This is a genomic window from Devosia chinhatensis (assembly GCF_000969445.1).
Classification (GTDB): domain Bacteria; phylum Pseudomonadota; class Alphaproteobacteria; order Rhizobiales; family Devosiaceae; genus Devosia; species Devosia chinhatensis.
This window is the reverse complement of the sequence record NZ_JZEY01000061.1, coordinates 1,222,054-1,309,546: the sequence shown is the minus strand read 5'-3', so window position 1 is coordinate 1,309,546 and position 87,493 is coordinate 1,222,054. Positions and strand designations below refer to the sequence as shown.

At 62.9% G+C, this 87,493-nt stretch carries 82 protein-coding genes, 1 tRNA gene, 1 pseudogene and 1 riboswitch (1 of these 85 cut by a window edge); of the genes and pseudogenes, 38 read left to right on the top strand and 46 right to left on the bottom strand.

Going from position 1 to position 87,493, the window contains the following annotated elements; genetic code table 11:
* On the top strand, positions 1-2,029 hold a 2,029-nt coding region (treY, locus tag VE26_RS16730), incomplete at its 5' end, for a malto-oligosyltrehalose synthase (protein WP_046106220.1).
* On the opposite strand, the gene VE26_RS16725 is transcribed toward treY, so the two are convergent.
* Positions 2,026-2,859, bottom strand: a complete 834-nt coding sequence (locus VE26_RS16725; RefSeq protein WP_046106219.1) for a prephenate dehydratase — start codon at positions 2,857-2,859, stop codon at positions 2,026-2,028. The two genes, treY and VE26_RS16725, sit on opposite strands and share 4 nt — an antisense overlap.
* Positions 2,860-3,151: 292 nt before the next feature.
* On the opposite strand from VE26_RS16725, the gene VE26_RS17565 reads away from it, so the two are divergent.
* From VE26_RS17565 to VE26_RS16710, 3 genes are all read left to right on the top strand, one after another.
* Positions 3,152-4,000: a c-type cytochrome gene (locus VE26_RS17565; protein WP_046106218.1), complete on the top strand. Its 849-nt coding sequence runs from the start codon at positions 3,152-3,154 to the stop codon at positions 3,998-4,000.
* Positions 4,001-4,066: 66 nt separating this feature from the next.
* The gene (locus tag VE26_RS16715; protein WP_052715981.1) at positions 4,067-5,005 is read left to right on the top strand and encodes a 2-hydroxyacid dehydrogenase; all 939 of its coding nucleotides are present in this window, start codon (positions 4,067-4,069) and stop codon (positions 5,003-5,005) included.
* Between the two features lie 75 nt (positions 5,006-5,080).
* The gene (locus VE26_RS16710) at positions 5,081-5,833 is read left to right on the top strand and encodes a YqaA family protein (protein WP_084620637.1); all 753 of its coding nucleotides are present in this window, start codon (positions 5,081-5,083) and stop codon (positions 5,831-5,833) included.
* Between the two features lie 53 nt (positions 5,834-5,886).
* Here the strand turns inward: VE26_RS16710 and VE26_RS16705 are convergent, their stop codons facing one another.
* The gene (locus tag VE26_RS16705) at positions 5,887-7,236 is read right to left on the bottom strand and encodes a leucyl aminopeptidase family protein (RefSeq protein WP_046106217.1); all 1,350 of its coding nucleotides are present in this window, start codon (positions 7,234-7,236) and stop codon (positions 5,887-5,889) included.
* A gap of 152 nt (positions 7,237-7,388) precedes the next feature.
* Between VE26_RS16705 and VE26_RS16700 the strand changes: the two genes are divergently transcribed.
* Entirely contained in the window at positions 7,389-8,159 is a 771-nt protein-coding gene (locus VE26_RS16700; RefSeq protein WP_046106216.1) for a tetratricopeptide repeat protein, read from the top strand.
* A gap of 74 nt (positions 8,160-8,233) precedes the next feature.
* Here the strand turns inward: VE26_RS16700 and VE26_RS16695 are convergent, their stop codons facing one another.
* The 8 genes from VE26_RS16695 to VE26_RS16660 all read right to left on the bottom strand — a co-directional run bounded on the left by VE26_RS16695 (position 8,234) and on the right by VE26_RS16660 (position 16,445).
* Positions 8,234-9,241 carry a type II secretion system F family protein gene (locus VE26_RS16695; RefSeq protein WP_084620633.1) on the bottom strand — a complete coding sequence of 336 codons (1,008 nt, stop codon included), beginning with the start codon at positions 9,239-9,241 and terminating at the stop codon, positions 8,234-8,236.
* A 15-nt stretch (positions 9,242-9,256) separates the two neighbouring features.
* Positions 9,257-10,228, bottom strand: a complete 972-nt coding sequence (locus VE26_RS16690) for a type II secretion system F family protein (protein WP_046106214.1) — start codon at positions 10,226-10,228, stop codon at positions 9,257-9,259.
* A 5-nt stretch (positions 10,229-10,233) separates the two neighbouring features.
* Positions 10,234-11,736, bottom strand: coding sequence for a TadA family conjugal transfer-associated ATPase (locus VE26_RS16685; protein ID WP_046106213.1), 1,503 nt, complete (start codon positions 11,734-11,736; stop codon positions 10,234-10,236).
* Positions 11,737-11,767: 31 nt separating this feature from the next.
* Positions 11,768-13,042 carry a CpaE/TadZ family protein gene (locus VE26_RS16680; RefSeq protein ID WP_046106212.1) on the bottom strand — a complete coding sequence of 425 codons (1,275 nt, stop codon included), beginning with the start codon at positions 13,040-13,042 and terminating at the stop codon, positions 11,768-11,770.
* 25 nt (positions 13,043-13,067) lie between these two features.
* A complete protein-coding gene (locus VE26_RS16675; protein ID WP_046106211.1) occupies positions 13,068-14,474 on the bottom strand; it encodes a type II and III secretion system protein family protein in 1,407 nt (468 codons plus the stop codon).
* Positions 14,475-14,484: 10 nt separating this feature from the next.
* Complete coding sequence (cpaB, locus tag VE26_RS16670; protein ID WP_052715979.1) at positions 14,485-15,411, bottom strand: Flp pilus assembly protein CpaB; 927 nt, start codon at positions 15,409-15,411, stop codon at positions 14,485-14,487.
* Between the two features lie 219 nt (positions 15,412-15,630).
* Positions 15,631-16,131 carry an A24 family peptidase gene (locus VE26_RS16665; RefSeq protein ID WP_046106210.1) on the bottom strand — a complete coding sequence of 167 codons (501 nt, stop codon included), beginning with the start codon at positions 16,129-16,131 and terminating at the stop codon, positions 15,631-15,633.
* A gap of 119 nt (positions 16,132-16,250) precedes the next feature.
* A complete protein-coding gene (locus VE26_RS16660) occupies positions 16,251-16,445 on the bottom strand; it encodes a Flp family type IVb pilin (protein WP_046106209.1) in 195 nt (64 codons plus the stop codon).
* A 383-nt stretch (positions 16,446-16,828) separates the two neighbouring features.
* Here VE26_RS16660 and VE26_RS16655 point away from each other — a divergent pair, with 383 nt between their 5' ends.
* The 4 genes from VE26_RS16655 to VE26_RS16640 all read left to right on the top strand — a co-directional run bounded on the left by VE26_RS16655 (position 16,829) and on the right by VE26_RS16640 (position 19,190).
* Positions 16,829-17,269 carry a pilus assembly protein N-terminal domain-containing protein gene (locus VE26_RS16655; protein ID WP_046106208.1) on the top strand — a complete coding sequence of 147 codons (441 nt, stop codon included), beginning with the start codon at positions 16,829-16,831 and terminating at the stop codon, positions 17,267-17,269.
* A 115-nt stretch (positions 17,270-17,384) separates the two neighbouring features.
* Positions 17,385-17,942 (top strand): TadE/TadG family type IV pilus assembly protein, encoded by a 558-nt coding sequence (locus VE26_RS16650; protein ID WP_046106207.1) that lies wholly within the window; start codon positions 17,385-17,387, stop codon positions 17,940-17,942.
* A complete protein-coding gene (locus VE26_RS16645; protein WP_046106206.1) occupies positions 17,939-18,502 on the top strand; it encodes a TadE/TadG family type IV pilus assembly protein in 564 nt (187 codons plus the stop codon). Before VE26_RS16650 ends, VE26_RS16645 begins: the two co-directional genes overlap by 4 nt.
* Before the next feature lie 70 nt (positions 18,503-18,572).
* Entirely contained in the window at positions 18,573-19,190 is a 618-nt protein-coding gene (locus tag VE26_RS16640) for an HAD family hydrolase (RefSeq protein ID WP_046106205.1), read from the top strand.
* 134 nt (positions 19,191-19,324) lie between these two features.
* On the opposite strand, the gene VE26_RS16635 is transcribed toward VE26_RS16640, so the two are convergent.
* The 14 genes and pseudogenes from VE26_RS16635 to VE26_RS16575 all read right to left on the bottom strand — a co-directional run bounded on the left by VE26_RS16635 (position 19,325) and on the right by VE26_RS16575 (position 33,092).
* Positions 19,325-19,720, bottom strand: coding sequence for a VOC family protein (locus VE26_RS16635; protein WP_046106204.1), 396 nt, complete (start codon positions 19,718-19,720; stop codon positions 19,325-19,327).
* Between the two features lie 78 nt (positions 19,721-19,798).
* Positions 19,799-20,440, bottom strand: a complete 642-nt coding sequence (upp, locus tag VE26_RS16630) for a uracil phosphoribosyltransferase (protein WP_046106203.1) — start codon at positions 20,438-20,440, stop codon at positions 19,799-19,801.
* 24 nt (positions 20,441-20,464) lie between these two features.
* Positions 20,465-21,682, bottom strand: coding sequence for a phosphopentomutase (locus tag VE26_RS16625; protein ID WP_046106202.1), 1,218 nt, complete (start codon positions 21,680-21,682; stop codon positions 20,465-20,467).
* A 138-nt stretch (positions 21,683-21,820) separates the two neighbouring features.
* Positions 21,821-23,140 carry a thymidine phosphorylase gene (deoA, locus tag VE26_RS16620; protein ID WP_046106201.1) on the bottom strand — a complete coding sequence of 440 codons (1,320 nt, stop codon included), beginning with the start codon at positions 23,138-23,140 and terminating at the stop codon, positions 21,821-21,823.
* 3 nt (positions 23,141-23,143) lie between these two features.
* Entirely contained in the window at positions 23,144-23,434 is a 291-nt protein-coding gene (locus VE26_RS16615) for a DUF6958 family protein (RefSeq protein WP_046106200.1), read from the bottom strand.
* A 3-nt stretch (positions 23,435-23,437) separates the two neighbouring features.
* Positions 23,438-25,804: an aldehyde dehydrogenase family protein gene (locus tag VE26_RS16610; protein WP_046106199.1), complete on the bottom strand. Its 2,367-nt coding sequence runs from the start codon at positions 25,802-25,804 to the stop codon at positions 23,438-23,440.
* 140 nt (positions 25,805-25,944) lie between these two features.
* A complete protein-coding gene (deoC, locus tag VE26_RS16605) occupies positions 25,945-26,934 on the bottom strand; it encodes a deoxyribose-phosphate aldolase (RefSeq protein ID WP_046106198.1) in 990 nt (329 codons plus the stop codon).
* Between the two features lie 59 nt (positions 26,935-26,993).
* Entirely contained in the window at positions 26,994-27,404 is a 411-nt protein-coding gene (locus tag VE26_RS16600) for a cytidine deaminase (protein ID WP_084620630.1), read from the bottom strand.
* Between the two features lie 25 nt (positions 27,405-27,429).
* On the bottom strand, positions 27,430-28,404 hold the full coding sequence (locus VE26_RS16595) for an ABC transporter permease (protein ID WP_046106196.1): 975 nt from the start codon (positions 28,402-28,404) through the stop codon (positions 27,430-27,432).
* Positions 28,404-29,492 (bottom strand): ABC transporter permease, encoded by a 1,089-nt coding sequence (locus tag VE26_RS16590; RefSeq protein ID WP_046106195.1) that lies wholly within the window; start codon positions 29,490-29,492, stop codon positions 28,404-28,406. The genes VE26_RS16595 and VE26_RS16590 overlap by 1 nt, the downstream gene beginning before the upstream one ends.
* 116 nt (positions 29,493-29,608) lie before the next feature.
* Positions 29,609-31,159: pseudogene (locus tag VE26_RS16585) on the bottom strand (ABC transporter ATP-binding protein); the annotation flags it as partial.
* 24 nt (positions 31,160-31,183) lie between these two features.
* Entirely contained in the window at positions 31,184-32,185 is a 1,002-nt protein-coding gene (locus tag VE26_RS16580; protein WP_046106194.1) for a BMP family lipoprotein, read from the bottom strand.
* Between the two features lie 194 nt (positions 32,186-32,379).
* Positions 32,380-32,508 carry a hypothetical protein gene (locus tag VE26_RS18745; protein WP_280136900.1) on the bottom strand — a complete coding sequence of 43 codons (129 nt, stop codon included), beginning with the start codon at positions 32,506-32,508 and terminating at the stop codon, positions 32,380-32,382.
* A 119-nt stretch (positions 32,509-32,627) separates the two neighbouring features.
* Complete coding sequence (locus VE26_RS16575) at positions 32,628-33,092, bottom strand: SRPBCC family protein (protein WP_046106193.1); 465 nt, start codon at positions 33,090-33,092, stop codon at positions 32,628-32,630.
* 210 nt (positions 33,093-33,302) lie between these two features.
* On the opposite strand from VE26_RS16575, the gene VE26_RS16570 reads away from it, so the two are divergent.
* The 3 genes from VE26_RS16570 to VE26_RS18140 are packed head-to-tail and all read left to right on the top strand — an operon-like array spanning position 33,303 to position 37,046.
* Positions 33,303-34,523: a cell surface protein gene (locus tag VE26_RS16570; RefSeq protein ID WP_046106192.1), complete on the top strand. Its 1,221-nt coding sequence runs from the start codon at positions 33,303-33,305 to the stop codon at positions 34,521-34,523.
* Positions 34,524-34,564: 41 nt separating this feature from the next.
* On the top strand, positions 34,565-35,491 hold the full coding sequence (locus tag VE26_RS16565; RefSeq protein WP_052715977.1) for a DUF6384 family protein: 927 nt from the start codon (positions 34,565-34,567) through the stop codon (positions 35,489-35,491).
* A 4-nt stretch (positions 35,492-35,495) separates the two neighbouring features.
* Positions 35,496-37,046 carry a coiled-coil domain-containing protein gene (locus VE26_RS18140; RefSeq protein ID WP_046106190.1) on the top strand — a complete coding sequence of 517 codons (1,551 nt, stop codon included), beginning with the start codon at positions 35,496-35,498 and terminating at the stop codon, positions 37,044-37,046.
* A 16-nt stretch (positions 37,047-37,062) separates the two neighbouring features.
* Here VE26_RS18140 and VE26_RS16555 read toward each other — a convergent pair whose 3' ends face one another.
* A complete protein-coding gene (locus tag VE26_RS16555; RefSeq protein WP_046106189.1) occupies positions 37,063-37,461 on the bottom strand; it encodes a VOC family protein in 399 nt (132 codons plus the stop codon).
* On the bottom strand, positions 37,458-38,135 hold the full coding sequence (locus VE26_RS16550) for a response regulator (RefSeq protein ID WP_046106188.1): 678 nt from the start codon (positions 38,133-38,135) through the stop codon (positions 37,458-37,460). The genes VE26_RS16555 and VE26_RS16550 overlap by 4 nt, the downstream gene beginning before the upstream one ends.
* A gap of 180 nt (positions 38,136-38,315) precedes the next feature.
* Here VE26_RS16550 and VE26_RS16545 point away from each other — a divergent pair, with 180 nt between their 5' ends.
* The 3 genes from VE26_RS16545 to VE26_RS16535 all read left to right on the top strand — a co-directional run bounded on the left by VE26_RS16545 (position 38,316) and on the right by VE26_RS16535 (position 43,770).
* A complete protein-coding gene (locus VE26_RS16545) occupies positions 38,316-41,945 on the top strand; it encodes an SEL1-like repeat protein (RefSeq protein ID WP_046106187.1) in 3,630 nt (1,209 codons plus the stop codon).
* Positions 41,946-42,085: 140 nt separating this feature from the next.
* A complete protein-coding gene (locus VE26_RS16540) occupies positions 42,086-43,012 on the top strand; it encodes a sulfite exporter TauE/SafE family protein (RefSeq protein WP_046106488.1) in 927 nt (308 codons plus the stop codon).
* Positions 43,009-43,770 (top strand): TIGR02186 family protein, encoded by a 762-nt coding sequence (locus VE26_RS16535; RefSeq protein WP_046106186.1) that lies wholly within the window; start codon positions 43,009-43,011, stop codon positions 43,768-43,770. Before VE26_RS16540 ends, VE26_RS16535 begins: the two co-directional genes overlap by 4 nt.
* A 17-nt stretch (positions 43,771-43,787) precedes the next feature.
* On the opposite strand, the gene pdeM is transcribed toward VE26_RS16535, so the two are convergent.
* Positions 43,788-44,495, bottom strand: coding sequence for a ligase-associated DNA damage response endonuclease PdeM (gene pdeM / locus VE26_RS16530; RefSeq protein ID WP_052715976.1), 708 nt, complete (start codon positions 44,493-44,495; stop codon positions 43,788-43,790).
* Positions 44,496-44,552: 57 nt separating this feature from the next.
* On the bottom strand, positions 44,553-47,039 hold the full coding sequence (locus tag VE26_RS16525; RefSeq protein WP_046106185.1) for a ligase-associated DNA damage response DEXH box helicase: 2,487 nt from the start codon (positions 47,037-47,039) through the stop codon (positions 44,553-44,555).
* 114 nt (positions 47,040-47,153) lie between these two features.
* On the opposite strand from VE26_RS16525, the gene VE26_RS16520 reads away from it, so the two are divergent.
* From VE26_RS16520 to VE26_RS16510, 3 genes are all read left to right on the top strand, one after another.
* On the top strand, positions 47,154-47,441 hold the full coding sequence (locus tag VE26_RS16520; RefSeq protein WP_152658881.1) for a DUF6460 domain-containing protein: 288 nt from the start codon (positions 47,154-47,156) through the stop codon (positions 47,439-47,441).
* 1 nt (position 47,442) lies between these two features.
* Complete coding sequence (locus tag VE26_RS16515; protein ID WP_052715974.1) at positions 47,443-48,114, top strand: nucleoside/nucleotide kinase family protein; 672 nt, start codon at positions 47,443-47,445, stop codon at positions 48,112-48,114.
* A 94-nt stretch (positions 48,115-48,208) separates the two neighbouring features.
* Positions 48,209-49,564, top strand: a complete 1,356-nt coding sequence (locus tag VE26_RS16510; RefSeq protein WP_046106183.1) for an MATE family efflux transporter — start codon at positions 48,209-48,211, stop codon at positions 49,562-49,564.
* Here the strand turns inward: VE26_RS16510 and VE26_RS16505 are convergent.
* Together VE26_RS16505 and VE26_RS16500 are read right to left on the bottom strand one after the other, a co-directional pair.
* On the bottom strand, positions 49,561-50,673 hold the full coding sequence (locus VE26_RS16505; RefSeq protein ID WP_084620622.1) for a quinone-dependent dihydroorotate dehydrogenase: 1,113 nt from the start codon (positions 50,671-50,673) through the stop codon (positions 49,561-49,563). The genes VE26_RS16510 and VE26_RS16505 overlap by 4 nt on opposite strands.
* Positions 50,670-51,032 (bottom strand): DUF952 domain-containing protein, encoded by a 363-nt coding sequence (locus VE26_RS16500; RefSeq protein WP_046106182.1) that lies wholly within the window; start codon positions 51,030-51,032, stop codon positions 50,670-50,672. The genes VE26_RS16505 and VE26_RS16500 overlap by 4 nt, the downstream gene beginning before the upstream one ends.
* A 122-nt stretch (positions 51,033-51,154) precedes the next feature.
* Between VE26_RS16500 and VE26_RS16495 the strand changes: the two genes are divergently transcribed.
* The gene (locus VE26_RS16495; protein WP_046106181.1) at positions 51,155-51,802 is read left to right on the top strand and encodes a S24 family peptidase; all 648 of its coding nucleotides are present in this window, start codon (positions 51,155-51,157) and stop codon (positions 51,800-51,802) included.
* Between the two features lies 1 nt (position 51,803).
* Here the strand turns inward: VE26_RS16495 and VE26_RS16490 are convergent, their stop codons facing one another.
* Both VE26_RS16490 and VE26_RS16485 read right to left on the bottom strand, forming a co-directional pair.
* The gene (locus VE26_RS16490; RefSeq protein WP_052715973.1) at positions 51,804-52,772 is read right to left on the bottom strand and encodes a sensor histidine kinase; all 969 of its coding nucleotides are present in this window, start codon (positions 52,770-52,772) and stop codon (positions 51,804-51,806) included.
* 168 nt (positions 52,773-52,940) lie between these two features.
* Positions 52,941-54,554 carry a lysine--tRNA ligase gene (locus VE26_RS16485; RefSeq protein ID WP_046106180.1) on the bottom strand — a complete coding sequence of 538 codons (1,614 nt, stop codon included), beginning with the start codon at positions 54,552-54,554 and terminating at the stop codon, positions 52,941-52,943.
* 144 nt (positions 54,555-54,698) lie between these two features.
* On the opposite strand from VE26_RS16485, the gene VE26_RS16480 reads away from it, so the two are divergent.
* Positions 54,699-55,112, top strand: a complete 414-nt coding sequence (locus VE26_RS16480) for a tellurite resistance TerB family protein (RefSeq protein ID WP_046106179.1) — start codon at positions 54,699-54,701, stop codon at positions 55,110-55,112.
* Between the two features lie 10 nt (positions 55,113-55,122).
* Here the strand turns inward: VE26_RS16480 and VE26_RS16475 are convergent, their stop codons facing one another.
* Entirely contained in the window at positions 55,123-55,944 is an 822-nt protein-coding gene (locus VE26_RS16475) for a transporter substrate-binding domain-containing protein (protein ID WP_046106178.1), read from the bottom strand.
* Positions 55,944-57,152: an O-succinylhomoserine sulfhydrylase gene (gene metZ, locus VE26_RS16470; RefSeq protein WP_046106483.1), complete on the bottom strand. Its 1,209-nt coding sequence runs from the start codon at positions 57,150-57,152 to the stop codon at positions 55,944-55,946. Before metZ ends, VE26_RS16475 begins: the two co-directional genes overlap by 1 nt.
* 38 nt (positions 57,153-57,190) lie before the next feature.
* Positions 57,191-57,266: riboswitch (SAM riboswitch) on the bottom strand.
* A gap of 78 nt (positions 57,267-57,344) precedes the next feature.
* On the opposite strand from metZ, the gene VE26_RS16465 reads away from it, so the two are divergent.
* On the top strand, positions 57,345-58,451 hold the full coding sequence (locus VE26_RS16465; protein WP_046106177.1) for a 2'-deoxycytidine 5'-triphosphate deaminase: 1,107 nt from the start codon (positions 57,345-57,347) through the stop codon (positions 58,449-58,451).
* Positions 58,452-58,530: 79 nt separating this feature from the next.
* Here VE26_RS16465 and VE26_RS16460 read toward each other — a convergent pair whose 3' ends face one another.
* The 3 genes from VE26_RS16460 to VE26_RS16450 all read right to left on the bottom strand — a co-directional run bounded on the left by VE26_RS16460 (position 58,531) and on the right by VE26_RS16450 (position 61,455).
* Complete coding sequence (locus tag VE26_RS16460; RefSeq protein ID WP_046106176.1) at positions 58,531-59,307, bottom strand: ATP-binding cassette domain-containing protein; 777 nt, start codon at positions 59,305-59,307, stop codon at positions 58,531-58,533.
* Positions 59,307-60,365, bottom strand: a complete 1,059-nt coding sequence (locus tag VE26_RS16455; protein WP_046106175.1) for an ABC transporter permease — start codon at positions 60,363-60,365, stop codon at positions 59,307-59,309. The genes VE26_RS16460 and VE26_RS16455 overlap by 1 nt, the downstream gene beginning before the upstream one ends.
* 76 nt (positions 60,366-60,441) lie before the next feature.
* A complete protein-coding gene (locus VE26_RS16450) occupies positions 60,442-61,455 on the bottom strand; it encodes a sugar ABC transporter substrate-binding protein (protein WP_046106174.1) in 1,014 nt (337 codons plus the stop codon).
* Positions 61,456-61,642: 187 nt separating this feature from the next.
* Between VE26_RS16450 and VE26_RS16445 the strand changes: the two genes are divergently transcribed.
* The 11 genes from VE26_RS16445 (at position 61,643) to VE26_RS16395 (ending at position 72,572) form a co-directional block, all read left to right on the top strand.
* Positions 61,643-62,833 (top strand): ROK family protein, encoded by a 1,191-nt coding sequence (locus VE26_RS16445; RefSeq protein WP_046106482.1) that lies wholly within the window; start codon positions 61,643-61,645, stop codon positions 62,831-62,833.
* 97 nt (positions 62,834-62,930) lie between these two features.
* Positions 62,931-63,004, top strand: a tRNA-Gly gene (locus VE26_RS16440).
* Positions 63,005-63,225: 221 nt separating this feature from the next.
* The gene (gene mbhE / locus VE26_RS16435) at positions 63,226-65,535 is read left to right on the top strand and encodes a hydrogen gas-evolving membrane-bound hydrogenase subunit E (RefSeq protein WP_052715972.1); all 2,310 of its coding nucleotides are present in this window, start codon (positions 63,226-63,228) and stop codon (positions 65,533-65,535) included.
* A 3-nt stretch (positions 65,536-65,538) separates the two neighbouring features.
* Positions 65,539-65,946, top strand: coding sequence for an MnhB domain-containing protein (locus tag VE26_RS17800; RefSeq protein ID WP_046106172.1), 408 nt, complete (start codon positions 65,539-65,541; stop codon positions 65,944-65,946).
* Positions 65,943-66,323: an NADH-quinone oxidoreductase subunit K gene (locus tag VE26_RS16425; protein ID WP_046106171.1), complete on the top strand. Its 381-nt coding sequence runs from the start codon at positions 65,943-65,945 to the stop codon at positions 66,321-66,323. The genes VE26_RS17800 and VE26_RS16425 overlap by 4 nt, the downstream gene beginning before the upstream one ends.
* On the top strand, positions 66,320-67,843 hold the full coding sequence (locus tag VE26_RS16420) for a proton-conducting transporter transmembrane domain-containing protein (protein ID WP_046106170.1): 1,524 nt from the start codon (positions 66,320-66,322) through the stop codon (positions 67,841-67,843). The genes VE26_RS16425 and VE26_RS16420 overlap by 4 nt, the downstream gene beginning before the upstream one ends.
* On the top strand, positions 67,840-68,196 hold the full coding sequence (locus VE26_RS16415) for a Na+/H+ antiporter subunit E (RefSeq protein ID WP_046106169.1): 357 nt from the start codon (positions 67,840-67,842) through the stop codon (positions 68,194-68,196). Before VE26_RS16420 ends, VE26_RS16415 begins: the two co-directional genes overlap by 4 nt.
* A complete protein-coding gene (locus VE26_RS16410; RefSeq protein WP_200897261.1) occupies positions 68,193-68,483 on the top strand; it encodes an MrpF/PhaF family protein in 291 nt (96 codons plus the stop codon). The genes VE26_RS16415 and VE26_RS16410 overlap by 4 nt, the downstream gene beginning before the upstream one ends.
* Entirely contained in the window at positions 68,480-69,715 is a 1,236-nt protein-coding gene (gene mnhG / locus VE26_RS17560) for a monovalent cation/H(+) antiporter subunit G (RefSeq protein ID WP_200897260.1), read from the top strand. The genes VE26_RS16410 and mnhG overlap by 4 nt, the downstream gene beginning before the upstream one ends.
* Positions 69,716-69,724: 9 nt before the next feature.
* Entirely contained in the window at positions 69,725-71,233 is a 1,509-nt protein-coding gene (locus tag VE26_RS16400) for a sensor histidine kinase (protein WP_046106168.1), read from the top strand.
* Positions 71,226-72,572 (top strand): sigma-54-dependent transcriptional regulator, encoded by a 1,347-nt coding sequence (locus VE26_RS16395; protein WP_046106167.1) that lies wholly within the window; start codon positions 71,226-71,228, stop codon positions 72,570-72,572. The genes VE26_RS16400 and VE26_RS16395 overlap by 8 nt, the downstream gene beginning before the upstream one ends.
* 114 nt (positions 72,573-72,686) lie before the next feature.
* Here the strand turns inward: VE26_RS16395 and VE26_RS17270 are convergent, their stop codons facing one another.
* The 4 genes from VE26_RS17270 to VE26_RS16375 form a co-directional block, all read right to left on the bottom strand.
* On the bottom strand, positions 72,687-74,540 hold the full coding sequence (locus tag VE26_RS17270; protein ID WP_052715970.1) for a glycosyltransferase: 1,854 nt from the start codon (positions 74,538-74,540) through the stop codon (positions 72,687-72,689).
* 252 nt (positions 74,541-74,792) lie between these two features.
* Positions 74,793-75,806: an Hsp33 family molecular chaperone gene (locus VE26_RS16385; RefSeq protein WP_342018458.1), complete on the bottom strand. Its 1,014-nt coding sequence runs from the start codon at positions 75,804-75,806 to the stop codon at positions 74,793-74,795.
* A 119-nt stretch (positions 75,807-75,925) separates the two neighbouring features.
* On the bottom strand, positions 75,926-76,855 hold the full coding sequence (argF, locus tag VE26_RS16380) for an ornithine carbamoyltransferase (protein WP_046106166.1): 930 nt from the start codon (positions 76,853-76,855) through the stop codon (positions 75,926-75,928).
* Between the two features lie 122 nt (positions 76,856-76,977).
* On the bottom strand, positions 76,978-78,177 hold the full coding sequence (locus VE26_RS16375; protein ID WP_046106165.1) for an aspartate aminotransferase family protein: 1,200 nt from the start codon (positions 78,175-78,177) through the stop codon (positions 76,978-76,980).
* Between VE26_RS16375 and VE26_RS18740 the strand changes: the two genes are divergently transcribed.
* Positions 78,176-78,307, top strand: a complete 132-nt coding sequence (locus tag VE26_RS18740; RefSeq protein ID WP_280136899.1) for a hypothetical protein — start codon at positions 78,176-78,178, stop codon at positions 78,305-78,307. The genes VE26_RS16375 and VE26_RS18740 overlap by 2 nt on opposite strands.
* Before the next feature lie 229 nt (positions 78,308-78,536).
* The gene (locus VE26_RS16370) at positions 78,537-79,103 is read left to right on the top strand and encodes a GcrA family cell cycle regulator (protein ID WP_046106477.1); all 567 of its coding nucleotides are present in this window, start codon (positions 78,537-78,539) and stop codon (positions 79,101-79,103) included.
* A gap of 121 nt (positions 79,104-79,224) precedes the next feature.
* Here the strand turns inward: VE26_RS16370 and VE26_RS16365 are convergent, their stop codons facing one another.
* Positions 79,225-80,529, bottom strand: coding sequence for a sensor histidine kinase (locus VE26_RS16365; protein WP_152658880.1), 1,305 nt, complete (start codon positions 80,527-80,529; stop codon positions 79,225-79,227).
* A 69-nt stretch (positions 80,530-80,598) separates the two neighbouring features.
* Between VE26_RS16365 and ppk2 the strand changes: the two genes are divergently transcribed.
* Complete coding sequence (gene ppk2, locus VE26_RS16360; RefSeq protein ID WP_046106163.1) at positions 80,599-81,453, top strand: polyphosphate kinase 2; 855 nt, start codon at positions 80,599-80,601, stop codon at positions 81,451-81,453.
* 55 nt (positions 81,454-81,508) lie between these two features.
* Here the strand turns inward: ppk2 and VE26_RS16355 are convergent, their stop codons facing one another.
* Positions 81,509-82,777: an aminopeptidase gene (locus VE26_RS16355; RefSeq protein WP_046106162.1), complete on the bottom strand. Its 1,269-nt coding sequence runs from the start codon at positions 82,775-82,777 to the stop codon at positions 81,509-81,511.
* Positions 82,778-82,902: 125 nt separating this feature from the next.
* On the opposite strand from VE26_RS16355, the gene VE26_RS18735 reads away from it, so the two are divergent.
* Both VE26_RS18735 and VE26_RS16350 read left to right on the top strand, forming a co-directional pair.
* Complete coding sequence (locus VE26_RS18735) at positions 82,903-83,025, top strand: hypothetical protein (RefSeq protein ID WP_280136898.1); 123 nt, start codon at positions 82,903-82,905, stop codon at positions 83,023-83,025.
* 410 nt (positions 83,026-83,435) lie between these two features.
* Positions 83,436-85,229 (top strand): ABC transporter ATP-binding protein, encoded by a 1,794-nt coding sequence (locus VE26_RS16350; protein ID WP_046106161.1) that lies wholly within the window; start codon positions 83,436-83,438, stop codon positions 85,227-85,229.
* A gap of 30 nt (positions 85,230-85,259) precedes the next feature.
* Here the strand turns inward: VE26_RS16350 and VE26_RS18135 are convergent, their stop codons facing one another.
* From VE26_RS18135 to blaOXA, 3 genes are all read right to left on the bottom strand, one after another.
* Positions 85,260-85,436 (bottom strand): hypothetical protein, encoded by a 177-nt coding sequence (locus VE26_RS18135; RefSeq protein WP_160297861.1) that lies wholly within the window; start codon positions 85,434-85,436, stop codon positions 85,260-85,262.
* A 48-nt stretch (positions 85,437-85,484) separates the two neighbouring features.
* Positions 85,485-86,027 (bottom strand): DUF924 family protein, encoded by a 543-nt coding sequence (locus tag VE26_RS16345; RefSeq protein ID WP_046106160.1) that lies wholly within the window; start codon positions 86,025-86,027, stop codon positions 85,485-85,487.
* A gap of 78 nt (positions 86,028-86,105) precedes the next feature.
* Positions 86,106-86,921, bottom strand: coding sequence for a class D beta-lactamase (gene blaOXA / locus VE26_RS16340; protein ID WP_046106159.1), 816 nt, complete (start codon positions 86,919-86,921; stop codon positions 86,106-86,108).
* A gap of 57 nt (positions 86,922-86,978) precedes the next feature.
* On the opposite strand from blaOXA, the gene VE26_RS16335 reads away from it, so the two are divergent.
* Positions 86,979-87,493 carry the 5' portion of a DNA-3-methyladenine glycosylase gene (locus VE26_RS16335; RefSeq protein WP_046106476.1) on the top strand. Its footprint extends 49 nt past the window's final position, so the window shows 515 of its 564 coding nt (coding positions 1-515); it begins with the start codon at positions 86,979-86,981; its stop codon lies beyond the right edge, outside the window.

Sequence of the window (87,493 nt, the reverse complement as noted above, 5' to 3'; positions counted from 1 at the left end):
GGAGGGCTTCGAGCGCCTGGCTGAGGCTGCGCATGCCAGAAACCTCGGCATCATCCTGGACATCGTGCCCAATCATACCGCCTTCGTGCTCGAGAATGACTGGCTGTGCGACGTCCTTCGCCATGGCGAGCATAGTCGCTTCGCCCCTTATTTCGATATTGACTGGCGCGCCGGGCCCCTGGTCCTGCCGCTTCTGCCCGAACCCATCGGGATCATGCTGGACCGCGGCGATTTCAGCGCCAGCGACGGCTTCTGGGTCTTTGAGGGGGTCAAGGTGCCGCTGGCAGCAGAGGGGCCGCAGCAGGCAAATGGCCGGGACGACCTTCTTGCATTGCATGCGCAACAGCACTGGCGGCTCCATCACTGGGAGCTGGAGCGCGACGGCATCACGCATCGCCGCTTCTTCAATGTCACGGCCCTGATTGGCATGCGGGTCGAGGACCCCTCGGTGTTCACCGCCACCCACGCACTCATCGTCGATCTGGTGCGGTCCGGCCTCGTCGACGGGCTGCGTGTCGACCATATCGATGGGCTGGCCGATCCCAAGGCCTATCTCGAACGGCTGGCCGCTGTCGTGCCGGACATCCCGATCTGGGTGGAAAAGATCCTGGTCGGACGTGAAAACCTGGACCCGGAATGGAAAACGATCGGGACCACCGGTTATGAAGCGGCGCGCCTCATCGCGCAACTTCTTACAGACGTCGATGGCATGGAGACGCTCGACGCTCATTGGCGCGACTATACCGGCATCAGCAAGCCCTTCTCCGAAGCGCTGGCCATTGCCAAGCGCGACATAATGCACAACGAGCTGGCGGCCGAACTGCACCAGCTCGTCGGCCTCGCCGCTGCCGCACTCGCCGATGATCCCGCCGTCGAAGCCGGACCCGAGGGGCTGCGCGAGGCGATTACCGGGCTTCTTTCGGGCATGCGCCAATATCGCACCTATATCGACGCCAGCGGCGCATCAGCCGCCGATCGTCAGCTGATCGAAGCTGTCGTTGATCAGACAGGAGGCGGCTTGCGCTCGACCCGCATCCTCGAGCGGCTGGCTGAGCATCTGGTGACGCCGCGAACCCAGGCGGATCAAAAGCTCGCCACCCGCCTCCAGCAGGTGTCTGGTGCGCTTCTCGCCAAGGCCCAGGAAGATACGGCCGGTTTCCGCTGGACGCGCTATCTGGCGGCCAATGAAGTAGGCGCTGAGCCGGATGAGGCCACCATTCAAGACGATGAAGCCAACGCCTTCCTCGCAGGGCGGCGGACCAGCGAAATGACTCTGACATCGACGCATGACACCAAGCGATCCGAGGACAGCCGCATGCGGCTCGTCGCCATCAGCCATCAGCCCGAAGCCTTCAATCGCCTGGTGCGCAATGCGGACAGGTTGGCGCCCGCAGCTCTGTCGCCGCGCTGGCGCTGGTATATCGTTCAGTCGGTGCTGGCGCTCTGGGGCGAAGCGCCGGGAGAGCTCGAAGAGCGATTGCGCGAGCATAATCGCAAGGCGATGCGGGAAGCCAAGATCGACAGTTTCTGGACGCGGCCACACTCCGAGACAGAAGCGGCGGCAGATGCCTTTTCCGATGCCCTTTCTGCCCATTGGCGCAAAAATGCCCCGCAAGACCTCGACCGCATCATCGAGACCGGCGAAGCCCTGTCGCTGGCCCAGCTGGCGCTCAAATGCCTGCTGCCGGGCTTTCCCGACATCTATCGTGGCGGCGAAGGGGCCTTTTTCGCCCTGACCGATCCGGACAATCGCCGCCCCGTCGACTGGCAGGCGCTGGCCGGGCTGTCCGAAACCGATGGCTTTGCCGGACAGAAGGCCGCGTTGACGCGTATTCTGCTGGCTCTCCGGCGGGACGAGCCGGACTTCTTCACCAATGCCAGCGCCGAGATCGACCGGAGCCGGGGGCTTTGCCTGCGCCGAAAGGCGGGCGGGCGCACCCTGGTCATGACCTTTGGCACCGACATCGAGGGTATGTCGATCTGGCACAGCGGGGCGGGCGACGGAGCCCTCACTATCGCCTGGCTTTAGGCGCGGTGATCGGCAGCCGGATAGACGCCCAGAATGCGGAAATGGTCGGTGAAAAAGCCGAGTTCCTCGAAGGCGTGCTGCACGCTGATATCGTCGGGATGCCCCTCGATATCGGCGTAGAACTGGGTGGCGGTAAAGGCGCCGCCGACCATGTAGCTCTCGAGCTTGGTCATGTTGACGCCATTGGTAGCAAAGCCGCCCATGGCCTTGTAGAGCGCAGCCGGCACGTTGCGGACCCGGAAGACGAACGTGGTCTTGAGCTTGCCGTCGTGCTGGGCCGCGTTCTTTTCGGTTGGCGACAGCACGAGGAAACGGGTGGTGTTGTGGTCGGCATCCTCGATATTCTCGGCCAGAACCGTAAGACCATAGATCTCTCCCGCGAAGCGCGAGGCGATGGCCGCTACGGATTTCTCGCCCTTCTGGGCGACTTCACGGGCCGAGCCGGCAGTGTCGACCGCATTGATGGTGCGGAGGCCGTTATCGGCGATGAATCGCCGGCATTGTCCCAGGGCCACCGAAAGCGACTGCACCGCCTTGATGTCCTCAAAGGTCGCCCCGGGGACGCCCAACAGGGTCATTTCCACGCGCAGATAGGTCTCCCCGATGATGTAGAGGCCGCTTTCGGGAAGCAGGTGGTGAATGTCGGTAATGCGACCGTAAAGAGAGTTTTCCACCGGAACCACGGCGAAGTCGGCGCGGCCGGATTGCACGGCGGCCAGCGTCTCCTCGAAGGTGACGCAGCCCACGAATTCCTCGCCGGGAAAGACATTGGCTGCCGCAGCATGGCTGAAGGCGCCGGGTTCGCCCTGGAAGGCAATCTTCTTGGTCATGGGAAAGGTCCGTGGAGCTTTTGTCGGCGCGTTGTCGCGCCTGGACCGGCAGGAGTCAATCTGAGCGACCGGCATCCTCGGGTTCAAATCCTGCCCCCGCAGAGATTTTCTGCCCGCAAGGGCGGCTCGAAGTGTCGCACCTCGGCTTTGCCCTGTTGCACCCCGGGGGCTCTGATACTATCTTCCGCGCGCGCTCGGCCGACCGGTTGAGGCAGATTCTCCCTTTGGGGGCATTGGCATATGGGTCGGCAGCGCCAAATGTCCGCAGGGGATGGACCGGCAGAGAGACCAAATGGATTCGTTCGAGCTAAACAAGATTCTAGGCGCCGTCCTCGGCACGCTGATGTTCGTGATGGGTGTCGGCTTCCTCGCCGAAGCCATCTACCACCCGATCGAGGGCCGTGGTCCTGGCTATGACCTGCCCGAGCCCGAAGTGGTTGCCTCCGGCCCAGTGGAAGAAGTGCCGGCCGTGCCGCTCGGGGTGCTGCTGGCCAGCGCCAGCGTCGATCGCGGCGTCGCCGCCGTCCGCAAGTGCCAGTCCTGCCATAATTTCGGTGAAGGCGAGCCCAACAAGCAGGGCCCGAACCTGTACAACATCGTCGGCGGCCCCAAGGCCCACATGCCCGATTTCGCCTATTCGGATATCCTGCTTCAGCAGCAGGCCGAGGGTCAGGTCTGGTCCTACGAGAACCTCGACGCATTCCTTGAAAATCCACGCGGCTACGCACCGGGCACGAAGATGGCCTTTGCCGGCGTGCGCTCGCCTGAGGAACGCGCCGATATCCTGGCCTATCTGCAGACCCTGTCGTCCAGCCCCGTCCCCTTCCCCGAGCCCGAAGCCGTTCCGGCCGAGGAAGCGCCGGCAGCAGAAGGTGGCGTCGAGGGCGTCGATCCCAATGCCAGCCCGGACAACACCGTCCCGGCCGAGCTGACCACGCCCGAGGCGGGCGGCAGCGAAGCGGTCGAGACCACGGCTCCGGCCGGTGCCGTGGACACGCCCACGACCACTCAGACCGAATCGCCGATCCAGGGCACTCCGGTGCAGTCGACGACGCCGCAGGCGCCGCTGTCCGGCACACAGCCGGCTCCCGCTACCGGCACCCAGCCGGCACCGGCGACCGCTCCTGCCACCGGCCAGTAAGCCGCGGACGTTCCAGGCATTGCAAGGCCGCGCCGAAAGCGCGGCCTTTTTCTTGAGGGGACACAGATGCTGTTGCTGCACCTATCCGATGTCGACGAGGCCAGCTGGGCCCGCGCCTTCGCCGAAAAACTCGCACCCTATCCGGTGGTGCGCCGGGGCGACGATTTCGATCCTGCGGACGTGCGCTACATCTTCGTGTGGAAACCCGGCCCGGATGCCTTTAACGGCCTCACCAACCTTGCGGCGATCTTCTCGCTCGGTGCCGGTGTCGATGCCCTGCTGCGCCATCCGAGGCTTCCCGACGTGCCGGTCGTGCGCTTCGTGGACGCCGATCTCAGCCAGCGGATGAGCGATTACGTGGTGGCACACGTCACCATGCATCACCGCCAATACAGCCGCTTCCGTGCCGATCAGAAGGCGCATCGCTGGAGCCAGTTCTATCCGCCTTCCGCCCAGCAAACCAATGTCGGTATCATGGGCATGGGCGTGCTCGGCCAGGATGCCGTGCAGCGGCTGCGGCCCCTTGGTTTCGGGCTGCGCAGCTGGAGCCGTACGCCCCGGCCCATCGAGGGCGTGACCGGCTTTTCCGGAGACGCGGAATTCGACACCTTCCTTGCCAAGACCGATATCCTGGTCAATCTTCTGCCGCTCACCCCGCAGACGGCCGGCATCCTCAATGCGGAAACATTCGCAAAGCTGCGTCGGGGCGGGCTTGAAGGCGGGCCGGTGATCATCAATGCGGCGCGCGGTGGACACCAGAAGGAAGCCGACATCGTCAGGGCGCTGGCCGATGGCGTACTGGGTGCTGCGAGCCTCGACGTCTTCGAGGTCGAGCCTCTTCCAAAGGACAGCCCGCTCTGGGACATCGAGAACTGCTATATCACACCCCATGTGGCTGCCATTTCCAGCGAGGCCAGCGGGGTCGCCTATTTCTCGCGCATCCTCGTCGACCACGAGGCGGGCAAACCGCTGGTCAACGTCGTGGACCGCGGTCGCGGCTACTGACACGCAGATTTCACTGGCGGGATCGGGCAAACCCGGTCAAGCATAGGCTTCGAACCGACTATTCCCCGAGACTTGATGACCAATCCAACCGTCGCTCCCGCAAAGCTCAGCTTCTATGATCGCCTGAAGCTCGCCACCAAGCATCGATTTGCCGAACCGATCCTGGCGGCGCTGTGCTTCCTCGAAGCGATGATCCTACCGGTCTTCCCCGAGATCATGCTGGCCCCGATGATCATCGCGGACCGGATGCGGGCCTGGCGGCTGGCGCTGATCTGCACCATTGCGTCGGTCACAGGGGGCCTTGCCGGCTACGCCATCGGCTTCTACCTCTTCGACAGTATCGGCCGTCCGATCATCGATTTCTACGGTGCCGGCAACGGCTTTGAATCGCTGCGCCAGAGCTTTAATGAAAACGGCCCGCTGATGATCCTGATCGGCGCGCTGTCGCCCATTCCCTACAAGGTCATCACCATCACCTCGGGAGTGGCCGGCCTCGATATCTGGACCTTCGTGATCTATGGCATTATCGGGCGCGGCCTGCGCTATTTCGTCCCCTGCGGGCTGTTCTATTTCTTCGGGCCTGTCGCCGGCGAATTCATCGAAAAGCACAAGAAATGGGCCGGCTGGGGCATGATCATCCTTGTCGTCGTCGGGTTTGCGATGGCGCCCTTGCTCTTCCCCAAGAGCCACGGGCCGGCCACCGAAGCGGCCGTGGAACAGATGACGGCGGTCGACGAGGTCGTGCCACGCGAACTCTTGCCCAATCCTGCCGAATTGCTCGGCGGAGGGATCCCGGACGAGAATGCCGAGGCCGCTCCCGCCAACTGATCCGTCTCATTCGCCCGGGGCCTGCGCTCCGGGCGAAATTCCTTGCGGACCGGCTAGCCCTTGTAGCGATCCCGAATAAGCGCATGCAGCGCACGGATGCCCTGATCGGTAGCGCCCACCGGACGGCCGGGGCGCGCTTCGGGCGCCCAGCCGAAGATATCGAGGTGCAGCCAGATGCCTGCCCGGCGCACGAAGCGCTTGAGAAAGAGGGCTGCCGTCACCGAACCGGCAAAGCCGCCCGAGCCGGTATTGTTGATGTCTGCGACCTTGGAGGCGAGCTGGCTGTCGTAATTGGCCCAGAGCGGCATGGGCCAGAGCGGATCTTCCACGGCAAGACCGAGATCGGCCAGCTGCCCGGAAATGGCGGCGTCGGTGCAATAGACCGGCGGCAGGTCGGGACCCAGCGCCACGCGGGCAGCGCCGGTCAGCGTCGCCATGTCCACCAGCAGATCGGGAGCCTCTTCATCGGCGAGCGCCAGCGCATCGGCCAGGATCAGCCGCCCCTCGGCATCGGTATTGCCGATTTCCACGGTGAGGCCGAGGCGCGAGCGCAGCACGTCGCCGGGGCGGAAGGCATTGCCGGCAATGGCGTTCTCGACCACGGGCAGCAGCACGCGCAGGCGCACCTTGAGACCGGACGAGACGATCGCGTGGGCCAGCCCGAGCACATTGGCGGCGCCGCCCATATCCTTCTTCATCAGCAGCATGCCGGCGGCCGACTTGATGTCGAGCCCACCCGTATCGAAGGTGACGCCCTTGCCCACCAGCGTCACCTTGGGATGGCTTTCGTCGCCCCAGGTGAGGTCGATCAGTCGCGGTGCCTGAGCGCTGGCCCGGCCCACGGCATGGATCATGGGGAAGTTGGCGTTGAGCAGGTCGTCGCCGGCGATGACGCGGATGTCCATGCCGTTGCGACGAGCGAAATCCTGCGCCGCTTTCTCCATGGCCTCGGGACCGAGGTCATTGGCCGGGGTGTTGATGAGGTCGCGCGCGAGGGACGCCGCTTCGACCTGGCGATCGACTTCGTCTTCATCGGCGCCATCGGTCAAGGCGACGAGCGGCACGGGGCGCGCATCACGGTAACGGTCGAAACGATAGGCCCCGAGGCGGAAGGCGATGGTGGCAAGGGTCGGGTCATCCACATCCCCTTCCATCTTGTAGAAGCCTTCAGGCAGGCCGGCGGCAGCCCGGCCGGCAATGAAGGGCGAGCGCCCTGCCTCGGGCCCGACGCCGAAGAGCCAGGCGGCAACGGCGCCGTCCGCATCGGGCAGCGCCAAGAGGCGCCCGCTCTGGCCGGCAAAGCCATGCGCCTGTGCCCAGGCCTGCTGCTGCTGGCTCAGCCCCGCCCTGTCCAGCGCACCGTCAGCGACAAATTTGAGCGGCGTGGGGGCTGGGCTGGTCATGGCGAACTCCTTTTGCTGCTGCGCTTTTACCGAGGTGTCGCCTGGGCCGCAATCGGGCGCGCAAGGGCGCTTAACCCGGTGTTAGGGTTAATGATCTATTGCTCGCAGCATCGGGCAGGGTCGGACCATGTGCCTGCCGGTGGGAGTACACCGTGTCGCACCATCGCCGCTTTTCCAGGTATCTGCGCCCCGTGCTTCTGGGGGGCGTCGCCGCGTTGGCCCTTTCGGCCTGCGCGTCCAATCGTGGGCAGTTGGGCAACTCGGACTATGCGGCCCTTTCCGCCGGGCAGGCACAGGCCAGTCTGCCGGATCTCACCGAGCGTTACCGGCGCAATCCCAAGGACCGCGCCGTCGTCATTCCCTATGCCAATGCCCTGCGGGCGGCAGGACAACCCGACCAGGCCAGCGCCGCTCTCGAGCAGGCCATGCTGGCCTATCCGGGCGATCTGGCCATCTCCATCGCCTATGCCAAGGCGCTGACCGCCTCGGGCAAATTCGATCAGTCGCTTACCGTCATCGCCAATGTCATCCGGCCCGATGCGCCGGACTGGAACGCGCTTCTGGTTCAGGGCGCGACGCTTGACCAGATGGGCCAGCATGACCACGCCCGGCGCATCTACGCGCAGGCGGCGGTCATCGCCCCGGGCCAGGCCTCGATCGAGACCAATCTGGGCCTCTCCTATGCCATGACCAATGATCTGGCGCGGGCCGAACAGCATTTGCGGCGCGCCTTGCAAATGCGCGGCGCCTCGGCGCAGACCCGGCAGAACCTGGCTCTGGTCGTGGGGCTGCAGGGGCGGTTCAACGAAGCCCGCGCGTTCTATGCCGCTGACCTGCCGATTGCTCAGGTCGAAGCCAATATGGCCTATATCCGCGCGCTGCTCACCCAGCAGAACCGCTGGGACCTGATCGACAAGAGCTGAGGGCAGCCTCGCCAGTCCACATGGATCGCCGGGCGCGCCCGGCGATTTTTTTGCGTGCGACGATACCGGTCCGCTCAGCCGCCGATCGTTGTGGCGACCGATCCGGTGAAGACTTTGATCATGGCCGGCGACAGGATGACGATGAACAGGACCGGCAGGAAGAACAGGATCAGCGGCACAGTCAGCTTGGGCGGCAGCGCGGCGGCCTTTTTCTCCGCCTCCATCATGCGGGCCTCGCGGCCTTCCTCGGCCATAACCCGCAGCGCCTGGCCGACGGACGTGCCGTAGCGGTCGGCCTGGATCAGCGCCGTCATCACCGCCCGGACGCCGTCGAGGCCGGTGCGGCGTCCCAGATTGTCATAGGCGCGGGTGCGATCCTCGAGGAAGGACAGTTCGGCCATGGTCAGGGTCAGCTCTTCGGCAAGCTCGGCGCTTTGGGTGCCGATCTCCTTGGCGACGCGCTTGAAGGCGTGTTCCATGGACATGCCCGATTCCACGCAGAGCAGCAGCAGGTCGAGACAGTCGGGCCAGGCCCTGCGGATGGAATGCTGGCGTTTCTGCGTGCGGTTCTTGAGCAGCAGCACCGGCAGATAAGCACCCACCAGTCCCGCGCCAATGGCATAGACCAGGTTGAGATAAGCCGGCCGGTCCCCGGGAGCCAGAACCAGCAGATAAAGGGCGGCGAACAGGAAAATGCCGATGGGCGTGGCAAAGCGCTGGAACAGGTAGGTCGTCAAGGCGCCCTGCCCGCGCAGGCCGGCCATGGACAGCTGGTCGACGGTATTTTCGTCCTGGAAGGCCTTCTTGAGGTCGAAGCGTTCGACCGCGTTCTTCATGTAGGTCTTGGTCTCGGTGCCGCGCCGGATCGAGGCGCGGGCATCCTGTGGAGATGCGCCACGCAGCCGGGCCATTTCCTCGGCCCGCATCTTGTCGCGCTCGAGCGCCACGCGCTTGATGCGACCCTTCAGCTCCTGGCGCCCGATCATGGATGTGCCGAAGGTGAATACGACCGCCGCGGCCGAAATGGCGGCCAGAACGGCGATGAGGAAGTCTCCGCGGGTCAGGAGCTCGACGATATTCATGGATCGCAGCTCCCTTTAGATCTCGAACTTGACCATGCGGCTCATCACGAAGATGCCCGTGGCCAGCATGAGCACACCGACGCCCAGGCACACCTGGCCGATCGGGGTGGTGAACAGGGGCAGGAGATAGGCGGGCGAGACCAGCGACACCAGCACTGCCACGACAATGGGCAGCGAGCCGATAATGCCCGCCGACGCCTTGGCCTCGGAGGACATGGCCTTGACCTTTTCCTTCATCTTCTTGCGGTTGCGCAGCACCCGGGCCAGGTTCCCCAGGGCTTCGGACAGATTGCCGCCCGATTGCTGCTGGACGGAAATCACCACGACGAAGAAATTGACTTCCGGCAGCGGTACCCGGTCGAGCAGGATCTGCACCGCATCGGTCATGGAGAAGCCGAAGCTCTGCTGGTCGAGCACGCGGCCGAACTCGGACTTGACCGGCTCCTTGGTGTCCTTGGCCACGACGCGCATGCTGTCGTTGAGCGGCAGGCCGGTCTTGACGCCGCGCACGATCGCCTCGATGGCGTTGGGCAGTTCGTCGAGGAACTTGTCCTGGTATTTCCGCCGCTTGCGCATCACATACATGCGCGGCAGTAGATAGCCGCCGGCGACCGCAAAGATCGCGGCGAAATAGAACGGCACCTGCACCACAAACAGCACGACGAAGACGATGGCGCCGAAGATGACGCTGTTGCGAATGAAGGCCGCCGGGGTCACCTTCATGCCGGCCTGAAACAGCATGTCCGACACGGTCAGCCGCTTGCGCGTGTTCTCTGCCGCCTGGGACTTGAGCACTTCCTGAACGTTGCGGCGGCGGTTCTCGCGGGCGCGGCTGTCGTCGGCCTCGCGTCGGTTGACCCGGATATCGCCCTGAAACGCCTTGCGGCGCTGGTCGGCACGCTTGTTGCCGAGAGCCGAGGGCACGAGGGCCAGGCCGGCGGCCCCGACGGTGATCATGGCCAGAAGCGCAAGCAGCATCGTGTTCATGGAGCCTACCTCGCCAGGATTTCGTGCTGCTCGGTATTGGCCTTTTCGAGCGCCTCGACCAGATTGGCCTCTTCGTTGAAATAGCGGGCGCGCTCGTTGAATTGCGGCTTGGTGATGCCGGTGGAGCGATGCTTGCCGATCAGCATGCCATTGCTGTCCTCGCCCAAGATGTCATAGACGAAGATGTCCTGGGTCACGATGACGTCGCCTTCCATGCCCAGCACTTCGGTGATGTGGGTAATGCGGCGCGAACCGTCGCGCAGGCGCGCTGCCTGCACGATCACGTCGATGGACGAGACGATCATCTCGCGGATCGTGCGGCTGGGCAGCGCATAGCCGCCCATGGTGATCATCGACTCCAGGCGGGAAAGGGCTTCGCGCGGGCTGTTGGCGTGCAGCGTGCCCATCGAGCCGTCATGGCCGGTATTCATGGCCTGCAGAAGGTCGAAGCTTTCGGGTCCGCGCACTTCGCCCACGATGATGCGTTCGGGACGCATACGCAGGCAGTTCTTGATGAGATCGCGCATGGTGATCTCGCCCTCGCCCTCGAGATTGGGCGGGCGGGTTTCGAGGCGCACCACATGGGGCTGCTGCAATTGCAGTTCCGCGGAATCCTCGCAGGTGATGACGCGCTCATCCTTTTCAATGAAGGCGGTCAGGCAGTTGAGGAGCGTGGTCTTGCCGGAGCCGGTACCGCCCGAGATCAGCACATTGGCGCGCACCCGCCCCAGGATACGCAGCACTTCGGCGCCTTCGGGCGAAATGGAGTTGTATTTGACCAGCTGCTGGAGGGTCAGCTTGTCTTTCTTGAACTTGCGGATGGTCAGCGCGGCGCCGTCGATGGCCAGCGGCGGGGCGATGACGTTGACGCGGGAGCCGTCGGGCAGGCGCGCGTCGCAGATGGGCGAGCCTTCATCGACGCGGCGGCCGACCTGGCTGACGATGCGCTGACACACATTCATCAGGTGTGCATCGTCGCGGAAGCGCACATTGGTGAGCCGGACCTTGCCGCCCACTTCGATATAGCAGCGCTGGCTGCCATTCACCATGATGTCGGAGATGTCGTCCCGGGCCAGAAGCGGCTCGAGCGGGCCGTAGCCGAGCACGTCGTTGCAGATGTCCTCGAGCAGGTCTTCCTGCTCGGAAATCGACATGACGATGGATTTGAGCGCAATGATTTCCGAGACGATGTCGCGGATTTCCTCGCGCGCCGCCTGGCTCTCCATGGTGGCGAGCTGGCTGAGATCGATCGAGTCGATCAGGGCATTGAAGATGGCCGACTTGGTCTGGAAATATTCTTTGGCCCGCTGCGCGTCGGCGGGCGCCCGCACGTCGAGCACCTCGTCGGTGGTGCGCATGCGTGCGGCCATGGCGTCGCTGTCACTGGCGCGCCGCTGCTGCGGACTGGCGGTGACGGCGCTGGGCACCGGCGGGGGGCTGGCCATGGGGCGCGGCGCTTCGCTGACGCCCGGCGTATTGCCTCCGAATGTGGTGCGCTTGCCAAACATGACTATCGTCCTCGATACCGTTCCCGAGCCGTCAGGCGCGCTTTTTGAACAGGGTGGGCAGTTTGAGCAGGCCCGCGGCCTTGCCGCTGCCATGCGCGACCTGCCGCCCGGTGACCTGCATGCCGATGGCCCGGTACACGTCGTTGACCTTGTTGTTCGCCGAGACCTCGGCGATCATCTGGCCATTATTGGCCGCCGTGCCGAAAAGGGCCGCATCGAACCCGATCTGTCCCAGCAGCCGGCATTCCACCGAACTGGCAAATTCGGCGGCGGCGATTTCCGGTCGACGGGGGAGACCCTGCTTGTTGATGACCAGGCTCGTGGCGCTTTCGGCGGGTCGCATGGCCTTGATGGCATCCACCAGGTTCTTGGCGTTGCGCAGATTGGCCAGGTCCGGCTCGGCCACGATCACCACTTCGTCCACCGCCGACAGGGTCTGGCGCGTCCAGGCATTCCAGGCATGGGGAATGTCGAGGATAATCACCGGCATGGATTTCTGGCAGATTTCGATGATCTGCTCGAATTCTCGCTCCTCGAAATCCCAGGTGCGATCCAGCATGGCCGGAGCCGTCAGCAGGTTGATATGGTTGGCCGCCTTGCTCATCAGCCGGTCCAGCATGGTCTGGTCGACCTTCTGGTTGGCCAGCACCGCGTCGGCCAGGCCATGGGGCGGGTCCTGGTTGAAATTGAGGCCGGCCGTGCCGAAAGGCAGGTCCATGTCGATGATGAGGCAATCCTGGCGCAGGGCCGTGGCGATGGCCCAGGCCACGTTATGCGCCACGGTCGAGCCGCCCGATCCGCCCTTGGCCGATACGAAGCCTATGGTGCGTCCGATGGGCGCCGCCCCCTCGGAGACATAGAGATCTGCAATGGCCGAGACGATGTCGTGCGGGGTCGCCGGCAGCACTATATATTCTGAAATGCCTGAGCGGATCAGCTCGCGATAAAGCAGCACGTCATTGACATGGCCGAGCACGATGACACGCGTAGAGGCGTCGCAAACCTCGGCCAGCCGCTCGAGGGAGGCCGGAATGTCCTCGGGCGACAGCACGGTCTCGATGATGATCAGGTTGGGCGTGGGGTTTGACTTGTAGGTCTCCACCGCGCCGTCGATGCCGCCATTATGGGTGGTGAGCGCCACCTTGGACATGCGCCGGTCATGCATGGCGCTTTCGACCAGCTGGGCTGTCAGCGAGCTTTCGCAAAAGGCCTGGATGGTGATGCGCGGCACGAGCCGGGCGCCGTGAACGATCTCGCCGACGGGCTCATCGAGCTTGGCGGGCTGGTCGGGGGTGAGGAAACTCATTGGACTACTTGCTCCTGATCCGCGATCAATCCAGGACGAAACCGACCGAGCCGGAATAGCCCGAGCGGAATTCGCCGGTGGCCCCGACGCCGTACATATGCTCGAGCCGGCCGAGGAATATGGCTTCCGCATCGCTGCTGATGGTTTTGGTGTCGGTCGGCACGGGGATCGAATTGAGCGGGCTCGGCGTCACCATGTAGGGGGTGACCAGGATCACCAGTTCGGTCTGCTGGCTGCGATATTCGTTGGAGCGGAAGAGCGCCCCCAGGATCGGGATATTGGCAAGGCCGGGGATCTGGTCGGCGGCGCGGCTGGCGCGTTCACTGAGCAGGCCGCCAATGGCCAGCGTCGTTCCCGCCGGCAGTTCCACGGTGGTCGAGGCGCGGCGGGTGGCGAGCGTATCGCCGGCCACTGGCTCGGACACTTCGGTATCCATCATCAGCCCGATCGTGCCATTGCTTTTCACCGTCGGGGTGAAGTTGAGCTTGATACCGTAATCCTTGAAGTCATAAAGCGGCGCGCCGGTAGCCTGATCGGTGCCGATGCGGTAGCGGATTTCTCCACCCACCAGGAAATCGGCCTTGCTGCCGGACATTGCGGTCAGCGTCGGCTGCGCCAGCAGACGGGCCGCATTGCGGTTCTCAAGCGCTTTCAGCGTGGCATCGATCTGCAGGTTTCCCATGGGGAAATTGCCGGTGCCGGTAAATGAGGTCAGATTGCTGTTCTGCTGGCTGTTGAAGCCGAGCGAGACATTGCCGATCGTTGCCGTGCCCGACAGGTTGATGCCCAGCTGGCGGGCGACGTCGCGACGGATTTCCGAAACGGTGACCTGCAGCATGACCTGCTGGGCCCCCGAGACATCGATGACATTGGCCACGTTTTCCGGGTCGCCGGCGAATTGTATGGCGATGGCCTGGGCACGATCCTTGTCCTCGGAGGTCGGCACCGTACCGGTGAGCACCACCCGGTTGGTGTCCCCGCTCAGCGTCACCGATTCAACGCGGATGCGCGACCCGGGAATGACGCGCGCCAGGGCCGCCTCTAGGGCATTGCCCACCATGGAAGGCTGCTCGATGACGCGCAGATCCAGCACCTGGATGGTGCGGCCATTGTCGTCGAGAAAGAAGATGTTGGTATCGCCGCCGGTCACGCCCTGGATGATGGCGCGGGTGCGGGTGCGCATGATCGCCGCCGCCACGTTGGGCTGGGACACGATCACTTCGGCCACGCCTGCCGGCAGGTCGACGATCATCGACTTGTTGAGCTCGATATCCATCTTGCGCACCGCGCCATAGGCGTTGGCGGAAATGGCGATCTGCGCTTGTGCCTGGGCGTGGGCCTGGGGCACTGGCGACAGGGCTGCTACGAGCGCCACCGAGGCGGCCAGCATCAGCGTGCGCAAGCCGGGCATGAAAGCTTTTTCGGTATGCATCCTGTGGCCCCTATTGTGGCAGGACCTGCGGCATCTGCGATGCCGGCGGGCTCATGGAGGTGTCGGTCATGCCGGTATCGCCGGCGGAAACGAAAGTGGTGTTCTGCTGCTCGATCGGGGCGCCACCGGTGATGACGCTCTGCTCGCGGCCGAAGCGGATGATGCGCACGGCCTGATTGGCGGAATTGGCCTGATTGGGATCGACACGGTTGAAATCGGCAACGGAGCGCAGGGTCAGTGTCAGCTGGCCGCGGGTCGCGGCATTGATCAAGGTTTCTGCCTGGCCAGGGTCGAGTTCGAGCGTCGCAATGGTGCTGTTGTCGAAGGTGACCGGGGTTGGGCTTGCGCCATCGCCCTCGGTATTGCCGCCACTTGCGCCCATTTCGCCCAGGCGCTTGCCGATGGCGAGAACGCGCACGTCCGAAAGGATGACCTCCGAGCGCTGTCCCGTGGCATCGGCGGAGGTCAGCACCACATCGACATGATCGTTGGGCACGACGAAGCCGCCGGCGCTCGATGCTGCAGTCACGCCCACAGACACACCGCGCTTGCCCTGGCTCAGCACAGCCGAAAGATAGCCCTGGTCCGAACGGACCAGCTTGGCCTCGCGGATCGGTTCGCCGGGAAAAAATTCAAAGCGCGCGACGGCATCGGTGAGCTGGGCGGGTGCATCGGGCATGGCGGACACGGTCACGTATTCGGAGCGCAGCGCCCCTTCGGGCCAGTCCTGCCATTCCACCGAACTGGCGCTGAGCCGTTCGCCGATACCGATGGCGGCCTTCGCGACGAGCACTTGTGTCTTGGCCTCGGGCACGACCTGGGTGACCACCTGGGTGTCGCGAGGCGCGGGAGCGCCGCCACCACGGGTGACCAGAAAGGCCGCCAGTCCACCGGCGACCAAGGCCACCAACAACAGGATAATACGCGCCGGTCTCATGACCCACTCCGGTTGTATGCCGGGCAACATGCCCAATTCCACCGGCTGAACTATGAAAGCAAAGGGTCAAGTTTTAGTTAATCATCGCTTTGCGGGAAGAGTTAACAACCTATGAATACTCGCAATTTGGCAGTCACCGAAGTCTAGGGAGCATAAATGCGATCAGCCCGCCGGCTGGTAACGCGGACGGGCTGCGGGCTTGAGGCAGGCGGATCGGAGCTAGGCGGTAAGGCGCTCGAAGATGGCGGTGTTGGAATAGGTCAACAGGCCCGCAATGGCCATGGCGATGCCATAGGGCACGCCCTGCTTTGGGTCCTGCAGCCGGCTGAGCCAGGGCATGGTGGCGATGAACGAGCGCGCCGGCATCCGGCGCAGGATGAGGATCATCAAGGTCAGCACCCCACCCAGAAGCGCCGTATAGGCCAGATAGGGCAAGGTCAGCCCGAACCCCAACCACAGCGTCGTGGCTGCGGCGAGCTTGGCGTCCCCGCCGCCGATCCAGCGCAGGGCAAACATGCCGAACGAAACGACCAGCACGATGAAGGCACACAGGACATGCATGGCGAATTGCTGCAGCGGCAGTTCGACCACCAGCGCCATCACGACGAAGCCCAGAGCCAGAAGCAGCACCAGCTTGTTGGAAATGCGCATGGTCAGCAGGTCCGAGGAGGCCGCAAAGGCCATGGCCAGGGGAAAGAAGAACAGCGCGATGGTCGACATGGCAGCCTCGTCAGCAATAGGGCTCGAAGAGAGAATGACTTTTCCCAGTTAAGAAACGTCAAATAAAAAGGGGAAGGCGCGAACGCCTCCCCCAATTCTGTCGGCGATAGACCGGACCCTTACGGGGTGGCTGCCGGCGCTGCGGGCATATTGGCGCCCAGCACGTTGGCAATGCCATCGAACAGGGAGGCCAGATTTTCACCCAGGGCCGTCGCGGCCAGGATGATACCAACGGAGATGAGTGCGGCGATCAGGCCATACTCGATTGCGGTCGCGCCCGACTCGTCCTGCGCGAAACGTGCGAAAATGTTCATTCCCAGGCTCCTTTTTACACGTTCTCGAGTGACGCTTATGTCGGACACGCCACACAACGAACATGGCGAGAAGCTAGCCTTCACTCGTTGAAATAGCGTTAATTGAGAACATCTCGGAAAGGCAGCGCACACCCATATTTTTCTTAGTACTCAATGGGTTAAAAAGTTACATCGCATTCTATGCAATGCTGCGCGCGGTTCGTCCACTTGCCGAGCAGCCCCCTCTTTATTATAGGCTCCAAATGCAGGGCCGTTTTGAACATGGCTATATTTGACAGGCACTTGCGCGCTCGAAAAATACCGCATGTGACGACCTGTTTGCCAAGTATTTACCATTCGGGTGGATCGTAAGGGAGCGTTTCTGCACCTTTGGAAGTCCTGCCATGCTCCGTCTCTCCGCCCTGCTGCTCGTTGCCGGCCTTTTTGCGCCGCTGCCCGCCCTGGCGCAGGATGGCGCGCCCATCAGCGTCAATACCAATATGGCGCGGGTCCTGCGCATCAGCGCCCCGGCGGCCACGGTCATCGTCGGCAATCCCGGCATTGCCGACGTGACCATCCAGGACCCCACTACGCTGATCCTCACCGGCAAGAGCTACGGGCAGACCAATCTGATCGTGCTCGACAGCCGGGGCGAACCCATCGCCGATACGCTTATCGAGGTCGTGCAGATGCAGGCCGGCGTCACCACAGTCTATCAGGGCCAGGCGCGCACCACGCTCTCCTGCGCGCCGATCTGCCAGCCCGTCATCATGATGGGTGACGACAACGGCTTTTCGGGCCAGACCCTGGCATCCTCACAGCTGGTCCAGTCCACGGCCAATTGAGGCCTTAGCGGTCCGTTAACCGTGCCGCGCATCACCCTGGCCCGCCTGTCCCGTGCTAACGCGCGATTAGCCATCTCCGCCTAGTTTGGCCCGCATATGCAACGCTGCGCGGGTCATGAGAACATTGTTCGCCAAGATTGCCGGTCTGTTCCGCCGCCGCGCCCTCCTGCGCGACGAGAGCGGCGCCACGGCCATCGAATTTGGGCTGCTCTCGTTTCCCTTCTTCCTGATCGTCGCCGCCATCCTGCAGACTTCGGTGGTCTTCCTCGCCACCCAGGTGCTCGAAAGCGCCGTGCATGATGCGTCGCGCCAGATCCGTACCGGCCAGGCACAGCAAAGCGCGGCCACGCTGAGCGATTTCCGCCAGCAGGTCTGCGACCGTCTTTTCGGGCTCTTTCCCAATTGCACCGGCCTGCATCTGCGCGTTGTCGAGGTCACCAATTTCCAGTCGGCCACGGTGACGGTGCCGGTCGACCCTGCCTGTGCGCAGAATTGCCTCTGGACAAGTCCTGAGATCTGGACGCCCGGAGCCGGCAAGAGCGTGATCCTGGTCCAGGTCTATTACCGCTATCCGGTCCTGATCCAGTTGGGCCCGCTGGGCATGGCCAATCTGGCCGATGGCAATCGCCTCCTGGGCACGGCAACCGTCTTCCAGAACGAGCCGTTCACATGAGGGCCCTGTTTATCCTTGCGGCGCGGTTCTGGCGCGCCAGGGCCGGCGTTGCGGCCGTCGAATTTGCCCTTGTCGTGCCGATCATGCTGGCCGTCTATGTCGGCGCCATGGAGGCCAGCGCGCTGATCTCGATGGATCGCAAAGTCCAGTCGGTGGCCGGCGCTGTCGGCGACCTGGTGGCCCGGTCCGACAAGACGCTGACGACAAGCCAGATCCAGGATTATTTCCGGGCGGCAAGCGGCATCATGACGCCCTATTCGCCAGAGCCGGTGCTGCAGGTGGTTACGGCCGTCTCGGTGGATGCCGATGGCAATGCCATCGTCGCCTGGACCCGGCAGTTCACCAATGGCCAATACAGCGCTACCACGCCCCATCAAGTTGGCGAGCCCTTCCCGCTCCCCGCCGAGATGACCGCCATTTCCAGGAACCAGATGGTCATCGCCGCCGAAGCGTCCTATTCCTATCGCCCTCTCTTCGGCATCTTCTTCAACCAGGCCATCGATCTCTACCGCTCGAACTTTTTCCTGCCGCGGTTCGGGGGAACCATCACGCTCAACTGAGCCTGCGCTTGCCGGGCGCTGGCAGCCATGCCACAAGCCGGGCAGTCTTTCCCAGCCGGCGAGTGAGCTCATGCACGACACCATCATCCCCGTCTTCGATCTGGGCGGCGTCTTCGTCGACTGGAACCCGCTCTATCTGTTCCGCAAGCTCTTCGAGACAGAAGAAGAGGCCCTCTGGTTCCATCAGAACATCTGCACGGGCGACTGGAACCTCGAGTTCGACGCCGGCGAAATCTATGCCGAGGGCGTCGCCAAGCTGGTCACCCGCTTCCCCAAATATTGGCGCGAGATCAAGGCCTTCGACGAGCGCTGGACCGAGACCTTCGGCCCCATGATCCAGGGCACCATCGACATCCATAACGAGCTGATCGAGCAGGATATTCCCACCTTCGCCATCACCAATTTCTCCTGGGAGAAGTGGATGACGCGGCTGGGCGAATGGCCCTTCCTCGAAAAGTTCGACGGGGTGATCGTCTCGGGTCTCGAAGGTCTGGTGAAGCCGGACCCGCGCATCTACCGCGTCTTCTGCGAGCGCTACGGCATGTCCCCCGAATCCTGCGTCTTCATCGATGACAGCGAGCCCAATATCGTGGCTGCCCGCAAGTTCGGCATGCATGGCATCCACTTCAAGGACCCGGTGCATCTGCGCGCCGACCTCATCGCGCTTGGCCTGCCGCTCAAGGCCTGACGAGAGGATCATAGCTTCTCATGCGCCGCGTCGTCCCCGCGCGAGCGGGGACATTCACTGCGTCCTCCCGCGGTTGCGGGAGTGACCGAAGGTCCAGGGGGAGGTCCGCCACCCCCGTTCTCACAGGGTCGGCGTTAGCCGAACCGGCCGCCCTTCTGGATAACTTCGATTTTGTAACCATCGGGGTCAGTGGCGAAGAAGAACCTGGCAACGGGTACGTCGCCATTTTTGAAATCCACCAGTTTGCCCACCGTCAGGCCCTCGGCGCTGAACCGGGCATGCTCGGCATCGACATCGTCGACCACCACGGCCAGGTGGCCATAGCCGTCGCCCAGCGCATAGGGCTCTGTCCGCCCCTTGTTGATGGTCAGTTCGAGTTCGAACGACACGTCCTCCCCGGTCATGTACACCAGGGTAAAGCTGTCGAAATCCAGCCGCTCGGCAATTCTGAGCCCAAAGGCCTTTTCATAAAAGCCCACCGAGCGCGCTTCGTCGAGCACGCGGATCATCGAATGAACGAGCTTGGCCATAAGCGTCTCCGGTTGGCAGATGCCGACGTCTAGGGGCGACAGGGCGCACCCTGAGGTCAATGAGATCGGGGCGGGCTGCTAGCGCGTGCCGTACATGCGGTCGCCGGCATCGCCGAGACCGGGCACGATATAGCCCTTTTCGTTGAGGTGATCGTCGATCGAGGCTGTATAGACCGGCACGTCGGGATGGGCCTCTGTGAAGCGCTTGATGCCTTCGGGGGCAGCGAGCAGGCACAGGAAGCGGATATTGTTGGCGCCGCGTTCCTTGAGCTTTTCGATGGCGGCGGTGGCCGAATTGGCGGTGGCCAGCATCGGATCGACCACGATGATCAGCCGGTCCTCGAGACTGGACGGCGCCTTGAAGTAATATTCCACCGGCTCGAGCGTCTCGTGGTCGCGATACATGCCGATATGGGCGACGCGCGCAGCCGGTACCAGGTCGAGCATGCCGTCGAGCAGGCCGTTGCCGGCACGCAGGATGGACGCGAAGACCAGCTTCTTGCCCTTGATCGCCGGCGACTTCATCGGCGCCATGGGCGTATCGATATCGATCAGTTCAAGCTCGAGGTCGCGCGTCACCTCGTAGCACATCAGATGCGCGATTTCGCGCAGCAGGCGCCGGAACCCCGCAATGGAGGTCTCCTTGTTGCGCATGATGGTGAGCTTGTGCTGGATCAGGGGATGATCGAGAACCGTGACATGACCCGCAATTTCACTCATCTCGACCACCTCGGCACCAGAGTTTCAAAGGAAGGATTTGCCGTGACGGCCGGGCGCGAGCCCAAGCCAGGCGGCAATGGTTTCGCCAATATCGGCGAAGGTTGAGCGAATGCCAATCTCTGCGGGCGCCAGGGCTGGGGAAAAGACCAGGATCGGCACCTGTTCGCGCGTATGATCGGTGCCTTTCCAGGTCGGATCGTTGCCGTGATCGGCCGTCAGCACCAAAAGATCGTCGTGGCGCATGGCGGCGATGATCTCCGGGAGACGGGAATCGAAGCTCTCAAGTGCTGCCGCATAGCCGGGCACGTCGCGGCGATGACCGTATTCGCTGTCGAAATCGACGAAATTGGTCATGATGAAGGCGCCCTCGCCGGCCATCTCCATGGCTTCGAGCGTCCGGTCGAACAATTGAGGGATGCCTGTGCCCTTGAGTTTGTGCGTTACGCCAGAGCCGGCATAGATGTCGGAAATCTTACCGATGGCAAAGACCGAACGCCCCGCGTCGGCATTGCGGTCGAGCAGGGTCGGCTCTGGTGGCGTCATGGCATAGTCGCGGCGATTGCCGGTGCGCTTGAAACTCTCACGGGTCTCGCCGATAAACGGTCGCGCGATCACCCGGCCGATATTGAGCGGCTCGGTCAGCTCGAACGCGACCCGGCAGACCTCGTAGAGGCGGTCGAGCCCGAAATGGCTTTCATGGGCCGCGATCTGGAACACTGAATCCACCGAGGTGTAGCAGATCGGCTTGCCGGTGCGGATATGCTCATCGCCCAGTTCGGCAATGATGTCGGTGCCCGAGGCATGCTTGTCGCCGAGGATTCCCGGCAGGCCGGCTCGGGCCACCAATTGTGCGATCAGCTCGGGCGGAAAGGCCGGAACGCTCTGGGGAAAATAGCCCCAGTCGAAGGGCACCGGCACGCCGGCGATTTCCCAATGGCCCGATGGCGTGTCCTTGCCCTTGGAAATTTCGCGGCCGACGCCGAAGCGGCCGCCTTTGGGCCGGTCGGAAAGGCCGGGCGGCAGCGTGCCGGTCGAGAGCTTGACCGCGGCGCCGAGGCCCATCGCATCCATGTTGGGCAGGTGCAGCGGGCCCGACCGCAGGCCGGTGCGATCGGCCTTGCCGGTCGCTGCCCATTCGGCGATGTGGCCAAGCGTATTGGCGCCTTCGTCGCCATAGGCGGCCGCGTCGGGAGCACCGCCGATGCCCACGCTATCGAGCAGGCAGACAATGGCACGGGGCATGAAACTCTTCCTCGCTTGGTCCAGTGTTCAGTCTGTTGATCCTGGCCGTTGACCGGGCCATTCGTCTTTCGCGTCTTTCCCACCGTCCCTTTGGATTGCAGAGACAAGCCGGCTAAAAACGGTGAGAACGTGATCTCGCTATTCCGATCCGACCCGCCCGGCAATCAGCGGATGACCCGGTATGTCGCCCCCCAGGATATAGGCAGCGCGCAACCGCCGCTCCGCGTCTTCAGCGCTGGCCTCGTCCGCGGCATGGATACGGGCGATTGGGGTCCGGTTGTCGATGACGGCGCCGAGCCCGCGCAAGCGGTCGAAGCCGACGCGATAGTCGATGGTGTCGGTTGGGGTAGCGCGGCCTCCGCCCAGGGAGACCACGGCCATCCCCACGCCGCGCGTATCGATGGCCGACACCTTGCCCTGCCCGGTCGCAAAGACATCGCGGATGATGGGCGCCGCCACCAGATAATCGGTCATTCGCTCGACGAAATCGGCCGGTCCCCCCAAGGCATGCACCATGATGGAAAAGCGCTGGGTCGCCCGTCCGCTGTCGAGCGCCGAAACGGCCAGCAGCCGTCCGGCATCGAGCGTCAGCGCCTTGCCGGTCATCACGGCCAGCTCGGCGCAGAGCGACAGGGTGACTTCCCGCACCCGGTAATCCTGGTGCGCGCCGGTGAGGAAATCGACGGCATTGCGCACTTCGAGCCCATTGCCCGCAGCGCTGGCCAGCGGCTCGTTCATGTCGGTGATCAGCGCACCGGTCTTGAGCCCGGCGCCATTGGCGACGCTGACCAGGCTTTTCGCCAGCTCCTGCGACCTCTCAAGCGTCGGCATGAAGGCGCCCGAGCCGGTCTTGACGTCGAGGATCAGCGCATCCAGTCCCGCCGCCAGTTTCTTGGAGAGAATGGAGGCGGTGATAAGGGGGATGGATTCCACCGTCCCGGTCACGTCGCGGATGGCGTAGAGCATCTTGTCGGCCCGCGCGAGGTCGGCGGTCTGCCCGATAATGGCGCAGCCGGCTTCCCTCACCACCCTGCGGAAGAGGTCATTGTCCGGGCTGGTCTGGTAGCCGGGAATGGCGTCGAACTTGTCGAGCGTTCCTCCGGTATGACCAAGCCCGCGCCCCGAAATCATCGGCACATAGATGCCCATGGCGGCAAGGATTGGGGCCAGCATCAGGCTGACATTGTCGCCCACCCCGCCGGTGGAATGCTTGTCGGCGACCGGCCCGTCGAGATCGGACCAGTCGAGCACCGCCCCTGAATCGCGCATGGCCCTCGTCAGCGCCACCCGTTCGTCCATGTCCATGTCCTGGAAATAGACGGCCATGGCAAAGGCCGCTGCTTGCGCGTGCGACACACTTCCCCCAGCAAAGCCGGCGATGAACTGGGCAATGTCCGTGGCCGCCAGGGCCTCGCCGTTGCGCTTCCTGATGATGACTTCTTGGGGAAGGAAGACCATGCCCTAGACCCGGTAGAGCCGCACGGGCGGCCTGTCGGCGCGCGCCAGGACCTTCTTGGCCTCAAGGTCGAGCTGCACGGCCTTGACCCACCACCCAGCCTTTTCCCCACCGGGAAACAGGTCCTGTGGCAGCTTGGGCTTCACCGCAGCGATCAGCTCGCTTACCGCTATGCCGGGCGCTGCGTCCGGTACGCTCGCCAGAACAGCTTCTTTCATCGCCGCAAACTTGCGGGCATCGACCCTATAGGTCTTGCCGGGCTGGCCGACATTTTCAATTTCGATCCTGTCCCCCATGTCTCACGCCCCGTAGGGGATCCAGACATTTTTCACCTGCGTCACCCGGCTCAGGAAATAGTCGCCGGCAAAACGAGGATCGCTGAGGTCGTAGTCGAGGCCGCGGCTGGTCCAGGTCTGTTTGAGATTGCCCACCGATGCCTTCTCCACCATGGCCGAGCCTTCGGCCGAGCCCATGAAGAGGAGCCCATCGACGCCATCATGCTCGGCCAGGGTCTTTGCGAGAGCAAGGCTGTCGCCGGTGACGATATTGACCACGCCGGAGGGCATGTCGGATGTTTCGAGCACCTGATAGAAGTCGGTCATCGACAAGCCATGACGCGAAGATGGCACAAGGACCGCCGTATTGCCCATTGCGATTGTCGGCGCTAACAGGCTGATAGCGCCAAGCAGCGGAATGTTAGCTGGTGCGACTATCCCGACGACGCCCAGTGGCTCGATCATGGCTGCAGCGATGGCCCGCATCGGCGGGTTGTGCACGGCCCCATCGAACTTGTCGGCCCAGCCGGCGAAAGCAAACAGCCGCTCGACCGATTTTGCAACTTCCTCCGCCCCGTCTTCACCCGTCTGCGCCTTGATCCGGGCAGCGAATTCATCGCGGCGATAATCGAGATTTTCTGCAAGGAAATAAAGGACTTGCGCCCGGGAATGGGCCGCCGTATTCGCCCAGCCGGAGGCTGCACGCGCCGCTTCCACGGCATTGCGGATGTCCTTGCGATTGCCATCGCCGACTTCGCCGATCAGCTCGCCCCCGGACCCATGGACCGGGCGATTATAGCCAGCATCGGGCCGGGCCTGCTTGCCGCCGATATACATCTTGGCGGTCTGGTCCAGATGCCCGCCATCGAGCGGATTGGCAATTGCCGGGGCAACCTCCCTGAGCACCGCAGCGGCTTTTAAATCCTTTTCCCACAACGGCTTAAGGTAGGCCGCCATTCCCTCGCGGCCACCTTCGCGACCATAGCCGCTTTCCTTGTAACCGCCAAAACCGACTGCCGCATCAAACTGGTTGGTACCGTTGATCCACACCACGCCCGCCTTGAGCTTCGGCGCTATATCGAGGGCAAGATTGATGTTTTCGCTCCAGAGCGTCGCGGCCAGTCCGTAGCGGGTATTGTTGGCCAGAGCTACCGCCTCCTCGGGCGTGCGGAAGCTCATGGCGACCAGGACCGGACCAAAAATCTCTTCTGCCACCAAGGTGTTAGCCGGCGACACATTGGTCACCAGCGCAGGCTTGAGGAAGCACCCTTCGGCCGGGATCTGCCCATCGGGCTCATAGACGACCGCGCCTTCGGCGACGCCGCGCTTCATCAGATCCTTGATGCGCTCGACCTGTACCGGGGCGACCAAAGCTCCAATATCCACTGATTTATCAAGAGGATCGCCGACGCGGAGCTTGGCCATGCGTGCCTTGACCTTGGCGATGAACCGGTCCTCGATGCTCTCCTGAACCAAAAGCCGCGAGCCAGCGCAGCACACTTGTCCCTGGTTGAACCATATGGCCTCGACCAGCCCTTCGACGGCAGAGTCGAGATCGGCATCTTCAAACACGATGTAAGGCGACTTGCCGCCCAGTTCGAGGCTCAACCCCTTGCCCGAACCCGCCGTGGCGGCACGGATGATCTTGCCGACCTCGGTCGATCCGGTGAACGCGATTTTGTCGATATCAGAATGGTTTACGATCGCAGCGCCGGTATCTCCCTCGCCCGTCACGATATTGACCACGCCCTTGGGCAGGCCGACGCGCTCGCAGATTTCGGCGAATAGCAGGGCCGTCAATGACGTGAATTCGGCAGGCTTGAGCACCACGGTATTGCCTGCGGCCAGCGCCGGAGCAATCTTCCAGGCCAGCATGAGAAGCGGGAAATTCCATGGAATGATCTGGCCGCAGACACCGTAGGGCGCCATGCCGGGAAACTCGGTTTCGAGATGCGTCGCCCAGCCCGCATGGTGGTAAAAGTGCCGTGCTGCCAAGGGGATATCGGCATCGCGGCTCTCGCGGATCGGCTTGCCATTGTCCATGGTCTCCAGCACGGCAAAGAGACGGGCATGCTTTTGGATCATGCGGGCAATGGCATAGAGATATCTGCCGCGCTCATAGCCCCGCAGGCCACTCCAGCTCGCAAAGGCCGCCCGGGCCGCCCGAACAGCCGCATCGACATCGGCCGTGCTGCCGTCAGTAATCTCGGCGAGCTTGGCGCCGCTGGCCGGATTGGTCGACGCGAAGGTCTTGCCGGGACCGGTCCATGCCCCATCGATGAAATGACCGAAAGCCCGCCCCTTGCTATCGAGCCAGGCATTGGCCTGATCGGCAGCTTCAGGGGCCGGACCGTAGTCGAGGCTATCGAAGATTTGCGCGATATTGTTCATTGCATCTTCCCCAAGGAGATCCCCATTTGCGGGGTAGTGCCATGCTTTTGGCTTGTCCGGGCCCTGTGAGCAGAGCTCTCCGGGCGCTCTTCGTTCAAAACAGTCCCGCGGACTGTATTGTGGGCTGCGCCCAACACTCATCACACCATGGGCTGGCGATAATCTGCTGCGTAGTGACCGGTCAGGCCATGTTCAAGCTGGCGTTCGATGTCGGTCAGCAGGCTCGACGCACCGAAGCGGAAAAGGTGCGGCTGTAGCCAGTGATTGCCCAGCTCTTCCTTCATGAGCGCCATATATTTGAGCGCGTCACCAGCCGTGGCAATGCCGCCGGCGGGCTTGTAGCCGATTTCGATGCCGGTTTCCTCGGCGAACCAGCGGATCATGCGGATCATGGTCAGGCTGGTGACGAGATTGGCATTGACCTTTTCCTTGCCGGTCGAGGTCTTGATGAAGTCGGCCCCGGCCATCATGCAAACCAGGCTGGCCTTGGCGATATTGGTCTGGGTGGCCAATTCGCCGGTACCCAGGATCGTCTTGATATGGGCGTCGCCGCAGGCCTTCCGGAAGGATTTGACCTGGTCGTAAAGCGCCTGCCAGTCGCCGCGCAGCACCATGCCGCGCTCGATGACGATGTCGATTTCCTGGGCGCCATCCTTCACCGAGGCCTCGATCTCGGCAAGCTTGGTTTCCACGGGCGCCAATCCGTGCGGGAACGCGGTGGAAACAGCGGCGACCGGAATACCTGTCCCCTCCAGCGCCTTGACGGCGGTGTGGACGAATGTGTGGTATACGCAGACCGCGCCGGGCAGAATGCGCTTATCGGCGACACCCAGTTTATCGCGGATTTCGGCACGCAGTGGAGTTCTGGCCTTGGCGCATAACCGTTCGACCCGGCCATCGGTGTCGTCGGCATTGAGCGTCGTCAAGTCGATGAGGGTGATCGCCTTGAGCAGCCACGCAAGCTGGTAATCTTTCTTGACCGTCCGGCGCGCACCGATGGAGCCAGCGCGGCGCTCAAGCGCCGACCGGTTCATGCGGACCCGGCTTACCCAGTCGCGGTCGAGCGGGAAGCCCGGATTGCGCCGATGCGCGGGGTCCTGTGTCGTGTTGTCGACGATCTTGAGACTCATCGATCCTCCTCGGGATGCCACTTGGGGTTCATCCCTTGTCGCAGGCCATACGGCCTGAATTAGGGCGCCAGAAATTCCGGGCCGAACGAATGGGGCAGCAATTGCGCCAGCGTCTGCACCAGCGGCGTGCCGTCGATGCCGTGCGAAATCACCTCCACATCGGGATCGGCAAATTCGCGAATGCGCTGGCGGCAGCCGCCGCAGGGGGTTACCGGCATCGCGCCGGGCCCGGTGACATAGATGCGCTTGATGCGCTTGCCGCCGCCGGCCAGCATGGCGGCAATGGCGCTGGGCTCGGCGCAATTGCCCACCGGATAGGCGGCGTTCTCGACATTGCAGCCGGAATAGATGTTGCCGTCATCGGCAAGTATGGCCGCGCCCACCTGAAATTTCGAGTAAGGCGCGTAGGCGTGTTTGCGAACGGCTTCTGCGGCCTCGAACAAGGCCTTGTCGTGTTCTTTGGTGGTCATAAGCGTCATGGCGCCAGCCTCTCGGCTAGCGTTCCTTGGTGTAGGGAATGCCGGAAGCCTTGGGTGCCACGGCGCGGCCGATGAAGCCGGCGAGCAGGACCACTGTCAGGATATAGGGCAGAGCCTGAATAGCCTGGACAGGGACTTCGCCGATCAGCGGGAAGGACTGCCCTTGGATACGGAACTGGAAGGCATCGAGGAAGCCGAACATGAGGCAGACCAGCAATGCCGGACCCGGGCGCCACTTGGCAAAGATAAGGGCAGCGAGCGCGATATAGCCGCGACCAGCAGACATATTGTTGTTGAACCCGGCAGACTGGGCGATCGAGAGATAGGCGCCGCCGATGCCAACCAGGACCGCAGTGATGATCAGCGCCTGATAGCGCAGCAACGTGACCGAGATCCCGGCCGTGTCGATGGCCTTGGGATTTTCACCGACGGCACGCAGACGCAGTCCGAACCGGGTGCGAAACAGAACCCATGCAGTGACCGGTACGGCGACGAAGGCGAAGTAGGTGATGATGTTGTGGCCCGAGATCAGCTCCCAATAGATCTGGCCAAAGATCGGCACGTCGCGCAGTTCATTGGCGAATGGGAGCGTAATTGGGTTGAAGCGCTGGTCGCCGGAAAGCTGGGGCGTATAGCCACCGCGCTGGAACCAGGACTGGCCGAGGAACGTGGTCAGCCCGGCAGCAAGGAAGTTGAGGGCCACGCCCGAAATGGTCTGGTTGCCCTTGAAATTGATCGAGGCAAGGCCGTGAATGCCCGAAAACAGCAATGCTGCGCCCACACCGGCGAGCAAGCCGAGCCAGGCCGATCCGGTGACGGCCGACATGGCCGCAGCCGCGAAGGCGCCGGCCAGGAGCTTGCCTTCGAGGCCAATATCGACGATGCCGGCGCGCTCCGAATAGAGCCCGGCCAGACAGGCCAGGATGAGTGGCACGGCGAGACGCACCGTGGAATCGAGAATGAGGGTGATGTCGACGAGAGCTTGGTCCATCACTTGCCTCCTGGCGCCGGGTCAGGCTGGGTGAGTATTCGCGCCAGCGGTCCGCGCAACATGTCGCCCATCGCGCCGGTGAAGAGGATCACGAGAGCCTGGATGGTGACGATCATCTCGCGGGTGATGCCGGGCATCTGGAAGGCGAGTTCCTGGCCACCCTGATACAGAATGCCGAACAGGAGCGCCGAGAGCCCCACCCCTATCGGGTGGCCCCGGCCCATGAACGCCACGGCGATCCCCACGAAGCCCGCCCCGTTGACGAAATTGAGGATCAGCCGGCCCTGCACGCCACCGACATTGTTCACCGCGACCATTGCGGCAAAAGCGCCGGCCAGGGCCATGACGATCATGATCATCTTCTGGTTGGAAATGCCCGCGTAATTGGCGGCCACAGGATTGTTGCCGAGCGCTCGCACCGCATATCCGAACTTGGTGCGCCAGATCAGCCAATAGACGAAGACCAGCGCGGCGATGGCGAGGAAGAAGGTGAGATTGACGGGTGAATTGCGGAACAATTCGATGAAGGTGCGCAATTGCGGCACGCGCGTAATGGCCTCGAGCGGGGCACTTTCATCGGAATTGACACCGGCGGGCTTGAGGATGCGGCTGATGATATAGCCCATCATCGATGCGGCGATGAAGTTGAACAGAATGGTCGTGATGACGACGTGACTGCCGCGCTTGGCTTGCAGATAGCCCGGAATAAAAGCCCAGGCGGCCCCGAAAAGGGCGCCACACACAATCATCAGGGGGAAGACCAGCGCCCAATGCATGCCGTTGAGCGCCAGGCCGATCAGGATGACACCCAGGCCGCCCACATAGGCTTGCCCTTCGGGCCCGATATTGAAAAGCCCGGCATGGTAGGCCAGGGACACGGCCAGGCCGGCAAAGATGAAATCGGTGGTGTAGTAAAGCGTATAACCGAAGCCCGAACCATAGCCGAAGGCGCCATAGAGCATGATGCCCACGGCTTCGATCGGGTTCTGCCCCACGGCCAGAACGATCAGCCCACCAACAAGGAAGGCCAGCACGACATTGAGAACGGGCAGAAGGACAACGTCGGCCCAGCGCGGCAAGGCGGTCATCAATTGGTCTCCCTGCCGGAATTGTCCTTGGGACTCATCTGCACCATGGTTTGCTGGACGGGCGTTTCGTGTGCGGGCAGCGTGCCCGGCTCGGTGACCTTTCGGTCTGCGTGTGACCCGGTCATCAGCAGGCCCAGTTCGGTCTCGTCGGCGGTGGCCGGATCGGCCTCACCGACAATATGGCCGTCGAACATCACCAGGATACGGTCGGCGAGCGAGCGAATTTCATCGAGCTCCACCGAGACCAGCAGGATGGCCTTGCCGGCATCGCGCATCTTGATGATCTGATTGTGAATGAACTCAATGGCGCCAATATCGACGCCGCGCGTGGGCTGACCGACGATCAGCACATCCGGATCGCGTTCCATCTCGCGAGCCAGCACAATCTTTTGCTGGTTGCCGCCGGAGAAATTGGCCGTCTTGAGATCGAGGTTCGCCGGCCGCACGTCAAACTTTTTCATATACTCTTCGGCAGTGGCGCGAGCCTTGCCGATATCGAGGCCGGGCCCCTCGCCATATTTGTCCTGATAGCCGAGAATAGCGTTTTCCCATGCGGCAAAATTGGTGATCAGTCCCATGCGCAGCCGGTCTTCGGGCACATGGGCGAGCCCTGCGATACGGGCACGGGCCGCTCCGTCATCGCCGGCAAGAGAAAGGGGCTGGCCATTGACACGGATCGTGCCACCCAGCTGGTCGCGCATGCCGGCAATGGATTCAAGCAATTCGGACTGGCCATTGCCAGCCACGCCGGCAATGCCGACGATCTCACCGGCACGAACCTCGAAGCTGATGTTCTTGACGCGTGGCACCTTGAAATCGTCCGTGACGATGAGGTTTTCGACGTCGAGCAAAACTTTGCCGGGATTGGGCGGGCCTTTTTCGACACGCAGCAGGACGCGGCGGCCGACCATCAGTTCGGCCAATTGCTCGGGGCTGGTATCGCTTGTGCGCAGGGTCTCAACCATGGCCCCCTGGCGCATGACCGAGACTTCGTCGGTGATGGCCATGATCTCGCGCAGCTTGTGCGTGATCAGAATGATGGTCTTGCCCTCGGCCCGCAGCTTGCCCAGGATGCGGAACAGGTGATCGGCCTCGGCCGGCGTCAGCACGCCGGTCGGTTCATCCAAAATGAGGGTCTCGGCGCCGCGGTAAAGCGCCTTGAGGATTTCCACGCGCTGCTGCTGGCCGACCGAAAGGTTCTCGATGATGGCATCGGGATCGACCTCCAGCCCGTAGTCGCGCGCCAAAGCCTTGAGCTGGTCGCGCGCCTTGTTGAGCGTGGGGCGGAGGAAGGCGGAATCCTCGGCGCCGAGTACGACGTTTTCGAGGACGGTGAAATTGTCGACCAGCATGAAGTGCTGATGCACCATGCCGATGCCGAGCTGCAGGGCATTGCGGCTGTCGGTGATGGTCTGGGGCGTGCCGTTGACGCGGATTTCGCCGCTGTCGGCCGTGTAGAAGCCATAGAGGATGGACATCAGCGTCGATTTTCCGGCGCCGTTTTCGCCCACAATGCCATGCACCGTGCCGCGCTTGACGGCCAGATGGATGTCGCGATTGGCGTGAACCGCACCGAAATGCTTGTTGATGCCGACCAGTTCAATGGCGAGGGGAGCAGCAGCGGCCCCTTGGGGCCGCTGCGCGTTGTCCGGGTTCAGACTTTCCATGCTAAGTCCTGACCCCTTTCGGTCTTAGAGCGACGGGCACTGCTTGTCGGTGCGGAAATCGTGCACCGTTACGGCACCGGAAACGATGTCCGCGGTCGCCTTTTCCACAGCCGCGGTCATTTCGGGCGTGATGAGCTCGGCATTGTTGTCGTCAAATGCCGCGCCCACGCCGTCCTCGGCCAGGCCGAGCACCACAAGGCCGGGTGCCCATGTGCCGTCCTCGACGCCCTTCATGGCGTTATAGGTGGCCACGTCGACGCGCTTGGTCATCGAGGTGAGGACGGAGCCGGGATGGAGATGGTTCTGGTTGCTGTCCACGCCGATGGAGAACTTGCCGGCATCAGCGGCAGCCTGCAGGACGCCTGCACCAGCGCCACCGGCGACTTGGAAGATGACGTCCACGCCCTGGTCGAGCTGGGACTTCGCCACTTCGGTGGCCTTTACCGGATCGTTGAATGCTTCAAAGCCGGTGCCGACATAGGTCTCGAGGATTTCGATGTCCGGATTGACGGACTTGGCGCCCTGCGCATAGCCGCAGGCGAAGGCTTCGAGCAGGTCGAAGTTGAACGCGGGGACGACGCCGATCTTGCCGCTTTCCGACTGCATGGCAGCCAGGATGCCGACGAGATAGGAGCCTTCCTGTTCCTTGAACACGACGGACTGCACGTTAGGCAGATCGACGACGGTGTCGATGATGGTGAACTTGGTATCGGGGAATTCGGGAGCGACGGCGCGCAGCGCGGTTTCCCACGAGAAGCCCGGGAGCACGATGGGGTTGTTGCCGCGGGAGGCAAACTGGCGCACGGCCTGTTCGCGCATCGCGTCGCCCGAGATTTCGAGGTCCTGGTAATTGCCGCCTTCGGCCTTGAAGCGCTCGGCGCCGGTATAGGCTGCTTCGTTGAACGACTTGTCGAACTTGCCGCCGCCGTCATAGACCAGCGCGCCGTCGGCCATGGCCGCACCGGCCATGACGGCGCTCAGAGCAACGCCGCTGGCGATGGCCTTGGTAAAGGTCGAAATTTTCATTGATTGGTCTCCCTGTCTCGCACCCAGCACCGGGAACGGGTCCCGCAGCACAATCTGCGTGCGCTAACAGGGGATAAAATCGTGCAATGGCTTTGCCCGCAAGAGGGATGACGCGAAATTTTTCCATATGGTCAAATTTCGCGCGTAAAGCCCGCTATGCAGGCAGGCTGCCGCACACGGCTTGCGCAAACCGATTAGAAGCGAGCCAAAAGCGCTTGGAAAAGCTGGCCCAGATCAAGGCCTGAATCGGCGTAAAGGGTACCAAGGACAGCGATCGCGGCAATGGCATAGAGAGTGATTGTGTCGCGGAGCTGGGAGGTCATGGCTAAAATTTAAATCAACTTGTTGCGGGCACCTGCTGTGTACAGCACCGCTGGCGGCGGAAAGATGGCCGATCCAAGGCGCATTGTGGCCTGGTTAACAATTTGGAAATAAAGCGCTTTCAGATCGGATCGAGCACAACGATATCGACGCCCATAGCCTGGGCGAAGCGCTCGAAAAATCCATCGATGATGCGTTGTGCCGAATTGCCGATCAGCGCCTTGCCCAGCTTCATGATCTGACCCGACGCACCGCCCTGTGCGCTGAAGGACAATAATGTATCTGTGCCCTCGTCAACCAGAACGATGTCTGCAGCACCTTCGGCCAGGCCCATCAATCCACCTTTGCCGCGCCCGGACAGCGTATAGCTTTGAGCCGGGACGACTTTGGAAAGCGTCAATTGCCCTTTGAACGTGGGTTTGACCACACCCAGATTCACCTGGATTTCGAGATCGAGGCTATCGGGCCCGGCCCAGGCGATGTGGCTGCATCCTGGGATTGCGGCCTTGAGCATGGCCGGATCGTTGAGCGCCTGCCAGACTGCGTCGCGCGGGGCCGTGATGCGATAGCGTCCACCGAAATCCATTCAGCGCAACCTCTCGCCGAGCGCCCGGAACGGGTCGTTCTTGCGGACATGTTCGGGCATAAGCGCCTCACCTTTACCTGCGGCTTTTTCGCACCAATATGAGCTAAATAGTTGGCCGGAGACGCAGTTGCAATTGTCACGCGGCCCGCCAGACGCAATCTAGGGCCTTGAGGCGCCATGCCGATCTGGCCCGAATAAAGGGATACAGCGATGACTGACCAAACGACCCCGAGCGCAACCACCGCCACCGTCCCGACACTGGCGGAAAGGCCGTTGCAATATCTCGACAAGGCCGTCAACGCCATCCGCGACCTCGGCATCTGGCCCGAACAGCAGGGCGAGCAGCCCATTATCGGCCTGCTCAGCCAGATCACCGAACTCGACGAGACCCGGGTGATCCTGATCGGACGGACCTTGTCGCAAGCCAGCGCTTTCAACGAAGTTGTGCGCGAGCAGGTCGCCGCCATGAAGATCGGCGAACGCTACGAAGACATCACCAAGGGCTTCGATTCCATCCGTGACGACGCCAAGATGATGGTCGACCAGTTGCAGGACAACAAGATCGACGTGGTCGAGCGCGTGCAGAATGTCTGGATGAAGGTCAGCCGTGGCGACATTTCCACCCGCTTCAACAAGATTCGCGACACCTATCTCGAGGTGACGCGCGACACCAAGGACCAGATCGACCGCGAGCAGATCATCCTCGAGGCCTATCGCGACTTCCGCGGGGCGCTCAAGCAGGCCGAGGTGATGGCGCTCGAATTGCTGCAGGTCGCCGAAAAGCGGCTCGAGGAAAAAAAGAACATCCTGCAGAAGTCGGCGGAAGATCTTTCCGCTTACGCCGGCACGGTGCCGGCAGACCGGGCGCGGCTGGAACTGGCGCGCGACGAGCGTCTGCGGGAAATGCAGAACGAGGAAAAGCGCTACCAGATCGTCAAGGATCTCTCGGACAACCTCACTATTTCCTACAATACGTCCGAAGTGGTGATGGCGCGTCTCATGCAGACCACCAATGCCAAGGAGCGCGTCTATCAGCAGTCAATCTCGTTCTTTTCGACCAATGAAACCGTGCTGACCGCCCTGTCGGCGTCCTTCACCGGCATGTTTGGCCTACACGAATCCACCGAGACGCTGAACGCGATGAAGGAAGGCATGTCCAAGAGCCTCGAAACCCTCGCCGAGATCGGCGACAAGGTTCAGGAAGAGGCGATTAGAGCCGGCTATGGCCCCACCGTGCGCGCGGATGCGGTCAGGAAGCTCGTGGATTCAGTGGTCAATTTCCAGGAGAAAAGCCGCACCATCATCAACGAGATGCGGGTGGCATCGACCAAGAATTCCGCGGAAATCCGCGATGCGGTCGAGGACGGGAAGCGCCGGCTGGCGACCTTGGCGGCAGAGGGTAACGCTCTCCTGCTCGAAACCCGGTCATAGGACGCCGGTGACGAGAGCTCCGGCCTGATATGAGCGAAGTGATGGCAAAGCCCGCAGCACCGCTGGACGAGGTCATGATGGCGATGGACGTGGTCGACACGCTTCGCCACCGGCAAGACCTCGTCACGCGCGAGCTGAACGGTGCCGCCCGGGAACAACAGCTGATTGAACGGCTGCGGGCGCTTTATCACCAGCAGGGCATCGAGGTGCCGGACCACATCCTCAAGGAGGGCGTTTCGGCTCTGGCGGAAAGCCGGTTTGCCTATACGCCCCCTGCCCCGGGGCTGGGGACAACGATGGCGCGGCTTTATGTCAGCCGCAAAGCCTGGGGCCGGCCGGTCCTCGCTGGCCTTGCGGCGCTGATGGTGCTGGGTGTCGGCTATTTCGGAATATGGCAACCCTATCAGCGCGGACAAGCCGAGCAGGCCCAGGTTGCGCTGGCAGAGACATTGCCTGCCCAGATGGACGCGCTCTACCAGACGATCTACGAGGAAACCAAGGTGCAGCAGGCCGTGGTGCAGGCAGAGGCGTTGCGCACTCGCGGCAAGACCATGGCCGCGGAAGGCAATCGCCAGGGCGCCGAAGGTGTCATCGCCCGCCTGACCGACCTGCGCGACCTGCTGCGGCAACAATATGCCCTGCGCGTCGTCAACCGGCCCGACATGCAATCGGGGTTCTGGACCTTTCCTGAAATCAATACAGAAGCCACCAATTACTACATCGTGGTGGAAGCCATCGATCCCGACGGCGACGCGGTGACCTTGCCTATTCTCAACGAGGAAACCGGGCAGACCGACGAGGTGCAGATGTGGGGCCTGCGCGTGCCTGAAACGGTCTATAATGCCGTTGCCTCGGACAAGCAGGACGATGGCATCATCCAGGGCAATCTCGTGGGACGAAAGTCGGAAGGTTTTCTCGAGGTGGAATATCTGATGCCCGTCTCGGGTGGTGCGGTGACGCAATGGTGAGACCATGAGTATCCGTGGCCCCCAGGCCCTGGCCAGTCTCGAAGAGGCCATGCGCGACATACGCCGCGAGGAGGACGATCTTTCAAGACGCGTTGCCCGTTCGGCTGAACGCATCGCCAAGATCAAGGAAAGCGAGGCCGAGCTGTTCCGCCAGCTGGCCCAGCTTCGGCTTGATCCTGCCGTCCAGAGTGAGCTGGACGGTCGCATCACCGCAGCCGAGGCCAAGGCCCGCGACATGTTGAAGGAGCACGCCAGGGACGTGAGCAAGGCTGAAAGGGCCATGCGCGATCTCGATGCCAAACGCACGGTGCTGGTCGAGCGCCGCAACGCCGCCGGGGCCCTGCTCGAAGACCAGCAGCGCAAGCTGACGGCACTGACAGAGAGCCTCAGCCAGCAGCTGGCAACTGATCTCCAATTCCAGGAAAAAAAGCGCGAGACCGAGGAGCTCGACCGGATCGCCGAGCAGTCCAGGCGCAAGACAGAACAGGCCGAGCAGGATCGCACCGAAAAGGGTCGCCCCTATCGGGACGATCCGTTGTTCATGTATCTGTGGAATGCCGGCTACGGCACGAGCGAATATCGCGCCGGCAACCTCGTGCGCTATCTCGATGGGTTGGTGGCGACCATGGTGGGCTTTCACAAAGCCCGCCCCAACTACGCCATGCTCAACGACATTCCGCTACGGCTTCGCGAACATGCCGAGCGCCAGGAAGAGCTGGTGCAGGAGGCGGAAGCCGAACTGGCACAATTGCAGATCGACGCGGTGGACCGGGCCGGCGGCAAGCCGCTCCGCGATGCCATTGCGCTGACGCAGACAGAAATCGATGCCATGGACGGCGATATCCTCTCCATCGAGGACCAGCGTGACAAGGCCGCCACAGCCTTGCAGGCCCTGGCGGAGGGCAAGGACCCGGCCTTTGAAGCAGCGACTACCGAGCTGGCAACGGCGCTTGGTCGCGAGGACATTCAAACCTTGCTGGCAGCGGCGCGCATGACACGCACCGGGCAGGACGACACCATCATCGCCCAGATCGACGAAGCGCGAACACGGCTGCGCGAAGAAGACGCGGAAAGCCGCGAGGATCGTGAGCGCCTCAAGATCCTGGCAGCGCGGCGGCGCGAGCTGGAAGATATCCAGTGGGAATTCAAGAAGCAGCGCTTCGACGATCCCAATTCCAGCTTCAAGGAAGATCGTCTGGTCGGAGACCTGCTCGATCAGTTCCTGCGCGGCGGCATCTCTGCCGCGAGCTATTGGGACCAATGGCGGCGCAGCCAGAACTGGACCCCCGGAAACGAATGGGGTGCGGGATACAAGAGCACGCGCCAGACGCGCAGTGCCACCTCCAGCGGCAATCCCTTGCCGCCCGGCGGCGGCGGCGGGTTCAACTGGCCCGATGGTAGTTTTGGCGGTGGCAAGCCGCCACGGCCCCCAGGCGGCTTTGGGGGCGGCTGGGGCGGCGGATCCACATCCGGCGGCGGGGGTTTTTCGCGCCCGCGCACCGGATCAGCGGGCACCCGCAAACAGGGTGAGTTCAAAACCGGTGGTGGCTTCTAGTGACCGAATGGCCTCGTCAATCGGCCGGCGGTGTCGCCATGACTTCCCAGACATTGCCTTCGCTGTCTTCGAAATAGGCTGAGTAACCCCATTCCGACGCGGTGCCCGGTGTGATGACCGAGCCGCCGGCGACCAGCACGCGATCAAGGATCGCGTCCACTGCCTCCGCGCTTTCGGCCCTGTGACTGAGAACAAATCCCGGCGTTCCGGCGATCGCCTCGGGCTTGCCGGCTGTCTGAGCAATGTCGGCCCGGGGAAAGAGCACGAAGCTGAACTGGTCGTCAAAAAAGAAGGCGACATGGTCTTCGCCCGCGCCGATCTGATCGTCGCCTATATCAAACAGCGCGCGATAGAAGCCGAATGCCCGCTCGAGATCGTCAACGCCGATGGTGATGATGGAAATGTGCGGCTTCACGGCGCAACCTTTTCGGTGCCGGTGGAAAACAGGGCCTCGAATTGCCCGTCTTCGATGCGGGCGGCAGCAATCACCGCCTGCGTGCGGCTGTCGACATCGAGCTTTTGAAGGATGGCCGAGACATGAGCCTTGACCGTCGCTTCCGAGATGGAGAGCTCATAGGCGATCTGCTTGTTCATCAGGCCATCACTCAGCATCATGAGGACGCGCACCTGCTGGGGCGTCAGCGTTGCCAGCCGCTTCATCAGCGCACTGTGATCGTCTTCTCCGCCCAAGGTGGTGCCCGCGGGCACGAAGACCTCTCCGGACAAAACCGTTTCGATGGCACGGCGGATTTCCGTCGGGCCCACCGACTTGTGCAGGTAGCCCGCCGCACCCAGCTCGAAGGCGCGCCGGATGACCGTGTTGTCTTCCACCGCCGAAATGATCATGACGGGAATGTCGGGATATTGGGCCCGCAGCAGGAGCAGGCCGGAAAATCCGCGAACGCCGGGCATGTTGAGGTCGAGCAGGACAAGGTCGCAGTCCCGGTCGGCATCGAGCGCGGCGCTGAGGCCGCTGAGGTCGCCTGCTTCCTCGACGCTGACGGTCGTATCTCCGCCCGCCAGAGTTTGACGCAAGGCGGCCCGGAAGAGCGGATGGTCGTCTACGATGATGATGCGGCGGCGCGTCATGGGCAACTCAAGCTGTGATTCTTGTCCGTAATAACCCGCCCCCGGGCAGGGTTGTGCAGGTCAATTCTGCATATTGCGACAATGCTTAACGGCTTCTTTACCATGTTTTCCCAAGGATAGGCCTCATACCTTCGTGGTGTTTCACGAGGGGTCTGCATATCTGTGTGACAGGGTCCCGACATGCCGCGCGCCTCCTCCCAAACGGACTTTGCCGAACCGGCCCGCGAAGCGAGCGAATGGCAAGCCTTGCGCGGCGAATTGGTCGCGCTGCTCGACAAGGTGGAAAGCCATTATGGTCAGGCCGAGGTCATTACCGAGGTCCCGGCGGCCAATGGGCTGACCCAGCGTGTGCGCAGCCTGCGCGACCAGATGAACGGCACCGAAACCACGTCGCGGCGCCAAGAGGCCTTGCGCACCGTCAAGCGGGCTGTCGACCGGTTCAGCGATCGCGACCGCCCCGAATTTGCCGATGACGCCGACGATCTCACCCAGGCCATCGCCCAGATCCGCAGCCGCCAGGGCGCGCAGGTTTCGGCCATGCGCCGTATCGACATGCCCGAAATCCGTGAGCTGAGTGTGCTTGTGGGTGGCATGAGTGAGCGGCTTGAAAGCCTCGAAGAGGATTTGCGAAGCCAGAAGCACGGCGCCGGCAATGTCCGCGAAGTGGCCGGGCAGGTCGAGCAACTCACCCAGGTGGTCGAGCTTCTGGCGGGCGCCATCGGCGAGACCGGCCAGGTCAAGCGTCTCGAAGCGCAGATCGCCGCCTTGGGTGCGATGATCGAACATGCGCCCCGCGTGGACCTCGATGCGGTCAATGCCCGTCTCGACGACGTCTCGGGCACCGTCAGCAAGCTCGCCGAGCTGCAGGCGCAGCAAATGGAACGCGAGGTAGCGCGGGAAACCCGGCGCGGTGCGTCATCCCCCACGGACCCACTTGCCGCTCTGGCACCGTCGATGGAAGCCATCGAGGCCGGCATGCGCAACGTCTATGACCGGGTCGATGCACTGGAACGCAACGTTGCCGTGTCGTCGGCCGATTTCGAGAGCCTCACCGGCGAATTGGCGTCCTTTACGCGGGCGATGCAGGAAAAATCGGGCGAGCCCGATTTTCTGGTCGCGCGGATCGCAGCCCTGACGGACCGGATCGAGGAAATGGACGGCGGCAACGACGACGTCGCCGCGCTCAAGTCCGAGATTCATGCCCTGCGCGATGTGGTCAGTGCCGGGCTCGAGCCGCGTTTCCTGCGGCTCGAAAACCAGATCGAGGCCCTCAGCGACAAGATCGACACCAGCGCCGTCGAAAGCCAGCTCAAGGCGCTGATGGCCCGCATGGACGATGCCGGAACCCAGTTGGAGGGCCTCGCCCGTCTCTATGCAAGTGGCGAGGATAAGCAGGATTTCGAGGCCCTCGCCACCATGGTGGCGGAACGCACCGGCGAAGTGATCAGCCGAAAGGCCCCCGCCCCTGTCGCCATGTTCGGTCCGGAAAGCCTCAAGAGCATCGAAGACCGCCTGACAGGTCTCATCAAGTCGGCCGGCAAGACGCCCGATTACGACTCATTGGCCGACATGATCGCAACCAAGGCCTCGGCCGCTGTGGCCCAGTCCTCTGCACCCGCGACGGGGAGCGAAGATATCCAGGCCATGGAAAAGCGCATGTCGGCGCTGCTCAACACGGCTGGACGCGATACCGCCGAGCGTCTCGCCAGGCTCGAAGCCATGCTGTCCGGGCGGAGTGACGCCCCGCCGGCCGAACACAAGGCCGAACCGAAGGTCGAACTCAAGACAGAACCCAAGCCGGAACTTTCCGCTCCCGTCATGCCGGCCCCGGCAGAAACGAAGCTCGATCCTTTCGAGGAAGCAATCGAGCCGCGTCGGGACAGCCACGCCAAGCTCGATACGATCCTGGCCGGCCTCAGTCGCGACAAGAGCGATGCCATGCCCGCCAATCCGGCAGACGATGCGCCGCTGATCGATCCGGGCTTCCGTCAGGCCGGCGCGGCTCCAGCATCCAAGCGCGCCATGCCTTCCCGCGCAAAGAGCGAAGCCGCACCGAGCCCTGCAGCACATAGCTTTGATCCGTCGCAGGCGCAGATGCCGCCGCGACCGCTATCGAGCCTTGCCCCCCAGGACGTCGATCCGTTTGCCGAGGTCGCGCCCAAGCCCGAGCCCAAGGTGGAAGCAACGGCGCCCTCGAGCACGAGCACGAGCACCTTCGTCGCAGCCGCCCGGCGCGCCCAGCGCTTGCGACAGGAAAAGCCCGAAGCGGCCGCAGGCAATTCGATCATTGCCCGTGCCCTGGCGCGGGTCCGTCCGTCCAGAGACGAGGCAAGCGACCCGATCGAAACTCCAGCTGCGGCCGTTGTCGCGGAAAAGCCAGCCAAGCCGGAAAAGCAAAACAAGGCTGAAAAGCTTGCGGTCAAGCAAGGCAGGAAGGGCAAGGCGACTCCGGCCGCGCCCGATATCCAGGCAACCACCAGGCCTGGCGACGAGGGCGACAAGCAAAGCTTCCTCACCCGTCATCGCCGGCCGCTGCTGCTCGCCGCCACGCTTGTCGCCGTCTCCATGCTGGCGCTCAATCTGGTCCTTCAGCGGATGAACCCGCCGGCAGCGTCACAGAATGCCGCCGCTGCCAGCACCAGTGTGCCGGAGGCAGCGCCCGCCAATCCGGAACCGTCAGCGGACCAGTCCGACCTCGTGGGGCCGCGCATCATCGATTTTGCCGACGCCACAGCCACCGGCTCGATCAATCCTGGCGAGCCGATGAGCTTTTCGCGTGCCTCGACGCCGGCCATGTCCACTGCGATGCCGCCGAGTCTCACGGCCGAGAACGGCCGGATCGAATTGGCACCTGCCGCGCCCGAGCCCGCCCCCGAAATTACTGGGTCCATCCGCGAGCAGGCGGCAATCGACACGGCCGCGCCGATTCCCGAGCTCAATGCAGCCGCCGAAAGTTTTGACCTCCCGCCGGAGGCCATCGGACCGCTTGAACTGCGCGAGGCAGCCGCCAAGGGCAGCGCCTCGGCTCAGTTCGAGGTCGCTGCGATCTTCAGCGAAGGCCGCCAGGTCGAGCAGGATTTCGAGGCCGCCGCCATCTGGTATGAGCGGTCGGCGGCGCAGGGTTTTTCTCCGGCGCAATACCGGCTTGGTAATCTTTATGAGCTCGGCACCGGCGTCGAGCAGGACATGGAGCAGGCCCGTCTCTGGTATCAGCGCGCTGCCGAATCCGGCAATCGCATGGCGATGCACAACTTGGCCGCGCTCTATGCCGGCGGCCAGTTGGGCGAGCAGCAATTCGAACTGGCCGCAGAATGGTTCGAGAAGGCCGCAGCCATGGGCATGACCGACAGCCAGTTCAATCTGGGCATGCTCTATGCAAGGGGGCTCGGCGTCGAGCAGAGCTTCGAGAATTCGTTCAAGTGGTTCTCACTGGCTGCACGCAGTGGCGATAAGGATGCCGCCCAGGCGCGCGACGATATCGCCAAGTCGCTGTCGGCCGAGGCCGTCAGCCGCATCACCGAAACCCTGGGCGAGTGGAAGAACGCGCCGATCGTGCTGGCGGCCAATTATGCGCCGATCGGCACCTGGTCGAGCACCTTTGACCCAGGCGAAACGATCAAGGGCCGCGACATCGTGCTCAAGGTGCAGCAGACCCTGGCGCGTCTTGGCTTCGACATCGGGACGCCCGATGGCGTAGTGGGCCCGCGCACCGCCGAAGCGATCAAGACCTTCGAGCGCGAGACCGGCATGAGCGAAGTCGGCCAGATCAACCCACGCCTCTTGGCCGTGCTGGGCAGCCAGCCGGTCTGAGCGCAAACAAATTGACTAAGTCACGGCTCGGGCTTAGGTCCGGGCCGTACTTTTTTGCCAAAGCGTCGATGCTTTGACCTCTTGTTGACGGACCTTCCCTTAGGATGGCCGGCACTACGCATTGGAACGGATTCAAGGTCTTGCAGATCTATCTGCCGATCGCCGAGCTTTCCGTGAACCTCTTCTTTCTCGTGGGGATCGGAGGGGCAGTCGGCTTTTTGTCCGGTCTGTTCGGGGTCGGCGGCGGTTTTCTGCTGACGCCTCTTCTGATCTTTTCCGGCGTTCCGACAGCTGTCGCAGTTGCCTCAGTGACCGGCCAGGTCGTCGCGGCTTCGACATCGGGAGCCCTCAGTCATTACCGGCGGGGCGGGATTGACCTGCACCTGGCGCTCTACCTGGTGCTGTCAGGCATATTGGGTGCCTTCGGCGGCGTCGCCGCGTTCGCCCTTCTCCGCGAAGCCGGACAGCTCGATCTCGTGATTGCGCTCGGCTTTTTGCTGCTGCTCGGTTTTGTCGGCATCATGATGCTGCAGGAATCGGTGCGCTCGCTGCTCAAGCGCCGACAGGGCATTGTGGTGCGCGAGCGGCTCCCGCATCAGCACAACTGGATGCATGGCCTGCCGCTACGCGTACGCTTCAAGAAGAGCCGGCTCTATATCAGCGTCCTGCCGGTCCTGGTCATCGGGCTGTTCATCGGCTTCGTCGGCTCGCTGCTTGGTATTGGCGGCGGCTTCATCATGGTCCCGGCTCTGGTCTATCTGCTGCGCGTGCCCGGCAGCGTGGTCATCGGCACCTCGCTGGCCCAGGTGGTGGCGATGATGGCGGCGACCACCATTCTGCATGCCGTCCAGAGCCAGAGCGTCGATATCCTTCTTGCGTTCTGCCTCATGGTTGGCGGCGTTGCGGGCGCCCAGTTCGGCGCAGCGGCCGGCAAGCATCTGCGGGGCGAGCAATTGCGTGGCCTACTGGCGCTCCTGGTGCTGGCCGTCGCCATCCGTTTCGGACTCTCGCTGGTCCTGACGCCGAGCGACATTTACTCGATGGCCGTGACGAGTATTGCCCGATGATCCGGTTGCTCGCCCTGCTTACCCTGCTCCTTGCGCTGACGCTCCCGGCCGGTGCCGCACGGCTGATTTCGGGTCTTTCCAATGACACCGTGCAAATCACGTCGAGCTTCGACGGCGAGCGCATGACCTTTTACGGCACGATTGCGCCCGAAGCCGGAGCAACCGAGCGCGTGGTGGAAGGACCGTTCCAGGTGGTGATCGTGGTCCTGGGCCCCACCCAGGATCGCGTGGCGCGGCGCATGACCAATAATTTCGGGGTCTGGCTCAATACCGAACAGGTCGCCTTCAGCCGCTTTCCGAGTTATTTTCACGTGCTGTCGAGCCGACGCCTCATCGACATTGCCGATATCTCGATCCTCAACGCCAATCATATCCTGCCAGAATCATACGCCATGGCGCCCAATCCGGCCGGCTTCATGCGCACGCTCAATTTTGGGCGCGAACTGATCCGCCTGATGTCGCAGGAAGGTCTGTTCGGCGTTCAGGAGAACGGCGTTCAATTCATGTCCGATACCTTCTATTCGGCACAGCTCACCCTGCCCAGCAGCGCACCGCCAGGGCCCTATATCGCCCAGACCTATGTGTTCAAGGACGGCCAGCTGATCAGCCGGAAATCGGAAGGCTTCGCAGTGCGCAAGATCGGGTTCGAGCGCTTTTTGGCGCAGTCTGCGACCCAATATCCGCTTCTCTACGGCATTTCCTGCGTGATCCTTGCGCTGTTCACAGGCTGGCTTGGCGGCATCCTGTTCCGCCGCTGACCGAGCCTCCTTTGAGGCTACCCCCCGACCAGGCGCCTGACCGGCACCGGATAGGTCCGGTCGCGGCCCAGCATGGTTACTTCCAGCGCTGGCCAGTGAAACAGGCCGACGAAAGCGGGCGAAAGGATGTTGATCGCCCCGGTCGAGCTGCCATAGGCCGGCAGGATCATCAGCCGGTTGTCATGCACGAAGCAGGATTTGCGCACCGAGCGACCCTGCATGGCGACACGGGCCGCCGGGTGCAAGTGCCCGGCGATCAAGCCCGTCCTACCCTTGCAGGGCTCGTGCGTGAAATGCAGCCCATCGAGTTCCAGCTCAGGCCGGCAATCGCCGCCAATGGCGTGGGGCGCCGGATCGTGATTGCCAGAGAGCCATATGCACGAGACATTGTCCACGATGGCGTCGATGCGCATCCGGTCCGCCGGCGTCAGCAAGGCGCTGGCATCCGCCCGGTGGAAGGTATCGCCCAGCGAAAGAAGCGTTCTGGCGCCCGTTCGCCGCAGATCGCTTTCCAGCCGTGTCAGCGTCATGGCGGTATCGTAGGGCGGCAGCATCTGACCACGCCGCGCGAAGCTCGCCATCTTTTCAAAATGCAGATCCGCAACCAGCAGCGTTTCCCGCGCACGCCAGTAAAGGGCGCCAGATGGCAGGGGTTCGAAATTATGGCCGGCAAAACGCAGCACGGAAACGTCCGGATCAGGATCAGCGAAGGCAGCGATGGTCATATTGTGGTCGTATCGATTTCTGGAAGGCCCACTCATGCCGGAGCGGGCCGAGCAGGCTCAGTGCTCGCCGACGGCTTCCCGCAGAAGCTCCTCGGCGGCCTCAGCCATAGCTGATTCCCGTCCCTCCCCGAAAATGGGTTCCTTGCCGATATCGAGCATAACGGGCACTGCCAGTGGTGAAATCTGCGTGAGCGGCATGTGGACGATGTGATGGCGGATGCGCGCCAGCATCTGGCCAAGGCGTTCGATATCGAGCAGACCCCGTGCCGCGTCGCGTCGGGTGGCCTGGATCAGGATATGGTCGGGCTCGTGCTGGTAGAGCACATCGTAGATGAGATCGGAAGACATGGTGATCTGGCGCCCGGTTTTTTCCTTACCCGGATGGCGGCGTTCGATCAGCCCGGCAATGATCGCACAATTGCGGAAGGTGCGCTTCATCAACGCCGATTCATCGAGCCAGGATTCGAGGTCGTCGCCCAGCATGTCCTCGTCGAACAGCTCGTCAAGGCTGAGCCGTCCTGTCCGGATGAGGGCGGAGAGGTCGCCCAAGCCCCAGATGGCCAGGGCGTATTCCGAGGCCACAAAGCCCAGCGGGCGGGCGCGCATGCGTTCGAGCCGCCGGGTCAGCAGCATGCCCAGGGTCTGGTGCGCCAGCCGCCCCTCGAATGGATAGCACACAAGATAATTCTGCGTGCCGCGCGGGAAAGTCTCGACCAGTAGGCTGTCGCGGCGCGGCAGCACGGAAAAGCCCTGTTGAAGGCGCAGCCAGTCCGCGACCTGGTCAGGCAGCTTGGGCCAGTCGGCGGGACTGTCCATGATGCGCCGGACGCGTTCGGCGAGGTAGGTGGAGAGCGGGAACCGACCACCCATATAGGAGGGTATCTTGGGGTCCTTGGCAAAGCCGCGCGAGACGAAGGCCTCGTTGTCCTTCATGCCCTCGAAGGCGACGATTTCGCCACCGAAGATGAAGGTGTCACCCGGGGACAGGGTGGAGAAAAAGTATTCCTCCATTTCCCCCAGCACCCGGCCGCCCGCACCGATGGGACCGGTGGTGCGGCCGCGCTTTTGGTCCTTGCTGCGCACCAGCCGCACGCGCACCATCGGTTCCTCGATGATGGTGCCGATATTGAGCCGATATTGCTGGGCCACCTGTGGATTGGAAATGCGCCACAAGCCATCTTCGGTCAGGCGCAGCCGCGCGTAGCGTTCATAGGCCTGAAGCGCATAGCCACCCGTGGCCACGAAGTCGAGTACGCGGTCGAATTGCTTGCGCGGCAGGTCGCGATAGGGCCAGGCGCCGGTGACTTCGCCATAAAGATCGTCAGCTCGAAAGGGTTCGGCACAGGCCATGCCCAAAATGTGCTGCGCCAGGACATCATAGCCACCGGGCTGGGGATCTTCGCTGTCCTGATGGCCCTCGGCCACGGCCTCGACAGCCGCCTCGCACTCAAGCACCTCGAAGCGGTTGGACGGCACGAGCAGCGCCCGCGAGGGATCGTCGAGCCGGTGGTTTGCGCGACCGATCCGCTGCAGCATGCGGGATGAACCCTTCGGCGCACCCACCTGAATGACGAGATCGACATCGCCCCAGTCGATGCCCAGATCGAGAGTGGACGTACAAACGACCGCCTTGAGCTGGCCATTCGCCATGGCGGCCTCCACCTTTCGGCGCTGTTCCACGGAAAGCGACCCGTGATGGAGTGCGATGGGCAGCATGTCCTCGTTGATGTCCCAGAGCCCTTGGAACAGCATCTCGGCCTGACTGCGCGTATTGACGAAAAGCAGCGTGGTCTTGTGGCGCTGGATGACCTTGTAAAGTTCGGCGCGGGCATAGGCAGCCGAATGACCGGCCCAGGGCAGGCGTTCTTCGGTCTTGAGGATAGCCAATTCCGGTGGAGCACCACCCACCATGTGCAAGAGGTCCGTGCGCCGCTCCGGATGCGGCTGGGCGATCCAGTCGCGCAGCAGATCCGGCCGGGCCACCGTTGCCGACAGCGCCGTTACGCGCAGCGCGGGGGCGAGGCTGGCAAGCCGGGCAAGACCCAGCGCCAAGAGGTCGCCGCGCTTCGAGGTGACGAGGGCATGCAATTCATCCAGCACCACGCGGCGCAGGGTGCCGAACAATTGGTCGGCATGCGGATGCGAGATGAGGAGGGCCAGCTGCTCAGGCGTGGTCAGCAAGACATGGGGCGGGCGGCTGCGCTGGCGTGCACGCTTGGCGGCCGAAGTGTCCCCGGTTCTGGCTTCGACGCGAATGGGCAAGCCCATTTCCACGACCGGTGTTGAGAGATTGCGCTGCACGTCCACCGCCAGCGCCTTGAGCGGTGAGATATAGAGGGTGTGCAATCCATCGAACTGCCCGTCGACGAGATCGGTCAAGGTCGGCAGGAAGCCGGCCAGGGTCTTGCCGGCGCCGGTGGGTGCAATCAATAACTGACTGGCACCGGCCTGGTAGGAAGCGAGCACATCGAGCTGATGCTGGCGCGGGGACCAGGCGCGCTCTGCAAACCAATTGGCGATGACCGGCGGCAGAACAGGCGTCATGCCGGCACCCGGTGCTCACGCAGATAATGTGACCAGCTTTCTGACACCGAGCACCTAATACAAATCACCCAACAGCCTATATGATGGGCTTGACCCTGCCAAATGGAGCCGGCCATGACAGAAGAATATCGACCGCATAACCGTTCCGCATTGGAGCGAATGATGGGCGGCCGCCCAGCGTCGGTGATCATCAAGCTGGTCCTTTTGTCGCTTCTGGTCGGATTTGTGATGTCGGTCTTTGGCTTTGATGCCGTTGATCTGGTGCGCGGAGCGGTGGATATGGTGCGAGAAGCGCTCCGTGACGGGGCGGGCGTGTTCAGGCAAATGGGCGCCTATATTCTGGCCGGCGCCGCGATTGTTCTGCCCATCTGGCTTTTGCTGCGCCTGACGCGGGGACGCTGACATGGCCGAAACGATCCATTTGACCCCGGCGCAGGCCCTGTCGCGCCTTGTGCCGCATATTCTTGAAATGGAAAGTGCCGCCGACGGCCGGCGGATCGCCATCGGGCTGGCCGGCGGGCCGGGATCGGGCAAGTCCACCCTCGCGGTGGAACTGGTCGCCATGCTCAATGCGGTCAAGCCGGGCAGCGCCGCCTATGTTCCCATGGACGGCTTTCACATGCGGCATGCCAAGATCGAGGCCATGGGGCAGACCGACTACAAGGGCGCTCCCCACACATTCGAGGGCGCAGCCTTCGTCACCTTTCTCAACCGGCTCAAGCACGCCAATGATGCCGTCAGCGGCCCGGGTTATAGCCGCAAGATCGAGGATGTGGTGGACGATGCCTTCACCGTTGTGCCGGACGTAAAGGTGCTGGTGGTGGAAGGCAATTATCTGCTGCTAACGGAAGGGCCCTGGGCCGGCGTCAAGGCGCTGCTTAACTATGCCGTGTTCATCCATGTGCCGCGCGATACGGTGCGTGACCGACTGATGAAGCGACACGGGGAGGAAGGGCTTTTCTCGGCGGAACGCAACAAAGCCCATATCGAGCGCAACGACCTGCCGAACTACGATCTCGTCGAGGCCTCGCGCGACCGGGCCGACGTGATCTTTGACATGGTGGTGGACCGTTGAAGGCCTTGAGAAGTAGCCCTTAGCAGTCGCTTTCCCCGCAGCGATCTTGTGGCTAGGCTGATTTTCTCGCCCGATCTTGCCGAGTCGCTTCTTCATGTCCGTCCGCCCGCAGCACCCGTTCAGCGTCCGCAGCCGGGACGTTTGGACCATCGCCCTGCCCGCTTCGATCGCCTTTATCACCGAGCCCATGGTGGGGCTGGTGGATATTACGGTCGTTGGCAGGCTGGGTGACGCCGCACTGCTCGGGGGCCTGGTGCTGGGCGCTCTCGTCTTCGATATTCTGTTCTCACTCGCCTACTTCCTGCGTATCGGCACGGCGGGGCTCGTGGCGCAATCGGTCGGCGCCAGGGACCCGCGCGATGGACTGATCCATGTCAGCCGTTCGCTGGTGCTGGGTGTAACCATCGGATTGGTCATGGCCCTGCTGGCCTCGCCTATCTTATGGTTGGCGGTGCGATTGCTGGCACCGGACGCTGCGGTCGAGACCGCGCTGACCGACTATTTCCACTGGCGTATCTGGTCCGCACCGTTTTCGCTGATCAATTATGCCCTTCTCGGCTGGTTCTATGGCCGCGCTGCGGCCAAGACCGGCATGGCGCTGCAATTGCTGCTGCATCTGGTCAATATCGTCTTGTCCATTTGGTTCGTGCATGGACTGGGGCTCGGCGTGGCCGGAGCGGCGCTCTCGACGTTGATCGCTCAGGTGGTGGCCGCCAGCGCAGGACTGCTGATCCTGGCACGCCATTATGGCGGCCCGGCCGCACTCGCAGCCCGCATTGCGCCCGGCGAAATGCGCGATGCGGCGGGCATTCGGCGCATGTTCGGGCTCAGTCGCGATCTGATGATCCGGTCCATGGCCCTGATGGGCGCCTATGCCTGGTTTGCCGCACAGGGTTCGCGCATGGGCGAGGTCCCGCTGGCTGCCAATGCGATCTTGCTCAATCTGCTCATGGTCGTCGGCTTCTTCCTCGACGGTATTGCGCAGGCAGCCGAGCAATTGACCGGCAAATCTGTGGGGGCGAACTGGCGCCCCGCCTTCGACCGCGCCTATCGTCTGTCCATAATCTGGGGCCTCGTGATTGCCCTGGGCCTGGGGATCGCCTGGTACCTTTCGGGCCCCTATATCATTGGCTTCATGACCACCAATGAGGACGTCCGGGCCTATGCGCTGGCCTATATGCCGGTGGCAGCGCTCTGCGCCCTAACCTTCATGCCGGCCTTTGTCTATGATGGCATTCTGATCGGCACGACGCAGAATGTGCTCATGCGCAATGGCATGATTGCTTCGCTTGTGATCTTCCTTGCCGCTGCCTTTTTCCTTCAGCCGCTCTGGGGCAATTGGGGCCTTTGGGCCGCCCTTCATTGCTGGTTTCTGGCGCGCGGCCTGATCTATTGGGCTGCCCTCGAGCGCCGCAAGGCGTCGCTCTTTAGCCCGCAGGCCATTGACTAGGTCAGCTCGGCGCGGCCTGCAGCCCAATCCTCGGTTTTGGTGCCCACCAGTTCGGAAATGTTCTTTTTGCCGGCAGCGCGCACCCCGGCGACAAGGCCACGCTTGATGCGCTCGAGAAGGTCGAGACCGCCAAAGACCAGCGCGGAATAAAGCTGGATGGCATTGGCGCCGGCCTCGAACTTTGCGAGGGCGGTCTGTGGCGAATGAACACCACCCACACCCACGATCGGCATGGCACCGACCCGCTGTCGCATCTGCGCCAGCCGACGGGTCGAGAGATCGAAGAGCGGCTTTCCCGAGAGGCCGCCGGTCTGGTCGGCATTCTCCATGTCGGTGACCGGTTCGCGGCTGATCGTGGTGTTGGAGACGATCAGGCCATCAAGATCAGTATCGAGGATCACCCGGGCGATTGTGTCCATGCCGGCCTCGTCGAGATCGGGCGCGATCTTGAGAAGAACAGGCACACGTGTTTTCGCCTTGGCGCGGGCCGAGAGTACCTCGCCCAGGAGACGCCGGAGCGCATCGTCGGCCTGAAGGTTGCGCAAGCCCGGCGTGTTGGGCGAGGAAATGTTGACTGTGAGATAATCTGCGAGATCGGCAAAGCGGGTGACGCCAAGCACGTAATCGGCCACGAAATCGGCGCTGTCCTTGTTGGCTCCAATATTGACGCCGAGCGCTGCAGGCACCCGCAGGCCTCTGAGCCGCTCGAACGCGGCATCGTGCCCTTCATTGTTGAAGCCCATGCGATTGATGACGCCTTCAGCAGCACTGATCCGGAAGAGGCGCGGCTTGTCGTTGCCCGCTTGCGGACGGGGCGTGACAGTGCCGATCTCGGTCATGCCGAAGCCCATCAGGGCTAGTTGGAGCGGCACTTCGGCATTCTTGTCGAAGCCGGCGGCCATGCCGACCGGATTGGACAGATCGATTCCGCACAGCCGCGTCGCCAGCTCGGCCGGGTCCTTGTGCGCCTGCTGCGGCGCGAGCCCGAGGCGCAGTGCCGCTATGGTGGCGCCATGGGCGGTTTCGGGGTCCATGCGCAACAGCGCGTCCCGCGTCAGCGTTGCAAGACCGGCATTGCGCAGCAGCGGAGACAATGCGGAAAAGATCATTCTACAGCCTCCGGCAGTGTGCAATTGCCCTCGTCATCGACGCTGACCGATGCCTCCCATTCTACTGCCCCCATCTCGAGGGGGCCGCCATGGAGATGAGGGAAGAGCTGGCCGCCCCGCGACGGTTCCCAGAGGAGATGCTCAGCCAGATCACTGGTGCGAACAGCCAGGATGACAAGGTCGGACTGCCCCTTGAAGTGCAGGCGCAAGGTCTCGCCGAGCTGCGCGGCCGTGGAGAAATGCATATAGCCATCGGCGGCATCGACGGCCATCCCGTCATATCGGCCGGAATGCCGGGCGGCGGCCAGCGAGACTGGAGTGGCAATCTTGTAGATCAAGCGCGTATTTGTGTTGGACATGGCACACCTGCACGGAACAGTGCCGGGGTAAAACGTAAACGTCGTCTTTACAAGGCCAGCAGCGGACAATACCCTAGGACTGTATTCCCGGTATAAGATATCTTTCCTTTCAGGATTGCCAGATGCTTTCACACAGGGCCATTTGGGATGGCATCGACGCCTTGGCGCGTCGCCATGGCCATTCGGTCTCGGCTCTGGCCCGTCTGGCCGGATTGGACGCGACCGCCTTCAATGTCTCAAAGCGTGTCAGCAAGGATGGACGCGAGCGCTGGCCCTCGACCGAGAGCATTGCCAAGATTCTCGAAGCGACCGGCGAGAGCTTCGACTCCTTCCTCGCCGGCACAGGCGCCTTCCTGCAACAGGGCGGCTTTGCCGAGCCCCCGCAGCGGACGGTGCCGCTTCTTGGCTTGGCCCAGGCTGGCGCAGGCGGCTTTTTTGACAGCGCAGGCTTTCCCGTAGGACAGGGTTGGGACGAAATCGTTTTGCCCACCCCGACCGATAGCGGCATCTATGCGCTTGAAGTCACCGGCGACAGCATGGAGCCGCTTTATCGCGAGGGAGACCGTATCGTGGTTTCCCCCACCGAGCAGGTGCGCCGAGGAGATCGGGTGGTGGTCAAGACACGCGACGGCGAGGTGATGGCCAAGATCCTGGCGCGGCAAAGCGCCCGGCAGATCGAACTGCATTCGCTCAACCCGGCCTATGCGCCCCGCGTGCTGGAGCTGGGCGAGGTTGAATGGGTGGCCCGCATCATCTGGGCGAGCCAATAGCTCAAGCCGTCGCCGCAGCCTTCGGATCGGCTGAAGGGAAGGTTATGATCGTCAGCGCGCCGTTCTCGCTACGGAAATCAAGCTTGCCGTCGAGATTACGCACGAAGCTCGAAAGCACCCGGAACCCCAGCCTGTCGCTTGCGCTCGGATCAAAACCCGCAGGGAAACCCGGGCCATCGTCGCGTACCGTAACGCAGATCATGTCGCCCTGATCTTCCAGCAGGATGGAGAAGCGCCCCTGGCGGTCCATATAGGCATGCTTGATCGAATTGGTCGCCAGTTCGCTGACCAGAAGCGAAAGGGTGATCAGGCGATTGACGTCGAGCCGGCCGATATTGGTCCGGACATCGATCGCGATATCCTCCCGGCCTGCACTTTCGAATACGTCGCGCAGCAAATCCTCGAGATAGGCGCCAAGGGGAAGGTCGTTATTGGTCGGATCGTACAGGCGACGATGAATCCGCGCCATCGACTCGAGCCGGCTGGCGGCATCCTCGAACACCGACTTGACCTCTGGACTATGTGCGGCGCGGCGCTTGTGCATCGAGAGCAGGGCGCCGATAAACGACATATTGTTGGCTGTGCGGTGCTGCAATTCCTCAAATAGAGTGTGCTGGCGCTCGAGGAGATGGGCGGTCCGTGCCTGCTCCTGCTTGAGACGGCGCAGCGAGGAATGCATCAGATGAATGATCAGGATATCGGCCGACAGGATGGCGACGAAGAACACCACGGCAATGGTGCTTTGATAGTCGAGCGAAAATGAATTGAACGGCGGGATGAACCAGTACCAGGCTGCAACGACCGAGAGCATGGCGGCCACGATGCCCGGGCCAGTGCCGCAGAAAAACGCGGTCAGCAGAACGGCGGGAAAGAAGGTGAGATACGGAAAGCCAGTCGGCAAGGCGTCGTTGACGAGAAAGCGCACCAGAAGAGCCAGGGCGACCGCGGCAATAGCCACGAGGTAGGCCAAGACTGGCCTTTTCCGAAAATTCTCCGCTGTGGTGAGCAGCGTCGAACCAAAGCCTAGTGCACCCACATTCAACCCTCAGGGGCGCCACTCCCGCTTCGACGCAGCTGCGGGACGCAGCACCGTGTGAACGCGGAAGCGGGCAAAAGGCTGCCCACTTCCAGGACCTTGTCAGCTTGCGAGCATCTTGCCGGCAAGAGCATCGGCAATCAGCTTACGGGTTTCTGCAACGCCGTAAAGAGCGATGAACGATCCGAAGCGTGGGCCTTGATCGTCGCCGAGCAGAACCTGGTAGATCGCCTTGAACCAATCGCGGAGCGGCTCGAATTCATACTTCTTGCCGATCTCGTAGACGAGGTTCTGCAGGTCTTCCGCATTGGTGGACCCCAGCTGGTCACCGAGCCTGTCGTGCAAATCCTGCAGAGCCGTACGCTCGATATCGGTCGGAGCGCGATAGGTCTTGAAGGGTTTGACCTTGTCGTTGAAGTAGCGCACCGCGTAGCCGGCGAGCTTGTCGAGCTCGGGATGGGTGGTCGCACTGGCGCCCGGAATATAGCGAGAGATGAAGCCCCACATGACCTTGGTGTCCTGCGCATTGGCCGTGGCGACCAGATTGAGCAGCAGAGCGAAGCTGAGCGGCACATCGGGATTGGGCACATCGCCATAGTGGACATGGAAGGCCGGGTTTTCGAGGCGCGCCGACGCATCCTGACCTTGGTAGGCCGCGACGTGGGTGTAATAGTCGTCGACGGTGCGCGGAATGACATCGAAATGCAGGCGCTTGGCCACCCTTGGCTTTTGGAACATGTAAAGGCCCAGGCTTTCCGTGGCTGCATAGGTCAGCCATTCGTCGATGGTCAGGCCGTTGCCCTTGGACTTGGAAATCTTCTGGCCTTCCGCGTCGAGGAACAGCTCGAACACATAATGCTCCGGCGGCGTTCCGCCCAGGATCGCGCAAATCTTGTCGTAGATGTGCTGATTTGTCTGGTGGTCCTTGCCGAACATTTCGAAATCGACGTCGAGCGCGGCCCAGCGCATGCCGAAATCGGGCTTCCACTGCATTTTCACATGGCCGCCGGTGACCGGCACGGTCGTGTCCCGGCCGTCCTCGTCGGTGAAGGTGACGGTGCCATCCTTGGCGTTGACTTCCTTCATGGGCACATAGAGCACACGGCCGGAAATCGGGGAGATCGGCAGGAAAGGCGAATATGTGGCCTGCCGCTCGGGCCCCAAGGTGGGCAGCATGACCTTCATGATGTCGTCATAGCGCTCGGTCGCCAGGCGCAGCACATGATCGAAGCGGCCGGACTTGTAATAGTCGGTGGCACTGGCAAATTCATAGTCGAAGCCGAACGTATCGAGGAAGCGGCGCAGCATGGCATTGTTGTGATCGCCAAAGCTCGCAAACTCATTGGTCCAGGGATCGGGGACCGCGGTCAGTGGCTTTTGCAGATGCGGCTCCATCGCCTCCTTGGAGGGGACGGTATCGGGAATCTTGCGCATGCCGTCGAGGTCATCGGAGAAGCAGATGAGCCGGGTCGGCACCTGATCGCGCGTCAACAGGCGAAAGGCCGTGCGCACCATGGTGGTGCGGGCCACTTCGCCGAAGGTGCCGATGTGAGGAAGGCCCGAGGGACCATAACCGGTTTCGAAAACCGCCTCGCCCTTGCCCGACTTTTCCAGCCGTTTGACGATCTTGCGTGCTTCCTCGAACGGCCAGGCGCGGGCATTCTGCGCGGGCTCGAAAAAGGACGGGTCAAGGGCAGGCAGAGCGGCGGGCGACACTGGGTTGCGGCCTTTCAAAAATGACGGGAGAAGACGAAGAAGGCTCTGTGCACCGATTAGCGGTCGCCGTCAATGTCGCAGGCCGTTGCATGCCTGCTCTGGAAACCCTAACTCTTGTCGAGTTTTGTTCCACGGAATAGCGCGATGACCAGCCAAGCCCAAGATGCCCTCATTCACGTGATGATCGTTGCCGCGACATCGGACAGCGCCATAACCGAAAAGGAACTGACGCGCATCACCGCGCTGATCGACCGCCTGCCGGTTTTCGAGGGTTTTGATCGCACTCGGCTTGAAACAGTCGCCAACCAATGCGCCGACATCCTCAACGGGCAGGACGGCCTCGACAAGGTGCTGGACGATGCGATTGCCGTCCTGCCGGCCAAGCTGCAGGACACGGCCTATGCGCTGGCCGTCGAAGTCACCGCTGTTGACCTCTATCTCGAACAGGAAGAGTTGCGCTTTCTCGAATTGCTGCGCGACAAGCTGAGCCTTGACCGGCTGACGACCGCCGCGATCGAGGTCGCAGCCCGCGCCCGGCACCGCAAGCTTCCGGCTTGAGCCGACAAGCCTAGTAGAAGCCGACGGGGAACCAGCGCAGGTAGAGTTCATCGAGCGCGCCGTTTTGCTTGAGCCGCACCAAAGCCCAGTCAATGGCATGGCGGACGGCGTCGTTCCCGGCGGGCATTGCGATCGACAACCCGTCCCCGAAAAGGTCGGGGCGGAAATAGGGCTCGCCAGCAAAGCCGCAACAGGCCAGATTGTCGTTGAGCCAGAAGGAGGCGCGCATGGCGTCTCCGAAAAACGCGGCAACGCTACCCGATTTCACAGCCTCCAGCGCTTCGAGTTCGTCGTCGAATTCCATCCGCTCGATGTTCGGCAAGTATCGGATCAGGAATTGCTCATGCGCGCTGCCGGCGCGGACCGACACCTTTTGTCCGTCGAGCGTTTCGGCTCGAAAGCCCTCTACGGCCTGCGCCCGGGTGAGAAAGCGTCCGGGCAGCGCCAGATAGACCGAAGAGAAGTCGTAAAGCTCGCCATTCTCAGGGGTCATGGACAGGCCGGCGATCAGCGCATCGCCCTGATTGTCGGCCAGCGCATTTGCAGCCTGGTCCCAGGGCCAGGCCTGGATGGTGCAGGCCACATTGACCTCGATACAGATCCGTCGTGCCAGATCGATATTAAAGCCAATCAGTTCGCCACCCGGATCGCGGAAATTGAACGGTGGAAAATCGGCCGTGGTCAGGAAGCGGATGGCCGGCACCGGTTGCAGATTTGGCAGGATTTCGCGGGCGTCCGGGTCGACGTGATAAGGCAGCGGCTGTGCCGCTGCCGGCAAGGCGAGAAGCAGGCAGGCCAAGGCTGACATGCAGCGCTTGAACAGGGACCGCATCAGACCTGATCCAGTCCATACATGAGGTCAGCGATCAGATCGTCGGGGTCTTCGAGACCGACCGAGAGGCGCAGGAGGCCCGGGGTGACGCCGGTTTCGAGGCGGACCTCCTCGGTAAGGCGGGCATGGGTGGTGGTGCGCGGATGGGTGATGAGCGACTTGGCATCGCCCAGATTGTTCGAGATCAGGATGACCGCCAGACTGTCCGACAGCGCAAAGGCACCTTCCTGCCCGTTTTTGACGTCGATCGCGAGTAGGGTGGAACCACGCGTCATCTGGCGCTTGGCCAGCTCATACTGCGGATGGTTTGGATCATGCGGGTAGATGACCCGCTCGATCTTCGGATGGCCGGAAAGCGCTGCCGCGACTTTTTCGGCAGTGTCTGTCATGCGCTCGACGCGTAGGGCGTAGGTTTCCAGGCCCTTGAGCAATACCCAGGCATTGAAGGCGCTGAGCGTCGCACCGGTCTGGCGAAGGAAGGTATGCACATCGCCTTCGATGAGCTCCTTGGAACCCAGAACGATGCCGCCCAGCACGCGGCCCTGGCCATCGATATGCTTGGTCGCCGAATACGTGACGAGGTCCGCCCCCAGTTCCAAGGGCTTTTGAAAGAGCGCGGTCGAAAACACATTGTCGACGATGAGTTTGGCGCCATGGGCGTGGGCAATGTCGGCGACGGCGCGGATATCGACCAGCTCCAGCGTCGGATTGGTCGGCGTCTCGATGAATACGAGCTTGGTATTGGGCTGCATGGCACGGGCGAAGTTCTCCGAGTCGCGGCCGTCCACCAGGGTCGAGGCGACACCGAAGCGCGGTGCGAAGTCTTCCACGACATAGCGGCAGCCGCCGAACAAAGCCTGGGAGGCTACGATATGATCGCCCGCCCTGACCTGGCTCATCACCGCATTGGTGACCGCAGACATGCCGGAGGCGAAAGCCTTGCCGGCCTCTGCGCCCTCCAGAAGCGCCATGCGGTCCTCAAACATGTCCACCGTCGGATTGGAAAATCGCGAGTAATTATGTCCCCCGGCAATCTTGCCCTGGAACAGTAATTCGGCGTGCTCGGAGCTGGGATAGGAATAACCCGAATTGAGAAACAGCGCCTCGCTGGTCTCGTTGAAGCCTGAGCGCATGCCGCCGCCATGAACCATCTGTGTCGCTGCAGAGAGCTTCTTGGGATCGTTCAGGGGGTTGTTGGTCTTTGTCATGGTCACGCTTTCAAACAAAAAACCGGCACGCGAGTGGCGGCCGGTTCCAAACGGTCTTTAGCTATTTGTTTTAAGTGGCTGCAAGCGACCGGCCAAATCACCACTGAATGGAGGGATTTAACGGCATCGAGGCCATGGCGTCAATCGCTATGGTTTGCTAGGGAAAGCCTAGGACCAGCGTGAGTAATTTGCATGAGCGAAGCTTGGCCGAAAGGCGTCTTTCCGGCGCGATTGATCGAAAAGCTGCATGAGCAGGGCGCCATTCGCGCCGATCGCGCCTTCGATGCCGACCAGGTCCAGCCGGCCAGCCTCGACCTGCGGCTCGGCAAGACCGCTTTTCGCGTGCGCTCGAGCTTTCTGCCGGGACCCAGCCACTCGGTGGCAGAGCGCATCGAGGCGCTCAAACTGCATGAGATCGACCTCAGCAAGGGCGCCGTTCTCGAGCGCGGCTGCGTCTATCTCGTTCCGCTCGAGGAACGCCTTGATCTGCCCGAGGGTGTGAGCGCCTCCGCAAATCCTAAAAGCTCGACCGGCCGGCTGGACGTATTCACCCGCGTCATCGGCGACCGCGCCCGGGGCTTTGACCAATTGCCTTCAGGCTATAGCGGTCCGCTCTATCTTGAAATCAGCCCGCGCACCTTTCCGATCCTTGTCCGGACCGGATCGCGCCTGAGCCAGATGCGGTTTCGTGGCGGCGACAGCCGGCTTTCCATCGGCGAGCATCAGGCGCTTCATGCCAGCGACGTGCTGGTCATCGGCGGCGAGCAGCCGGTGGATAATGGCGTTGCGCTATCAATCGATCTCGTGGGCCAAGGCCGGGACGGGCTGATCGGCTTCCGCTCCAAGCGCCACACGGCCGTGGTGGACGTCGACAAAAAGGCGGCGCTCGACGTGCTCGATTTCTGGGAGCCGCTTTACGCGCGGGGCCGCAGCGAACTGATCCTGGACCCTGACGAATTCTACATCCTCGTCAGCCTCGAGGCGGTGCATGTGCCGCCGACCCATGCGGCGGAAATGGTGCCCTTCGATCCGCTGGTCGGGGAATTCCGCGTCCATTATGCCGGTTTCTTCGATCCCGGCTTTGGGCATTCGGCTGCAGGCGGTACCGGAAGCCGGGCCGTGCTGGAGGTGCGCAGCCGCGAAGTGCCCTTCCTTCTGGGCCATGGCCAGATCATCGGCCGGCTGATTTACGAGAACCTCGCGGAGGCGCCGGATCGTCTCTATGGATCAGACTTGGGCTCGAACTATCAGGCGCAAACGCTCAAGCTTTCCAAGCATTTCAAGCCATTTTCAGCCTGACCAAAGAATCAGGCAGAGGACGATGGCTGGTCACTAAATGAGAGGCGCCCGGCGGGGGGACAGTGCCGGGCGCCTGTCCTTACGCTGCCATGGCGGCTCCCGGCGCGCTCTTGGCACCGGTCATGAATGCCACGGCATCGGACATCGTATAATCCTTTGGATCGATCACGCAGAGGCGCCGGCCCAGGCGATGCACATGGATGCGATTGGCCACCTCGAAAACGTGCGGCATGTTGTGACTGATGAGGATGATGGGGATGCCCCGCGCCCGCACGTCCTGGATGAGATCGAGCACGCGACGGGATTCCTTGACGCCGAGTGCTGCGGTGGGCTCGTCGAGGATGATGACTTTCGAACCGAAGGCCGCGGCGCGCGCCACCGCCACGCCCTGCCGTTGCCCGCCGGAGAGGGTTTCGACGGCCTGGTTGATGTTCTGAATGGTCATCAGGCCCAGCTCGGACAGCTTCTCGCGGGCAATGCGCTCCATGGCGGGACGATCGAGCTGGCGCAAGACCTTTCCCATGAAGCCAGGCTTGCGGATTTCCCGCCCCATGAACATGTTGTCGGCGATCGAGAGGGCCGGTGACATGGCCAGCGTCTGGTAGACGGTTTCGACCCCGGCCAGTCGCGCATCGATTGGCGAGGAAAACTCGATCTTTTGCCCTTCAAGAAAGATGTCGCCGCTATCGGGCCTGATGGCGCCGGACAGCGCCTTGATCAGGGAGGATTTGCCCGCGCCATTGTCGCCGATGACGGCGAGGATTTCCCCCGGCATCAGGTCGAAGTCGCAATTGTCGAGGGCAGTCACGCGTCCATAGCGCTTGTTGAGGGCGCGGGCGGAAAGAATGGGTTCCATCAGGCAGACACCTTTCTGATCCACTGATCGATGGCAACGGCGGCAATGATGAGGGCGCCGATGAGCAGGTAAGTCCATTGCGCGTCGGCGCCCATCAGGCGCAGGCCAAGCGAGAAGACACCCACGATGAGCGCGCCGAAGAACATGCCCATGATCGAACCGCGCCCGCCGAACAGCGAAATGCCCCCGATCACCACGGCCGTAATGGATTCGATATTGGCCGATTGCCCCGATGTCGGCGACACGGAACCGATGCGGCCGATCAGGACCCAGCCGGCAAAGGCGCAGATGAGGCCGGACAGCATATAGACCGAAATGAGGATGCGCTTGGTGTTGACGCCGGAAAGCGCGGCTGCATCCGGATCGTCCCCCACGGCATAGACATGGCGCCCCCATGCGGTGTGACGCAGCACATAGGCCAGGACCAGCACCAGCACGATGAAGAAGATCACCCCATAGGTGAACACCGCGCCGCCCAGGGTGAAGGACTTGCCGAAAAACTGCAGCAATGGGGCCTGGGTCTCGATTTCCTGGGCGCGGATGGTTTCGTTGCCCGAATAGAGGAAGTTGGTGGCAAGAGCGATTTGCCAGATACCCAGAGTGACGATGAACGGAGGCAGCTTCACCCGCGCGATGAGCCAGCCGTTGACGAACCCGATGAAGGTACCGACCACGAGGCCGCAGGCAATGGCAACAGCCGGCGGCATGCCCAGGCGGAAAGTGAACTGGCCCATGATCACCGAGCTGAGCACCATGATCGCGCCCACGGACAGATCGATGCCGGCGGTAAGGATCACCAGAGACTGGGCCGCGCCGACGATGCCGACAATGGCCACCTGCTGGAGGATCAGCGTCATGGCAAAGGACGAGAAGAACTTGGTGCCCAGAAGGGCTCCGAAGACAATGACCGAAAATACGAGGACGATGAGCGGGACCAGCGCCGGGTTCGAATGCAGCGCATGCTGGACACGCGACAATAGGGTCATCTGATGATCGAAACTGGCAATGCTTTCGCTGCGCCTCGTGAGGCCCTGCTCGGCCTCGGACGGGTTCGACATGGGCCTACCTCCCCTGGGGATGAACGCGGGGGCAACTGTGCTGCCGCCCCCGCCGTGATCTGGGTCTATGCGAGGCCTAGCCCCAGCAGAGATTGGTGCCTTCGGCGCTGTCGATGGACTCGACGCCATCGGCCGGCGTATCGGTCACAAGCTTGACGCCGGTGTCGAAGAAGTCCTTGCCGGGGGTTGGTTCGGGCTTGGCGCCGCTATCGGCCCAGGCCTTGATCGCCTCGACGCCGAGTGCCGCCATCTGCAGGGGATATTGCTGGGAGGTAGCGCCGATCACGCCGTCCTTCACATTGGCGACGCCGGGGCAGCCGCCGTCGACGGAAACGATGGTGACGTCATTCTCCCGGCCGATCGACTTCAGGGCCTCGTAGGCACCGGCAGCGGAGGGCTCATTGATCGTATAGACGAGGTTGATCATCGGGTCTTTGGCGAGCAGGTTTTCCATCGCCTTGCGGCCACCCTCCTCGTTCCCCGCGGTCACGTCATGGCCGACGATGCGTGGATCGGTTTCATCGCCCCACTTGTTGGGATCGGCGACGTCGATGCCAAAGCCTGTGAGGAACCCCTGGTCGCGCAAGACGTCGACGCTGGGCTGGCTGACCGCCAGGTCCAGCATGGCGATCTTGGCATTGGCAGCTTCCGCGCCCATCTTGGCGGCGGCCCACTTTCCGATCAGTTCACCGGCCAGAAAATTGTCGGTGGCAAAGGTGGCATCGGCGGCATCGATCGGCGTGAGGGGCGTATCGAGTGCGATGACGACGAGGCCGGCGTCGCGGGCCTGCTGCACCGATTGCACGATTGCAGAGGTATCCGAGGCCGTTATCAGAATGCCCTTGGCGCCATCAGCGATGCAGGTTTCGATGGCCGCCACCTGGGTTTCATGATCGCCGTCGATCTTGCCGGCATAGGACTTGAGCGTCACGCCCAGCTCGGCAGCCTTGGCCTCGGCGCCTTCCTTCATCTTGACGAAAAACGGATTGGTATCGGCCTTGGTGATGAGGCAGGCGCTCACATCCTGGGCCATTGCCGCAGGCGTCATGGCAGCCAGGCACAAGGCCGTGCCCAAAAGCAGCTTTTTCATGTTCTCTCTCCCTGGTCCGGCAGTTCAGAAAGGGCTCCTTCCCCCTCGGCCTGACACCGGCTTGCTTGATTGCACGCCCATATCGTGAAACGGATTCCAGGCCTCGTCAATATATAAATCTAGTTTATTTATTTATTTCAGGCGGGCTATCTTCCGTGATGGCATAGCCTTGATTATGGTGCGCGCCATGGACAATGCAGTCATCCGATCGCTGAGCGGGGGCGTGAACCAAAGTGGGGTTCGCGACTATAATGAACGTCTGCTGCTGACCCTGCTGCAGCGCAATGGCCCGACCGCCGGCAGCGAATTGGCGCGGCTCGCAAACCTGTCTCCACAGACCATCTCGATCATCCTGCGCGAAATGGAGGCCGAAGGGCTGCTCGAGCGCGGCACCCCGATCAAGGGGAAGGTGGGTAAGCCTTCCGTGCCCATGCATCTGGCAGAAAATGGCGTGCTCTCCCTGGGCTGCAAGATCGGGCGGCGCAGCGCGGTGCTGCTGCTTGCCGATTTTCGCGGCACGGTTCGGCAGGAATTGCAGCTGACCTACGAATATCCCCTGCCCGGCCCGATCTTTACCTTTCTCCAAGAAGGGCTCAAGACCATCCTTGCGGCATGCAGCCCCACAGAACGCCAGCGCATCTGCGGTATCGGCATCGGCCTGCCGTTCGAGCTCTGGCGCTGGAACGAATTGGTGGGCCCTCCATCCGACGATTTCGTTTCCTGGAAGGATGTCGACTTCGTCGCCGAGCTGGCAAAATTTACCGACCTGCCGGTCAGCATGGTCAATGACGCTACCGCTGGCTGCCAGGCCGAACAGATCTATGGGCGCGGCAAGGAGTTTCGTGATTACGCCTATTTCTTCATCGGTGCCTTTATTGGCGGCGGCATCGTCCTCAATCATTCGGTCTATCAGGGCCATCACGGCAATGCCGGCGCTCTGGGGTCGTTGCGCAGTTTCGGCCCACAAGGGGAAAGCCAGCAATTGATCGACACCGCCTCGATCCACCTGCTCGAGGCGCGCCTGGCCGAGAACGGCCACGACCCACGCGATCTTTGGGCGCAGCCGCAGGACTGGAGCCGGTTTTCCCGGTTCGTCGATCCTTGGCTCGGGCGGACGGCACAGGAACTGGCCCGGGCCAGCCTTTCCGTCTGCGCCGTGATCGATTTCGAGGCCATCCTGATCGATGGCGCCTTTCCCGAAATGGTCAAGCACGACCTCGTCGAGCGCACGCGGCGTTATCTCGTCAACCAGGACATGCGCGGCCTCATCGCCCCCCGCATCGAGGCCGGCGCGGTGGGCGGAAATGCCCGGGCATTGGGCGCCGCGGCCAGCCCGCTCTTCGAGCGCTATTTCATGAATGCCAGTATAAGGCTCTAGCCGGCGCAGATGCGCGGAGCACCTTGACGCCCCCTTTGATTTCCAGCATCTATCGCCGGGCTGGTTGCAACCGACCAGCACCCTGGACCAGCGCCAGGCGGGTGTAGCTCAATGGTAGAGCAGAAGCTTCCCAAGCTTACGACGAGGGTTCGATTCCCTTCACCCGCTCCAATTTCGCCCCGACAAGTCTTTACATTACCCTTGGTCTGGCGACGAGCGCGGCAGCTCGGTTGGCTGGCAATGCTTGCGCACAGAGCGTTCGGAAAACCGAACGCATGGGGTGTCCGGTTCGGATAAGCGGACCGGCTCTTTGCCCGCACCTTTGATTTTGCTCAATTTTTTTCTGGCACGAGGCTTGCGACGGTATCCGCGAATTGCGGAGGTTGTCTGTCGTGTCTCTTCTCACAGTGCTGATCCTGTCTGCCGTGGGCAGCTTGGTGGGCTGGCGGCTATCCGCGCTGGCCGGGCCTCTTGGGCGGCTTCTGCCGGTCGCCATTCCCGCAACACTCTTTTTCGGCCTGCTGGCGCATTGGGCAGACATCACCAATGGTGGCGTCGTCACCGAGGCGCTGGACTGGGTGCCCTCACTGGGCGTCGTCCTCGCCTTGCGGCTTGACGGCTTTTCCTATCTCTTCGGTCTCCTGATCACCGGTATCGGTACATTGGTCACCCTTTATGCCGGGGCCTATTTCGCGGATGCGCCCGCCAAGACGCGCGCCCGCTTCATCCTCCTCATCCTGATTTTCATGACGGCCATGCTGGGCACCGTCCTTTCGGACAACCTCATCGTCATGTTCGTCTTCTGGGAAGCCACGAGCCTTACCTCCTTCATGTTGATCGGCTTCGAGGCCCGCAAGGTCGAAGCGCGCCGGGCGGCGCTGCAATCGCTGTTGATCACGGCGGGCGGGGGCCTGGCGCTTTTCGGTGCCATCCTGCTGATCGGGCTGGATCTTGGCACCTTCAGCCTCAGCGCCGTGGCCGGCAGCGCCGACCGCATCGCCGAAAGCCCTTATCTGGTGGCCATCGTCGTGCTGCTGCTTCTGGGCGCCTTTACCAAGTCGGCACAGTTTCCGTTCCATTTCTGGCTTCCACAGGCCATGGCGGCGCCGACGCCGGCATCGGCATATCTGCATTCGGCCACGATGGTGAAACTGGGCATCTACCTGCTCGGCCGGTTCGACGCGGCTTTCGCCCAAGTCCCCGCCTTCGGCGTAACATTGGTCATCTTTGGCTCATTGACGATGTCCATTGCGGCGCTCAATGCCCTGCGGGCGACCGGCTACAAGGCAATCCTGGCGCAATCGACCGTTGCGTCCCTCGGCATCCTGGTCATGCTGATCGGGCTCGACGGCGAGGTCGCAGCGGTCGCCACGGCAGGCTTTATCCTGGCGCACGCACTTTACAAGGCCGCCCTGTTCTTCTGCGCCGGCACGGCAATCCATGCCACCCATATCGCCGAATTGCGCAAGCTGGGCGGACTGGTGCGCTTCCTGCCGTTTACGGCCGCCGCCGCGGTGCTGGCCAGCTTCTCCATGGCTGGCCTGCCGCCCTTCATCGGCTTCATCTCAAAGGAATATCTGTTCGAGGCGCAGCTCGAAAGCGGCTGGAACGTCGTTCCGGTGATCATCGCTGTGCTGGTCAACGGCATCATGGTTTCGGTGGCAGGCGTCGTCTCGCTGCGGCCCTTTTTCCTGGGCCGAGACAAGATCAGCCACGTGCATCATGGCGAGACGCCGGGCCTGCTGTTCGGACCGCTGCTGCTGGGGGTGACCGGCATTATCATGGGGCTCGTGCCCGGCCTCATTACCCGGCACCTCGTCGGGCCTGCCGCGACGGCGCTTTACGGCGCGCCAATCGATACCAGCTTCTCGCTCTGGCACGGCATCACGCCCATGCTGTTTCTCAGCATGGCAGCCATCGGGCTGGGCGCTGTCCTGGCGTGGAAATGGGATGCTCTGCACGATGGCATCCGGGCCTCAGGCTGGTCGCAACGTCTCGATGCCGACCGCCTCTATTATCGCGTCGTCGAGGCCATTCTTTCTCTCGCCCGTGCGGCCACCCGGTGGCTGCAGAATGGCGACCAGCGCCATTATTCGGTGCTGGTGATGCTGACCCTGCTCGCAACCTGTGCCTGGGTCTTGTGGCACACCGGACAATTTGCGATGGCCCCGCTGGATCCGGTCCTGCCTGTTCCGACCCTGCTGCTGGCGGCCGGGTTGGTCGGCGCCCTGGTCGCGACCCGGGTTCGCTCGCTGGTAGCGGCGCTGATCGGGGTGGGCATTGTCGGCTATGGCTCGGCCCTGCTCTTCGTGCTCAACGGTGCGCCTGATCTGGCCCTCACCCAGTTTGCCGTCGAAACGCTGGTGCTCGTGGTGATCATGGCAGTGCTCCTGCGCCTGCCGACGACGACCGAGCCGACCCGCAAGCCGGGAGAGCGCAAGCTGGACGCGGTCATCGCCCTGAGCTTTTCGGTGGTGGTGTTCATCGGCCTCGTGGCGATGCTGGCCATCCCCTTCGACCCCCGCATTTCCGCGTTCTACGGCGCGACCAGCTATACCGAGGCGCAGGGGCACAATGTCGTCAACGTCATCATCGTCGATTACCGCGCGCTCGATACGCTGGGCGAAATCGCCGTGGTGGCCTTCGCCACGATGGGCGCCTGGGCCTTGCTGCGCCGCCGTCGCGTCGACCGGAAAGGCTAGCCCATGAACTCGCTCATCTTCACCTCGAGCGCCCGCATCCTGTTCGGCCTCATGCTGGCAGCGTCGATCTTTATCCTGTGGAGGGGTCACGACGAGCCGGGAGGCGGCTTTGTCGGTGGGCTCGTCGCCGCCATGGCCCTGGCGGTCATCGCCCTTGCCGAAGGCGTGCCCAAAGCCCGCGCCCTCCTGCGCATCCATCCCATGAGCCTGGCGGGACTGGGCGTGTTCCTCGGCTTTATCAGTGGTTTGCCGGGCCTCTGGGTCGACGGCTCCTATCTCGCTCATCAATGGGTGTTCTTTCCCAACGGCTTCAAGCTGGGCACGACCATGGTCTTCGATATCGGGGTTTATCTGGTGGTGCTGGGCGGCATGCTGGCCCTGGTTTTTCGTCTTTATGAGGATGCACCGTGACCCTTATCTTCGCTGCCGGCATCGCAGCCATCATGGGCTGCGGCATCTATATGCTGCTCTCGCGTCACACGATGCGCATCCTGCTCGGCGTCATGCTGATGTCGGCCGGGGTGAACCTCGTCATATTCCTGGCCGGGCGTATCGGCCCCAACCCGCCGCCATTGATCGAAACCGGTGCTTATACGCTTGTGGCCGATGCTGCCAATCCGCTGCCGCAGGCGCTGGTGCTGACCGCGATCGTCATCGGCTTCTCGCTGGTCGCCTTCGCTGCCGCCCTGGCGCTGCAGACCTTCCGCACCAGCGGCACGCTTGACCAGCGCGACCTCGGATCCGCCGAGGCGCTCGGCTCGCCCTATGACAAGGAGGCTGGCAAATGAACCTGCTCGCCTCCCAAGCCCTGACCTGGCCGGTCATTATCCCCCTGGCCGCTGCCGCCCTCTGCGCGCTGGCCTGGCATCGCCCGGCGATCCAGCGCGGCATCAGCCTTCTCGCCCTCGCGCTCATGCTCGCAGCGAGCATTCTGCTTCTGGTTCAGGTCGAGCAGAATGGCACGCAGATGATTGCCTTCGGCGGCTGGCCCGTGCCGTTCGGCATTGTCTTCGTCGCCGATCGCCTCGGCGCGGCCATGGCGCTGATCACGGCCATCCTGGCCTTCTCGATCATCGTGTTCGGCTTCGCCGACATCAGGCGCCGGCAGGAACATGCCGGTTTTCATCCGCTTTACCTGGGCATGATCGCGGCTGTCGCCGGCGCGTTCCTCACCGGCGACGTCTTCAATCTCTATGTCTGGTTCGAGATCATGCTGATCACGGCAATGGGCCTTCTGGCCATCGACCGGACCCGCGCCCAGCTCGACGGCACGATCAAATATGCGGTGCTCAACCTGCTTGGCACACTGCTCTTTCTTCTGGCCGTCGGCATCCTTTATGGCGCGACCGGCACGCTCAACATGGCCGATCTCGGGCTTGTGCTGGCCGATGCCGAGCCGTCTGCGGCTTTGGGGCTGGTGGCGGCGCTGTTCCTCGTCGCCTTCGGCATCAAGGCGGGGTATTTCCCGCTCTTCTTCTGGCTGCCGGCCTCCTACCACACGGCTTCCATCGTCGTGTCGGCGATCTTTGCCGGCCTCATCACCAAAGTGGGCGTCTATGCCAGCTTCCGCGTCTTTACCCTGCTGTTCTCGGTCGAGGACGGCGGCGTACGCGAGGTCGTTGCCGTCATGGCCGCCGGCACCATGCTGTTTGGCGTGTTCGGCGCCGCCGTGCAATGGGACATCAGGCGCATCCTCTCGTTCCACATCGTCAGCCAGATCGGCTACATGATGCTGGGGCTGGCGCTGGCGACACCGGCTGCCATGGCGGGCGCGGTGTTCTACATCGTCCACCATATCATCGTGAAAGCCAATCTGTTCCTGGCAGCGGGAGCAATCTACCGCGCCAGCGGGACCTATGACCTGCGCCGGGCCGGCGGACTGATGGCCAGCCATCCACTATTGGCCCTGCTCTTTGCCGTTCCTGCCCTGTCCCTGGCCGGCATCCCCCCGCTTTCCGGCTTCTGGGCCAAGTTCATGGTCATCGACGCAGCCTTCGCCGCTGAAGCGCATTGGCTGGCCGGCATCGGTCTGGTGGTGGGTCTGCTGACCGTCTTTTCCATGTCCAAGATCTGGGTGGAAGCGTTCTGGAAAGCGCCGCCGGTGCAGCGGAAGAAGCCGCGGCGCGTGCCCGTGCTGATGCTGCTGCCCATGGCGGGATTGGGGCTTTTGACCCTCGTCATCGGCTTTTCGCCAGAACCCTTCGTCGTTTACGCCGAGGCAGCGGCCGCGGCGCTGCTCGACCCGTCAAGTTACATCGATGCCGTGCTGGGTACGGCCCTTTCCCCCGAAAGCGGAGATGCGTCATGACAGATCGCCGAACAGGTCCGATGCCCCGGCTCTGGGCTGCACTGGTCCTCGCGGGAATATTCGTGCGGGAATTGCTGCTCTCCTCCATCATCGTCGCCCGCACCGCCTTTGCCAGGAAGATCGACGTGCAACCGGCCATCGTGGCGGTGCCGCTGAAGCTGCGGACACGACTGGGGGTCAGCATCGTTGCCAATCTGGTGTCGCTGACGCCGGGCACCACGTCGCTGCATACGAGCGAGGACGGCAGCATCCTCTATATCCACGCCCTCGATACGCTCGACGAGGAAGACGTGATCCGCTCGATCAAGACCAGCTTCGAGAAATGGGTTCTGCGCATGGAGGGAACGCCATGATGGGGCAGGATGGCCTTGTGACGCTGGGCAGCTTTGGATTGCTGCTCGTGCTGTGTGCGCCCCTGGTGCTCACCTTTTTGCGAATGCTGCGTGGTCCCGGGATCGCCGACCGCTTCGTGGCGCTCGACATGTTGACCGGCATTGCCGTGGCCATGGCCGCTCTGACCTCGGTCGTGACCGGGCGGCGTGAATTTCTCGATGTCGCCTTTGGCGTTGCCGTGTTCGGCTTTGTGGGCACCTGCGCGCTGGCCGCCTTTCTCGAACGCAAGGGAGGGAACAAGCAATGACCTGGGCCATGCAGTTTCTGGGCCTTTTGATGCTGGCCCTGGGCGTCGGCTTCGTCATCGCCGCTGCCATAGGCGTCCTGCGTTTTCCCGATGCGTTGCAACGCATGCATGCCTCCACCAAAGCCGGAACGCTGGGCGCAATCTTCGCGGTGCTCGGCGCCATGATCCTCCTGGGAGAAGGCACCGCCGCCATCGGCAGCATGGCCATTGTCTTCATGCTGCTCACCGTGCCGGTGGCCGCCCATCTGTTGGGCCGGGCAGCCTATGTGTCCGGCGCACCCCTGCGACTGATCGCCGGACGCAATGCGCTCCTCGGCGTCCTTGAACGCCAGGATGTGCCACTCGAAGCGCGGACGCAATTCGTGGCCTATAGCCCCCTCTCATCGCGCCGGGAAACCGCCTCGGTCGCGCCCGAGGTCATTGCCGATCTCAGCGAGGTGCGTCTTGGCGTGATGGCTCCCGACATTGCGCCCGCTCTGCGCCGGGCAATCGCCATCCGCAACCTGGCCAAGGTGCCGCTCAAGGCCATTGCCGTCATCGACGAGGCCTTCCTGCAAGCAACCTCCGATCCGCAGCGGGCCCGTTCGAAAGTGCGCGAAAAGCTGTCTCTGGCTATCGAGGAACTGGAAGCGACGCTGCCCAAGAAGCGATCCTTCTTCACCTTGTCCTATGAGGAAGGTGACCCGCTCAAGCTCATCCCAACGGGCTCGGACCGCGCCTCGCTGCTGATCCTGCCCAGCCACGGCTGGTGCCATCACGGCGTCGACCTGCCGACGCCCGGCGCCACGGGCCGACCGGAAGGGCTGTTGAAACTGCCCGACCATCATGCCGGCAGCGTGCTGTTTGTCCACCGCGACACTGTCCCCAGGAGCCCCACCATCCTGATCGAGGACGATGGCAGCCTGGAGATTGCCGAAGGTCTCGACTGGGCCTTGCGCACCCGTATCTGGGTCGCACCACGCCTCGTGCTGATCAATCGGGGTGGCTTGGCACGGCGGGATGTCTTTGCCGTCATTGCCGAGCGGCATGGCGCTACACTCGATGACCGCCTCCTCGACGCGGCCCCCAATGCGCCACTCCCCGCGGGGGGTGCGGATGCCGATGCGCTTGTGACAACGACGCTGCCAAGCCCCAAGCGGGCGGACTGGTATGGCCAGTCCTGGCATGATCGACTGGCACCGAATTGGACAGGAGATGTGCTGGTCGTTCCGTCGACGCCCAAAGCGGGCTAGATTGGCATCATGCCCGATCCGAACGCAGCCTCTGCCCCCGCCCCCGTCGGCAAATTCCCAGCCGCTGGCCCAAAGGGCCGCGGCAATTGGTTCGGGTTTCCGTCCCTGCGCCTGACGACGATCATGCCTCTGGCGCTATCACTGGTCGTGTTCGTGGTGACGCTGACCATTTCCTGGCTCACGGCTGATCTCGTCAATCGACAAAACACCGAATTCGTCGCCGACAAGGCGCAGGTCTTTCTCGATGCAACAGCCGGGCATTTCGCCAATAGCCCCTCGCTGTCCGAAAGCGCCTTCACCGACGCGCTGACGTCTGCCCTGTCCTTTAAGACCGTGCTGCAGGAAGAGGCGCTGGCCGTGGCCTGGCGCAATGCCGACGGCATCAATGTGCTCGCCATTCCCGAGACTGCGACCGAGTCGTTGCGCGGCGACCTCCTCGCGGCTCTGGAGGTCGGGCGCGGCTCACCCTTTGTCCTTCGCGACAATGCGCGGGGGGTTCTGACCAACGTTTATGGAGACGGGCCGAGCCTTTTTGCCATCAGCGGCATTTTCGACACCAGCGCGCTGGCCGCGGCCAACGAAGCTGTGCACCAGGCCGCGCTGGGGTTGAGCCTGCTCGTAGCGCTGGCCATTGCGGGTGCGGCCTATCTTCTGGCCCGGGCCGCGATCTCGCCGCTGGTCGCGCTGGCAAACCGGCTGGCCGAGGGTGGCACCAGCAACGCCGATGTTCTGTCCGGGCAATATCTGAGCTCGGAAATCCTCGAGATCGAGACCATTCTGGCGTTACGCCGAGAGGACGAAAAATCCCGGGACAGCATCGCCCGCCGGCTTGCCCAGCAGGAACGCGATCAGGTTCTGGCCAGGCTCGCGGCCACGCTCGCTCATGAAGTGCGCAACCCGCTGGCCGGCATCCGCAATGCCTTTTCGACCCTGCGCCGCTTCGGCCATGACCAGTCGGTGCGCGATGAAACGCTCGACATCATCGAGGGCGGGCTCGACGCCTTGCAGCGGCTGACAGATGTGACGCTGTCCACATATCGGCGTCGACCCGGAGACGGCATCATCACCGGCAGTGACATCGCAGACCTCGCCCTCATCATCTCCCCGCAGGTCAAGCAAAGGGATCTGCAGCTGCGCTGGGATATTCCCGACAATACCCTCATCGTGGCCGATGCCGACGCCGTACGGCAGATGCTGGTCAATCTCCTTCTCAATGCCTGCAAGGCCAGCCCTCCGGGCGGCCTGGTGGAGGTGAGCGCGCGCACCGAAGAGGCCGGTGTGCGCATCGCGATTAGCGACCAAGGCAGTGGCATGCCCGAAGGGGTGCGCCAGCATCTCGAAGCCGGGCTGGCCGGGACGCTTGCGGGCTCCCGGGACCTCGGCCTCTGGGTCGTGCATTCCCTGGCCGACGAACTGGGGGCCACCGTCTCGGTGCAGAGCACGGTAGGTCGGGGCACCGTGGTCAGCGTGCTGTTCCTCTCACATTCGGGCAATGAAGAAAGGCCGGAGAATGGCTGACAAGCCCCTTATTGCCATTGTGGAAGATGATCCGGTTCTCGGTCGATCGCTGCGGCAGCGCTTCCTGCTCGAGGGCTTTCGCGTCAGCTGGTTCACCACCATCGCCGAGGCGCGGGGCGCCCTTTCGGGCCATGCCGCCGACCTCGTCCTGTCCGATATCAGGTTGCCTGATGGCAATGGCGGCGCGCTGATGGCGGAGCTGTTCGATGCCTATGGCGTCGTGCCGACCCTTTTCATGACGGCCTTTGCCGATCTCGAGGATGCCGTTCGACTGATCAAGCGCGGCGCTCGGGATTATGTCGAAAAGCCCTTCGATATCGATGCCCTGGTCGACAAGGTACGCTTCATTCTCGGTGAGAGCCTACGCGAAGACACCGACCCCTTTGCCAGTTTCGGTCTTTCCCCGGCGACGCTGGACATCCGGCGCACGCTCGACCGGGTGGCGGACCTTGACGTGCCGGTGCTGATCCAGGGCGAAACGGGGACCGGCAAGGACGTTGCGGCGCGCTATCTCCATGCCAGCGGCGCGCGAGCCAGCAAGCCTTTTGTGGCGCTCAATTGTGCCAGCATCCCCGAAAGCCTTTTCGACGATGCGCTGTTCGGCCACGAAAAAGGCGCCTTTACGGGGGCCGTCGCCCGCCAGCCGGGCCTCGTCGAGCAAGCGGGCGACGGAACGCTCTTCCTCGACGAAGTGGCCGAGATCGGCCCGGTGCTTCAGGCCAAGCTCCTGCGTCTCATTGAGATGCGCGAATTCCGGCGCCTGGGTGGTACGGAGACGCTCACCACCCCGGCCCGCTTCGTTTTTGCCACGAATGCCGATCTTCCCAAGGCCGTGGCGCAGGGCGCCTTTCGCGAGGACCTGTTTTTCCGGATCAATGTCGTGACGCTCGACATGCCGCCGCTGCGCTCGCGCCCTGCCGAAATCGAGCCTTTGGTCCGCTACCAGCTGAACAAGACAGCGCGTCGCATGGGACGCACGGTGCCAGAACTGGACGCCGATGTTCTGGCCCTGGCGCTGAGCGACAAGTGGCGCGGCAATGTCCGCGAACTGGTCAACCGGGTGGAGCGGGCGGTCGCCCTGGGCGAGGAGGGCCGCGTGCGCATGCGCGACTTCTGGCCGGACCGCATCGCCCATGCGGTAGAAAATCTTGCGCCGCCAGAGAGCGATCTCAGTCTCAGCCTCGTGCGGGAGCGAGCCGAAGCCAGCCATATCAGAGCTGTTTTGCAGCAAGCCGGCGGGCGGGTGCAGGACGCCGCCCGGCTGATGGGCGTCTCCCGCACCACTTTATGGGAAAAAATGCGCCGCTACGGCATCGAAAGTGCTGACGATGGCAAGTGATGCCGGCCTTAACACAGGAGCAAGTCGATGAGTGTCAATCGCTGGATTCTTCTGGTCTGTGCCATCGCGGCGATGATCAGCGCCGCCATCCTCCTTAATTGGTGACGCTTGCGATCATTCGGCACTCGGAACGGCAACAGGCCTTTGATCCCGAGGCGGTCTGGGTTGCGGCGGCCGGGTCACCTGGTGGGGTGTCTTCCACCAATGGAAGGGGCGATGGAGAAATTCGACCATGGCCCGCAGCGTGGCAAAGGCCACCAGGAGCCAATAAACCGGCAGAAGCAGTTGCACCACGCCGAGTCCGGATTGCGCGGTCCGCGATAGACCGATGAAATTGGTGGCGCTGGCAAGACCATAGCCACAGGCAAAAATGACGAGGCACGCCAGTGCCCAAGAGCTGGTGACGGGCTCGGATGGCGTCCCGGTGATCAACCGAAAGGCGAGCATCCCGGCAAAGGCGGTGTGCAGTAAGGGCGCCAGCACCATGCCCAGGATCGTCACCTGAAACAGGCAGAAGGCCCGCCATCCCAGATCGGCCAGCAAGCGTCGCGGCCGGCGATTGTGAACCGCGAAGGTCTGAAGCCAACCCTTCATCCACCGGGTGCGCTGTCCCAGCCAGACCTTGAGATTGGTGGGCGCATCCTCGTAAGTCACGCTGGCGCTGGTCGCGGTGCGCAGGGTGCGGCGCGCCAGCCGAACGCCCAGGTCGGCATCCTCGGTCACGTTGAAGCCATCCCAGCCACCGAGCTCCCGAAGGGTCGCCAGCCGGAAATGGTTGGACGTGCCACCCAGCGGCATGACCGCGCCCCAGCGGGCCAGCGCCGGCAGGGTAACGGTGAAGAGACCCGCATAATCGCCGGCAAACAGAGCCGCCAGCGGCCCTTGCGTGCCATTGCCGATGACCAGGCGAGCCTGGATGCAGTGGACGTCCGGCTGCTGCCGGAACTGGGCCACCACCTGCCGCAATTGCCCAGGCTCGGGCCGGTCTTCGGCATCGAAGACAACGACGAACTCGCCGCGGCAAAGCGGCAACGCAAAGTTGAGCGCCTTCGGCTTGGTTCGTGGCGGCGCATCGGGCACCACGACAAGGCCGAACCTTGCATCATGGAGGCGCTCGCGCACGGCGGCAATCGTATCGGGTGAGCGGCTCTCCACCACGAAGAGGATTTCGAGCTTCTCGCGCGGGTAATCGAGGCGACCCAGGCTGACGCAGAGCTGGCCCACCATATTGGCCTCGTCGCGCAGGGGGACGAGAATGGTATAGAGCGGCAAGTCGTCTTCGAAGCCGCCTTTAGGGGCCACAAAGGGGGGCGTATTCGGTGTCAGCAGCATGGCCATCCGCAAGAGGATCGGCGCGACCACCAGAAGCACCCAGATCGGCAGCAGCAGCATTTCTTCGGCCAGGGGCGCCAGCAGCGCCATCACCACAAGCAGCATCAGGCCGATGGCAAAGCTCCACCGCACTGGGCGGGTCAGGTCGAGCTGGGCGGCTGCATGCGGCCAGGATTTGGCCAGCGTCTGCCGCGCCCCATCGACCAGCGCCTCCTCGGCAGCCTGGACCAGCAAGTCGCCCAGCAGGGCCTGCGGCACGATGCAGACATGGCGGCGCAGTTCCGGATTACTTTCATAAACCTTGCGCAGACGCAGCAGCCCGAAAAAATCCGGTGCCGCAAAGGCGATTTCGGTGCCCGCCATGCGCATGCGAAACATCCGCACCTCTGCGAGAACCTCGAGCCGGGTCGGGGCGAGCGTTGGCAGCGCCAGAGGCGGCAGGGTGGCGTAGAAGGCCAGGCCCAGCCACGCCGCTGCCCGCTCCATGACAAGTGCCGGATCCAGCCGCAGATAGAGGGCACAAAAATGCAGCGGGTCGACCTCGGCCAGCAAAGCCTCGTCCAAAAGAGCGGACGCATCTTGTGGATCACCGTCGGCACCGATCAATGCCGTCATGAGGCTCAGCGTGTCCGACATGACCTGCCTCGACGCCGTCTCGCGCGCAGGTCCAAGCGCAGCTCTCTGGTGACAGGTTCGCAAGGGCAGGCGGGATGAACCGGTGCCAACAGGTCAGCGGCACTGGTCCGGAACGGATCGCCCTCGATGCTCGGCTTCAGGCCGGCAGCCATGTCGGCACCCCCCGCGCCGTCAGAACGCAGGCAGTCTGCCCATTTGTCGGTCTATTGGCAAGTCACTGGCAGTGCCGGAAAAAGACACTGCCAGGACGGGTCAGTTCTGGAACTGGTGAGGATTGAATCGATAGGCGCTGGAGCAGAATTCGCACACCACCTCGATTTCGCCGTCCACGGCCATTTCCTGGCGCTCTTCGTCCGAGAAGCTGTTGGCCAGCATGTCCTCGATGCGATCGACCGAGCAGGTGCAGCGCTCTTCCAGGGTCTGGGGTGGAAACACCCGGACGCCGGTCTCATGGTAAAGCCGGAACAGCAACCGCTCGGGCGACAGATCGGGGTCTGCCAGCTCAAGATCGCCCACCGTGCCCAGCAGCGCCTTGGCCTCCGACCAGCCATCGGCTTCGACGAAATCGGGATCGGCCATGGCCGGATCGTTGAAATCGCCATTGCCCGGCAGATCGGCCATGACGCCCATGCCGCTGGCCGGCAGGTGCTGGATCAGCAGGCCACCGGCGCGCCAGCGGGGGCGATGGTCTCCCTTGGTGCTCATCTGCGCGACGGCCATGCGCACCTGGGTCGGAATCTGCTCGGACTGCATGAAATAGGTATGCGCGACCTCTTCGAGCGAATTGCCCTGCAGGGCGACAATGCCCTGGTAGCGCTCCATATGCTGGCCCTGGTCGATGGTCAAGGCGAGATGGCCATTGCCCAACAGGTCCGCCGGGCTGGTCTTGCCGGACTCGGCAGCCTTGACCAAGGCATCCTGGTCGAAGCGGGCATAGCCGCGCATGCCGTCGGGCGCGTCGAAGTCCACGACGATCAGGTTCACAGGGCCATCCGTCTGGGTCTGGAGGATGAAACGACCCTCGAACTTGAGCGACGATCCGATCAGCGCCGACAACACCACCGCCTCGCCCAAGAGGCGGGCGACCGGCAGCGGATAATCGTGGCGGGACAGGATGGTGTCGAGCGCTGCGCCGAGGCGCACGACGCGGCCGCGGGTATCGAGCTTGTCGAGCGTGAACGGCACCACGGCATCGTCCCCGGACTCGGGGCGGTCAAGGCCCAGGGCGGAGAGCAGGTTCTCGGTCATGGTCGGTTCCGTGGTCATGTCTTGGTCTTTCCTTAGGCTAGCCTCCGCAATCGCGACGCGCCAGCCGGGCAATGTGCAAACCAGCGGCGCCAATCCGGGAGGAAGGGCGCCGCCAGAAAACCGCACAAGGCCAAGCGTCAGTTCGTCTCTATTCCAAAGGCCCAGCACAAAACGGCTTTCTGGGCATGGAGGCGATTTTCGGCCTCGTCGAACACTACCGATTGAGGCCCGTCGATCACCTCGTCGGTCACCTCGTCGCCTCGATGGGCGGGCAGGCAGTGCATGAACAGGGCGTCCTTGTTCGCCAAGGCCATCAAATTGGTGTTGACCTGATAGGGTTTCAAGACCCGACGGCGCTCGGCGGCGTCGACGTCGCCCATCGACACCCAGGTATCGGTGATAACCAGGTCTGCGCCCTCGACGGCTTCGCGCGGATCCTCGATCAGCCTGACGGCGTTGCCGGCCCGGCGGATGTCGTCCATGAGGTCCTTTTCGGGGCTATATTCCTCGGGCGTTGCAATGGTCAGCTCGCAACCGAACAATTCGGCCGCATTGACCCAGGAATGCAGCACATTGTTGCTGTCTCCGACCCAGGCGACCTTGGCGCCGGAAATATCGCCGCGATGTTCCTCGAATGTCATGAGGTCGGCCATGATCTGGCAGGGATGGGCGCGCCGCGTCAGGCCGTTGATCACCGGCACGGTGGCGTTCTCCGCCAGATCGAGCAGATCGGCGTGGCTGAGGATGCGGATCATGATCGCATCGACATAGCGGCTCATCACCTGGGCGGTATCGGCCAAGGTTTCCTCGCGGCTGAGCTGCATTTCCTGGCCGGACAGCATGATGGTTTCGCCGCCCAGCTGGCGCATGCCGACGTCGAAACTGACGCGGGTGCGGGTAGACTGGCGCTCGAAGATCATGGCGAGGACCTTGCCGTCGAGCAATTTGGGACGATCGCCGTCCTTGAGGCGCGCCTTGAGGGCGCCGGCCTGGTCGAGCATGCCGCGCAGTTCGGCATAGGAGAAATCGTCGATGGACAGAAAATGCCTTGGGGTGCCGGTCTTCATGGCCGGGCTCCTTTTATTGACGCTTCACGAATTGGGATCAATGCCGCCAGCATGACTGATGACGGCTAACAAATCCTGTCAGAAGCTTCGGCGGCGTCCGAAATGGTAGAAGGTCAGATACATCAGGACCCTTCGGCCGGCGTGGCGGTTTCGGCGTCGATGGCTTCGAAGGCGGCGCCGATCTTTTCGATCGCCTCTTCGATATCGGCCTCGGACACGATCAACGGCGGCAGGAGGCGCAGCACGTTCTCGCCCGCGCTCATGGTGAGCAGACCGTGATTGTCCCTGAGGCGGGAAACCATGTCGCGCACCGGCGTCGCGATCTTGATGCCGGAAAGCAGACCCTTGCCGCGCAGTTCGAGCACGTGGTCGGGATATTTCTGCGCCAGTTGCTGCAGATGCCAGGTCAGTTTCTGCCCCATGGCATTGACCTGGTTCAGGAAGCCAGGCGCCAGAATCCGATCGAGCACGGCATTGCCGACGGCAGTTGCCAGCGGATTGCCGCCATAGGTCGAGCCGTGGGTACCGGGGACCATGGACGCAGCCACATCGCCCTTGGCAAGGCAGGCGCCGAGCGGAAAGCCGCCGCCGATGGCCTTGGCCACGGCCACGATGTCCGGCGTCACGCCGGACCATTCGAAGGCAAAGAACCGCCCGGTCCGGCCGAAGCCGCACTGCACTTCGTCGAGGATCAGCAGCAGGTCGTTCTCATCGCACAGTTCACGCAGGCCCTGCATGAACTCGGTGCTCATCGCCGTCACGCCGCCTTCGCCCTGGACCGGCTCGATCAGGATGGCGCAGGTCTGCGGGCTCATCAGCGCCTTGACGCTCTCGAGGTCACCCGGGCTGGCATGCTTGAACCCGGGCGCTGCGGGACCGAAACCCTGCAGGTAATCGGGATTACCGCCTGCGGCAATCGTGCCCAGGGTCCGGCCATGGAAGGAGCCGGTGAAGGCGATCACCTCGAAACGGTCTTCTTGGCCCTTGGCCCAGAAGTAATGCCGGGCAGTCTTGATGGCGCATTCGAGCGCCTCGGCGCCGGAATTGGTAAAGAACACGGCATCGGCGAAAGTCGCGTCGACCAGTCGCTGGCCCAGCCGCTCCTGCTCGGGAATGGTGAAGGTATTGGCCGTGTGCCAGACCTTGTCGGCCGCTGCCTTGAGGGCGCTGACGAGATGGGCATCGCCATGGCCGAGTGCGTTCACGGCCACCCCGGAATGGAAATCGAGGTAATCTCGGCCATGCTGGTCGTATAGGCGCATGCCCTCGCCCCGCTCAAAGGCGAGATCGGACCGGGCATAGGTGCCATAGAGCGCAGACATGATGAAATTCCTCTCTTGGAAAGTCGTTGAAGACCTGTGTGGCAAAGCTGCCACAAAAGACAAAAACGCGCCGTTCGGCAGCGCGTTTTCGCCATCGGAATTAGGCGAAAATGACCATGAAAGTCAATGAGACACAGCCAAGCCGCTGATTTGACTCAAGGTTTGTTAGGACAATCTTAACCAATGAATAAACGGGGAAAATCGCCCCCGACTCTTGATCCTGATTCCTGCCATGGCGTAATCTCCGAGGCGTTGGGGGCACGACATCTCGTGCGGCGGACCCGCTCAACATACGAGCTGTAGATTCTAAAAGTTGCCAGAGCGTTTTTGGCAGCACAATGAAGGATTCTGTTTTGACGATGGTTTCAGGAGCACAAGCGGCGGGCTGGACTGACGAGCGCGTCGAACTTTTGAAGAAGCTCTGGATGGAAGGCCTCAGTGCCAGCCAGATTGCCGGAGAGCTCGGAGAAGGCGTGACCCGCAATGCCGTGATCGGCAAGGTTCATCGCCTGAAACTGTCTGCCCGGGCCAAGCCCACCAATACTGCGCCGCGCGCCCGTCCGGCACCCCGCCCGGCCGCCCGTCGGGTTGTGAGCCCTTCGGCGGGCATGAGCCATGTCAGCGCCAAGCCGCGTCCGGCCGCCAGCAGCATGCCGCGTCCGCAGGTCATGGGCGCCACGGCGCTGGCCATGGCGCCGGCCATGGAAACCGAGCTTTATGTCGCCCCCGCAACGCAGGAATTGTTCATTCCCGAGGACAAGCGCCTCAATCTGCTGCAACTCAACGAGCACACCTGCAAGTGGCCGATCGGCGATCCGCTGACTAAGGATTTTTATTTCTGCGGCCAGCATAGCCAGGAGAGCGGCCCCTATTGCGAGTTTCACTCGCGCCGCGCCTATCACCAGATGGACAAGAAGCGTCGCTGAAACGCGATCGGTCGATATGAAAACGGGCGCCGCGAGGCGCCCTTTTTGCTGCCGCATCCATCGAGTTTGTTGAGATCGCGCTGCGGCCTCTTGGTTCGAAAGGTTGCGAGCGTCACGCCAGCTAGGGCAGCAGCACTTCGACGCGCAGCCCTTCGCCGGGATTGGCACGGCTGCGAATGGTCAATTGCCCGCGATGGCGCTGGATAATGTGCTTGACGATGGCCAGGCCCAATCCGGTGCCTTTCTTCTTCCGGCTGGTTTCGGCATCGATCCGGTAAAAGCGCTCGGTCATGCGCGGCACGTGTTCGGGTTCGACGCCGGGCCCGTGGTCGACCACCGTCACCAGGTGGTGGAGGCCCGCCCGTTCGACGCTGGACAGGGTCACCTCGACCGTTTTGGCGGTGCCGCCGTATTTTATGGCGTTGTCGATGAGATTTTCGAACACTTCGTAGAGCTGGCCGCGATCGCCGGTCACCGTCACCTTTTCCTGGGGCAGGGTGATCACCACGTCCATCTCGGCGGCCTTGGCCTGGGTCTGGAGCCCTTCCCGGACTTCGCGCAATAATGAGGAAAGATCGACCGATCCGGTGGGTCGTACATGCTGGTGCATTTCGATGCGCGAGAGGCTGAGCAGATCGTCGATCAGCCTGCTCATGCGGTCCGACTGCGTGCGCATGATGCCCAGGAATTTCTCGCGCGCCGCGGCATCCTTGGCGGCAGGCCCCAAAAGCGTATCGATAAAACCCATGAGCGAGGCCAGCGGCGTGCGCAATTCGTGGCTCGCATTGGCGATGAAATCGGCCCGCATGGCATCGACACGCTTGAGCTCGGTCAGGCTCTGAAACGTCACCAGCATCTGTCGGCCGTCGTCCGTCAGCCAGTCCTGGTCCGCCCGATGCAAGGGCGCCACCACCACCTTGTCCCAAGTTTCGGCCGGAAGCGTCTCGTGGAGTTCGAAGCTGCGCGCCTCTCCGGTCCGGCTGGCGGTTTCGATGGCCGCGACCAGATCGGGATTGCGCAGCACCAGCGTCATCACCCGTCCCGGCAGCAGGCCGGGATATTGCCGGGCACCCGGCGCATTGCCGTAGAGCACGGTGCCGCGACGGTCGAGCACGAAACAGGGATCGGCGAGGGCCTCGGCGAAGGCGGCGACGGATTGCTCCTGGCGCACCACAGGCAAGTGTTCACCATTCGTTTGCGTCACGGTCACGACCGGCAGGGGCAAAAGCGCCAGCAGCACGATTGCGGCCAGAAGGCCCAGAAGCGCGATATCGGGCCGCAGATCGCCCAGGAGCACGAAGCCGGCAATGATACCTGCCAGCCCGGCCAGGAGTGCGCCATAGCCAATCAGCCGGGTCAGCACTGTCTGCACAGGGGTCAATGGCGGGGAAGGTAGGGGATCGTCCATTTCGGGTCGTCGACTCACGGGGCCTCCCCCGCCTCTTGCAAGCAAGCCGGCTTCATAGCACGCTCAATATGACGATGGAGAGACAGTGTGACCGACCCCGTTGACGGCTTTGACATAAACGATCCCAACCTGCCCAAGGCCATCAAGAAGGCCGCCTTCGCTTCGGGCGGCTTTCCGTATGCGGACAAGCTGGATGGCGACGAGTATGACACGCAGATGTATGCGCTGCAAAAGCAGCTGGTGCTGCATCAAGCCCATATGGCCGAGGCGGGAACGCGCACCGTCATCATTTTCGAAGGTCGCGACGCTGCCGGCAAGGGCGGCACGATCAAGCGCTTCCTGGAAAATCTCAATCCGCGCTTCAACATCATCGCTGCCTTGCCCAAGCCCAATGACCGCGAGCGCACGCAATGGTATTTCCAGCGCTATGTGGAATGGCTGCCGGCTGCGGGCGAGATGGTGCTGTTCGACCGCTCCTGGTACAATCGCGCCGGCGTCGAACCGGTGATGGGCTTTTGTACGCCCGAACAGACCGAGCGCTTCCTCTCGGAGGCCCCCGAATTTGAAAAGCGCCTGACCAATGACGGCATACGCCTCGTCAAGTTCTGGCTCTCGATCGGCCGCGAGATGCAGCTCAGCCGCTTCCACGACCGCCGCCACGATCCGCTCAAGACCTGGAAGCTCTCTCCCGTCGATCTCAAGGCACTCGACCTCTGGGACGCGTATTCGAAAGCCCGGGACGAGATGCTGCGCCGTACCGACAGCAAGCATGCGCCCTGGACCGTGATCCGTGCCAACGACAAGAAGAGGCTGCGCCTCAACGCCATCCGCACCGTGCTGCACGGCGCCGACTACAAGGGCAAGGACAGCGCCGAGATCGGCGCCATCGACCACAGGATCGTGCTCAGCGCCGACGAATTTCTCGACATGAAGGGCGAATAATCCCTGGCGGTGACCAGCCCTCAACCGAACGGCCGGTCACCGGAAAGGGCCAGCCTCAGAAGGCCCATTCGCCCTTGCGCATGACGGGCTCGCTGGTGCCATCGGCATGGATGCCGTCGATATCCACCTGGTCCGAGCCGATCATCCAGTCGATATGGATGAGGCTCTTGTTGCCGCCCTGCGCGAAAATCTGGTCCTGGCTCAGCGCCTTGCCATCGTCGAAACAATCGGCGTAGCACTGGCCCATGGCGATGTGGCAGCTGGCATTCTCGTCATAGAGCGTATTGTAAAAAAGGATGCCGGACGCCGAAATGGGCGAAGAATGCGGCACGAGCGCCACTTCGCCCAGGCGCCGGGCGCCTTCATCTGTGTCGAGCACCTTGTTGAACACGTTCTCGCCCTTGGTGGCCTTGAGCTCGACCAGCCTGCCTTCCTCGAACCGCGCCTGGATATTCTCGATCAGCGTGCCGTTGTGGCTGAGCGGCTTGGTGGCCGCGACCGTACCCTCGACGCGCAGGCGGTGCGGCGTGGTGAACACTTCCTCGGTGGGAATATTGGGATTGCAGGTAATGCCGTTCTTGGCCTCCGAAGCGCCACCCTTCCAGCGATGCCCATCGGCCAGGCCGACCGTCAGATCGGTGCCCGGCCCCTTATATTTGAGAGCCGCGAACTTCTTGCCGTTCAGCCAGGTCCAGCGCGCCTTGAGGTTGGCGTTATGCGCCGTCCAGGCGGCGATGGGATCATCCTGGTCGACGCGCGAGGCGGCAAAGATCGCGTCGGCCAGCTTGCCGATCGCCACGTCTTCGGGATCGTTTGGAAACACCAGCTTGGCCCAGTTGGGCGTCGGATAGGAGACGATGTTCCAGTTGATGTCGAAGCCGGTGATCAGTTCCAGCGCCGGGCGATAGGCCGCCGAATTAGCGCGATTGGCGCGGCTGACCTTGTCGGGGTCCTGATCGGCCAGCATCATCGGATTGTCGCCGGAAATGGCCAGCCGCGCGGCATTGTTGCGATAGGCCTCGGCCATGCCCGAATAAAGCCAGCCCGCCGCGCGGTCGAAACTGTGATCCTTGGCGTGGCGGAAGCGGGACAAAGTGGTTTCCTCGTCCGAATAGATCGTGGTCACGACACCGGCGCCGGCCTTGTAGGCATGCTCGGTGATGCGGCGCACCAAAGGCGCGGCGGTCATCGGCGCGGTGATGATCAGGTCCTGGCCCTCTGCCAATTGCAGGCCGACCTTGATGGCGACCTCGCCGAGCTTGTCGAGCTTGTTCGGATCGATGGGGGAATGGCTCACGGGACTGTGCCTCTGCTCTTGAATCATTGGCGCGGAGCCTATCGCCCCGTTTCGCCGGGCGCCACCCGGCCAATTCGTAAAATCGGTTGACCCAGATCAAAGCTGCGTGGCGGCCAGGATGCGACAGCAGGAGCCATCCACAGGAGGCTTTCATGAGCATCACCGTCATCGTCGCAGCCGTTCTTCTGATCTTCGCCACTTTCGCCAGCGCCTTGGGCTATGCGCAGCTTCAGACCCATGGCCTTGCCGCCCCCGGCGCGCGCAAGGCTGACTAGGAGCTTCCATTGCCGCCTGCCACTGGGGGCCAGGCGGGCAATGGATCGCCGAGGCGTTGCCATCGGCCGCCCCGCGCTTTCCTGTGGCGCGTCTGCATCAGGAGCGGCCTTGTGCTGATAAACGCCATTGGCAAGGGCGGACGGTTTGGTTACAAACCGTCCGCCGCTGTATTTTATCGAGCAGGGAGGCGTTGCATGACAGCATTGATGTTCGCTTTCCCCCTGGGCAAGAAACGACCTTAGATTTCTCGCCCCGCCGGCATGCGCCATTGGCCTGCCGCCTGCGGTATTCCCGCCTCCTTGCAGCATAGCTGGGTCCTTTTCGGGGACATGCGCCGCCCGGGGCGGGTGCTGCCATTCATTTTATTGCTTGAAGGAACCGGGCTCCGGAAACGGAACCGGATAATCCAATGAGTCGCAAGAAGCTCTATTTTCGTGCCGATGCCTTTAAGAACGTGCTCGGCTTCACCTTTCGCCATTGGGCAAGGCAACCTGTCCGCATTGCCGGTATTGCAGCCCTTGTCCTGACCGCAACGCTGGCAGAAGCCATGAGCCCGGTTTTTGCCGGACGGCTTGTCGATGCCGTCGCATCCGGCCAGGGCGGCTGGGATGTCGCGCTATCGGCATTCTGGCTGATGTCGGGGCTCTATCTGGCCTCGGTGGCCCTGCGCCAGCTGGTCTTTCTCAATCTCATCCCGCTGACCCTCAAGATGATGAGCGACGTCGCCGCCCAGGGCTTTCATCGTGTGCAGCGCTTCTCCACCGACTGGCACGCCAACAGCTTTGCCGGCTCGACGGTGCGCAAGATCACCCGCGGCATGTGGGCACTCGACCTGCTCAACGATACGCTCCTGCTCTCGCTGCTGCCCTCGGTGGTGATGCTGGTGGGCGCAACGGTGATCCTGGGCTCGTCCTGGCCGGTCATGGGCCTGGTCGTCGGGTTGGGATCGCTGATCTATATCGTCGTCACGGTCTGGCTCTCGGTCGGTTTCGTGGCGCCGGCCGCCACCCTCTCCAATGCCTGGGACACCAAGGTCGGAGGAGCATTGGCCGATGCGGTCAGCTGCAACAGCGTGGTCAAGGCCTTCGGCGCGGAAACGCGCGAGGATGGCCTGCTCGACCGGGTCGTCGCCAAGTGGCGCAAGCGGACACGGCGCACCTGGCGGCGCGGCACGTTCAACGGCGGCATTCAGGGCGTGATGATGGTCGCCATGCAGACCGCGATCCTGGGCACGGCGCTGCTCTTGTGGCAGAGCGGCTCGGCCAGTGCCGGCGACATCACCTTCGTTCTGACCATGTTCTTCCTCTTGCAGGGACACCTGCGGGACGTGGGCCAGCACATCCGCAACCTGCAGAAATCGGTCAACGACATGGAAGAACTGGTGCATCTGCATGACCAGAACCTGGGCATTGCCGACAAGGCCGGGGCAAGACCCATTGTCATTGAAAAAGGTCACATCCGCTTCGACACCGTCACATTCCAGTATGGTGCCCATGCCAGCCCGCTCTATCGGGATTTTTCGGTCGACATCAAGCCGGGCGAGCGTGTGGGGCTGGTCGGCCATTCGGGATCGGGCAAGACCACGTTCGTCAAGCTGATCCAGCGTCTCTACGACGTGAAGGATGGCACGATCTCGATCGATGGGCAGAACATTGCCGATGTACAGCAGGCCAGTTTGCGCGCCCAGATCGCCATCGTGCAGCAGGAGCCGATCCTGTTCCATCGCACGCTGGCAGAAAACATCGCCTATGCCAGGCCCGAGGCCAGCCGTGCCGAGATCATCGAGGCGGCGCGACAGGCCAATGCGCATGACTTCATCATGTCGCTGCCCAAGCAATACGAGACCATGGTGGGCGAGCGCGGCGTCAAGCTTTCCGGGGGCGAAAGACAGAGGGTGGCGATTGCCCGGGCCTTCCTCGCCGACAATCCCGTGCTTATCCTCGACGAGGCGACATCGAGCCTCGACAGCGAGAGCGAAGTGATGATCCAGGACGCGATGGAGCGCCTGATGGTGGGTCGGACGACCCTGGTGATTGCCCATCGCCTGTCAACGGTCCGGGCGCTTGACCGGCTTCTCGTCTTCGACAAGGGCCGGATTGTCGAGGAAGGTGATCACGACGCCCTGATCCGGCTGGATAAGGGGATCTATCGCCGCCTGTTCGAGCGGCAGGCCCTGGAACTCACCAAGGGTCTGGTGGCCTAAAGGAAAGGGGCGCTTCGGTGCCCCTTTTTCTTAGCGCGCGTCGCGATCCTCGCGGGCATATTCGCGCTTTGTTTCCACCTCGGTGGTGACCCGTTCGGAAAGGGTGCGCGTTCGATTGCGCATAATGCCATAGACCACTGCGACGCCGAGAATGACGACGCCGATGGTGAGGGCGATAAGCCAGATGCTGGGACCGACTGTATCCATAACAGTTCTCCTTTCTGGCACAACGGCCCCGGAAAGGAAGAGTTGCGGTCAGAAGGACCGGCCGTCCCGCTCCTGCATATAGGCATGCTCTTGCGGTGTGCTCGTCCGACCCAGGGCCTCGTTGCGGAAGGGAAAGCGTCCGAAACGGGCAATGGTATCGCGATGCTCGATCATGAACTTGAGAGCATCCGCATTGCCCAGAGCCTCGAAGAGCTTCACCCCCTCGTCCTGGATGACCAGTGACTCGGCGTGCATATAAGGCATGTAGAAGAACATGACCCAGTCCTTGTCGACCGCCATGTCGTACCCGCCGGCAACGGCTTCCTGGGCGAGCGCCAGGGCCATCTTGTCCTGCGCGAAGGCCTCCGCCTTGCCCCGATGCAATTGCCGGGAAAACTGGTCGAGCAGGATCAGTTCGGCAAGTCGGCCTTCGGGGCTTTCGCGCCAGGCCCAGGCCTCGCCGCGCGCTACTTCGGCGTGCAGGTCGGCAAAGCGATGGCACTTGGTATCGAACGCGGGCTCGCCAGCAAACCAGTCGTCATAGCCATGCTCGACGAACCAGAAATCGATCACTGCCTCGGGGCCCTGCATCACACTCTCCTTGTTGAACGCTGTTCGGGCCGAACACCTTGGGCGGCCGAAGGTTTCCTGTAAAGCGCGGTCGCGATGTCACAGGCCCGCCCGCGCTATCACCGCCGTCCAGTGCTCCAGTATTTCGTCGCGGGCCCGAAGGCCGCCGCTGGTCTGGTGACGGGCCTCGTCCTGGTTGAGCCGCACCACGACCAGCCGCCGTCCATTCTTTTCGGCCCAGCCCAGATACCACCCCCAGCCGCTGGCATAATCGAAACTTCCGTCTGCCCGACGCGGATAGGCCGACCCGGTCTTGCCGCGGATCTGCCAGCCATCGACATGTCCAGCGGTTTCAAGCAGCCCCAGCGCGCCCTCTGCCGCCTGCCTAGCGACGGGTAATTGGCCTTGCAGCAGCGCCGTCATGAAGCTGGCCTGCTCAACCGGGGAGATCTGGAGCGATGAGGAGACCCAGGCGCGCTCGAGCCCGTTGTTCCGCCCCGGATCGCCGGAGAAATCGCCATTGCCATAGCCAAAGCTCAGCGCATAGGCACTCAGCCTTTCCTGCCCCAGCGCCTCGGCCAGCCGTTGAGAATACCAGAGCGTCGAGTTTTTCATCCACATTTCGGGGTCGGTGTCCTGGCGCCAGGAAGGGTTCCAGTCCGGGTCGCCTGGGGTGAATGACAGCCTCGGCGCGCTTGGCGAGGTGATGATGCCTGCATCGAACGCCATGACTGCCAGCGGCAGCTTGAAGGTCGAGGCCGGCGTCACGCGGCTATCGCAATCGCCCTCGGACAGCAGGATTGCCCGGCTCTCGGCATCGGCAAGAAGCGTGCAAAGTGGACGCGCATGCGCCGGAAGGATGGCCAGGAGGATAAGCCCGAAGCCCACCAGACCCGCGCGCAGATGATCAAGCATGTGTTTCCCCCGCATTGCCGATTTCCCATCGCGGCCGATTCAGGCCAAATGACGGCCATGCTCGATCTAAGCTTTTTCGACCGCCCCGTACTTGATGTCAGTCACGACCTGGTCGGGGCGGGACTTCTGGTCGACGGCATCGGCGGTCGGATCGTCGAGGTCGAGGCCTATGATGAAACCGATCCTGCATCGCACAGCTTTCGCGGCCCCAGCCTGCGCAACGCGGCGATGTTCGGTCCCGCTGGCCACGCCTATGTCTACAAGATCTACGGCATCCATTATTGCCTGAACGTCGTCTGCCGCACCGGCAGCGCCGTCCTGATCCGTGCCATCGAGCCACGCGCAGGCATTGAGGCCATGACCGAACGACGGGGCGGTGTCGGGCTCCGGCAATTATGCTCGGGACCGGGCAAGCTGGCCCAGGCGCTGGGGATTAACATGCAGCACAATGGCGCGCGGCTCGACCTGCCGCCGTTCGCTCTTCAGCCCGCACCGCAAAGGTCTCTCGTGGCCACGACGCCCCGGATCGGCATCACCAAGAATGCCGAGGCGCCCTGGCGATTCTGTTTGGC

Bases quoted from the DNA above. Each gene is read 5' to 3' on its own strand.
- VE26_RS16725 (WP_046106219.1), bottom strand. From the start codon at position 2,859: ATGACCAAGAAGATTGCCTTCCAGGGCGAACCCGGCGCCTTCAGCCAT.
- VE26_RS17565 (WP_046106218.1), top strand. From the start codon at position 3,152: ATGGATTCGTTCGAGCTAAACAAGATTCTAGGCGCCGTCCTCGGCACG.
- VE26_RS16715 (WP_052715981.1), top strand. From the start codon at position 4,067: ATGCTGTTGCTGCACCTATCCGATGTCGACGAGGCCAGCTGGGCCCGC.
- VE26_RS16710 (WP_084620637.1), top strand. From the start codon at position 5,081: ATGACCAATCCAACCGTCGCTCCCGCAAAGCTCAGCTTCTATGATCGC.
- VE26_RS16705 (WP_046106217.1), bottom strand. From the start codon at position 7,236: ATGACCAGCCCAGCCCCCACGCCGCTCAAATTTGTCGCTGACGGTGCG.
- VE26_RS16695 (WP_084620633.1), bottom strand. From the start codon at position 9,241: ATGAATATCGTCGAGCTCCTGACCCGCGGAGACTTCCTCATCGCCGTT.
- VE26_RS16690 (WP_046106214.1), bottom strand. From the start codon at position 10,228: ATGAACACGATGCTGCTTGCGCTTCTGGCCATGATCACCGTCGGGGCC.
- VE26_RS16685 (WP_046106213.1), bottom strand. From the start codon at position 11,736: ATGTTTGGCAAGCGCACCACATTCGGAGGCAATACGCCGGGCGTCAGC.
- VE26_RS16680 (WP_046106212.1), bottom strand. From the start codon at position 13,042: ATGAGTTTCCTCACCCCCGACCAGCCCGCCAAGCTCGATGAGCCCGTC.
- VE26_RS16675 (WP_046106211.1), bottom strand. From the start codon at position 14,474: ATGCATACCGAAAAAGCTTTCATGCCCGGCTTGCGCACGCTGATGCTG.
- cpaB (WP_052715979.1), bottom strand. From the start codon at position 15,411: ATGAGACCGGCGCGTATTATCCTGTTGTTGGTGGCCTTGGTCGCCGGT.
- VE26_RS16665 (WP_046106210.1), bottom strand. From the start codon at position 16,131: ATGTCGACCATCGCGCTGTTCTTCTTTCCCCTGGCCATGGCCTTTGCG.
- VE26_RS16660 (WP_046106209.1), bottom strand. From the start codon at position 16,445: ATGAACATTTTCGCACGTTTCGCGCAGGACGAGTCGGGCGCGACCGCA.
- VE26_RS16655 (WP_046106208.1), top strand. From the start codon at position 16,829: ATGCTCCGTCTCTCCGCCCTGCTGCTCGTTGCCGGCCTTTTTGCGCCG.
- VE26_RS16650 (WP_046106207.1), top strand. From the start codon at position 17,385: ATGAGAACATTGTTCGCCAAGATTGCCGGTCTGTTCCGCCGCCGCGCC.
- VE26_RS16645 (WP_046106206.1), top strand. From the start codon at position 17,939: ATGAGGGCCCTGTTTATCCTTGCGGCGCGGTTCTGGCGCGCCAGGGCC.
- VE26_RS16640 (WP_046106205.1), top strand. From the start codon at position 18,573: ATGCACGACACCATCATCCCCGTCTTCGATCTGGGCGGCGTCTTCGTC.
- VE26_RS16635 (WP_046106204.1), bottom strand. From the start codon at position 19,720: ATGGCCAAGCTCGTTCATTCGATGATCCGCGTGCTCGACGAAGCGCGC.
- upp (WP_046106203.1), bottom strand. From the start codon at position 20,440: ATGAGTGAAATTGCGGGTCATGTCACGGTTCTCGATCATCCCCTGATC.
- VE26_RS16625 (WP_046106202.1), bottom strand. From the start codon at position 21,682: ATGCCCCGTGCCATTGTCTGCCTGCTCGATAGCGTGGGCATCGGCGGT.
- deoA (WP_046106201.1), bottom strand. From the start codon at position 23,140: ATGGTCTTCCTTCCCCAAGAAGTCATCATCAGGAAGCGCAACGGCGAG.
- VE26_RS16615 (WP_046106200.1), bottom strand. From the start codon at position 23,434: ATGGGGGACAGGATCGAAATTGAAAATGTCGGCCAGCCCGGCAAGACC.
- VE26_RS16610 (WP_046106199.1), bottom strand. From the start codon at position 25,804: ATGAACAATATCGCGCAAATCTTCGATAGCCTCGACTACGGTCCGGCC.
- deoC (WP_046106198.1), bottom strand. From the start codon at position 26,934: ATGAGTCTCAAGATCGTCGACAACACGACACAGGACCCCGCGCATCGG.
- VE26_RS16600 (WP_084620630.1), bottom strand. From the start codon at position 27,404: ATGACCACCAAAGAACACGACAAGGCCTTGTTCGAGGCCGCAGAAGCC.
- VE26_RS16595 (WP_046106196.1), bottom strand. From the start codon at position 28,404: ATGGACCAAGCTCTCGTCGACATCACCCTCATTCTCGATTCCACGGTG.
- VE26_RS16590 (WP_046106195.1), bottom strand. From the start codon at position 29,492: ATGACCGCCTTGCCGCGCTGGGCCGACGTTGTCCTTCTGCCCGTTCTC.
- VE26_RS16580 (WP_046106194.1), bottom strand. From the start codon at position 32,185: ATGAAAATTTCGACCTTTACCAAGGCCATCGCCAGCGGCGTTGCTCTG.
- VE26_RS18745 (WP_280136900.1), bottom strand. From the start codon at position 32,508: ATGACCTCCCAGCTCCGCGACACAATCACTCTCTATGCCATTGCCGCG.
- VE26_RS16575 (WP_046106193.1), bottom strand. From the start codon at position 33,092: ATGGATTTCGGTGGACGCTATCGCATCACGGCCCCGCGCGACGCAGTC.
- VE26_RS16570 (WP_046106192.1), top strand. From the start codon at position 33,303: ATGACTGACCAAACGACCCCGAGCGCAACCACCGCCACCGTCCCGACA.
- VE26_RS16565 (WP_052715977.1), top strand. From the start codon at position 34,565: ATGGCAAAGCCCGCAGCACCGCTGGACGAGGTCATGATGGCGATGGAC.
- VE26_RS18140 (WP_046106190.1), top strand. From the start codon at position 35,496: ATGAGTATCCGTGGCCCCCAGGCCCTGGCCAGTCTCGAAGAGGCCATG.
- VE26_RS16550 (WP_046106188.1), bottom strand. From the start codon at position 38,135: ATGACGCGCCGCCGCATCATCATCGTAGACGACCATCCGCTCTTCCGG.
- VE26_RS16545 (WP_046106187.1), top strand. From the start codon at position 38,316: ATGCCGCGCGCCTCCTCCCAAACGGACTTTGCCGAACCGGCCCGCGAA.
- VE26_RS16535 (WP_046106186.1), top strand. From the start codon at position 43,009: ATGATCCGGTTGCTCGCCCTGCTTACCCTGCTCCTTGCGCTGACGCTC.
- pdeM (WP_052715976.1), bottom strand. From the start codon at position 44,495: ATGACCATCGCTGCCTTCGCTGATCCTGATCCGGACGTTTCCGTGCTG.
- VE26_RS16525 (WP_046106185.1), bottom strand. From the start codon at position 47,039: ATGACGCCTGTTCTGCCGCCGGTCATCGCCAATTGGTTTGCAGAGCGC.
- VE26_RS16520 (WP_152658881.1), top strand. From the start codon at position 47,154: ATGACAGAAGAATATCGACCGCATAACCGTTCCGCATTGGAGCGAATG.
- VE26_RS16515 (WP_052715974.1), top strand. From the start codon at position 47,443: ATGGCCGAAACGATCCATTTGACCCCGGCGCAGGCCCTGTCGCGCCTT.
- VE26_RS16510 (WP_046106183.1), top strand. From the start codon at position 48,209: ATGTCCGTCCGCCCGCAGCACCCGTTCAGCGTCCGCAGCCGGGACGTT.
- VE26_RS16505 (WP_084620622.1), bottom strand. From the start codon at position 50,673: ATGATCTTTTCCGCATTGTCTCCGCTGCTGCGCAATGCCGGTCTTGCA.
- VE26_RS16500 (WP_046106182.1), bottom strand. From the start codon at position 51,032: ATGTCCAACACAAATACGCGCTTGATCTACAAGATTGCCACTCCAGTC.
- VE26_RS16495 (WP_046106181.1), top strand. From the start codon at position 51,155: ATGCTTTCACACAGGGCCATTTGGGATGGCATCGACGCCTTGGCGCGT.
- VE26_RS16480 (WP_046106179.1), top strand. From the start codon at position 54,699: ATGACCAGCCAAGCCCAAGATGCCCTCATTCACGTGATGATCGTTGCC.
- VE26_RS16475 (WP_046106178.1), bottom strand. From the start codon at position 55,944: ATGCGGTCCCTGTTCAAGCGCTGCATGTCAGCCTTGGCCTGCCTGCTT.
- metZ (WP_046106483.1), bottom strand. From the start codon at position 57,152: ATGACAAAGACCAACAACCCCCTGAACGATCCCAAGAAGCTCTCTGCA.
- VE26_RS16465 (WP_046106177.1), top strand. From the start codon at position 57,345: ATGAGCGAAGCTTGGCCGAAAGGCGTCTTTCCGGCGCGATTGATCGAA.
- VE26_RS16460 (WP_046106176.1), bottom strand. From the start codon at position 59,307: ATGGAACCCATTCTTTCCGCCCGCGCCCTCAACAAGCGCTATGGACGC.
- VE26_RS16455 (WP_046106175.1), bottom strand. From the start codon at position 60,365: ATGTCGAACCCGTCCGAGGCCGAGCAGGGCCTCACGAGGCGCAGCGAA.
- VE26_RS16450 (WP_046106174.1), bottom strand. From the start codon at position 61,455: ATGAAAAAGCTGCTTTTGGGCACGGCCTTGTGCCTGGCTGCCATGACG.
- VE26_RS16445 (WP_046106482.1), top strand. From the start codon at position 61,643: ATGGACAATGCAGTCATCCGATCGCTGAGCGGGGGCGTGAACCAAAGT.
- VE26_RS17800 (WP_046106172.1), top strand. From the start codon at position 65,539: ATGAACTCGCTCATCTTCACCTCGAGCGCCCGCATCCTGTTCGGCCTC.
- VE26_RS16420 (WP_046106170.1), top strand. From the start codon at position 66,320: ATGAACCTGCTCGCCTCCCAAGCCCTGACCTGGCCGGTCATTATCCCC.
- VE26_RS16415 (WP_046106169.1), top strand. From the start codon at position 67,840: ATGACAGATCGCCGAACAGGTCCGATGCCCCGGCTCTGGGCTGCACTG.
- VE26_RS16410 (WP_200897261.1), top strand. From the start codon at position 68,193: ATGATGGGGCAGGATGGCCTTGTGACGCTGGGCAGCTTTGGATTGCTG.
- mnhG (WP_200897260.1), top strand. From the start codon at position 68,480: ATGACCTGGGCCATGCAGTTTCTGGGCCTTTTGATGCTGGCCCTGGGC.
- VE26_RS16400 (WP_046106168.1), top strand. From the start codon at position 69,725: ATGCCCGATCCGAACGCAGCCTCTGCCCCCGCCCCCGTCGGCAAATTC.
- VE26_RS16395 (WP_046106167.1), top strand. From the start codon at position 71,226: ATGGCTGACAAGCCCCTTATTGCCATTGTGGAAGATGATCCGGTTCTC.
- VE26_RS17270 (WP_052715970.1), bottom strand. From the start codon at position 74,540: ATGTCGGACACGCTGAGCCTCATGACGGCATTGATCGGTGCCGACGGT.
- VE26_RS16385 (WP_342018458.1), bottom strand. From the start codon at position 75,806: ATGACCACGGAACCGACCATGACCGAGAACCTGCTCTCCGCCCTGGGC.
- argF (WP_046106166.1), bottom strand. From the start codon at position 76,855: ATGAAGACCGGCACCCCAAGGCATTTTCTGTCCATCGACGATTTCTCC.
- VE26_RS18740 (WP_280136899.1), top strand. From the start codon at position 78,176: ATGATGAAATTCCTCTCTTGGAAAGTCGTTGAAGACCTGTGTGGCAAA.
- VE26_RS16375 (WP_046106165.1), bottom strand. From the start codon at position 78,177: ATGTCTGCGCTCTATGGCACCTATGCCCGGTCCGATCTCGCCTTTGAG.
- VE26_RS16370 (WP_046106477.1), top strand. From the start codon at position 78,537: ATGGTTTCAGGAGCACAAGCGGCGGGCTGGACTGACGAGCGCGTCGAA.
- VE26_RS16355 (WP_046106162.1), bottom strand. From the start codon at position 82,777: ATGATTCAAGAGCAGAGGCACAGTCCCGTGAGCCATTCCCCCATCGAT.
- VE26_RS18735 (WP_280136898.1), top strand. From the start codon at position 82,903: ATGAGCATCACCGTCATCGTCGCAGCCGTTCTTCTGATCTTCGCCACT.
- VE26_RS16350 (WP_046106161.1), top strand. From the start codon at position 83,436: ATGAGTCGCAAGAAGCTCTATTTTCGTGCCGATGCCTTTAAGAACGTG.
- VE26_RS18135 (WP_160297861.1), bottom strand. From the start codon at position 85,436: ATGGATACAGTCGGTCCCAGCATCTGGCTTATCGCCCTCACCATCGGC.
- VE26_RS16345 (WP_046106160.1), bottom strand. From the start codon at position 86,027: ATGCAGGGCCCCGAGGCAGTGATCGATTTCTGGTTCGTCGAGCATGGC.
- blaOXA (WP_046106159.1), bottom strand. From the start codon at position 86,921: ATGCTTGATCATCTGCGCGCGGGTCTGGTGGGCTTCGGGCTTATCCTC.